Source organism: Gordonia amarae NBRC 15530 (genome assembly GCF_000241345.1).
Taxonomy (GTDB): Bacteria; Actinomycetota; Actinomycetes; order Mycobacteriales; family Mycobacteriaceae; genus Gordonia; species Gordonia amarae.
Genome location: NZ_BAED01000019.1, coordinates 1 through 113,765 on the forward strand (window position 1 = coordinate 1; position 113,765 = coordinate 113,765).

Annotated in this window: 112 protein-coding genes and 3 pseudogenes (1 of these 115 running past the window's edge); 69 read left to right on the forward strand and 46 right to left on the reverse strand. The window is 67.5% G+C overall.

All coding sequences use genetic code 11. The features are described from left to right. The 4 genes from GOAMR_RS04380 to GOAMR_RS04390 form a co-directional block, all read left to right on the forward strand. The coding region (locus GOAMR_RS04380) for an SDR family NAD(P)-dependent oxidoreductase (RefSeq protein ID WP_005183168.1) at positions 1-2,476 on the forward strand (2,476 nt) is incomplete at its 5' end. Further along, the gene (locus tag GOAMR_RS23480; protein WP_005183171.1) at positions 2,473-5,604 is read left to right on the forward strand and encodes a beta-ketoacyl synthase N-terminal-like domain-containing protein; all 3,132 of its coding nucleotides are present in this window, start codon (positions 2,473-2,475) and stop codon (positions 5,602-5,604) included. The genes GOAMR_RS04380 and GOAMR_RS23480, both read left to right, overlap by 4 nt. A gap of 156 nt (positions 5,605-5,760) precedes the next feature. Beyond that, positions 5,761-9,102 carry a hotdog family protein gene (locus GOAMR_RS23485; protein WP_050942589.1) on the forward strand — a complete coding sequence of 1,114 codons (3,342 nt, stop codon included), beginning with the start codon at positions 5,761-5,763 and terminating at the stop codon, positions 9,100-9,102. Positions 9,103-9,208: 106 nt separating this feature from the next. Beyond that, positions 9,209-9,463, forward strand: coding sequence for a hypothetical protein (locus GOAMR_RS04390; protein ID WP_005183177.1), 255 nt, complete (start codon positions 9,209-9,211; stop codon positions 9,461-9,463). A 10-nt stretch (positions 9,464-9,473) separates the two neighbouring features. Here the strand turns inward: GOAMR_RS04390 and GOAMR_RS04395 are convergent, their stop codons facing one another. Both GOAMR_RS04395 and GOAMR_RS23490 read right to left on the reverse strand, forming a co-directional pair. Then, positions 9,474-10,673, reverse strand: a complete 1,200-nt coding sequence (locus GOAMR_RS04395) for a HipA domain-containing protein (protein ID WP_005183179.1) — start codon at positions 10,671-10,673, stop codon at positions 9,474-9,476. Next, positions 10,670-11,296 (reverse strand): helix-turn-helix domain-containing protein, encoded by a 627-nt coding sequence (locus GOAMR_RS23490; RefSeq protein ID WP_005183183.1) that lies wholly within the window; start codon positions 11,294-11,296, stop codon positions 10,670-10,672. The genes GOAMR_RS04395 and GOAMR_RS23490 overlap by 4 nt, the downstream gene beginning before the upstream one ends. 100 nt (positions 11,297-11,396) lie before the next feature. On the opposite strand from GOAMR_RS23490, the gene vapB reads away from it, so the two are divergent. Both vapB and GOAMR_RS04410 read left to right on the forward strand, forming a co-directional pair. Further along, positions 11,397-11,621, forward strand: a complete 225-nt coding sequence (gene vapB / locus GOAMR_RS04405) for a type II toxin-antitoxin system VapB family antitoxin (protein WP_040514372.1) — start codon at positions 11,397-11,399, stop codon at positions 11,619-11,621. 35 nt (positions 11,622-11,656) lie between these two features. Continuing rightward, positions 11,657-12,031 carry a PIN domain-containing protein gene (locus GOAMR_RS04410; protein ID WP_211599611.1) on the forward strand — a complete coding sequence of 125 codons (375 nt, stop codon included), beginning with the start codon at positions 11,657-11,659 and terminating at the stop codon, positions 12,029-12,031. 91 nt (positions 12,032-12,122) lie between these two features. Here the strand turns inward: GOAMR_RS04410 and GOAMR_RS04415 are convergent, their stop codons facing one another. Continuing rightward, on the reverse strand, positions 12,123-13,142 hold the full coding sequence (locus GOAMR_RS04415; RefSeq protein WP_005183190.1) for a beta-ketoacyl-ACP synthase III: 1,020 nt from the start codon (positions 13,140-13,142) through the stop codon (positions 12,123-12,125). Between the two features lie 167 nt (positions 13,143-13,309). On the opposite strand from GOAMR_RS04415, the gene GOAMR_RS04420 reads away from it, so the two are divergent. The 8 genes from GOAMR_RS04420 (at position 13,310) to GOAMR_RS25470 (ending at position 18,938) form a co-directional block, all read left to right on the forward strand. After that, on the forward strand, positions 13,310-14,206 hold the full coding sequence (locus GOAMR_RS04420; RefSeq protein ID WP_040514399.1) for an extracellular catalytic domain type 1 short-chain-length polyhydroxyalkanoate depolymerase: 897 nt from the start codon (positions 13,310-13,312) through the stop codon (positions 14,204-14,206). 90 nt (positions 14,207-14,296) lie between these two features. Next, on the forward strand, positions 14,297-15,763 hold the full coding sequence (locus tag GOAMR_RS04425) for a carboxylesterase/lipase family protein (protein ID WP_005183196.1): 1,467 nt from the start codon (positions 14,297-14,299) through the stop codon (positions 15,761-15,763). Positions 15,764-15,893: 130 nt separating this feature from the next. Continuing rightward, positions 15,894-16,343: a TetR/AcrR family transcriptional regulator gene (locus GOAMR_RS04430; RefSeq protein WP_005183199.1), complete on the forward strand. Its 450-nt coding sequence runs from the start codon at positions 15,894-15,896 to the stop codon at positions 16,341-16,343. Between the two features lie 58 nt (positions 16,344-16,401). Then, complete coding sequence (locus GOAMR_RS04435; protein WP_005183200.1) at positions 16,402-16,932, forward strand: ABC-2 family transporter protein; 531 nt, start codon at positions 16,402-16,404, stop codon at positions 16,930-16,932. Between the two features lie 24 nt (positions 16,933-16,956). Further along, positions 16,957-17,211, forward strand: a complete 255-nt coding sequence (locus tag GOAMR_RS25315; protein WP_005183201.1) for a hypothetical protein — start codon at positions 16,957-16,959, stop codon at positions 17,209-17,211. Between the two features lie 8 nt (positions 17,212-17,219). After that, the gene (locus tag GOAMR_RS04440) at positions 17,220-18,029 is read left to right on the forward strand and encodes an ABC transporter permease (RefSeq protein WP_005183202.1); all 810 of its coding nucleotides are present in this window, start codon (positions 17,220-17,222) and stop codon (positions 18,027-18,029) included. A 22-nt stretch (positions 18,030-18,051) separates the two neighbouring features. Further along, entirely contained in the window at positions 18,052-18,477 is a 426-nt protein-coding gene (locus GOAMR_RS25465) for an ATP-binding cassette domain-containing protein (RefSeq protein ID WP_005183203.1), read from the forward strand. After that, entirely contained in the window at positions 18,474-18,938 is a 465-nt protein-coding gene (locus GOAMR_RS25470; RefSeq protein WP_005183204.1) for a hypothetical protein, read from the forward strand. Before GOAMR_RS25465 ends, GOAMR_RS25470 begins: the two co-directional genes overlap by 4 nt. 54 nt (positions 18,939-18,992) lie before the next feature. On the opposite strand, the gene GOAMR_RS04450 is transcribed toward GOAMR_RS25470, so the two are convergent. From GOAMR_RS04450 to GOAMR_RS04460, 3 genes are read right to left on the reverse strand one after another with little or no spacing between them, the layout of a single operon-like run. Then, positions 18,993-19,556 carry a pyridoxamine 5'-phosphate oxidase family protein gene (locus GOAMR_RS04450; RefSeq protein ID WP_005183205.1) on the reverse strand — a complete coding sequence of 188 codons (564 nt, stop codon included), beginning with the start codon at positions 19,554-19,556 and terminating at the stop codon, positions 18,993-18,995. Then, on the reverse strand, positions 19,553-19,909 hold the full coding sequence (locus GOAMR_RS23495; RefSeq protein ID WP_005183206.1) for a hypothetical protein: 357 nt from the start codon (positions 19,907-19,909) through the stop codon (positions 19,553-19,555). Before GOAMR_RS23495 ends, GOAMR_RS04450 begins: the two co-directional genes overlap by 4 nt. After that, positions 19,906-20,583, reverse strand: coding sequence for a recombinase family protein (locus tag GOAMR_RS04460; protein ID WP_005183207.1), 678 nt, complete (start codon positions 20,581-20,583; stop codon positions 19,906-19,908). Before GOAMR_RS04460 ends, GOAMR_RS23495 begins: the two co-directional genes overlap by 4 nt. 335 nt (positions 20,584-20,918) lie before the next feature. On the opposite strand from GOAMR_RS04460, the gene GOAMR_RS04465 reads away from it, so the two are divergent. From GOAMR_RS04465 to GOAMR_RS04575, 23 genes are all read left to right on the forward strand, one after another. Continuing rightward, positions 20,919-21,398, forward strand: coding sequence for a TIGR02611 family protein (locus GOAMR_RS04465; protein ID WP_005183208.1), 480 nt, complete (start codon positions 20,919-20,921; stop codon positions 21,396-21,398). A gap of 130 nt (positions 21,399-21,528) precedes the next feature. Next, positions 21,529-23,586, forward strand: a complete 2,058-nt coding sequence (thrS, locus tag GOAMR_RS04470) for a threonine--tRNA ligase (protein WP_005183209.1) — start codon at positions 21,529-21,531, stop codon at positions 23,584-23,586. Continuing rightward, positions 23,583-24,170 carry an ATP adenylyltransferase gene (locus tag GOAMR_RS04475; protein ID WP_005183210.1) on the forward strand — a complete coding sequence of 196 codons (588 nt, stop codon included), beginning with the start codon at positions 23,583-23,585 and terminating at the stop codon, positions 24,168-24,170. Before thrS ends, GOAMR_RS04475 begins: the two co-directional genes overlap by 4 nt. Then, entirely contained in the window at positions 24,170-24,871 is a 702-nt protein-coding gene (gene pgsA, locus GOAMR_RS04480) for a phosphatidylinositol phosphate synthase (protein ID WP_005183211.1), read from the forward strand. The genes GOAMR_RS04475 and pgsA overlap by 1 nt, the downstream gene beginning before the upstream one ends. Continuing rightward, positions 24,868-25,791: a phosphatidylinositol mannoside acyltransferase gene (locus tag GOAMR_RS04485; protein WP_040514374.1), complete on the forward strand. Its 924-nt coding sequence runs from the start codon at positions 24,868-24,870 to the stop codon at positions 25,789-25,791. The genes pgsA and GOAMR_RS04485 overlap by 4 nt, the downstream gene beginning before the upstream one ends. Before the next feature lie 36 nt (positions 25,792-25,827). After that, positions 25,828-26,952 carry a glycosyltransferase family 4 protein gene (locus GOAMR_RS04490; protein ID WP_005183213.1) on the forward strand — a complete coding sequence of 375 codons (1,125 nt, stop codon included), beginning with the start codon at positions 25,828-25,830 and terminating at the stop codon, positions 26,950-26,952. A 43-nt stretch (positions 26,953-26,995) separates the two neighbouring features. Further along, positions 26,996-27,532 carry a LemA family protein gene (locus tag GOAMR_RS04495; protein ID WP_005183216.1) on the forward strand — a complete coding sequence of 179 codons (537 nt, stop codon included), beginning with the start codon at positions 26,996-26,998 and terminating at the stop codon, positions 27,530-27,532. Between the two features lie 185 nt (positions 27,533-27,717). Continuing rightward, positions 27,718-28,605, forward strand: coding sequence for a pyridoxal 5'-phosphate synthase lyase subunit PdxS (pdxS, locus tag GOAMR_RS04500; protein WP_083836848.1), 888 nt, complete (start codon positions 27,718-27,720; stop codon positions 28,603-28,605). A gap of 41 nt (positions 28,606-28,646) precedes the next feature. Then, positions 28,647-29,687, forward strand: a complete 1,041-nt coding sequence (locus tag GOAMR_RS04505; protein WP_005183221.1) for a PP2C family protein-serine/threonine phosphatase — start codon at positions 28,647-28,649, stop codon at positions 29,685-29,687. Continuing rightward, on the forward strand, positions 29,684-30,388 hold the full coding sequence (locus tag GOAMR_RS04510) for a hypothetical protein (protein WP_005183224.1): 705 nt from the start codon (positions 29,684-29,686) through the stop codon (positions 30,386-30,388). Before GOAMR_RS04505 ends, GOAMR_RS04510 begins: the two co-directional genes overlap by 4 nt. A gap of 108 nt (positions 30,389-30,496) precedes the next feature. After that, positions 30,497-31,051 carry a helix-turn-helix transcriptional regulator gene (locus GOAMR_RS04515; protein WP_005183227.1) on the forward strand — a complete coding sequence of 185 codons (555 nt, stop codon included), beginning with the start codon at positions 30,497-30,499 and terminating at the stop codon, positions 31,049-31,051. Positions 31,052-31,185: 134 nt separating this feature from the next. After that, positions 31,186-32,055: an acyl-CoA thioesterase gene (locus tag GOAMR_RS04520; RefSeq protein ID WP_005183231.1), complete on the forward strand. Its 870-nt coding sequence runs from the start codon at positions 31,186-31,188 to the stop codon at positions 32,053-32,055. Then, entirely contained in the window at positions 32,052-32,717 is a 666-nt protein-coding gene (gene pdxT, locus GOAMR_RS04525) for a pyridoxal 5'-phosphate synthase glutaminase subunit PdxT (protein ID WP_005183234.1), read from the forward strand. Before GOAMR_RS04520 ends, pdxT begins: the two co-directional genes overlap by 4 nt. Before the next feature lie 107 nt (positions 32,718-32,824). Then, positions 32,825-33,580, forward strand: a complete 756-nt coding sequence (locus tag GOAMR_RS04530; RefSeq protein ID WP_005183238.1) for a YebC/PmpR family DNA-binding transcriptional regulator — start codon at positions 32,825-32,827, stop codon at positions 33,578-33,580. Between the two features lie 142 nt (positions 33,581-33,722). Then, positions 33,723-34,289: a crossover junction endodeoxyribonuclease RuvC gene (gene ruvC, locus GOAMR_RS04535; RefSeq protein WP_005183241.1), complete on the forward strand. Its 567-nt coding sequence runs from the start codon at positions 33,723-33,725 to the stop codon at positions 34,287-34,289. A gap of 102 nt (positions 34,290-34,391) precedes the next feature. Next, a complete protein-coding gene (gene ruvA, locus GOAMR_RS04540) occupies positions 34,392-34,988 on the forward strand; it encodes a Holliday junction branch migration protein RuvA (protein WP_005183243.1) in 597 nt (198 codons plus the stop codon). A 19-nt stretch (positions 34,989-35,007) separates the two neighbouring features. After that, a complete protein-coding gene (gene ruvB / locus GOAMR_RS04545; protein WP_005183244.1) occupies positions 35,008-36,090 on the forward strand; it encodes a Holliday junction branch migration DNA helicase RuvB in 1,083 nt (360 codons plus the stop codon). Positions 36,091-36,243: 153 nt separating this feature from the next. Beyond that, positions 36,244-36,657 carry a preprotein translocase subunit YajC gene (yajC, locus tag GOAMR_RS04550; RefSeq protein ID WP_005183248.1) on the forward strand — a complete coding sequence of 138 codons (414 nt, stop codon included), beginning with the start codon at positions 36,244-36,246 and terminating at the stop codon, positions 36,655-36,657. 133 nt (positions 36,658-36,790) lie between these two features. Continuing rightward, the gene (secD, locus tag GOAMR_RS04555) at positions 36,791-38,425 is read left to right on the forward strand and encodes a protein translocase subunit SecD (RefSeq protein ID WP_005183251.1); all 1,635 of its coding nucleotides are present in this window, start codon (positions 36,791-36,793) and stop codon (positions 38,423-38,425) included. Continuing rightward, the gene (gene secF / locus GOAMR_RS04560; RefSeq protein WP_005183254.1) at positions 38,422-39,639 is read left to right on the forward strand and encodes a protein translocase subunit SecF; all 1,218 of its coding nucleotides are present in this window, start codon (positions 38,422-38,424) and stop codon (positions 39,637-39,639) included. The genes secD and secF overlap by 4 nt, the downstream gene beginning before the upstream one ends. Positions 39,640-39,649: 10 nt before the next feature. After that, the gene (locus tag GOAMR_RS04565) at positions 39,650-41,374 is read left to right on the forward strand and encodes an ABC transporter substrate-binding protein (RefSeq protein ID WP_005183257.1); all 1,725 of its coding nucleotides are present in this window, start codon (positions 39,650-39,652) and stop codon (positions 41,372-41,374) included. Further along, entirely contained in the window at positions 41,371-42,012 is a 642-nt protein-coding gene (locus GOAMR_RS04570) for an adenine phosphoribosyltransferase (protein ID WP_005183259.1), read from the forward strand. The genes GOAMR_RS04565 and GOAMR_RS04570 overlap by 4 nt, the downstream gene beginning before the upstream one ends. Positions 42,013-42,108: 96 nt before the next feature. Beyond that, positions 42,109-44,487 carry a RelA/SpoT family protein gene (locus GOAMR_RS04575; RefSeq protein ID WP_005183262.1) on the forward strand — a complete coding sequence of 793 codons (2,379 nt, stop codon included), beginning with the start codon at positions 42,109-42,111 and terminating at the stop codon, positions 44,485-44,487. A 145-nt stretch (positions 44,488-44,632) separates the two neighbouring features. On the opposite strand, the gene GOAMR_RS04580 is transcribed toward GOAMR_RS04575, so the two are convergent. Next, complete coding sequence (locus GOAMR_RS04580) at positions 44,633-45,547, reverse strand: peptidylprolyl isomerase (protein ID WP_005183266.1); 915 nt, start codon at positions 45,545-45,547, stop codon at positions 44,633-44,635. A 138-nt stretch (positions 45,548-45,685) separates the two neighbouring features. On the opposite strand from GOAMR_RS04580, the gene GOAMR_RS04585 reads away from it, so the two are divergent. The 5 genes from GOAMR_RS04585 (at position 45,686) to GOAMR_RS04605 (ending at position 51,413) form a co-directional block, all read left to right on the forward strand. After that, positions 45,686-46,408, forward strand: a complete 723-nt coding sequence (locus tag GOAMR_RS04585; RefSeq protein WP_005183268.1) for an MBL fold metallo-hydrolase — start codon at positions 45,686-45,688, stop codon at positions 46,406-46,408. Beyond that, complete coding sequence (hisS, locus tag GOAMR_RS04590) at positions 46,405-47,673, forward strand: histidine--tRNA ligase (protein WP_005183271.1); 1,269 nt, start codon at positions 46,405-46,407, stop codon at positions 47,671-47,673. Before GOAMR_RS04585 ends, hisS begins: the two co-directional genes overlap by 4 nt. 74 nt (positions 47,674-47,747) lie before the next feature. Next, complete coding sequence (locus GOAMR_RS04595) at positions 47,748-49,370, forward strand: ABC transporter permease (RefSeq protein WP_005183274.1); 1,623 nt, start codon at positions 47,748-47,750, stop codon at positions 49,368-49,370. 198 nt (positions 49,371-49,568) lie between these two features. Then, positions 49,569-50,447 carry a universal stress protein gene (locus tag GOAMR_RS04600; RefSeq protein WP_005183277.1) on the forward strand — a complete coding sequence of 293 codons (879 nt, stop codon included), beginning with the start codon at positions 49,569-49,571 and terminating at the stop codon, positions 50,445-50,447. 90 nt (positions 50,448-50,537) lie between these two features. After that, the gene (locus GOAMR_RS04605) at positions 50,538-51,413 is read left to right on the forward strand and encodes a universal stress protein (RefSeq protein WP_005183279.1); all 876 of its coding nucleotides are present in this window, start codon (positions 50,538-50,540) and stop codon (positions 51,411-51,413) included. On the opposite strand, the gene GOAMR_RS04610 is transcribed toward GOAMR_RS04605, so the two are convergent. Next, a complete protein-coding gene (locus GOAMR_RS04610) occupies positions 51,410-52,291 on the reverse strand; it encodes an LLM class flavin-dependent oxidoreductase (RefSeq protein ID WP_005183281.1) in 882 nt (293 codons plus the stop codon). The genes GOAMR_RS04605 and GOAMR_RS04610 overlap by 4 nt on opposite strands. A gap of 103 nt (positions 52,292-52,394) precedes the next feature. Between GOAMR_RS04610 and GOAMR_RS04615 the strand changes: the two genes are divergently transcribed. After that, complete coding sequence (locus tag GOAMR_RS04615) at positions 52,395-52,832, forward strand: VOC family protein (RefSeq protein WP_005183283.1); 438 nt, start codon at positions 52,395-52,397, stop codon at positions 52,830-52,832. 5 nt (positions 52,833-52,837) lie between these two features. On the opposite strand, the gene GOAMR_RS04620 is transcribed toward GOAMR_RS04615, so the two are convergent. From GOAMR_RS04620 to GOAMR_RS04635, 4 genes are all read right to left on the reverse strand, one after another. Continuing rightward, complete coding sequence (locus tag GOAMR_RS04620; RefSeq protein WP_005183285.1) at positions 52,838-53,440, reverse strand: TetR/AcrR family transcriptional regulator; 603 nt, start codon at positions 53,438-53,440, stop codon at positions 52,838-52,840. A gap of 12 nt (positions 53,441-53,452) precedes the next feature. Then, a complete protein-coding gene (locus GOAMR_RS04625) occupies positions 53,453-54,685 on the reverse strand; it encodes a hypothetical protein (RefSeq protein ID WP_005183287.1) in 1,233 nt (410 codons plus the stop codon). A 100-nt stretch (positions 54,686-54,785) separates the two neighbouring features. Beyond that, a complete protein-coding gene (locus GOAMR_RS04630; RefSeq protein ID WP_005183289.1) occupies positions 54,786-56,336 on the reverse strand; it encodes an FAD-dependent oxidoreductase in 1,551 nt (516 codons plus the stop codon). A gap of 74 nt (positions 56,337-56,410) precedes the next feature. Next, positions 56,411-57,448, reverse strand: coding sequence for a hypothetical protein (locus GOAMR_RS04635; protein WP_005183292.1), 1,038 nt, complete (start codon positions 57,446-57,448; stop codon positions 56,411-56,413). Between the two features lie 109 nt (positions 57,449-57,557). Here GOAMR_RS04635 and GOAMR_RS04640 point away from each other — a divergent pair, with 109 nt between their 5' ends. Both GOAMR_RS04640 and GOAMR_RS04645 read left to right on the forward strand, forming a co-directional pair. After that, complete coding sequence (locus GOAMR_RS04640; RefSeq protein ID WP_005183295.1) at positions 57,558-58,814, forward strand: sensor histidine kinase; 1,257 nt, start codon at positions 57,558-57,560, stop codon at positions 58,812-58,814. Next, positions 58,811-59,473: a response regulator transcription factor gene (locus GOAMR_RS04645; RefSeq protein WP_005183298.1), complete on the forward strand. Its 663-nt coding sequence runs from the start codon at positions 58,811-58,813 to the stop codon at positions 59,471-59,473. Before GOAMR_RS04640 ends, GOAMR_RS04645 begins: the two co-directional genes overlap by 4 nt. A 15-nt stretch (positions 59,474-59,488) precedes the next feature. On the opposite strand, the gene GOAMR_RS04650 is transcribed toward GOAMR_RS04645, so the two are convergent. Next, entirely contained in the window at positions 59,489-59,944 is a 456-nt protein-coding gene (locus GOAMR_RS04650; RefSeq protein WP_005183300.1) for a PPOX class F420-dependent oxidoreductase, read from the reverse strand. A gap of 292 nt (positions 59,945-60,236) precedes the next feature. Here GOAMR_RS04650 and GOAMR_RS04655 point away from each other — a divergent pair, with 292 nt between their 5' ends. Further along, the gene (locus GOAMR_RS04655) at positions 60,237-60,923 is read left to right on the forward strand and encodes a Rossmann-fold NAD(P)-binding domain-containing protein (RefSeq protein ID WP_005183302.1); all 687 of its coding nucleotides are present in this window, start codon (positions 60,237-60,239) and stop codon (positions 60,921-60,923) included. Between the two features lie 9 nt (positions 60,924-60,932). Here the strand turns inward: GOAMR_RS04655 and GOAMR_RS04660 are convergent, their stop codons facing one another. Then, positions 60,933-61,745, reverse strand: a complete 813-nt coding sequence (locus tag GOAMR_RS04660) for a maleylpyruvate isomerase family mycothiol-dependent enzyme (protein WP_005183305.1) — start codon at positions 61,743-61,745, stop codon at positions 60,933-60,935. A gap of 159 nt (positions 61,746-61,904) precedes the next feature. On the opposite strand from GOAMR_RS04660, the gene GOAMR_RS04665 reads away from it, so the two are divergent. Continuing rightward, positions 61,905-62,090, forward strand: coding sequence for a type II toxin-antitoxin system VapB family antitoxin (locus tag GOAMR_RS04665; protein ID WP_005183307.1), 186 nt, complete (start codon positions 61,905-61,907; stop codon positions 62,088-62,090). Between the two features lie 55 nt (positions 62,091-62,145). On the opposite strand, the gene GOAMR_RS04670 is transcribed toward GOAMR_RS04665, so the two are convergent. Beyond that, positions 62,146-62,751: an AAA family ATPase gene (locus GOAMR_RS04670; RefSeq protein WP_005183308.1), complete on the reverse strand. Its 606-nt coding sequence runs from the start codon at positions 62,749-62,751 to the stop codon at positions 62,146-62,148. Positions 62,752-62,948: 197 nt separating this feature from the next. Here GOAMR_RS04670 and GOAMR_RS04675 point away from each other — a divergent pair, with 197 nt between their 5' ends. Further along, a complete protein-coding gene (locus GOAMR_RS04675) occupies positions 62,949-65,027 on the forward strand; it encodes a PhoX family protein (protein ID WP_005183311.1) in 2,079 nt (692 codons plus the stop codon). Between the two features lie 140 nt (positions 65,028-65,167). Beyond that, positions 65,168-66,187 (forward strand): isopenicillin N synthase family dioxygenase, encoded by a 1,020-nt coding sequence (locus GOAMR_RS04680; RefSeq protein WP_005183319.1) that lies wholly within the window; start codon positions 65,168-65,170, stop codon positions 66,185-66,187. 18 nt (positions 66,188-66,205) lie between these two features. On the opposite strand, the gene zwf is transcribed toward GOAMR_RS04680, so the two are convergent. Then, positions 66,206-67,720 (reverse strand): glucose-6-phosphate dehydrogenase, encoded by a 1,515-nt coding sequence (gene zwf / locus GOAMR_RS04685; protein ID WP_005183321.1) that lies wholly within the window; start codon positions 67,718-67,720, stop codon positions 66,206-66,208. A 104-nt stretch (positions 67,721-67,824) separates the two neighbouring features. Then, entirely contained in the window at positions 67,825-68,616 is a 792-nt protein-coding gene (locus tag GOAMR_RS04690; RefSeq protein WP_005183324.1) for a thioesterase family protein, read from the reverse strand. Positions 68,617-68,876: 260 nt separating this feature from the next. On the opposite strand from GOAMR_RS04690, the gene GOAMR_RS04695 reads away from it, so the two are divergent. Then, on the forward strand, positions 68,877-69,308 hold the full coding sequence (locus GOAMR_RS04695) for a nitroreductase family deazaflavin-dependent oxidoreductase (protein WP_005183325.1): 432 nt from the start codon (positions 68,877-68,879) through the stop codon (positions 69,306-69,308). A 17-nt stretch (positions 69,309-69,325) separates the two neighbouring features. Here the strand turns inward: GOAMR_RS04695 and GOAMR_RS04700 are convergent, their stop codons facing one another. Further along, positions 69,326-70,213, reverse strand: coding sequence for a dienelactone hydrolase family protein (locus GOAMR_RS04700; protein ID WP_005183328.1), 888 nt, complete (start codon positions 70,211-70,213; stop codon positions 69,326-69,328). Positions 70,214-70,417: 204 nt separating this feature from the next. Here GOAMR_RS04700 and GOAMR_RS04705 point away from each other — a divergent pair, with 204 nt between their 5' ends. Together GOAMR_RS04705 and GOAMR_RS04710 are read left to right on the forward strand one after the other, a co-directional pair. Beyond that, positions 70,418-70,777 carry a hypothetical protein gene (locus tag GOAMR_RS04705; RefSeq protein WP_005183331.1) on the forward strand — a complete coding sequence of 120 codons (360 nt, stop codon included), beginning with the start codon at positions 70,418-70,420 and terminating at the stop codon, positions 70,775-70,777. 124 nt (positions 70,778-70,901) lie between these two features. Next, positions 70,902-71,195: an antibiotic biosynthesis monooxygenase family protein gene (locus tag GOAMR_RS04710; RefSeq protein WP_005183334.1), complete on the forward strand. Its 294-nt coding sequence runs from the start codon at positions 70,902-70,904 to the stop codon at positions 71,193-71,195. 70 nt (positions 71,196-71,265) lie between these two features. On the opposite strand, the gene GOAMR_RS04715 is transcribed toward GOAMR_RS04710, so the two are convergent. From GOAMR_RS04715 to GOAMR_RS04745, 7 genes and pseudogenes are all read right to left on the reverse strand, one after another. Continuing rightward, positions 71,266-72,363 (reverse strand): amidohydrolase family protein, encoded by a 1,098-nt coding sequence (locus GOAMR_RS04715; RefSeq protein ID WP_005183336.1) that lies wholly within the window; start codon positions 72,361-72,363, stop codon positions 71,266-71,268. Next, entirely contained in the window at positions 72,360-73,409 is a 1,050-nt protein-coding gene (gene dmpG, locus GOAMR_RS04720; protein WP_005183339.1) for a 4-hydroxy-2-oxovalerate aldolase, read from the reverse strand. Before dmpG ends, GOAMR_RS04715 begins: the two co-directional genes overlap by 4 nt. Then, positions 73,406-73,930, reverse strand: a pseudogene (locus GOAMR_RS04725) (acetaldehyde dehydrogenase family protein); the annotation flags it as partial. The pseudogene GOAMR_RS04725 and the gene dmpG, both read right to left, overlap by 4 nt. Before the next feature lie 2 nt (positions 73,931-73,932). Further along, a complete protein-coding gene (locus GOAMR_RS04730) occupies positions 73,933-74,754 on the reverse strand; it encodes a 2-keto-4-pentenoate hydratase (protein WP_005183344.1) in 822 nt (273 codons plus the stop codon). After that, positions 74,751-76,466, reverse strand: a complete 1,716-nt coding sequence (locus tag GOAMR_RS04735) for a bifunctional 3-(3-hydroxy-phenyl)propionate/3-hydroxycinnamic acid hydroxylase (protein ID WP_005183347.1) — start codon at positions 76,464-76,466, stop codon at positions 74,751-74,753. The genes GOAMR_RS04730 and GOAMR_RS04735 overlap by 4 nt, the downstream gene beginning before the upstream one ends. Further along, positions 76,463-77,482 (reverse strand): VOC family protein, encoded by a 1,020-nt coding sequence (locus GOAMR_RS04740; RefSeq protein WP_040514426.1) that lies wholly within the window; start codon positions 77,480-77,482, stop codon positions 76,463-76,465. The genes GOAMR_RS04735 and GOAMR_RS04740 overlap by 4 nt, the downstream gene beginning before the upstream one ends. A gap of 7 nt (positions 77,483-77,489) precedes the next feature. Beyond that, entirely contained in the window at positions 77,490-78,359 is an 870-nt protein-coding gene (locus GOAMR_RS04745; RefSeq protein ID WP_005183351.1) for an alpha/beta fold hydrolase, read from the reverse strand. 114 nt (positions 78,360-78,473) lie between these two features. On the opposite strand from GOAMR_RS04745, the gene GOAMR_RS04750 reads away from it, so the two are divergent. Further along, positions 78,474-79,124 carry a TetR/AcrR family transcriptional regulator gene (locus GOAMR_RS04750; protein ID WP_040514382.1) on the forward strand — a complete coding sequence of 217 codons (651 nt, stop codon included), beginning with the start codon at positions 78,474-78,476 and terminating at the stop codon, positions 79,122-79,124. 79 nt (positions 79,125-79,203) lie between these two features. On the opposite strand, the gene GOAMR_RS04755 is transcribed toward GOAMR_RS04750, so the two are convergent. After that, positions 79,204-79,689 carry a hypothetical protein gene (locus tag GOAMR_RS04755; RefSeq protein WP_005183357.1) on the reverse strand — a complete coding sequence of 162 codons (486 nt, stop codon included), beginning with the start codon at positions 79,687-79,689 and terminating at the stop codon, positions 79,204-79,206. 249 nt (positions 79,690-79,938) lie between these two features. Here GOAMR_RS04755 and GOAMR_RS04760 point away from each other — a divergent pair, with 249 nt between their 5' ends. From GOAMR_RS04760 to GOAMR_RS04770, 3 genes are all read left to right on the forward strand, one after another. After that, positions 79,939-80,136, forward strand: coding sequence for a hypothetical protein (locus GOAMR_RS04760; protein ID WP_138943595.1), 198 nt, complete (start codon positions 79,939-79,941; stop codon positions 80,134-80,136). A gap of 112 nt (positions 80,137-80,248) precedes the next feature. Next, positions 80,249-81,613 carry a lipase family protein gene (locus tag GOAMR_RS04765; RefSeq protein ID WP_244427258.1) on the forward strand — a complete coding sequence of 455 codons (1,365 nt, stop codon included), beginning with the start codon at positions 80,249-80,251 and terminating at the stop codon, positions 81,611-81,613. 42 nt (positions 81,614-81,655) lie between these two features. Continuing rightward, entirely contained in the window at positions 81,656-82,279 is a 624-nt protein-coding gene (locus GOAMR_RS04770; protein WP_005183363.1) for a TetR/AcrR family transcriptional regulator, read from the forward strand. 21 nt (positions 82,280-82,300) lie between these two features. On the opposite strand, the gene GOAMR_RS04775 is transcribed toward GOAMR_RS04770, so the two are convergent. Then, positions 82,301-82,780, reverse strand: coding sequence for a hypothetical protein (locus GOAMR_RS04775; protein WP_005183365.1), 480 nt, complete (start codon positions 82,778-82,780; stop codon positions 82,301-82,303). Between the two features lie 10 nt (positions 82,781-82,790). On the opposite strand from GOAMR_RS04775, the gene GOAMR_RS25475 reads away from it, so the two are divergent. After that, positions 82,791-83,195: an acyl-CoA dehydrogenase family protein gene (locus GOAMR_RS25475; protein WP_306302436.1), complete on the forward strand. Its 405-nt coding sequence runs from the start codon at positions 82,791-82,793 to the stop codon at positions 83,193-83,195. A 222-nt stretch (positions 83,196-83,417) separates the two neighbouring features. Further along, positions 83,418-83,570 (forward strand): annotated as a pseudogene (locus GOAMR_RS25485) (DapH/DapD/GlmU-related protein); the annotation flags it as partial. A gap of 146 nt (positions 83,571-83,716) precedes the next feature. On the opposite strand, the pseudogene GOAMR_RS04790 reads toward GOAMR_RS25485, so the two are convergent. The 4 genes and pseudogenes from GOAMR_RS04790 to GOAMR_RS04805 all read right to left on the reverse strand — a co-directional run bounded on the left by GOAMR_RS04790 (position 83,717) and on the right by GOAMR_RS04805 (position 87,458). Further along, positions 83,717-84,699 (reverse strand): annotated as a pseudogene (locus tag GOAMR_RS04790) (zinc-binding dehydrogenase). Positions 84,700-85,266: 567 nt separating this feature from the next. Beyond that, a complete protein-coding gene (locus GOAMR_RS04795) occupies positions 85,267-85,914 on the reverse strand; it encodes a TetR/AcrR family transcriptional regulator (RefSeq protein ID WP_040514429.1) in 648 nt (215 codons plus the stop codon). 8 nt (positions 85,915-85,922) lie between these two features. Beyond that, the gene (locus GOAMR_RS04800) at positions 85,923-86,891 is read right to left on the reverse strand and encodes an oxygenase MpaB family protein (RefSeq protein WP_005183379.1); all 969 of its coding nucleotides are present in this window, start codon (positions 86,889-86,891) and stop codon (positions 85,923-85,925) included. A 96-nt stretch (positions 86,892-86,987) separates the two neighbouring features. Beyond that, positions 86,988-87,458, reverse strand: coding sequence for an ArsI/CadI family heavy metal resistance metalloenzyme (locus tag GOAMR_RS04805; protein ID WP_005183382.1), 471 nt, complete (start codon positions 87,456-87,458; stop codon positions 86,988-86,990). A 97-nt stretch (positions 87,459-87,555) separates the two neighbouring features. Between GOAMR_RS04805 and GOAMR_RS04810 the strand changes: the two genes are divergently transcribed. Further along, entirely contained in the window at positions 87,556-87,909 is a 354-nt protein-coding gene (locus GOAMR_RS04810) for an Rv2640c family ArsR-like transcriptional regulator (RefSeq protein WP_005183384.1), read from the forward strand. 154 nt (positions 87,910-88,063) lie between these two features. Further along, a complete protein-coding gene (locus GOAMR_RS04815) occupies positions 88,064-88,474 on the forward strand; it encodes an arsenate-mycothiol transferase ArsC (RefSeq protein ID WP_005183388.1) in 411 nt (136 codons plus the stop codon). 144 nt (positions 88,475-88,618) lie between these two features. Here GOAMR_RS04815 and GOAMR_RS04820 read toward each other — a convergent pair whose 3' ends face one another. The 3 genes from GOAMR_RS04820 to GOAMR_RS04835 all read right to left on the reverse strand — a co-directional run bounded on the left by GOAMR_RS04820 (position 88,619) and on the right by GOAMR_RS04835 (position 91,605). Beyond that, a complete protein-coding gene (locus GOAMR_RS04820) occupies positions 88,619-89,068 on the reverse strand; it encodes an NAD(P)/FAD-dependent oxidoreductase (protein ID WP_040514386.1) in 450 nt (149 codons plus the stop codon). Between the two features lie 220 nt (positions 89,069-89,288). Continuing rightward, positions 89,289-89,948, reverse strand: a complete 660-nt coding sequence (locus GOAMR_RS04825; protein ID WP_244427260.1) for a TetR/AcrR family transcriptional regulator — start codon at positions 89,946-89,948, stop codon at positions 89,289-89,291. 916 nt (positions 89,949-90,864) lie between these two features. Then, positions 90,865-91,605, reverse strand: a complete 741-nt coding sequence (locus GOAMR_RS04835) for an LGFP repeat-containing protein (protein WP_005183396.1) — start codon at positions 91,603-91,605, stop codon at positions 90,865-90,867. A 216-nt stretch (positions 91,606-91,821) separates the two neighbouring features. Between GOAMR_RS04835 and GOAMR_RS04840 the strand changes: the two genes are divergently transcribed. Together GOAMR_RS04840 and GOAMR_RS04845 are read left to right on the forward strand one after the other, a co-directional pair. Beyond that, positions 91,822-92,412: a cysteine hydrolase family protein gene (locus GOAMR_RS04840; RefSeq protein ID WP_005183400.1), complete on the forward strand. Its 591-nt coding sequence runs from the start codon at positions 91,822-91,824 to the stop codon at positions 92,410-92,412. Further along, entirely contained in the window at positions 92,412-92,783 is a 372-nt protein-coding gene (locus GOAMR_RS04845) for a TraR/DksA family transcriptional regulator (protein ID WP_005183404.1), read from the forward strand. The genes GOAMR_RS04840 and GOAMR_RS04845 overlap by 1 nt, the downstream gene beginning before the upstream one ends. Before the next feature lie 25 nt (positions 92,784-92,808). Here the strand turns inward: GOAMR_RS04845 and GOAMR_RS04850 are convergent, their stop codons facing one another. Then, on the reverse strand, positions 92,809-93,666 hold the full coding sequence (locus tag GOAMR_RS04850) for a PfkB family carbohydrate kinase (RefSeq protein ID WP_040514388.1): 858 nt from the start codon (positions 93,664-93,666) through the stop codon (positions 92,809-92,811). 185 nt (positions 93,667-93,851) lie between these two features. On the opposite strand from GOAMR_RS04850, the gene GOAMR_RS04855 reads away from it, so the two are divergent. The 3 genes from GOAMR_RS04855 (at position 93,852) to GOAMR_RS04865 (ending at position 96,000) form a co-directional block, all read left to right on the forward strand. Next, positions 93,852-94,298, forward strand: a complete 447-nt coding sequence (locus tag GOAMR_RS04855) for a hemerythrin domain-containing protein (RefSeq protein WP_005183411.1) — start codon at positions 93,852-93,854, stop codon at positions 94,296-94,298. Between the two features lie 129 nt (positions 94,299-94,427). Continuing rightward, positions 94,428-94,772 carry a PNPOx family protein gene (locus GOAMR_RS04860; protein WP_005183415.1) on the forward strand — a complete coding sequence of 115 codons (345 nt, stop codon included), beginning with the start codon at positions 94,428-94,430 and terminating at the stop codon, positions 94,770-94,772. Positions 94,773-94,938: 166 nt separating this feature from the next. After that, positions 94,939-96,000 carry an EcsC family protein gene (locus tag GOAMR_RS04865; protein ID WP_005183418.1) on the forward strand — a complete coding sequence of 354 codons (1,062 nt, stop codon included), beginning with the start codon at positions 94,939-94,941 and terminating at the stop codon, positions 95,998-96,000. An 88-nt stretch (positions 96,001-96,088) separates the two neighbouring features. Here the strand turns inward: GOAMR_RS04865 and scpC are convergent, their stop codons facing one another. Then, positions 96,089-97,627 (reverse strand): succinyl-CoA:acetate CoA-transferase ScpC, encoded by a 1,539-nt coding sequence (scpC, locus tag GOAMR_RS04870; protein WP_040514390.1) that lies wholly within the window; start codon positions 97,625-97,627, stop codon positions 96,089-96,091. A 242-nt stretch (positions 97,628-97,869) separates the two neighbouring features. Between scpC and GOAMR_RS04875 the strand changes: the two genes are divergently transcribed. After that, entirely contained in the window at positions 97,870-98,361 is a 492-nt protein-coding gene (locus GOAMR_RS04875; RefSeq protein ID WP_040514391.1) for a hypothetical protein, read from the forward strand. Positions 98,362-98,366: 5 nt separating this feature from the next. Here the strand turns inward: GOAMR_RS04875 and GOAMR_RS04880 are convergent, their stop codons facing one another. Continuing rightward, positions 98,367-99,152 (reverse strand): acyl-CoA thioesterase, encoded by a 786-nt coding sequence (locus tag GOAMR_RS04880; protein ID WP_005183431.1) that lies wholly within the window; start codon positions 99,150-99,152, stop codon positions 98,367-98,369. Beyond that, positions 99,140-100,288, reverse strand: coding sequence for an alcohol dehydrogenase catalytic domain-containing protein (locus tag GOAMR_RS04885; RefSeq protein WP_005183435.1), 1,149 nt, complete (start codon positions 100,286-100,288; stop codon positions 99,140-99,142). The genes GOAMR_RS04880 and GOAMR_RS04885 overlap by 13 nt, the downstream gene beginning before the upstream one ends. Before the next feature lie 163 nt (positions 100,289-100,451). Here GOAMR_RS04885 and GOAMR_RS04890 point away from each other — a divergent pair, with 163 nt between their 5' ends. Further along, entirely contained in the window at positions 100,452-101,036 is a 585-nt protein-coding gene (locus GOAMR_RS04890) for a TetR/AcrR family transcriptional regulator (RefSeq protein ID WP_005183440.1), read from the forward strand. A gap of 79 nt (positions 101,037-101,115) precedes the next feature. Next, a complete protein-coding gene (locus tag GOAMR_RS04895; RefSeq protein WP_211599610.1) occupies positions 101,116-102,132 on the forward strand; it encodes a proline racemase family protein in 1,017 nt (338 codons plus the stop codon). Between the two features lie 4 nt (positions 102,133-102,136). Here GOAMR_RS04895 and GOAMR_RS04900 read toward each other — a convergent pair whose 3' ends face one another. The 3 genes from GOAMR_RS04900 to GOAMR_RS04910 all read right to left on the reverse strand — a co-directional run bounded on the left by GOAMR_RS04900 (position 102,137) and on the right by GOAMR_RS04910 (position 107,538). Next, complete coding sequence (locus GOAMR_RS04900; RefSeq protein ID WP_005183449.1) at positions 102,137-103,828, reverse strand: SRPBCC family protein; 1,692 nt, start codon at positions 103,826-103,828, stop codon at positions 102,137-102,139. 130 nt (positions 103,829-103,958) lie between these two features. Beyond that, entirely contained in the window at positions 103,959-105,347 is a 1,389-nt protein-coding gene (locus GOAMR_RS04905) for an MFS transporter (protein ID WP_005183453.1), read from the reverse strand. A 139-nt stretch (positions 105,348-105,486) separates the two neighbouring features. Then, on the reverse strand, positions 105,487-107,538 hold the full coding sequence (locus GOAMR_RS04910) for an NADH:flavin oxidoreductase (protein ID WP_005183454.1): 2,052 nt from the start codon (positions 107,536-107,538) through the stop codon (positions 105,487-105,489). A gap of 179 nt (positions 107,539-107,717) precedes the next feature. Here GOAMR_RS04910 and GOAMR_RS04915 point away from each other — a divergent pair, with 179 nt between their 5' ends. Further along, entirely contained in the window at positions 107,718-109,406 is a 1,689-nt protein-coding gene (locus GOAMR_RS04915; RefSeq protein WP_005183456.1) for a helix-turn-helix domain-containing protein, read from the forward strand. Here the strand turns inward: GOAMR_RS04915 and GOAMR_RS04920 are convergent. The 5 genes in view from GOAMR_RS04920 to GOAMR_RS04940 are tightly spaced (each overlapping or abutting the next) and all read right to left on the reverse strand, a layout consistent with a single transcriptional unit that may run on beyond the window. Continuing rightward, positions 109,372-110,031 carry a GntR family transcriptional regulator gene (locus tag GOAMR_RS04920; RefSeq protein WP_005183457.1) on the reverse strand — a complete coding sequence of 220 codons (660 nt, stop codon included), beginning with the start codon at positions 110,029-110,031 and terminating at the stop codon, positions 109,372-109,374. The two genes, GOAMR_RS04915 and GOAMR_RS04920, sit on opposite strands and share 35 nt — an antisense overlap. After that, entirely contained in the window at positions 110,025-111,593 is a 1,569-nt protein-coding gene (locus GOAMR_RS04925; protein ID WP_005183458.1) for an FAD-dependent oxidoreductase, read from the reverse strand. Before GOAMR_RS04925 ends, GOAMR_RS04920 begins: the two co-directional genes overlap by 7 nt. Beyond that, positions 111,586-111,897: a (2Fe-2S)-binding protein gene (locus GOAMR_RS04930; protein WP_005183459.1), complete on the reverse strand. Its 312-nt coding sequence runs from the start codon at positions 111,895-111,897 to the stop codon at positions 111,586-111,588. The genes GOAMR_RS04925 and GOAMR_RS04930 overlap by 8 nt, the downstream gene beginning before the upstream one ends. After that, entirely contained in the window at positions 111,894-113,069 is a 1,176-nt protein-coding gene (locus GOAMR_RS04935) for an NAD(P)/FAD-dependent oxidoreductase (RefSeq protein WP_005183460.1), read from the reverse strand. The genes GOAMR_RS04930 and GOAMR_RS04935 overlap by 4 nt, the downstream gene beginning before the upstream one ends. After that, positions 113,066-113,765, reverse strand: partial view of a proline racemase family protein gene (locus tag GOAMR_RS04940; protein WP_005183461.1) — the 3' portion only. Its footprint extends 302 nt past the window's final position; only the last 700 of its 1,002 coding nucleotides appear in the window; its start codon lies off the right edge, out of view — the gene reads right to left on this strand; it ends in the stop codon at positions 113,066-113,068. Before GOAMR_RS04940 ends, GOAMR_RS04935 begins: the two co-directional genes overlap by 4 nt.

Genomic DNA, 113,765 nt, shown 5'->3' on the forward strand with positions numbered 1-113,765 from the left:
GGAGATCGTGTCGGAGAAGACCGGCTACCCCGCGGACATGCTGGGCCTGGACATGGAGATGGAGGCCGAACTCGGTATCGACTCCATCAAGCAGGTCGAGATCCTCTCGGCGCTGCAGGCCCAGTACCCCGGCGCCCCCGAGATCCCCGGCTCCGAGCTGGCATCCATGCGGACCCTGCAGGACGTGGTCAACTCCGTCGCCGGCTTCACCGGTGCTGCCGCACCCACGGAAACCGCTGCCGCACCGGCAGCCACGCCCGAGCCCACACCCGCGGTAGGTCTGAGCTGCACCGAAGCTCGTCTGCGCGTCGTTCCGCCTGCCGGGTTCGCGATGGGCGGCCTGCAGGACGGTGAGGTCGTGATCACCCGTGAGGACCCGGCGTTCGCCGACGCCCTCGAACAGGTCCTCGTCACCCGCGGCATCAAGGCGCGCGCCGTCGACGAGGTCCCCGAAGGTGCCGGTTCGGTGATCAGTCTGGCCGCGCTGGGTGCCGTCCGGACCCCCGAGGAATGCGTCGACATGCACGTGCGTGCCTTCCACGCCGCCCGCGCCGTCGCCCAGAGCAGCGCCGATACCCGAGTGTTCGTCACCATCCAGGCCACCGGCGGCACCTTCACCGGCGGCGATGTCCCGACGGGCATCGCGAGCCTGGTCAAGACCGCCGGCTGGGAATGGCCCAACGCCTCGGTCCGCGCCATCGACATCGAAACCCTCGACCCCGAGCGCATCGCGGCCGAACTGCTCGCCGGCGGCAGCGGCGTGGAGGTGGCCCTGCGTGCCGACGGCACTCGCCTCGTCGCCGTCGAGGAGGTCGACGCCACCGAGGTCGGCGAGACCATTCCGGTCCCGGCCGAAGGTGTCGTCGTGGTCACCGGCGGAGCACGAGGTGTGACCGCACGCTCGGCGCTCGCGCTGGCCAAGCAGCACGGGCTGCGCCTGGCACTGCTGGGCCGCACCGCGCTGCAGCCCGAATCGGCGGACGAACCCGCGGGCACCACCGCCACCGAGATCGCCACGGCACTGGCGTCGGCGGCCCGCGCCCGCGGTGAGTCGCTGAGCCTGCCGCAGGCCCGTGCCGCCGCCGAGAAACTGCTGGCCACACGCGAGGTCCGCGAGACCCTCGCCACCGCCGCCCAGCAGGGGACCGTCGCGCAGTACTTCGCCGCCGACACCACCGACCGGGAGGCGCTGCATGCCTCGCTCGCCCAGGTCCGCCAGAGCCTGGGCCCGATCGTCGGCCTCGTCCACGGCGCCGGTGTCCTCGCCGACAAGCGTCTCGAAGATCTCGACGACGACGGTTTCCTGCGGGTGTTCTGCACCAAGCTGATCGGTGCCGAGAACCTGCTGGCCGCCACCGCGGGCGACGAATTGCGGTTCATCGCGCTGTTCTCGTCGATCGCCGCCCGGGCCGGCAACCCCGGCCAGGCCGCCTATGCCTCGGCCAACGCCGCGCTCGATTCGATCGCCGCCCGCGAAGCGCGCCGCCGCGGAGACAACTGTGTGGTCCGCGCGTTCGGCTGGGGACCGTGGGACGGTGGCATGGTCGACGCCACCCTCAAGAGCCGGTTCACCGAGGCAGGCGTGGGGGTGATCCCGATCGGTGAGGGCGCCGAGTTCTTCGCCCGCCACGCACTCGGCCGGGCACCGGCCACCGCCGTCGTCGTCGCCGCACCGGCGAAACCGCAGCTACGGTCCACCACGCTGGCCTGGGATATCTCCGTGGAGAACCAGCCGGCCCTCGCCGACCACCAGGTGCGCGGCAATGTCGTGGTCCCTGTCGTGTTCGCCCTCGACGCCATGCTGAACGCCGTCCGCGGACTGATCCCCGCCGACGCACCCGTGGTGCGTGACTTCCACGTGCTGTCGGGAGTCACCTTCCCGGCCGGGGAGCAGCACGCACTGAGCATCGAACTCACCCCGGACGAGGCCACCTACGCGGTCGCCGTCCGCGACGCCGCCGGGCGCGCCCGCTACAGCGCGCGCATCGACTCGGGATCGGCCGCCGACCAGCCTGTGTCGGTCGCCGACGCCGGACATGGGGCGTGGCCGTTCGGGGTCGCCGAGGCGTACGCCGGACCGCTGTTCCACGGACCCGCGTTCCAGGTGATCGACGAGCTGACCACCTTCGGGCAGGCCGGAGGATCGGCCCTGCTCAAGGTGAAGGGCGAGGCCGGCTGGACCGGCGGCGAGTGGGCAACCGATCCCGCCGCCCTCGACGGTGCGCTGCAACTCGGCATCCTCTGGGCCTCCGCGCAGGGCATGCCGCTGGTGCTGCCGATCAGCATCGGGCGCGCGGTGTTCACCGCACCGTTCCCCGCCTCCGGCGACGTGCGGTGCCGCCTGGCGGCGTTCCCGCTCGGCGACAAGCGCGTCGACTACGACATCGTGTTCGAGACCACCGACGGCGCACCGATCGCGGCGCTCGAAGGTGTCGAGTTCTATGTCGCCGGCAATGCCGACGGTGCCACCGCGTGAGCGATTTCGCGCCGATCGCCATCGTCGGCCGCAGTTGCCTGCTGCCCGGAGCACCGACACCGCAGGACCTGTTCGACGCCACCCTGGCCGGGCGCAGCCTGCTGGCGCCCACCCCGCGCGATCGCTGGCGCGGGGTGGATCCGGCGGCACTCGCGGCCAGTGACAGACCGGGTCTGCGGGTGGCCTCGGCCACCGGCGGCAACGTCGACGACTCGGCGCTGAACCTGACCGGACTCAGCTCACCGATCCCTGACGTCGAGCGCCTGGATCCGCTGGTGCGGTGGGTGGCTCACTGCGCACAGCAGGCGCTGCCCGCCGGTGCCGCCCGGGAACGGACGGGTCTGATCGTCGGCAATCTGTCGTATCCGTCGACGATGAACACGGCATTCGTCGAAAGCGTGTGGACCGGCGGCGACGTCGATCCGCGCAACCGGTTCTCGTCCGGGCTGCCGGTGCACCTGGTGGCCGGCGCGCTGGACCTCGACGGGCCCGCCTTCGCCCTTGACGCCGCCTGCGCGTCGTCGCTGTACGCCATCAAGCTCGCCTGCGACGCCCTGCACGACGGCGACGCCGACGTCATGCTCGCCGGGGGCGTCAACGGCGCCGACGACCTGTTCCTGCATCTGGGCTTCACCTCGCTGCGCGCGCTGAGCCCGTCGGGGCGGTCCCGGCCGTTCCACGCAGAGGCCGACGGTCTGGTGCCGTCGGCGGGTGCGGCGCTGGTCGCCCTCAAACGCCTCGCCGACGCCGAACGCGACGGCGACCGCATTCTCGGGGTCATCAGGGGTGTCGGGCTGTCCAACGACGGCCGCCAGAGCGGCATCCTGGCGCCCGCCGCGTCCGGGCAGACCGCCGCGATGCGTGCCGCGCTCGCCCAGGCCGGGCTGAACCCGGCCGACGTCGACTACGTCGACTGCCACGCCACCGGGACCGTCCTGGGCGATGCCACCGAACTCGACAGCCTCCGCGACGCCTACGGCGACGCACCGCTGAAACTCGGTGCCCTCAAAGGCAACCTGGGCCACACGATCACCGTCTCCGGTGCGGCGAGCCTGGTGAACGTGCTCTCGGCGATGGAGGCCGGCGCGCTGCCGCCGTCGCTGTGCGACACCCAGACCCCCGCGCTGGCGGACACCCCGTTCACCCTGATCACCGAACCCACCCCGTGGGAGGGGACCGTCAAGACGGCGGCGGTCAGCAACTTCGGGTTCGGCGGCAACAACGCCCACCTGATCGTCCAGAACTATGTGCCGGCCGAACACCGCGCTCCGGCGATCGCACCGACTCCACCCGCGGGTGACATCGTCATCTGCGGTCTGGGCGCGGTCACCGGCGACACCGCCGACGTCGACCAATTCCGCAGGCGTGCACTGGGCCCCGAAGCCGAGCCGGCCGCCCTCGAGGAGGTGCGGCTGGAACTGGCCGGACTGGGTTTCCCGCCCAGTGAACTCAAGGGCAGCCTCGCACAGCAGACCACCGTGCTCGGCGCCGCCGCACAGGCACTGCGCGGGATCGGTTCCGAACGAGAGAGCACGGGTGTCGTGATCGGCATGGGCTGCGACGCGATGATCGGCCGCCAGCGCCTGCGGGTGCTGCACGCCGACGACGACGCCTGGCTGGAGGCCAACGCCGCCGCGGCACCGCAGCTCACCGCCGACGGGGTGGTGGGCACCATGCCCAACATCCCGGCCAATCGTGTTCACGCGCAACGAGATTTCCGTGGTTTCGGGTTCACCGTGTCCAGCGAGGAATTGTCCGCGATCACCGCGCTGCAGATCGCGGCCCGCGCGTTGCGCAGCGGTGAACTCGATACCGTGGTCGCCGGCGCCGTCGACTTGTGCCGTGAGGCCGCCCACGAACGGGCGGCCGACGCGGTGGCGGGCGATCCGACGTTGCCGCACGGCGACGCCGCGGTGGTGTTCGTGCTCAAGCGTCGTGCCGATGCCGAGGCGGCGGGTGAGCCGATCCTCGCGGTCCTCGACACCGACAGCCGCCCGGACACGACCTCGGCGGCATTCGCCACCGGCCGGTTCGGGCGCACCCACGCCGCGTCGGCGGCCGTCGAGATCGCCGCCCAGGTGATGGCGCTCGGCTCCCGTGTCCGCGTCGAACCCAGCGGCGCCCAACCCGCACCGGGGGAGAACTCCGCGCATATCAGCGTGTCCGCGCTCGGTGGCCGTACCGGCGGGATCGGTGTTCGTGTCGACGTCGATGCACCGGCTCCGCTGGCGCGTGGTCCGGTGCCGATCTCGCAGCGGTATGCGGCGGCCGGCCGCGCCGAACTCCTCGACGCCCTGCAGCGCGGAGTGCCCGGTGGTGACGGGCCGGTGCGCTGCGCCCTGGTGGCCGACAACGAGGTCACCCTCGACACCCTGCGCCGTGGGGCCGCCGACCAGCTGGCACGGGGGGCGGCCCCGGCCGGACCGGGCATCGTGTTCGCCGACGCACCCATCAGCGGAGAGATCGGATTCGCCTTCACCGGTGCGGCCGCCGCCTATCCCGGTGCCGGTCGCGACCTGCTGCTGGCCTGGCCCGAGGTGGCCGAGGCGCTCGCGCAGCGGTTCCCGGGCGGAGCTGACCTGGTTCCGGAGCTGTTCGGCGACGGCATCACCGAACTCGACGCCTACGCCCAGCTCACCGGCTGCGCCGTCGTCTGCCAGACTCAGGCCGAGTTCTCCCGCACAGTGCTGGGTCTGCGGCCGACCGCCGCGATCGGTCTGTCTTCGGGAGAAACCAACTCGCTCATGGCATTCGGTGTGTGGCGGGATCTGCGGCCGATGCTTGCCGAGATCACCGAGTCCGGCATGTACGGCCGGCAGATCACCGGCGACTGCCGCATCGCGGGCGAAGCCTGGGGTGTGGGCAGCACACCCACCGAGTGGGAATGCTGGCGGATCGGGGCCCCGCGCGAGCAGATCGACGCCGTGCTGGCCGCCGAACCGCGCGCCTACATGACCATCGTCCAGGCGCCCGACGATTGCGTGATTGGCGGCGATCCGCAGGCCTGCAAGCGGGTGATCGAGGCGCTCGGCAACCCGCCCAGCATGTATCTCGGTCTGGACATGGTGATCCACTGCGAGGCGATGACCCCGTTCACCGACGTGTGGCACCGCATCCACTCGCGTTAGACCTTCGAGGCACCGGGTGTCCGGTTCTACAGCAACGGCGTCACCGGCGCGTACACCCCCACCCGGGAGTCCGCGGCCGACGCGATCACCCGGCAGGCACTCGAACCGATCGACTTCCCGGCCACCATCCGGCAGGCCTACGCCGACGGTGTGCGGGTGTTCGTCGAACATGGGCCGCGCGGCATCCTGACCGCCGCGATCCCGAAGATCCTCGGCGACCAACCGCACGTCGCGGTCGCCCTCGACGCCCAGGAACGCCGCGGTCTGCGGGCCCTGGCCGAAACCGTCGCCAAGCTGTGGGTCAACGGGGTTCCGGTCGCCACGGACGGGTTCGACGCCCGGATCGAGGCGCTCCGGTCCCAGCAGGGCGGCGCCCGGGCGGAGACCGCACGCACCCTGAGCTTCGCCGGACACTGGCCCGACATCGTCGACGTGCCCGGTGCCACCGTGGCCGAAGCTCCGGCCGCCCCGCCGCGTGTCGCCGCCGCGCACACCGCCGGCCCTGCCGTCGCACCGCCGAAAGTTCCTGAACCAGTGGCCGTTTCCCCGGCAGCCGTTTCGCCAGCACAGAATGAGAGTGCCCAGATGCCAGCACCCGAGACCACCGGCGCGGCCGCGACCATCGCAGCCGAAGCGGCGCCCGCGCAATACATGCCGCCGGCGCCGTCGTACCCACCCGCGCTGGCCTTGCCGCAGACCGTGGTCACCCAGACCGAGTATGTGACAGCACCGGCAGTGGCCGGACAGGCGGTGAACATCGCCGCGCCGGCGGCCGTCGGTGACCAGACCGCCACAGCGCTGGGCATCGTCGACTCGGCGAGCGCCGCGCACACCGCCTTCGTCGAACGTCAGGCGCAGGCGCACGCGGCCTTCCTGCAGACCCGCGAGGCGATGCTGGCGATGGTCGCCAGACGCCGGGGTGAGCTGCCCGGACGTGTGGTGGCGCGATCCGCACCGGCCACCACTGTCGTGACCGCCCCACCGGTTGCGGCCCCGGCCGTCACCGCACCGGCGGCATTCGTCGCCCCGGTCACCCCGGCCCCCGCATCCGCCGCTCCACCGGCGTCCGCGCCTGCCCCGGTCACACCTGCCGCTGCCCGGCCCGCACCCGTGGCCCCGGTACCCGCTCCGGCACCGCCTGCGCCGTCGCAGGAACCCGCCGCCGCACCCGGGACCGTGCTGTTTTCCCGGGAACAGCTCGAAGTGCTTGCCGGAGGCAAGGTTTCGGAGGTCTTCGGGCCGAGGTTCGCCGAGTACGACAACTACGAACGCCTCGTCCGGATGCCCGAACCACCGCTGCTGCTGGCCGACCGCGTCATCAGCATCGACGGTGAACCGGGCACCATGGGCACCGGCACCATCGTCACCGAAACCGATGTCGACCCCGACGCCTGGTACATGCACAACGGCCGGATGTCGCCCGGTGTGGTGATCGAATCCGGGCAGGCCGACCTGCTTCTCGCCTCGTGGCTGGGCGCGGACTTCAGCAACCGCAGCGACCGCGTGTACCGGCTGCTGGGCTGCGATCTGACGTTCATGGGTGAGCTGCCCAAGGGCGGGGAGACGCTGCACTACGAGATCCACATCGACGGTCACGCCAAGACCGGCGACACGCGGCTGTTCTTCTTCCATTACGACTGCTACATCGGCGACCGGCTGATGATCTCGGTCCGCAACGGTCAGGCCGGGTTCTTCTCCGACGCCGAACTCGCCGACTCCGACGGTGTGCTGTGGGACGCCGCCGACGACGCCCCCCGCGAGGGTGCGATCCGCGATACCCCGCCGCAGGTCACCACCAAGCGGTCGTTCTCCGCCGAGGAGCTGGCGGCCTACGTCGACGGCCACGCCTACACCTGCTTCGGTGCGGGTTTCGAACGGGCCGCCGCCCATTCGCGCACCCCGTCGTTGCCGAAGGGCCGGCTGCGGTTGTTCGACGAGATCGCCGAGTTCGATCCCGAGGGCGGACCGTGGGGCCGCGGTTACCTGCGTGCCCGCGCGCACGTCCCGGCCGATTCCTGGTTCTACAGCGGGCATTTCAAGAACGACCCGTGCATGCCGGGAACCCTGATGGCCGACGCCGCCACGCAGGCGCTGTCGTTCGCGATGGCCGCCTACGGTTTCACCATCGAGCACGACGGCTGGCGTTTCGAGCCGGTGCCCGACGAGATGAGCCGGTTCGTGTGCCGCGGGCAGGTCATCCCGAACGCCGACCACACCCTCGACTACGAGGTGTTCATCGAGGAGATCATCGACGGCCCGACACCGACCGTGTACGCGGCGCTGCTGTGCCGCAGCGACGGTTTCAAGGTATTCCACGCCCGCCGCTTCGGTATCCGGCTGGTCCCGGACTGGCCGATGCCGCCCGGCGCCCCCGGCCCGGTGCACATCCTGGAAGGCACCACCGACGTCCGCGGCGACTACGGTGCGCTCCTCGCCTGCGGTCGCGGTATGCCCTCGGATGCGTTCGGTGAGCTGTACAAGCCGTTCGACGGCACCCGCCGCGCGCCGCGTCTGCCGGACGAGCCGTACCACTTCGTCTCCCGCATCATCAGCGTCGACAGTCCGCCCGGGGTTCCCACCAAGGGCGGCACCTGCGTCGCCGAATACGATGTGCCGGCCGACGCCTGGTACCTGGCCGATACCCACTCGGATGCGGTGCCGCTGTCGGTGCTGATCGAGATCCTGCTGCAGCCGTGTGGCTGGCTCTCCTCGTACAACGGTTTCGCCGCGAACCGTCCCGACGATGTGCTGTTCCGCAACCTTGACGGCAAGAACATCACCCAGCTCCGCCCGGCCCTCGTCGGCACGCTGCGGGTGTCGACGACGATGGAACGCTACGCAGAGGGCGGCGGTTCGACGATCTGCTTCTTCGACGTCGTCTGCACTCAGAACGACGAAGTGGTCATGACGATGAACACCGCGTTCGGCTTCTTCAAACCGGAGGCGATGGAGAATCAGGTCGGCCTGAAGTCGCCGCAGTTCACCCTCGACGGGCTGAACGCGGAGGCCCCGGTGAATGTCGAGTACCTGGGTCCAGAACTGTCCGGTGCACCGTATCTGCATCAGGGCCGCCTGCAGGTGCTCGACCGCGTCAAGTTCTGGCCGGGTGCCGGCGATGCGGGCCTGGGCCGCGCGGTCGCCATCTACGACGTGCACCCGGAGGCGTGGTTCTTCAAGGCGCACTTCTTCCAGGACCCGGTGCAGCCCGGTTCGCTCGGCCTGGAAGCGATGCAGCAGTGTGCCCGTGCCGCAGCCCGGCTCGCCGGCGTCGCCGACGGAGCCACGCACTTCGAGCAGGTCGCCCACGACCAATCCTTCGACTGGAGCTTCCGCGGTCAGGTCACCCCGCTGGCCAAGCTGGCCCGCTCGGCGGTGGAGATCCTGTCGGTGGAGACCGACGAACGCGGCACTCTCGTCGTGTTCAACGGCACCTTCTGGGTCGACGACCTGTGCATCTACGAAACGAAGAAGATGGGTGTGCGCGCCGTCCGCGCCTGACGCATCCCGCTGAATGACTCCACCCCGCGGCACCCGTCGCGGGGTGGAGTCATTGTTATCCTGACGTCCGAATAGTCCGGGTTTCCGACGTCTGGGGGCGCATGCGATGGCGGGATCGCAGCATGAATCATTGCTCGAATTCGTGAAGCGACGTCCGGCGATCGGGGTGCCGGTCGTCCTGGTCGCATGGATATTCGCCCTTGTCGGTGCATGGGCGAAAGTGGGCACCTGGTGGGGTTATGTCCTCGTGGTGGCCTTCGTCCCGACATTCATCGGAGTGGACTACGTCGTGGCCCAGCGGAAGCGAGCCAAGGTCGCGGATAACGGCGCAGTGTCGCGTAACAACCCTGACCAGGTTTGACCAAGGATCCCTACTGGAGCCGTTCAGCGTTGCGGGCGACGGCTGTTCGCACAATCGTGCGCTGATCGAAGTCCAGCGCATTCCAGGCGCTGTCGTTGTGTTCGAGGACGTTTCGGGCCATGTCGATGACCAGATGGGCGACCGCATCCTCATTGAGGCCGGAGGTTCGGGCCAGTTTCCGCCAGTGGGCGATGGTGACCTCGGCGGCCATGCGGGCGCCGGCGATTCGCATCGCGAGTTTCTGGTCGTAGGCCGGGTACAGGCCGACCGGGACGACATCGTAGATCGGCGCAAACGTGATTCCGTTCTGCCCGAGCAGGATTGAGTAGTTCTTGGCGTGGGCGTCGGCGTTGCCGACGAGAGTGTTGAACGCCAGCTGCGTGAGAAACGACGTGACAAGCGTTCCTGAAGCATCGACGGGACGCAGGGTGTCGATCACCTGCCTCGCGGTGACACCGTACTTGTTGTCGGGGCCGATCCCGCGCGCCTGCGCGAGATCCTCGGCGTGCAGGCGGCGGGGAAGTGGTCCCGTCTGTGCAGCGCGATCGAAGCGTTCGACGGCGAAAGCGTGTTGGTCGGCAACCCGAAGAATGCTCGCCGACGGTGCGCTGACGCCGACAGCACGTGCCAGGTTGAGTGCGGCGAGTTCGGCATCCTCGACTCCACGAAGGTCGGGGCGTCCGGGTTTGACGATATGGGTCGAGGGTACCGCTGCATTCGACCAGTACCAGTCGCCGTCGATCGCCGCGATGGCGAACTTTCCCTGTGTGCCGGCGAGTGAGAAGCGCGCCGGAAGGTCTCCTGGCGCCCATGCGTCAGGATCGTGCTTGATACTGCGAATACGGTCGGCTATATCACGGTCCAGCGCTGGATTCATCTCGGCTGCAATGGTTTTGGGTTCGGTATCGGCAGGTAGGAGAACCAGTCCGCCGGCGATGTCGCCGCCCGCCTTCTGTAGTAGCTCGACGGTTTCGGTGCTGCGGGCGCCATAGGCGGCGGCCAGGCGCACACGGGTGTGCTCGTGATCAGGAAGAAGGTTCTCCAGGAAGCTCGCGGCGGCTCGCCTGGTCGCGCTGCCCTCACGTGGTAGTGACAGCGATATGGGAGTCTCCGGCGCGTCCTCGTCGTAGCGGAACACCGTCGCATCGGCATCGATGATGAATCGCCCGACGTGCCGGTTGTCGAGCCATGCTTCGAGGTACCGGGTCACGGTGTGGCCTGTAGATCCGGCAGTGCGGTGGGTTCGACATCGAGGGCACGCAGGGTACGGCGGACCGCACGAAGCGGTGCCGGTCTGCCTCTTTCGATCAGCCGGACGTCGGCAGGGTCGGTGCCGGCGGTGTCGGCGAGTTGATGCACCGACCAGCCCCGGATCGTGCGTTCGGTGGCGACGACGTCGGCGAGCTCATCGGGATCGCGCAGATATTCGTAACGATGCTGACTGACGGAGTACCGAATGTAGTCTGTGTTGCCCTCTGCTGCGTTGGCGATGAGTTGGGTCTCGAACAGGCCGCTGTCGTCGTGGGGGCTGCCGGCCCACCAGTCCGACAGCAGGGGAGCGGGGTCGTCGGTGGCACGCAGTGCGCGGATACGGGCAGCGGTCCGCGCGCGATCGGTACCCGACAGCCCGCGCAGCGTCCGGTACTGGAGTGCGTGAACAAGCATTCGCCGGGAGCGAGTGGAGAGGGGGCGGCTGTGACGGGGTGAGTCCGGCAACGTCTCCACCTGCCACGACGTCCCGACCTTGGTGGCCTTGACCTGTCCGGCCGCGATCAGCGCTCGCACCCGGCGCGGGGTGACACCGAGACGGTCCGCGGCTTCGGCGACATCCATTGCACAAGTATACCGTTGAGGAGGCCGATCCACGGCTGGCCGGACTCACTGGGAACTGGCGGGCGATATCGCGATATCATTGCCGGTGGAGGTGGTTGTCGTGACGAATGTGCTGATCAGGGGGATCAGTGAGGCTGCGGTCGAGCGCATTGACGCCGAGGCGTCAGCGTTGGGACTGTCCCGCAATGAGTATCTGCGGCGAAAGCTCGAAGGCACTGCGATGGTGCCTACTGACGTTTCGGTGACGGCCGGTGATTGGCAACGGTCGGCAGAGACGTTCGCCGATCTGGCGGATCCGGACGTGATGGACGCCGCGTGGCGGTGACGAGTTGGCTGATCGATAAGTCGGCCTACGCCAGAATGCAGATGGGGCAGGCGGCGCGGCTCGACGAATGGAACGCACGCATCGAGCGCGGCCTCGTGCGGATGTCGACGGTGACCCGTCTGGAACTGGGATTTTCGGTGCGGTCGGGGGAGTCCGGGCGTCGTGCGTTCGTGATCCCGCCGCTGTCGCTCATGCCGATCGAGCACCTGACGCCGGCGATGGAGGATCGAGCGTTCGAGGTGCAGATGATGCTTGCTGATCGGGGACAGCATCGTGCCCCGTCAATCCCGGATCTGTTGATCGCGGCAACCGCGGAAAAACTGGGGCTCACGGTTCTTGCGGTCGACAAGGACTTCGATCTGATCGCCGACATCACCGGGCAGACAGTGGAGACTTTGGCGTCGACATGATTCTGCTGCCGGTAGCCGGACACCAGCGAAGTCGCATGTCGCTGTCAGCCCCGGAATCCGGAGCTGGCAGCAATATTCACGATCACCGGGATCAGACGGTGGGGGCGGGCGGCATGGCGACGACCTGGCCCGAATAGCTCAGGCCCGCACCGTAACCGAGCAGCAGGGCGGTGTCTCCGGGCTTGGCGCGGCCCGATTTGAGCAGGTCGTACATCGCCAGCGGGATCGAGGCGGCGGCGGTGTTGCCGGTGTATTCGATGTTGTCGGCGACGGGAACCCCGTCGCGCATCTTCAGGTTCTTCGCCAGGAGTTCGTTGATGCGGGCGTTGGCCTGGTGCGGCACGAACACGTCGAGGTCGTCGGCGGTGATGCCGGTGAGTTCCAGGGTGCGCTTGGCTACTTTGCTCATCTCGAAAGCGGCCCAACGGAATACGGCGGTGCCGTTCATCCGCATGTAGGGGCGGTCGGTGTGGCTGGCGCCGAGCAGGTAGTCCTTCCAGTCCATCGACTGATGGATCAGTTCGCTCTGCGAGCCCTCGCTGCCCCACACCACCGGCCCGACCTGCCGGGTGGGGGTGGGGCCGACGACGACCGCGCCCGCGCCGTCGCCGAAGATGAAGCTCACCCCGGGGTCGGTCATATCCAGCGACATCGAGATCTCCTCGGCCCCGATCACCAGCACGCGGGTGGCGCTGCCGGAGCGGATCATGTCCTGCGCCAACGACATCGCGTAGCCGAACCCGGCACAGCCCACACTCACATCCATCGCGGGCACCCCGTTGGCACCGACCGCGGTGGCCACCGGCGGCGCGGCCGAGGGGATACAGCGTCCGTGGGTGCTGGTGGCCAGGAGCAGGGCGTCGATATCGGCGCCGGTCAGTCCCGAATTGGCGAGCGCGGCCCGGCCTGCCTCCACCGACATGGTGGTGATGCTCTCGTCGCGACCACAGAAGCGGCGGCTTTTGATGCCGGTGCGGGTGTAGATCCACTCGCTGTCCACGTCGAGGTTCGCGCAGATCTCGTCGTTGGCGACCAGTCGCTGGGGACGGTACGCACCGATTCCGAGGATGCCGATGTTGTTCGTTCCGGTAGGAGTCGCGAACGTGACCATGGAGGTGGGTTGTCCTTTGCTGTCGACGTGGAGCGGCGTCATATGAGAGCTATGCCCTGCTGCTGAACCTAGTAGATGGCGGTCACACAGTCGCAGGCAGGTTGTCCGCGGGCCGAACGTGCTTCGGGTGTCGCCCACAGTTGCCCTCGGTGGGTCACACTTGGATGATGACGCGTCCTCGTTTCCGCATGCTGGCCGCTGTGATCGTGATCGGAGCGATTGTGCTCGGCGGTGCGTTGATCGCGGTCGAGAGGCGGGCACCCGAGGCCCACGGCGAGCCCGCGATCAAGGTCGGGACATCGACGCATTCGCTGACGTTCGGTGGCCTCGATCGCAGCTTCCGGATCTATCGCCCGGCGACCGCGGCGCGGCGTGCGCCGCTGGTGGTGGTCCTGCACGGAGGTTTCGGATCGGCCCGCCAGGCCGAGAAGGCGTACGGCTGGGATCAGCAGGCCGAGGCCGGTGGCTTCGTCGTCGCCTACCCCGACGCGGTGCGCAGGTCCTGGAACGCGGGAAGCTGCTGCGGCGGGGCGGCGTCGGCGAACCTCAACGACGTCGGATTCGTCGACGCGGTGGTGCGCACAATCGCCCGCCTCACCCCGATAGATTCCCGGCGCGTCTACGCGACCGGAATGTCCAACGGAGCCATGCTCGCTCTGCGAATTGCCTGCGAGAGCACGACCTTCGCCGCGGTCGCGCCGGTGGCGGGCACGCTGGTGACGGCATGCCCGGCGCCCCGGAAGATGTCGGTCCTGCAGGTTCACGGGACCGCCGATCCACGAGTGCCCTACGGCGGTGGTCCGGGGCAGGCGTTCAGTCTCGACGGTAAGGCCAGAGTCGACGGACCGGCGATCCCCGCGGTGAACGCCACGTTCCGGGCCGCCAATGGCTGTGCACCGCCCCGGACTACGGTGACCGGCACGGTCACCACGTCCAGCGCGCAGTGTCCCGGTGGACGAGAGGTGCGGCTGGTGAGTCTTGCCGGCGGCGGTCACGACTGGCCGACGTCGCCGTACCACGCCACCGCCGAGATCTGGCGGTTCTTCGCCGCGCACCCGCGCTGAGGGCAGATTCGGTACCCGTGTCCGGGGCGGTGTGTTCCGCTGTGGGGATCCCGTGATCGGGGTCACTATGCGGCAGCGTACGTTCAGACGATGACCGAAGTGAAGACAAGTTCAGGTTTCGTCCGGGGAACCGTCGTCGACGGGGTCGCCTCCTTCAAGGGAGTGCCGTTCGCCGCGCCACCGGTGGGGGATCGCCGGTTCCGGGCACCGGAACCGCCGGAGCCGTGGGACGGGGTGCGTGATGCGCTCGACTACGGGCACACAGCACCGCAGGGCGATTACCCGCCGCCGATCGATAAACTGCTCGCCAACGTCGTCAACGACGGCGATGACTATCTGAACCTCAACGTGTGGACACCCGAGCAGGCCATCGGCGGCGACCCGCGGCCGGTCATGGTGTGGATCCACGGCGGCGCCTTCGTGAACGGATCAGGCGGAATCTACGACGGCACGACCTTCGCCCGTGACGGCGTCGTCATGGTGTCCATCAACTATCGCCTCGGCGTCAACGGCTTCCTCTGGTTTGGCGAGGGCACACCCAATCTGGGAATCCTCGACCAGATCGCGGCTCTGGAGTGGGTGCGTGACAACATCCGGGCATTCGGCGGTGACCCCGACAAGGTGACCATCTTCGGTGAGTCCGCCGGCGGAATGAGCACCGCGACACTACTGGCCGCCCCCGCCGCCCGAGGATTGTTCAGTCGTGCGATCGTGCAGTCCGGCGGTGGCCATATCGCGATGAGCCCTGGCAGCGCGGTCAAGGTGGCCCGCAGGTACGCCAAGATCCTCGGCGTGGAACCGAACCGCGAGGCCGTCGCGGCCGCCGATCCCCAGGCGATTCTCGCCGCACAATCGGCGCTGGCGGCGGAGGTGAGCAAGAAGCCGTTCAAACGCCTGTGGGGTGACGTCGCCGCCAACCATCTGCCGTTCGAACCGGTCATCGACGGCACCATCGTTCCCGGCCTGCCCGAGACGGCGATCGCGGCCGGCGCGAGCTCGGATGTCGGTTTGATGGTCGGTTCCAATGCCCACGAGGGCAGGTTGTTTCTGGCGCCGACCGGATCAGCTCCGAAGGTGCCGCCGTTCGTGCCTTATGTGTATGCGCGCACTGCCGGGGCCAAGAAGCCCGCGGCCACGGTCAAGGCCTACCGCAAGCACCGTTCCGACGAGTCCTGGGGCGACCTGACAGCCGCCTTCATGACCGACGCCTACTTCCGCGCTCCCGCGCTCCGGCTGGCCGAGAGTCATCCCGGAACCTACGTGTACGAGTTCCAGTGGGAATCACCGCAGGTCCCGGGATTGGGGTCCTGCCATGCGCTGGAGGTGCCGTTCGTTTTCGACAGCCTGGACGGAGCGAAATACAGTGCGCTGACCGGTCCGTCGGCACCCAAGGGGCTGGCGGCCGCCATGCACAAGGCATGGATCGATTTCGCCGTCACCGGTGATCCCGGCTGGCCCGCCTACGACCACACCACCCGCTCGACGATGGTGTTCAACACCACCTCGGGTGTGCAGTCCGATCCGCGTCCGCATGACAGGCGGCACTGGGAACGCTGACCGGTGTCCGGGTGGGAGCCGCCGCCCTTCGGCGTGCGGCTCCCACCGAACCCGGCGTCGCGGGATGATTCGTGGCCCGCTGCGGTGTGCCGTCTTGCGATGGTGACCTCGGGCGGCCACGCTTGCTGGAATGAGCAAGAGCAAGGATCCCAGCGGCGGCATTCTCGACGCGGCCGCCCGTAAACTCCGGCTGCCGTTCGGCGCGCCCGTCTTCATCGACCGCATCGTCTCCGGCAGTGTCGACGAGGCGGGCCGGCGCACCGTGCAGATGCTCATCAACACCTGGGATCTCGCCGAAGGCGGTCCGTTCGCCGCGCAGGCCATCTCCGCCGGAGGCATGGCCAAGACCGTCGAGGTGGTCTACGACAGCCTGATCGGTCCCATCTTCGGACCGCTGCTCAAACGTCTCGGCGCCGACGACGTGACCAGGCGGGCCGGTCTGTGCGCCACCCAGCTCGTCGGGGTCGGTGTGGTGCGCTATGTGGCGCGCGCCGAACCGATCAGGTCGATGACCCCCGAAGAACTCGCCGACGCCATCGCCCCGACCCTGCAGCGCTACCTCATCGGCGACATCTCCTGACCCCGCCCCGGCTTTTCCGTTGCGCGCCGGTGCCGTGACCGGTTAACGTCACGCCCCTATGCGCGCACACGGGGGTATGCCATATTGGCGGCTGTTCCGGGCGGGGTGGCGACGGCAATCCACCTACCGGCTGGCCGCGCTCGGCGGCTTGATCGCGAACGTGACCTTCGGTTTTCTCAAGGTCGCGTTGTTGCTGGCCACCGTCGACGCGGCCGGCGGATCGGTGCGCGGCTACGACGCCGCCACGATGAGCGCCTACATCTGGGTGTCGCAGGGCCTGCTCGGCAGCATCAACCTCAACGGCCGCAGCGATCTCGCCGACCGGATCAAGGACGGATCGGTGGTGGTGGACCTGCTGCGCCCGGTGAACCTGGTCGCCGCGACGTACGCCGCAGAACTCGGCCGGGCACTGTTCTCCCTGATCCCGCGCGCCCTGCCCAGCATCGCGATCGGCGCGCTGGTCGTCGGGATGGCGATGCCCACCGAACCATGGCCGTACCTGCTCGGCCTGCTCAGCGTCGTGCTCGGCGCACTCATCTCCATCGCCGCGTGCTATCTCGTCGCGGTGAGCGGATTCTGGCTGGTCTAAACGCGCGGTATCCAGATCGCCTACATGGTGGCGTCGGGTTTTCTGGCGGGACTGTTCGTGCCGGTCCGATTGTTCCCGGACTGGTTGCGCACCCTTGCCCACTGCACGCCGTTCCCGTCGACCCTGATGACGCCGGTCGACGTGCTCACCGGAATGAGCACAGGCCGCGACGCCGTCGTCGCCGTCCTCGTCCAGCTCGCCTGGCTGGCGGCGTTGGCGGTGGTGGGGGAACGGATGACCGTCCGTGGGCACCGGCACCTGGAAATCCAAGGCGGGTGAGGCGGACCATGACCTGGCAGGCCGACGTCGCCGCGTACCGGGCGGTCATCGGATCGCGGATGCGGTCGCAGCGCAGCCACCGCGGCAACTTCCGGATCGACTTGACCAGCTCGTTGCTGGTCGGGCTGATCGAGCTGGCCGAGGTGTGGGTGCTGTTCCACAACGTGCCGCGCATCGGTGGTGTCGGGTTCACCGAGATGCTGCTGGTGTTCGGCCTCGCCGATTGCGCGTACTCGGTGGCCGACATGATCTTCGGGCACTGCGACCGGCTGCCCGACTTCATCCGGGCCGGCACCCTCGACGCCTTCTACCTGCGGCCCCAGCCGGTGCTGCTGCAGCTGATCACGAGCGATATCAGTCTGCGGCGCCTGGCCCGCACCGTGGTCGGTCTGGTGGCGCTCACCGCCGGCCTGTGCCTGGCCGACATCGACTGGTCGGTGGCGAAGGCGGCGCTGGTGGTGCTGGCGGTGGCCTGCGGGTTCGCGATCTTCGCGGCCGCCTTTGTGTGGGCGGCGGGCATGCAGTTTTTCCTCATCGACGGCGCCGAGGCCACCAACGCGGTCGTGTACGGCGGCCGGTACGCGGCATCCCAGCCCGCATCGGTGTGGAACAAGCCCCTGAAGGTGTTGTTCGTCTTCGCCTTCCCGATGGCGTTCACCGCCTATCTGCCCGCCGTGCAACTGCTGGGTCTGCCGGGACCGTCATGGCTGCCGTCGTGGCTGGGCTGGTGCGGCCCGGTCGCCGCGGTCTGGGCGTGGCTGCTGGCGCTGCTCACCTGGCGTGTCGGGGTACGTCACTACCAGGGCGGCGGAGGATGACCGAAACGGAACGGAGAACGGTGTGATCATCGAAACCCACCACCTCACCCGTGAGTTCACCGTGCGCGACGGCCTGCGCCGGCGCACGATCACCGCGGTCGACGGCCTCGACCTGACCGTCGCCGAGGGGGAGGCCGTCGGATACATCGGCGCCAACGGTGCCGGCAAGTCGACGACCATCAAGATGCTCGTCGGTATCCTCGTGCCCACCTCCGGCACGGTCACCACCTGTGGGCTGCGGCCGCTGAAGGACCGGCGCGCCCTCACCCGCGAGGTGGGTGTGGTGTTCGGGCAACGATCCCAACTGTGGTGGGATCTGCCGGTCCGCGAATCCTTCGACATCCTCGGCGCCATCCACCACGTTCCCGGCCCGGTGTTGCGTACGCGGCGGGACGAGCTCACCGAGCAGCTTGAGATGGCCGACTTCCTGACCACCCCGGCCTGGTGATTCTCGACGAACCGACGATCGGCCTGGACGTGCTGTCCAAGCAGCGGCTGCGGGAGTTCCTCATCGCCGAACGACGCGAACGCGGCACCACACTGCTGCTCACCACACATGACATGGGCGACATCGAGCGCCTGTGCGAGCGGGTGCTGGTGGTCGATCACGGCAGACTCGCCTACGACGGAACTCTCGGCGGTCTGTCGACGGCGGTCGGTGCCGAACGTGTCCTCACCGTCGACCTGGACCGCCCCGAGCCGGGGCTGCCCACCCCGCCCGGTACCCGCGCGGTGGGGGTGCAGGCGGGCGGTCTGCGTCACGTGTTCGCCTTCGACACCACCGGCGTCACCGTCGGAGCGGTCCTGGCCGACATCGCTCGTCATGCCGAGATCCGCGACCTGACGATCGCCGAACCCGACATCGAGGACGTGGTGCGCCGCCTGTACCGGTCCCACCGCCGGCCCTGACCGGGTCCCACCGCTGTGCGGACCCACGCGTGAGGGCTGACTCGGCCGGGCCTGTCAGTGGAACCGGAACCGGGTGCAGTCCTCGGGAAACTTCGACCAGGCCATCGCCCGGTGCGGGGTGATCACGCGCAGACCGCCACCGTCGGTGGGGGATTCCCACGAGGCCGCACCGGGTTGGTAGTCGAGGTCGTGGTACTTGCCGAATGCCTGCGCCAGGCGACTCCCGAACCCGTCGCCGAGGGCGCGGACCGCGACCGAGGTGCCTTCGACGATCACCACATCGGTGCCGCTTTCGAGGGTGAGGGTGCAGGCCGGGTTGGCTTCCAGATTCCGGGCGTGGACGGTGGTGGGCGCCCCGTCGTAGAAGAAGCGGTTGTCCACCCACACGCCCCACCGGGGGATGGCGTGCGGGGTGCCGTCCGGACGTACCGAACCCAGCCAGTAGTGCTTCGAGGCCGCGAGCTTGGCCGCCACCGACTCCCAGCCGAGGGTGACGGTCGCGTTCTCGACGCCGTAGCCGTCGGGCATCGCGGGACGGTCGACGACGGTGGGGACGACCGGCGCCAGCGCACCGGCGTCGGGGAGTGGATTGTCGGGTGTGGCCGAACGCAGGTTCATGGTCGGTCAGTATGCGCCCCGGCTACGACAATTCGGTCCCGAACCCGGCTCCCGTCCCTCAAACCGGCCGGGAGCGCGGGAACCACCGCCTCCACGGCGTCACCGATCGGGGCCGGCACGCCCTCGAGCGGCCCGCCGCGCAGATACCCGAACAACGCCGCCCGATAACCACGGACATGGCTGGCATCGCCGGTGCAGGGCAGCGGCAGTTCCAGGGTCGTCGCCGCGTGATGGCACGCCCACGGCCCGGGCAGCGATTCGAGATAGTCGACGGCGTCGCCGAAACCCCGGTGAAACTCGTCGAGATCAAGCGCACTGTCAGGGGAGGGGTGGACCACCTCGTGCGTGTTCATCGGCCGCCCTCCCGATGCCCAGGTGCCCGGTCCTCTTGGGCGAGCGTCCGGTACAGGGTGGCGCGGCTGACGCCAAGCGACTCGGCGATGGTCGGCACCGGCTCGCCGAGGGCGCGCCGGCGGCGCGCGATCTCAATCTGTTCGTCGGTGAGGGCGCGGGGCCGCCCGACCGAACCGTCGCGGGTGTCCACGCGCGGGTGGGGCACGGTGAAGGCTCGCCGTTCGGGCGGCCGTGGCCGGTCATCACGGGGCGGGTCCTCACGGTGTGGGGCGGCGGACTCGTCGGACAGATTCGCCAGCGAGGCGAGCACGCCGACGATCATGCGGCCGGCTGCGTCAGCGGTGTCGAGACCCTCCTGCACCGAACGCAGCCGCAGGCTTCGTCCCAGAAGCGTGCGAGCGGTCTTCATGACCTCGTCGGGGGTGGCGCCGAGCCTGTCGATGCTCGCGACGACGACGGTGTCACCGGCCCGCGCGTAGTCCAGCAGAGCCGCCAGCCCGGGCCGGTGCGGGGTGGGGGAGCCGGGGCTGTGGACGTCGCTGTAGATGCGGAACCCGCTGACACCGGCGGCATTGAGCGTGTCGAACTGCTCGTCGGCCGCGAGCTGTCCTGCGCTTGCCCGTGCGTAGCCGAGCATTTCGCCGGACGGCACAGCGGAATCATCGATTGCCATATCGAGATCGTATCTCAAAAGAGTCAGATTGTCGCGTATTGAAATGAAGGAAAGGGAGGTCGGCGACCTGTGGAATCTTTAGTGCATAGTACTTTACCTGGGAAAAGTTACGAGACTGAAAGTGAGACTGATAATGCGACTGATCTGAGATAAGGAGACACTCGAATAGTGAGAATTTGAGACTTTTTGAGACGCGAAAGCTCCGGCACCGCAGCACCGTACCGGACCCCGATTCTGGACGGGCGCCGGAATCGGGCATTCCACTACCCTGGCAGGGAAGCCCGGGGAACGACCGCACCGGGCACTGCCGCCCCGCGACCACCACAGGAGACGTCATGGCCGACCCGGAGTCCGCCGTATCCGGCGAAGTCGCCTCCGGCTCAGCCGACGACAAGGCCGCCGCCCACAAACGTGAACGCTTCGCCGGGTTCAGGGCGTGGCGCGCGTCGATCCGCGACCGCCCCCACGCCAACCTGGTCTACCGGTTGAGCGTCGCGGTGGTGGGTGCGGTGGTGCTCGCCGGCGGGATCGTCGCCATCCCGTACCCGGGACCGGGCTGGCTGATCGTCTTCGCCGGACTCGGGATCCTCGCCTCGGAGTTCGCCTGGGCACACCGCGCGCTCGTGTTCGGCAAGGGAAAGTACGACGCCTGGTCGGTCTGGTACGGCCGGCAACACTGGTCGGTGCAGGGTGTGTTCGCGCTGGGCACCTGCGCGATCGTCCTCGGCTCGCTGTGGGTGATGGGGGTGCTGTACACGGCGGTGGGATGGTTCAACGTCGACGCCGAGTGGCTGGCCAGTCCCGTCTTCGGCTGACCGATCCCCGATCGGCCCGGGCAATTCACCGCCGCGCCACCACGCCGGGTGAGGACTGACAAGCCCGCAGGGCGGCCACGATACGATCACGGGGTAAACCCGCCGTTTCCCTGATCGAGGAGAATCCGCCGTGCCCGATGATGTTCTGGTGACCAGCCCCGCCACGATCCGTGTGCCAGCTGGGACCACCGCGGGTACCGCGCTCCGCGAGCACGATCTGCCCAACAAGGGCCCCGAGGCCGTCGTGGTGGTCCGTGACGCGGAGGGCAACCTCAAGGACCTGTCGTGGGCACCCGAGGCCGACACCGACGTCGAACCCGTCGCCGCCAACACCGACGACGGCCGTATGGTTATCCGCCACTCGTGCGCGCACGTCCTCGCGCAGGCCGTGCAGGACGTGTTCCCCGACGCCCGCCTCGGTATCGGCCCGCCCATCACCGACGGCTTCTACTACGACTTCGATGTTGCCGAACCCTTCACCCCCGAGGATCTGGCGACCTTGGAGAAGAAGATGAAGCAGATCATCAAGTCCGGGCAGCGCTTCTCTCGCCGCGTCTACTCCTCCAAGGACGAGGCCCGCGCCGAACTGGCCGCCGAGCCGTACAAGCTCGAACTGATCGACGACAAGGGCGCCGCCGACGACTCGGAGGTCATGGAGGTCGGCGGCGGGGAACTCACCGTCTACGACAATCTCAACCCGCGCACCGGCGACCGCGAATGGTGCGACCTGTGCCGCGGCCCGCACGTGCCCACCACCAAGTACATCGCCGCGTTCACACTGACCCGCAGCTCGGCCGCCTACTGGCGCGGCGACCAGGCGAACGCCGGCCTGCAGCGCGTGTACGGCACCGCCTGGGAATCCAGGGAGGCCCAGGACGCCTACCTCGAGCGCCTCGCCGAGGCCGAGAAGCGCGACCACCGTCGCCTCGGCACCGAACTGGACCTGTTCAGCTTCCCAGACGAGATCGGCTCCGGTCTGCCCGTCTTCCACCCCAAGGGCGGCATCATCCGTAAGGAACTCGAGGACTACTCGCGGCTACGGCACGCGCAGGCCGGGTACGAGTTCGTCTACACCCCGCACGCCACCAAGGGCGAACTGTTCAAACTGTCCGGGCACCTGGACTGGTACGCCGACGGCATGTACCCGCCCATGCAGCTCGACGAGGAACGCGACAGCGACGGCACGCTGCGCCGGCCGGCCATCGACTACTACCTCAAGCCGATGAACTGCCCGATGCACAACCTGATCTTCCGCTCCCGCGGCCGGTCCTACCGCGAACTGCCGCTGCGGCTGTTCGAGTTCGGCACCGTCTACCGGTACGAGAAGTCCGGCGTGGTGCACGGCCTGACCCGGGCCCGTGGCTTCACCCAGGACGACGCCCACATCTACTGCACCCGTGAGCAGATGGGCGAGGAAGTGCGTTCGCTTCTGCAGTTCGTGCTCGACCTGCTGCGCGACTACGGTCTCGACGACTTCTACCTCGAGCTGTCCACCCGCAACCCCGACAAGTCGATCGGTTCGGACGAGTCGTGGGAGGAGGCCACCGAGGTACTGCGGGAGGCCGCCTCGAGCTTCGGGCTTGAGCTCGTCGACGACCCCGGGGGCGCAGCGTTCTACGCACCCAAGATCTCGGTGCAGGCCCGCGACGCGATCGGCCGCACCTGGCAGATGTCGACCATCCAGGTCGACCTGATGCTGCCGGATCGGTTCGAACTCGACTACACCGGAAGCGACGGCGGCAAACACCGCCCGGTGATGATCCACCGCGCGCTGTTCGGATCCATCGAACGGTTCTTCGGTGTGCTCACCGAGCACTACGCGGGCGCGTTCCCGGCGTGGCTGTCTCCGGTCCAGGTCGTCGGTATCCCTGTCGCCGAGGCCTTCGTCGACCATCTCGACGGTGTCATCGAGCAGCTCAAGGCGCGGGGTATCCGCGCCGAGGTCGACTATTCCGATGACCGGATGCAGAAGAAGATCCGCACCCACACCACCGGTAAGGTGCCGTTCATGCTGCTCGCCGGAGAACGCGACGCCGAGGCGGGTGCGGTCAGCTTCCGGTTCCGCGACGGCACCCAGGTCAACGGTGTGCCCGTCGACAACGCGGTGACGCTCATCGCCGACTGGGTGTCCGCGCGCCGCAACGAGTCCCCGACAGCGGAGTTGTTCACCGACGGGTCGGCGACATGACCGAGACGCCAGGGGAGATCCGGCCAGGGGAGATCCGGGATGTGGGCACCGGCGACGTCGACCAGCTGCAGCGGCTGTGGACGCCGCACCGGCTGACCTACATCACCGCCGAACCCCGCTCGACCGGCAAGTCCGGTCACCCGTTCCTCGACATCCCGACCATGTCGGACGAGGAGGGCCTGATCCTGGCCCGCGGTGAATCGGTGTACGCGGTGCTCAACCTGTACCCGTATAACGCCGGGCACACGATGGTGGTGCCGTACCGGCAGGTCGCCAACCTCGAAGACCTGACACCGGCCGAGTCGTCGGAGTTGATGACGTTCACCCAGCACACCATCCGCACCATCAAGGCCGTGTCCAACCCGAACGCGTTCAATGTGGGACTGAACCTCGGCTATGCGGCCGGTGGGTCGCTGGCCGAGCACCTGCACCAGCACATCGTTCCGCGCTGGGTGGGCGATGCCAACTTCATCACCGTCGTCGGCGATGCCAAAGTGATCCCGCAGCTGCTGCGGGACACCCGCGCGCTGCTGGCCGCCAAGTGGCGTGAACTGTGGCCTGGGTCCGGGGCGGAGACCATCTGATGCTGAGCATCCTGGGCAGGGCCTCGGTGTCGAAGGTCACCGCGCCCATCGGCAAGGCGTTGCTGGCCACCGGGCTCACCCCGGACATCATGACCGTCATCGGCACGGTCGCCACCATCGCCGCCGCGCTGACACTGTTCCCGATGGGCTACCTGTTCGCCGGGACCCTGGTCATCTGGCTGTTCGTCATGTTCGACATGCTCGACGGTGCGATGGCCCGGGCCCGCGGCGGCGGCACCCGGTTCGGGGCGGTCCTCGACGCCACCTGCGACCGGATCGCCGACGGCGCGATCTTCGCCGGCCTGGCCTGGTGGTGCATGGTGGAGAAGCCGCACCAGCTGCTGTTCGTGGCCACCCTGATCTGTTTGGTCACCTCGCAGGTCATCTCCTACGCCAAGGCGCGCGCCGAGGCGTCGGGGCTGTACGGCGACGGCGGCCTCATCGAACGCCCGGACCGGCTGATCATCGTGCTCGTCGGATCGGGCTTCACCGGCCTCGGTATCTGGTGGGCCGTCCACGTCGCCATGTGGCTGCTCGCCGCAGGCAGCATCATCACCGTCTTCCAGCGGATGCATTCGATCGCTTCGTCGCCCGGCGCCCGCGACCTGATCCCGATCGCGGCGAAGGCCGACACCGAGGACAAGCGCGACGGCGAGGCCAACGGCGACGGCGACGACGCGGCGGGCAGCGACCCGCGATGACCTCGATGTCCGAGCGCCTCACCGACTTCGGCTACGGCCTGGGCTGGTCGGCGGTCCGCCACGTCCCGGACAGCGTCGGTCGCGGCCTGTTCGACAAGGGCGCCGGGCTGGCCGGACGGCGCGGCGGCGGACCGGCACAGCTGCGGCGCAACCTGGCCCGCGTCCTCGGCGTCGCGCCGGCCGCGGTGCCCGACGCCACCGTCGAGGCGTCGGTCCGCTCGTACGCCCGCTACTGGTACGAGGCGTTCCGGCTGCCGTCGATGCCGACGGACGAGGCCGTCCGGTCCGTCACCCTGCCGGAAGAGGACCAGGCGTGGCTCGCCGAGGACGTCGGCCGCGGCAAGGGCGTCGTCATCGCCCTGCCGCATTCGGGCAACTGGGACATGGCCGGGGTGTGGCTGGTCGCGCATTACGGGAAGTTCGCCACCGTCGCCGAACGCCTCAAACCCGAATCCCTGTTCACCCGCTTCGTCGACTACCGCGAATCGCTGGGATTCGAGATCTTCCCGCTGTCCGGCGGTGAACAGCCCCCGATGACCGTCCTCGCCGAGCGGTTGCGGGCCGGTGGCATCATCTGTCTGCTCGGGGACCGGGACCTCGCCCGACACGGCATCGAGGTCGAGTTCTTCGGCGAGAAGACCCGGATGCCGGCAGGCCCGGCCCGCCTGGCCATCGAAACCGGTGCGGCGCTGAAGGTGGCGCATCACTGGTTCACCGACGCACCCACCTCCGAACTGCGCTGCGGGCCGGCGCTCGACACCTCCGGCGGTGTCGAGGCCACCACCCAGCTCCTCGCCGACGCCTACCAGGCCAATATCGCCGCCCACCCCGTCGACTGGCACATGCTGCAGCCGCTGTGGGAGGCGGACTGGTCCGACGAACGCCGCGCGCGGATCGAGGGAACACCCCAAGATGGCTGACATGACAGCGACAACACCGGAAACTGTGGTCGAGCCGTGAAGATCGGCATGATCTGTCCGTACTCCTTCGACGTACCCGGAGGCGTGCAGGCCCACGTGGTGGAGCTGGCCGAGGTCTTCGGCCGGCGCGGCCACCAGGTCAGCGTGCTCGCCCCGGCCGCCGACAGCACCGTCCTGCCCGACTACGTGGTGTCGGTCGGCCCGGCTCTGGCCATTCCCTACAACGGGTCGGTGTCCCGGGTGAACTTCAGCCCGAACGGCTACATGCGGCTGCGGCGCTGGATCGCCGAGAACGAGTTCGACGTCCTGCATGTACATGAACCCAACTCGCCGTCGACGTCGATGCTGGCGCTGATGGTGGCCTCCGGGCCGATCGTGACCACCTTTCACACCGCCACCACCCGATCGTTGTGGCTGACCGTGTTCCAGGGCATCCTGCGGCCGTACCACGAGCGGATCGCCGGCAAGATCGCCGTATCGGAGCTGGCGCGGCGCTGGCAGATGGAATCGCTCGGCTCCGACGCGGTAGAAATCCCCAACGGCATCAGTGTGTCGGGTTTCGCCGACGCCGAACCGCTCGACGGCTATCCGTGGGAGGGTGGCTCGATCCTGTTCCTCGGCCGCTACGACGAACCCCGCAAGGGCGTCGACATTCTCATGCGGGCACTGCCGTCGATCGTCGAACGCTTCCCGAAGGTCCGGGTGCTGGTGGTCGGCGGCGGCAACGAGCGGGCACTGCGCCGCCGGGCCGGGGCGTTGGCCGATCATCTGGTGTTCCTCGGCCAGGTCGACGACGCCACCAAGGCGCGGGCGTTGCGGTCGGTGGATGTGTACTGCGCACCCAACCTCGGCGGTGAGAGCTTCGGCATCGTGCTGGTCGAGGCGATGGCCGCCGGCGCCGCGGTCGTCGCCAGCGATCTCAACGCGTTCCGCCGCGTCCTGGACGACGGCCGGGCCGGCCGGCTGGTCCCCACCGGGTCCGCCGAGGGTCTGGCCACCGCCGTCATCGACCTCCTCGGCGACGACGTCTCGCGCGCCGAACTGGTCGCGCGGGCGCAGGCGCGCGCGGCCCGGTACGACTGGTCGCGGGTGGCCGATCAGATCCTGCGGGTCTACGAAACCGTCACCGTCGGGGCCGGTCCCGTCATCATCTCCGACTGACCGCTCCCCGCCAGAAGGCCCCGACCGAAGGATCCGCTGACCCATGCACATCTCGGGATTGACCGTTCCCGGACCGCTCGTGGCCATCGTGACGGTCGTGGTGCTGATTCTGCTGCTCGCCGGCTGGTGGGCGTACAAGGCCGCGGTCCGGCTGGACCGGCTCAATGTGCGCGTCGACCTGGCCCGGGGTGCGCTGGAGGCGGCACTGTCGCGCCGCGCCGTGGTGGCCCGGCTGGTGGCGGCCGGAATCGCCGACGACCCGGGCGCCTCCGCCGAGGCGCTGGAGCGGGCGCGCGGCCTGGTGGCCGCGGCCGATCACGCCGAACGCGCCGACCCCGATATCCGTGAGGCTGCCGAGAACGCGCTGTCGGCGGCGCTGGCCCGCACCGACGCCACCCGGCGGCCCGCGGCCCTGGTCGCCGAACTCGCCGACGCCGAGACCCGGGTGATGATGGCACGCCGGTTCTACAACGACGCCGTCCGCGATACCCGCAGCCTCGGCGAACGCCGCCTCGTGCGGTGGCTGCATCTGGGCGGAACCGCGCCGCTGCCGCAGTTTTTCGAGATCATCGAACGCTGACCGCCGCCGCCGGACACCTGCCTGTCCGGTCCCTGATCGTTCAACGGAAGTAGGTCGCTGTGGCTATCGCCGATCCCTCGCCTAGACTTAATGGGCAACACGCACGTGCGGCCACCGGCACCCGCCCCGAATCGGGCCCGGCCTTCGGCCGTCCGCGAGTGAACGACATCGAAGCAGGAGAGTCAGTGAGTCAGTTCCAGGGCACAGCCCGGGTTAAGCGCGGAATGGCCGAAATGCTCAAGGGCGGCGTGATCATGGATGTGGTCACCCCCGAGCAGGCGAAGATCGCCGAGGACGCGGGTGCGGTCGCGGTGATGGCGCTCGAGCGTGTGCCGGCCGATATCCGCGCTCAGGGCGGCGTGTCGCGCATGAGTGATCCCGACATGATCGACGGCATCATCGCCGCCGTCAGCATCCCGGTCATGGCCAAGGCCCGTATCGGCCACTTCGTGGAGGCCCAGGTCCTGCAGAGCCTCGGCGTCGACTACGTCGACGAGTCGGAGGTGCTCACCCCCGCCGACTACGCCAATCACATCGACAAGTGGCAGTTCACCGTGCCCTTCGTGTGCGGTGCGACCAACCTCGGTGAGGCGCTGCGCCGCATCACCGAGGGCGCGGCGATGATCCGCTCCAAGGGTGAGGCCGGCACCGGCGACGTCTCCAACGCCACCACCCACATGCGTAAGATCCGCGACGAGATCCGCAAGCTGACCTCGCTGCCCAAGGACGAGCTCTATGTGGCGGCCAAGGAACTGCAGGCCCCGTACGAACTCGTCGCCGAGGTCGCCGAGGCAGGAAAGCTGCCGGTCACGCTGTTCACCGCGGGCGGCATCGCCACCCCGGCCGACGCGGCGATGATGATGCAGCTCGGTGCTGAGGGTGTGTTCGTCGGATCGGGTATCTTCAAGTCCGGCAATCCGGCTCAGCGGGCCGCGGCGATCGTGCAGGCCACCACCTTCCACGACGACCCCGACGTGTTGGCCAAGGTGTCGCGCGGGCTGGGCGAGGCGATGGTCGGGATCAATGTGGACGAGATCCCGCAGCCGCACCGACTGGCCGAGCGCGGCTGGTAAGGCCGGTACACGCAACGATGGGCGCATCCGAGGGAGATTCAGTGGACTTGATCATTCGCGATGACTCTCGATGCGGAACCGACACCGTCGGTCCGCTCACGCTGAGCTGGGCGGCCAACAGCGACGTCGGCCGGGTCCGGGAGTCCAATGAGGACGCCGCCTCGGTCCGGCCCGGCAAGTACTTCGTCGCAGACGGCATGGGCGGTCACGAGAGTGGCGAGGTCGCGAGCGAGACCGCTCTGCGGGCGTTCGACGGGGTGGTCTGCGGTGGTGACCGTACCGAAACCCAGACCTCGCTGATCGACCTGCTCACCACCGCACAGCAGCAGATCGACGAGATCGACCCGGGCGCGCACCGGCGGGCGGGGACCACCGCCACCGGTGTCGTCCTGGTCACCCACGACGACCGCCCGCACTGGCTGGTGCTCAACATCGGCGACTCGCGCACCTACCGGTACGCGCAGGGTGTGCTGGAGCAGGTCACCGTCGACCATTCGCAGGTCCAGGAGTTCATCGACGCCGGATTCATCACGGCCGAGCAGGCCCGTACCGATCCCCGGCGCAATGTGATCACCCGGGCTCTCGGCGCCGGAATGATCGCACCGGAGGCCGACTTCTACTCGTTCCCCGCGGTCGCCGGCGACGTGCTGCTGATGTGCACCGACGGCCTGACCGGGGAACTGCCCGACGGCGAGATCGAGGAGATTCTCGCCGAGATGCAGAGTCCCAAGGACGCGGTCGCGGCGCTGGTCGCCGGCGCCCATGCGCTCGGCGCCCACGACAACGTCACCGTCGTCATGGTGGCGGTCTCCGACGCGGTGGCCGAGGACGCCGACGGTGATGCCACCGTGCCGGCGGAGTCGGACGGTACCGGTCCGGCCGAGTCTGCCGCGGACACGACGGATCCCGCAGCTCCTGACACCGCAGCTCCCGATACCGCAGAACCCGTTGCCGCAGCTCCCGATGCCGCGGTTCCCGATGCCGCGGTTCCCGATACCGCGGTTCCCACTACCGGGGATCCCGCTGACGCGGCTCCCGAGACGGCCGCCCCCGACGCCGCAGCCGAGGATGCCTCGGTGTGAGCACCGCGGTAGTCGAATACTGCGGGGAACAGTTCCCGCTGGGTGCGGGCGCACGGTTCTCGATCGGTCGTGAGGCCGACCTGACCATCGACGACAACCCGTACCTGCACCGCCGGTTTCTGCTGGTGTACCACCAGAACGCGCTGTGGTGGCTGAGCAACCTGGGCACGCACCTGTCGGTGAGTGTGTCCGCGGGCGACGGGTTTACCGCCACGCTCGGTCCCGGCGCGCAGATGCCGCTGGTGTACGGGGTGTCGACGATCGTGTTCACCGCGGGCCCCACCACGTACGAGCTCAGTGTGCACACCCCGCAACCCACCGTGGGTGCGGTGACCGGTCCCGCGATGATCAGCGGAACCACCACACAGGGCGTGCCGATGCTCACCGAGAGCCAGAAACTGCTGATCGTGGTGCTGGCCGAGGAGATCCTGCGCCGCGACGGCACCGGCGCCAGCTCGATCCCGTCGTCGGCGCAGGCAGCGGGACGGCTCGGGTGGTCGATCACCAAGTTCAACCGCAAACTCGACAATGTGTGTGACAAGCTCGACCAGCTCGGGGTGTCCGGGATGCGGGCGGGCGGCGGCAGGCTCGCCACCAACCGTCGCGCCAAACTCGTCGAGTACGCGGTGGCCTCGCGGATCGTCTCGCGGGCCGATCTACCCATGATCGATGCGGAAGCCGCGCGCAATCAGGTGTCCTGAGCCCCGAAAAGGGCTTTGAACTGGGGGTTTACGAATGGGTAGAACTACCCAGGTGATGGGGAGATCTACCCATCGACGGGATGGCCGGGACGCCATAGCGTTCTACCCATGACGACAACCACCTCGCACCAGCAGAATATTCCCGCCGCCGCTTCTGCCCGCGCGACCCAGGTCGTGCACCGCCCCGGCTACGTCGGAGCTCCCGCCGGCAGCCGCACCTCCACCGCCCGGCGTGAGGCAGAGGCCACCCGCCGCCGCGAAGAAGCCCTCGCCCGTCTGGCCGCCCGCAGCATGCCGCTGCCGGGCCGCCCGATGCCCGGGGCGCAGGTGCCCGGCCCCGCCTCCCGGTCGATGGTCCGCACCGTCGACGTCGGGCAGGAGGAGACCGAACGTCCTGCCGCCCGCGTCTGCACCTGCTCGACGGCCTCCGATCACGAACGTCCGGCGCTGACCGACCGGGAGATCGAGGTGTTGCGCACCTGGCTGATGCTGGACTCCAAACCGGCTGTGGCGCAGGAACTCTACATCTCACTCGGCACCGTCAACACGCACCTGACCCGGATCCGGGCCAAGTACGCCGACATCGGCCGGGCCGCCCCCACCAAGGCCGCACTGGTGGCCCGCGCCGTGCAGGACGGCCTGGTCTCACTCGATGATCTCTGAAGACCCGCGACCGGAGACCTGGGACCTGTGAGACCCACGTCGAGCGGACCGCTCATCACCCGCCCTTGGGGGCATCGGCGGGCGATGGGCGGTTCCCGGTCAACAGAATCCGCCACGGCGAATACACTCATCGCGTGGCAACAATTGAGGAGATCCTGCGTCTCGAACCGATCGAGAAGGACATCTACCGCGGACCGGCGTTCGCGAGCAGCCTGGTCCGGACCTTCGGCGGTCAGGTGGCAGCCCAAGCCCTGACCTCGGCGACGCACACCGTGGACGAGACCTACCACGTGCATTCGCTGCACGGGTACTTCCTGCGGCCCGGCAACCCCGACAAGCAAACCGTGTTCCTGGTCGACCGGATCCGCGACGGGCGGTCGTTCGTGACCCGCCGGGTCACCGGCATCCAGGACGGCGAGACCATCTTCAGCATGTCGGCGTCGTTCCATGTGCGCAACGACGAGGGCCTCGAACATCAGGACCTGATGCCGCCGGCCCCGCAACCCACCGAACTGCTCGACCGGCACGACGACGCCAACGCCGAGGACAAGGCCGTCTACCGGGAGTGGGACAACTTCGACATCCGGATCGTGCCGCGCGAGAAGATGGTCACCAACGACTATTTCGCCGCGCAGCAACGCGTCTGGTTCAGGTACCGCCATCCGCTGCCCGACGACCAGGTCTTCCATGTCGCGACGCTGGCGTACATGAGCGACATGACGCTGCTCGGCTCCTCGCGGGTGCCGCATCGCGGTGTCCAGGCCCAAGGTGCCTCCCTCGACCACGCGATGTGGTTCCTGCGGCCGTTCCGCACCGACGACTGGCTGCTCTATGACCAGACCTCACCGTCGGCGGCCGGCGGCCGCGCGCTGACCCAGGGCCGGATCTTCGATCTGCAGGGCCGGATGGTCGCCGCGGTCACCCAGGAAGGGCTTGCCCGCATCGGACGGGTGCTGCCCAAAGACCAGTACGCACGACAGGACAAGGGAGCGGCCCCGGCGTGACGACCGACGCTGACCATCGGCCGCATATCGGTGTCCTGGCGCTGCAGGGTGATGTCCGCGAGCATCTCGCGGCGCTCGAAGCGTCGGGGGCACGGGCCACCACGGTGCGCCGGACCACCGAACTCGACGCCGTCGACGGGCTGGTGATCCCCGGCGGTGAATCGACCACGATGAGTCACCTGCTGACCGTCCTCGACCTGTTCGACCCGCTGGTGCGGCGGCTGGCCGACGGCATGCCCGCCTACGGTTCGTGTGCGGGCATGATCATGCTCGCCAGGACGATCCTCGACACCCGGCCCGACGCAAGGCACCTCGACGCTCTCGACATCACGGTGCGCCGCAACGCATTCGGTCGTCAGGTCGAGTCCTTCGAAACCGATCTGGAGGTCGACGGGATCACCGACGGACCGGACGCCGGGCCGATGCGAGCGGTGTTCATCCGGGCACCGTGGGTCGAGTCGGTGTCACCCGATGTGCAGGTGCTTGCCACGGTTCCCGACGGCCCCGCGCAGGGGCGCATCGTCGCCGTCCGGCAGGGCGGGGTGCTCGCCACGTCGTTCCATCCGGAGGTGACCGGTGACCGCCGCGTGCACGCCTATTTCGTCGACATGGTTCGGGAGGTTTCCGCCGCCGGTAGTGGCGTCGGTAATATCGACACCTGATCGAACGCCGACCCACGGGCCGATTGCGCGCAGGCATTGTGAACGTGTCCGTGCGGGTCTGTCCGGGGGACGCACGAGGCAACGGGAACGACGACACCGGGAGAACTATGAGCGGCCATTCCAAATGGGCCACCACCAAGCACAAGAAGGCGGTCATCGACGCCAAGCGCGGCAAGATGTTCGCCAAGCTCATCAAGAACATCGAGGTGGCGGCCCGCACCGGTGGCGGCGATCCGGCGGGTAACCCGACCCTGTTCGACGCCATCCAGAAGGCCAAGAAGTCGTCGGTGCCCAACGACAACATCGAACGGGCCCGCAAGCGCGGCGGCGGCGAAGAAGCCGGCGGCGCCGACTGGCAGACCATCATGTACGAGGGCTACGGCCCCAACGGTGTCGCTATCCTCATCGAGTGTCTCACCGACAACCGCAACCGCGCGGCCGGTGAGGTGCGCACGGCGATGACCCGCAACGGCGGCAACATGGCCGACCCGGGTTCGGTGGCATACCTGTTCACCCGCAAGGGTGTGGTCACGCTGGAGAAGAACGGCCAGAGCGAGGACGACGTGCTCATGGCCGTCCTCGACGCCGGTGCCGAGGAGGTCACCGAACTCGGCGACACCTTCGAGATCGTCAGCGAACCCACCGACCTGATCGCGGTCCGCTCCGCCCTGCAGGGCGCGGGTATCGACTACGACTCCGCGGAGGCCAGCTTCCGCGCCTCGGTCGAGGTCGCTGTGGACGCCGACGGCGCGCGCAAGGTGTTCAAGCTGATCGACGCGCTCGAGGACTCCGACGACGTGCAGAACGTGTACAGCAACGTCGACATCAGCGACGAGGTGCTCGCCGAACTCGAGAGCGACTGAGCCACTTGCTCCTTGAGGCGCCGCCCCCGGGCGGCGCCTTCTTGGTTCCCGGGCCGGCCACCGGAGTGTGTTGGTGTGCCGGGTTGTCTCGCCGACCCGCTACGATGTCGAACAGTTGTTCTCAAAGCCGGGAGGTGCGCGGGTGCGGGTGATGGGTGTGGACCCGGGATTGACCAGGTGCGGTATCGCGCTGGTCGAGTCCGGCAAGGGACGCTCGGTCACCGCTCTTGACGTGGACGTGGTGCGCACACCCACCGACATGGAGCTGTCGCAGCGGCTGCTCGCCGTGTACACGGCGGCCTGCCACTGGCTCGACGTCCATCAGCCCGACGTCGTCGCCATCGAGCGCGTCTTCGCCCAGAACCAGGTGTCGACGGCGATGGGTACCGCGCAGGCCGGGGGAGTGATCGCCCTGGCGGCCGGTCAGCGTGACGTTCCGGTCCGATTCCACACCCCGTCGGAGGTGAAGGCCGCGGTCACCGGCAGCGGCCGGGCCGACAAGGCACAGGTCACCGCTATGGTCACCCGGATCCTGGGCATGCAGACCAAACCGAAACCCGCCGACGCCGCCGACGCGCTCGCGCTGGCGATCTGTCACTGCTGGCGCGGCCCGATGGCCGAGCGGATGGAGGAGGCCAAACGTAAGGCCGACACCCTTGCCGCCCGGCACCGCGCCCGCGTCGCCCAGGCCGCGGGAGGTGGTCGATGATTGCGTCGGCCTCCGAACTCCACGCGCGGCACCCGAAAGGAGGTGCTCGATGATTGCGTCGGCCTCCGAACTCCACGCGCGGCACCCGAAAGGAGGTGCTCGATGATCGCGTCGGTCCGCGGCCCGGTGATCGACATCGCCCTTGACCATGTGGTCATCGACTGTGGGGGTGTCGGCTATCGGGTGCTGGTCACCCCGCCCACGGTCGCCACGGTGCGGCGCGGTACCGAGGCCACGCTGCTCACCACGATGATCGTGCGTGAGGACTCGATGACCCTCTACGGCTTCATCGACCCGGATGCCCGCGCGCTGTTCGGGCTGTTGCAGACGGTCACCGGGGTAGGGCCGCGACTGGCGATGGCCACCCTCGCCGTTCTCGAGCCCGACGCCCTGCGGCGGGCCCTGGCCGAGTCGGACACCAAGGCGCTCACATCGGTGCCGGGTATCGGTAAGCGGGTCGCCGAACGGCTCGTCGTCGAGTTGCGCGACAAGGTCGACCTCCCGGTCGGCCCGGGTGGGCCGGGCGCGGGCGTTTCCGTGGGTTCGGTGCGCGGGCAGGTCAGCGAGGCGCTCGTGGGTCTGGGCTTCACCGCCGCGGCGGCCGAGAAGGCCGTGCAGGCGGTGCTCGCCGACAATCCCGCCGCCGATGCGTCCACGGCATTGCGTACCGCACTGGGCGCACTCGGCAAGACGTCATGACAGGTGACGGGAGGTAGAGATGAGCGAAGATCCCGGGCAGTATTCGGAGGTCAGTGCCGCGCCGATGCCCGGCGACGGCGACTTCGACGCCGGGTTGAGGCCCCGGTCGCTGGCCGACTTCATCGGCCAGCCCAAGGTGTGCGAACAACTCGAACTGGTGCTGCAGGGTGCCAAGGGCCGTGGCAGTACCCCCGACCATATCCTCCTGTCGGGGCCGCCCGGCCTCGGTAAGACGTCGCTGGCGATGATCATCGCCTCGGAGATGGGTTCGGCCATCCGCGTCACCTCCGGACCGGCCCTCGAACGCGCCGGTGATCTCGCGGCAATGCTGTCCAACCTCGTCGAGGGCGACGTGCTGTTCATCGACGAGATCCACCGCATCGCCCGGCCCGCCGAGGAGATGCTGTACCTGGCGATGGAGGACTTCCGGGTCGACGTGGTGGTCGGCAAGGGGCCCGGTGCCACCTCCATCCCGCTCGATGTCGCGCCGTTCACACTGGTCGGCGCCACCACCCGGTCAGGTTCACTGACCGGCCCGCTGCGGGACCGGTTCGGGTTCACCGCGCACATGGAGTTCTACGAGACAGATGAGTTGGTCCGGGTGCTGCGCCGGTCGGCGGGCATCCTCGGGATCGCGATGCGACCTGACGCGGCCACCGAGATCGCCCGCCGCTCACGCGGCACCCCCCGGATCGCGAACCGGCTGCTGCGCCGGGTGCGTGACTACGCCGAGGTCCGTGGCGACGGCAAGGTGACTGTCGCGGTGGCCCGCGCGGCGCTGGCCGTCTATGACGTCGACGACCTCGGTTTCGACAGGCTCGACCGGGCCGTCCTGGGCGCCCTGATCCGCGGGTTCGGCGGGGGACCTGTCGGGGTGTCGACACTCGCGGTGGCGGTGGGCGAGGAGCCCGCCACCGTGGAGGAGGTGTGTGAGCCGTTCCTGGTGCGGGCGGGCATGATCGCGCGCACCCCGCGCGGCCGGTTGGCCACCGCCGCGGCCTGGCACCACCTGGGTCTGACCCCGCCCGCGGGTGCGATGAACGCGACGTTCGCCGTCCGCGCCCGGGACGGCGGCACCGGCACTCTGTTCGACGATCTCTAGGCCACAGGCGCCGGGAAATGCCTGCGGCCGGAGGCGCGGGACCGGTCCACACATTCGTCATGGCACACTAGGGGGAGAGGTCGGGCCGCTTCCCGCGTGGATCAGTGCGGCCCGAAACACCTGACGACACGATCAAGGATCGAAGCGCACACCATGGAATTACTCTTCCCCCTGCTGCTCGCCCTCATGGCGGGCTTCATGTTCATCAGCATCCGCAAACAAAAGAAGCGGATGCAGGAAATGCAGGAAATGCAGAACGATGTGGCGGTGGGTTCGCGGCTGCAGCTGACATCGGGCCTGTTCGGCACCGTCGTCGACGCCGACAACAGCGACTATATCGACGTGGAGATCGCCACCGGTGTGGTGACCCGCTGGAACCGGCTGGCGATCATGCGAGTGGTGCAGACCGAGGACGCCGCCGAAACCTACCCGGGCGCCCCCTCGTCGTCGTCCTACCTCGACGATCTCGACGATGATGACGATGACATCATCACCGACGACTACATGGACGAGGACGACGCCCCCTCGGACACCGAGAGCAGCAGCAAGCCCGACCTGGAGAAGTGAGCCGTCGTCGCCGACGCGTGACCTTTCCCGCTGAACCACACCTAGGATGAACCCGCCCACCGGCCGTCACCGGACGGTCGGTCTCGTGCGGTGCGTCTGACGCCGCCCGCGGTCGAAGGAGACCTGAACAGCAGTGAGCACACCTCGCCGTACGGCCAAGCGGCCGGGACCTCGTAACGAGGTCGCACCGTGGAAGCCGTTGTCCGTCTTTCTTGTTCTCCTCGCCGCCGTGTATGGGCTGGTGTTCTTCAGCGGCGGCGGCTCGCCGGAACCGAAACTCGGCATCGACCTGCAGGGCGGCACCCGGGTCACGCTCACAGCGCGCACCCCGGACGGCAAGACCCCGGCGAAGGATCAGCTCGACCAGGCCAAGCAGATCATCGAGAAGCGTGTCAACGGCCTCGGCGTGGCCGGGTCCGAGGTGGTCGTCAACGGCAACAACCTGGTGATCACGGTCCCCGGCAACGACGGCAAGCAGGCCCGCACTCTGGGCCAGACCGCGCGTCTGTATGTCCGGCCGGTGGCGACGGCGCAGGCTCCGGTCGTGCAGAAAACGGACAAGAACCCACCCGCCGACAGCAAGTCACCGGCGGCGGGTACCGAGGCCGAGCGCAAGGCCGCACAGGCCGCGATCGATGAGCAGCGCAAGCTGCGGCAGGCGCCGGCGAACGCCGACAAGAAGCGGATCGCCGAACTGACCGCCTACATGAGCAAGATGGACTGCTCGCCCGGATACAACGATCCGCTGCGCGGCAACGACCTGCCCGACCAGTACCTGGTGGCCTGCTCGCAGGAGGGCGACGAGGTCTTCCTCCTCGAACCCCAGATCATCGACGGCCGCGACATCGACAGCGCGCGGGCCGCGACGGACGACGGTGAGTGGGTCGTGCTGGTCAAGTTCAAGGGCAAGGCCCGCGACTTCTGGCCGAAGTACACCTCCGAAAATGTTGGCAAGCGTACTGCGGTGACCCTCGACACGCAGGTCGTGTCCGCTCCGTCGATCAACGGAGCGATCGCCGGTGAGACCCGGATCAGCGGCTCGTTCAACCAGGATTCGGCCAAGGAACTGGCCAACGTCCTCAAATACGGTTCGTTGCCGCTGTCGTTCGAGGCCTCCGATGCCGAGACGGTATCGGCGACTCTGGGCAAGGAGTCGCTGCGGGCGGGTCTGATCGCCGGTGCGGTGGGCCTGATCGCGTGTCTGCTGTACGCACTGGCGTACTACCGGATGCTCGGTGTGCTCACCTTCCTGTCGCTGGTGCTGGCAGGTCTGCAGGTGTACGGCATCATCGTGCTGCTGGGCCGCTGGATCGGGTTCACCCTCGACCTGGCCGGTATCGCCGGTCTGATCATCGGTATCGGTATGACCGCCGACTCGTTCGTCGTCTACTTCGAACGCATCAAGGACGAGATACGCGAGGGCCGAACGTTCAGATCCGCGGTCCCGCGTGGCTGGGTCAGCGCGCGGCGCACCATCTGGACCGGCAACATGGTCAGCCTCATCGCCGCCGTCGTCATCTACATCCTGGCCATCGGTGAGGTCCGCGGCTTCGCGTTCACCCTCGGCCTGACCACGATTCTCGACGTGGTCGTGGTGTTCCTGGTGACCCATCCGCTGGTGGTGCTCGCCACCCGGTCACCGTTCCTGTCGCAGCCGAGCGTCAACGGCCTCGGCGCGGTCAGTGAGGTCGCCGCGCAGCGCAAGGCCGCGGCACGGGCACAAGCAGCGAGCAAGGCGGCCGAGGCCGGGGAAGGAGCGGTCCGGTGACCACCCCCAACAACATCAGCGACAGCACAGATGCGCGGGTACCCGACGAGGGAGCGGCCGGCGCCGCGGAGGCGGACTTCGTCGCCGACGAAGGCAGGTCGTTCCTGTCGCGGCTGTACACCGGTACCGGCGCCTTCGACATCATCAGCAAACGCCGTACCTGGTACATCGTCACGCTGATCATGATCGCCGTGTGCGGCCTGTCGATCGTCGTGCGCGGATTCACCTTCGGTATCGACTTCGAGGGCGGCACCCAGATCGCGTTGCCGGCCTCTTCGCAGGTCACCCGCGACGCCGTCGAAACCGTCTACTCGGACACCTTCGGCAAGGAACCCGACGCGGTGCAGTCCGCCGGTAAGGGGTCCAGCGCCACCATCCAGTTGCGGTCCGAGCACCTCGACCAGGACGAGACCGTCAAGATCACCACGGCACTGGCCGAGCGTTTCAGCGGTTCGATCACCGCCGCCGACGTGTCCTCGTCGGACGTCAGCTCCACCTGGGGCGGTGAGATCACCAAGAAGATGGCGATCGCGCTGGTCGTGTTCCTGGTGATCGTGTTCGTCTACATCGCGGTCCGTTTCGACCGCGAGATGTCGATCGCGGCGATGGCCTCGCTGTTCCTGGACATGGTGTTCACCGCCGGTATCTATTCGATCGTCGGCTGGGAAGTCACCCCGGCCACGGTGATCGGTCTGCTCACCATCCTCGGCTTCTCCATCTACGACACGGTGGTGGTGTTCGACAAGGTCGCCGAGAACACCCGCGGCTTCCTTCGGACCACCCGCCGCACCTACGCCGAACAGGCGAACCTGGCCGTCAACCAGACACTGATGCGCTCGATCAACACCACCGTCATCTCGGTGCTGCCGATCATCGCCCTGATGGTGATCGCGGTGTGGATGCTGGGCGTGGGCACCCTCAAGGATCTGGCGCTCATCCAGTTCGTCGGTGTTCTGGTGGGCACCTATTCCTCGATCTTCCTGGCCGCGCCCCTGTTGGTGACGCTCAAGGAGATGCGCGGTGACGTGAAGGCACACAACCGCAAGGTGCTGGGCCGCCGCGCCCGCATCGAGGCAGGCGAACCCGAGACCGGCTCTCGCCGGGCGAGCGCGGGACGGGTGGGCACGGAACGGGTGGGCCGCCGGTCGGTGTCTCCCGAACGCGACACGGCCGTGCCGAGTGGGAAACGCAGGAGCCGGGGCCAGAGCCGATAACGTCGCCGCTATGACAGCAAGACCCCGACGCATCGTCGTGCGTCTGCTCGCCCTGGTGGTGGTCACCGTCACCGGCGCCGGACTGGTGACAGCCTGCTCCAAGGACGACCGCCCACCCACCATCGACTACATCGTCGACGCGGGCCTGACCACCTACAACGCCAACACCGTCAGTGGCAACGCCGACGGTGCGCTGATGGCACTGACCCGGGTGCTGCCCGGGTTCAGCCTGCTCGGAGACCAGGGCCAGGTGATGCCCGATCGGGACGTGGGCACGGTCACCGCCATCTCGCAGGCACCACTCACGCTGCGGTACACGTTCACCCCGGAGGCGGTGTTCTCCGACGGCACGCCGCTGGACTGTGACGATCTGCTGCTCGCGTGGGCCGCGATGAGCGGACGCTTCCCGGGTTTCACCCCAGCGACCACCGCCGGCTACCGCGACATCCGGCGCGTCGACTGCCGGGCCGGCGCCAAGACCGCGACCGTCGTGTTCGCCGCGGGCCGCGTCTACCGGGACTGGCTGTCGTTGTTCGGTGCGGGCACGCTGCTGCCGGCGCACGTGGTGGCACGCAAGGCCGGGGTCGGCGACATCGTGGCCGCAATCCGGGGTAACGACCCCGCGACGATCCGCAAACTCGCCAAGGTGTGGAACACCGGTTTCACCTTCGGCGACGGTGAGCTCGATCCGGCCGACTTCCCGTCGTCGGGGCCGTTCGCCATCTCGGCGGCCGACCCGGACGAAGGTCTGGTCCTGGTGCCCAACGACAAGTGGTGGGCGGATGCGCCGGCGACCACCCGTATCGCGATCCGCAGGGCACGCCACGACCTGGCGGCGCTCACCTCCGGCGACTTCGACGTCGCCGATGTCGCGGCTGGCATCGTCGACGGCGAGATCTCCGATCCCGCCGCGAGTAAGGCCCCGGCCGCCGGCGCACCGACCGCGGGGGCGGCGTTGTCCATCGACGAACTGGTGCTGTCACAACGCGGCGTGTTCTCCGATGTGCGGGTCCGTCAGGCGTTCGCATTGTGTGTGCCCCGCCCCGACATCGCCACCCGCTTCGGTGCGGGTTCGCCAGTGTGGAGCCTGCGCACCCAGGTGCCCGGCGACGCGTTCGCCACCCAGCTCAACGGGCAGGTGGGCCGCCGGTACGCGCGACCGGACATCATCCGGGCCCGGGAACTGCTCGACGAGGCCGTAGCGTCGGGGGTTCAGGGCATCGGTTCCGGCGCCGGCACCCGGGCGACGGTCCGGATCGGCTACCGCACCCCGCATGCCCGCGACAAGGCACTGGTCGAGTTGATCGCCTCATCCTGCCGGAAGGCCGGAATCGAGGTCACCGATGCCGGTTCCGACGACCTCGCGCCCACCTCTCTGGGCAAGAGGACCGACGCGTTGCTGATCAGCAGCGGTGCCGGGTTCGCGGCCTCGGGCGCGGCCAGCCCGATCCGGGACTCGTACCGCCTGCGGGCCGGTGATCCGCTCAACCTCGCCGCCGCCGACGATCCCGCGGTGTCGCAGGCCGTCGATCGGCTGAGTGTGGTGACGGGGGCGACCGGACAGCTCGAGGCTATCCGCACCATAGAGACCGGGGCCTGGTCGTCGATGCTGTCGATTCCGCTGGTCATCACCCCACGCGTGTACCGCAGCGGTGACCAGGTCCTGCATGTGGTTCCCGGTCGTGGCCGCAACGGTACGGGCTGGAACATGGACCGCTGGACCCTCACCGAATGAGCCGCTCCGGCGGGTGCACCCACGCCCGCCGGGCTTGCTACAGTTCGCCCGTGACCCCCTCGGATGATCGGCCCGCCGCCAACACATCACACGACACTCTCGCCGAGGCCCGCGCGGCCATCGCCCGTCACACCCGCCTTGTCGCGGACTTTCCCAGTCCTGGAGTTCAGTTCAAGGATCTGACGCCCGTTCTCGCCGAATCCGGTGGCTTCGCCTCGATCATCACCGCCCTGGCTCACGGCTGCCCCGAGGTCGACCTGGTCGGCGGCATCGACGCCCGCGGCTTCCTGCTCGGTGGCGCCGTCGCCCGCGAACTGGGGGTCGGGGTGCTGGCGGTGCGCAAGAAGGGCAAACTGCCGCCGCCCGTCCACACCGTCACCTACGACCTCGAGTACGGCAGTGCGGCGCTGGAGATCCCCGCAGAGGGTCTCGACCTCACCGGCCGCCGGGTGCTGCTCGTCGACGACGTCCTGGCCACCGGCGGCACCGCCGTCGCCGCGGCCACCCTGATGCGTGAGGCCGGTGCGCATGTCGTGCGGGTTTCGGTGATCATGGAGCTGACAGCCCTGGCCGGGCGGGCCACGATCACCCGCGGAATCGGCTCCGACGTCGAGGTGCACGCACTGGTCGCGGACTAGACTTTGACGATGTGTCCGGTACGGCCGGGGTGCGGCCGGTAACGGTGCGGACCCCGCCGGCCGAACAGTGACCTACAGGCTTGGTGAGAGGACACGATGGCAGACGACACCGATACCGTGGCGGCCGGCGCAGCGGATCCTCGCCCAGCCGATCCCCGCACCGTGGATTCCGTCGCCCTGCCGGAGGCACCGGCGCGGGGCGAACCGGTTCCGTCCTCGGCCTCCCGCAGGGTCCGGGCCCGGCTGGCGCGGAGGATGACCGCCACCCGCAGCCAGGTGCGCCCGGTCCTCGAACCGCTGGTCACGCTGCACCGCGACATCTACCCCAAGGCCGACATCGCGAAGCTGCAGCGGGCCTACGATGTGGCCGACGAACGGCACGCCGGTCAGACCCGCAAATCGGGTGACCCGTACATCACCCACCCGCTCGCGGTCGCCACCATCCTCGCCGACCTCGGCATGGACACGACCACCTTGATCGCGGCCCTGCTGCACGACACCGTCGAGGACACCGGCTATTCGCTGGAACAGCTCGAAGCCGAGTTCGGTGCCGAGGTCGCGCATCTGGTCGACGGGGTCACCAAACTCGACAAGGTGGCCCTCGGCAGCGCCGCCGAGGCCGAGACCATCCGCAAGATGATCATCGCGATGGCCCGCGATCCGCGGGTGCTGGTGATCAAGGTCGCCGACCGGCTGCACAACATGCGCACCATGCGCTTCCTGCCGCCGGAGAAGCAGGCCCGCAAGGCGCGCGAAACCCTGGAAGTGATCGCGCCGCTGGCCCATCGGCTCGGTATGGCCACGGTCAAGTGGGAGCTGGAAGACCTCTCGTTCGCGATCCTGCACCCCAAGAAGTACGAGGAGATCGTGCGGCTGGTGGCCGACCGGGCACCCTCACGCGACACCTATCTGGCGCGGGTGCGGGCCGACATCACCAACGCCCTCGCCGCCACCCGGATCACCGCCGTCGTCGAGGGCCGGCCCAAGCACTACTGGTCGATCTACCAGAAGATGATCGTCAAGGGCCGCGACTTCGACGACATCCACGACCTGGTGGGGGTGCGGATCCTGTGCGATGAGGTCCGTGACTGCTACGCCGCCGTCGGTGTGGTGCATTCGCTGTGGCAGCCGATGGCCGGACGATTCAAGGACTACATTGCGCAGCCGCGGTACGGGGTGTACCAGTCGCTGCACACCACGGTGATCGGGCCCGAGGGCAAACCCCTGGAAGTGCAGATCCGCACGCACGAGATGCACCGCACCGCCGAGTTCGGGATCGCTGCCCACTGGCGGTACAAGGAGAGCGGCTACAAATCCAAGGGCGGCAGCCGCAAGTCCGACATCGCCGAGGTCGACGATATGGCGTGGATGCGTCAGCTGCTCGACTGGCAACGTGAGGCCGCCGACCCGGGGGAGTTCCTGGAGTCGCTGCGGTTCGATCTGGCGGCGCGCGAGATCTTTGTGTTCACCCCCAAGGGTGATGTGATCACGCTGCCGGCGGGGTCCACGCCGGTCGACTTCGCGTACGCGGTGCACACCGAGGTGGGGCACCGCTGCATCGGTGCCCGCGTCAACGGCCGGCTGGTCGCGCTCGAACGCACCCTGGAAAACGGGGAAGTCGTGGAGGTGTTCACCTCCAAGGCACCGAACGCCGGGCCGAGCAAGGACTGGCAGAACTTTGTGGTCTCCCCGCGAGCCAAGGCCAAGATCCGGCAGTGGTTCGCCAAGGAACGCCGCGAGGAGGCCCTGGAGAACGGCAAGGACGCCATCGTCAAGGAGGTCCGCCGCGGCGGGCTGCCTATCCAGCGGCTGATGAACGCCGAGTCGATGGGCGCCATCGCCAAGGAACTGCGGTACACCGACGTCAGCGCCCTGTACACGGCGGTCGGCGAGAACCACGTGTCGGCCCGGCACGTGGTCAACCGGCTCGTCGCGATGCTCGGCGGCATCGACGACGCGGTCGACGCGATCGCCGAGAAATCTACACCGTCGACGCTGCCCACCCGTGGCCGCCGCGGTGGTGACGCGGGCGTCGTCGTCGCCGGGATCGAGGGTGTGGTCGCGAAACTGGCCAAGTGCTGCACCCCGGTACCAGGTGACGAGATCATGGGATTTGTGACCCGGGGCGGGGCGGTCAGCGTGCACCGCACCGACTGCACCAACGTGTCGTCGCTGCGGGAGCAGCCCGAACGCATCGTCGAGGTCACCTGGGCGCCGTCGCCGGAATCGGTGTTCCTGGTCGCGATCCAGGTGGAGGCACTCGACCGGCACCGGCTGCTCTCGGATGTGACCAAGGTACTCGCCGACGAACGGGTCAACATCCTGTCCGCATCGGTCACCACCAGCCGCGACCGGGTGGCGGTCAGCAAGTTCACCTTCGAGATGGGCGACCCCAAGCACCTCGGTCACGTGCTGAATGTGGTGCGCAACGTCGAGGGCGTCTACGACGTCTACCGCGTCACCTCGGCCGCCTAGCCCCGCCGATCACCCCGCTGGTTGAGGCGTGAGGAGCGCAAGCGACGAGCCTCGAAACCCGGTGAGAGAACATTGTCCCCTCACCGGGTTTCGAGGCTCGCACGCTCGCACCTCAACCGGCGACATGTCAACCTGTGTGGTGCCGTCAGTTCTTGACAGTGGCGGTCGTGATCTTCACCGTCAGTTTGGGTGCACCGTCTTCTTTGCTGCCCGAGGCCCCGGGCGTGATGCCGCCCTTGGCCACCTTGTCCAGGACGGCGAGCCCGGCGGGGTTCACGGTGCCCACGACGGCGTAGTCGGAGGGCAGCGTGCTGTCGCCGGTGACGAGGAAGAACTGACTCGACCCGGAGTTGGCCTGACCGTTGTTGGCGATGGCGATGGTGCCGCGCGGGTAGGTGACCGCCTGCTGGCCCATCGCGTTCGGCGCGCCGCTGGGCTTGAGGTCGGTGGGGGCCTCGTCGGGGCTGGTCCAGCCCGGACCGCCCATGCCGGTGCCGCTCGGGTCGCCGCACTGCAGCACCTTGAGGGTGGCACCCGCCGTCATCCGGTGGCAGGTGGAGTTGTCGAAGTACTTATTGCGGATCAGCTGCTCGATAGCGCCGGTGTTGCAGGGCGCCGCATCACGCTTGAGCGTCATCGGGATGGCGCCCTGGCTGGTCTCGAACACCACGTCCAGCGTCCCCTTCTTGAGCTGCTTGGCGCCCGGTTTGGGGGACGACTTCTTCTTGGCCAGGTAGTCCTGGACCTGCTTGTTGTATTCGACGACCTGCTTGCGGTACTCCGCGTGCTGGGCGGCCGGGATCTGCGCGGGCGGATCGGCGGGCTGGAGCTTCGGGTCTTCCTGCGGGCCCCAGGCGCATGCCGTCCAGCGTTCCTTCTCGTGGTCGTCGGAGATCTTCTTGACCACCAGGCCGGTGATCGTGCCGGCCACCACCACGACGACGGCCACCGAGACCCCGACGATGGTCATCCGGCGTTTGCGTGCGGCCCGCTGCTCGTTTTCCAGACGCTCTTCGAGTTTGCGTTTGGCCGCTTGTCGGCGCTCCTCATTGGTCGACACGCTGGTGAACCCTCCCTGTGGACGTCGGCGCTACTCGACTCGCCAGTTTGCCAGCAATACCTGAGAGGAAGGCACGCCGGGTCCGGGCGGTGGGCACCCGGCGCGTCCGGCCGGGTGCCGCCCTGCGACAATGAACCGATGCTGATCACCGGATTTCCCGCCGGCATGTTCCAGACCAACTGCTACATCCTCGCCCCGCAGCCGGGCGGGCAGGCAGTGATCATCGACCCCGGTCAGGACGCCGCCCCCCAGGTCAGGGCCCTGCTCGCCGAGCACGACCTCACGCCCGCCGCGGTGTTGCTCACCCACGGGCACCTCGATCACACCTGGAACGCCACCGAACTGTGCGACGAGTTCGGCATCCCCGCCTACATCCACACCGCCGACCGGCCGATGCTCACCGACCCCGGCATGGGTCTCGGGCGGGCGCTGGGCCCGCTGATCGGCGACACCGAGTTCACCGAACCACAGCAGGTGATCGAGTTCGCCGACGGCGAGAACGTCGAGATCGCCGGGATGCGGTTCACCGTCGACCTGGCGCCCGGGCACACCCAGGGCTCGGTGCTGCTGGGCATCGATGTCGAGGTAGCCGAGGACGACTCGGACGGTGCGGCGCCGACCACGGTTCCGGTGTGCTTCTCCGGTGACGTACTGTTTGCGGGGTCGATCGGCCGGACCGACCTGCCCGGCGGTGACCACGATCAGCTCCTCGAATCGATCGAGAAGAAGCTGCTGCCGCTGCCCGATGAGACACAGGTGCTGCCCGGGCACGGACCGCAGACGTCGATCGGCGCCGAACGCGCCACCAACCCGTTCCTCCTCGGGATCGGGACCGACAAGAAGGGACGATTCGGACTGTGAGCGCCGAATTCCAGGCACCACGGGGCATCCCGGATTACTTTCCGCCCGCGTCCGCGGACTTCCGCCGCGTCCGCGACACCCTGACCGACGCGGCACGACGCGCCGGTTACGGTCACATCGAACTGCCGATCTTCGAGGACACCGGCCTGTTCGCCCGCGGTGTCGGCGAATCCACCGACGTAGTCAGCAAGGAGATGTACACCTTCGCCGACCGCGGTGAGCGTTCGGTGACATTGCGGCCCGAGGGCACCGCCGGGGTGATGCGCGCGGTGATCCAGCACGGCCTCGATCGCGGCCAGCTCCCGGTCAAACTATGCTATGCCGGTCCGTTCTTCCGGTATGAGAAGCCCCAGGAGGGCCGCTACCGCCAGCTCCAGCAGGTGGGCGTGGAGGCCATCGGCGTCGACGACCCGGCACTCGACGCCGAGGTGATCGCGATCGCCGATGAGGGCTACCGGCGCCTGGGCCTGTCCGGATTCCGCCTGGAGATCACCTCGCTCGGCGACGACGAGTCCCGGCCCCGCTACCGGGAGGCGTTGCAGCAGTTCCTGTTCGGCCTCGACCTGGATGAACCCACCCGCAAACGTGCCGAGATCAACCCGCTGCGCGTCCTGGACGACAAACGTCCCGAGGTCAAAGAGGCCACCGCCGATGCCCCGCTGCTGCTGGACTATCTGAGCGATGCCGCGCGCGGACACTTCGACATCGTCCTGGGGCACCTGACCCGGCTCGGCGTGCCGTACGAGATCAATCCGCGTCTGGTCCGCGGCCTGGACTACTACACGAAGACGACCTTCGAGTTCGTCCACGACGGTCTCGGCGCCCAGGCCGGTATCGGCGGCGGCGGCCGCTACGACGGGTTGATGCGCCAGATCGGCGGCAAGCAGGACCTGTCGGGGATCGGTTTCGGTATCGGCGTGGACCGCACGATTCTGGCCATGCGGGCAGAGGGCGTCGCCGATGCCGACGCGGCCCGCTGCCAGGTGTTCGGGGTGCCGATGGGTGCGGCGGCCAAGGCCGAACTGGTGGGGTTGGCGGGGCGGTTGCGTGCGGCCGGGATCAGCGTCGACCTCGCCTACGGTGACCGCGGGCTCAAAGGTGCGATGAAGGCCGCCGACCGGTCCGGTGCCCGTCTGGCACTGGTCCTGGGTGATCGTGAACTCGACGAGCAGACCATCGAGGTGAAGGACCTGTCGAACGGTGCGCAGCGCAAGGTCTCGTTGTCGACCGTCGTCGACGACGTCGTCGGTGTGCTCACCCAGTAGCCTGGTCGTGGTGTTCCCCGGCCGGGTGTTTCGACACTAGACCGCGCACCGGGTGGTCGTTAGCGTCGAGTGCTATGACCGCCCCGGACACACCCGGACCGGCCCGCACTCGTGGTGACAGCTATGCCGGCACCGGTGAACTCACCCGGTTCTATCTGCGCCGTTCCCTGTCGGCAATCACCTTGTGGGTGCTGGGCACGGCGGCGATGTACCCGATCCAGTCGCTGTCGTTGAAGGCCGCGCCCACGCAGGAGGACCTGGACCGGCTGGCCGCCGGCCTGTCCGGCAACTCCGCGATCAAGGCGCTGACCGGACCGGATTTCGCCCTGAACACCATCGGCGGCCAAATAGCCTGGCAGAGCTCGGCATTCGGTGCGGTGCTGGCGGGATTGATGAGTACCTTTCTGGTGGCCCGGCACGGACGTGCCGGTGAGGAGAACGGCGCAGACGAACTGATCCTGGCCGGTGTGGTCGGCCGGTCCGCGCCGACGGCCGCCACCGCTCTGGTGACGGCCGGCGCCAACATCGCCGTGATCGTGATCGCCGGCGCGTCGCTGACGGCGACCGGGCTGCCGGCGACGGGTTCATGGACGCTCGCCGCCGCAGGCGGACTCACCGGCCTGGTGTTCGGTGCTCTGGCGCTGATCTTTGCCCAGATCAGCAGCACCTCGCGCGGAGTGTGGGGGCTCAGCGGTGCCGCCCTCGGTGTGGCCTATGCACTGCGCGCGGCAGGCGATGTGGGGGACAACGGGATTCGCTGGCTGTCACCGATCGGGTGGGGACAGCAGGCGCGCGCGTACGCCGGTGAGCGGGTATGGCCGCTTGTTCTGCTGGTTGTGGCGGCGGGGGTGGCCGTGGCGGTGGCCGGGATACTGCACCGGCGCCGCGACTTCGGCGCGGGCCTGCTGCCGCAGCGGCGTGGCCCGGCATCGCACGCCTGGGCAGGCGGTATCCACGAACTGTCGTGGCGGCTCGCCGCGCCGGGAATCATCGGCTGGACTGCCGGATTGGTGTTCGGTGGAGTCACGTTCGGGTTGATCGGCAACAGCATCGAAGCGGTCGTGCGCGAGAACAAGGACGTCGCGGGGACACTGACCGGCGGGCAGGCCGAAGGTGTCGCGCTCGTCGACGGCTTCTACGGCAGCGCCGTGCTGATGCTGGCGATCATCGCGTCCGGGTTTGCGGTGATGCTGGCCTCCCGAGCCCGGTCCGCGGAGGTGGCCGACTACGCGGAGTCGTTGCTGGCCACCGCGTTAGGCCGGTCGGCGTACCTGACCGGTCCGGTCGTGACCGCGCTGGTCGCACCGGTTCTCGCAGTGGCGGCCGGTGGTGCCGCGGCCGGCCTGACCTATGCCGTGGTGTCGGGTGAGGCGGGACGGGGGCTGCAACTGGCCGCGGCGGGCATCTTCTACGCGCCATCGATCTGGGTGATCGTCGCGGTGACCGTGCTGCTGATGGGGGTTGCGCCCAAGCTGATCGGGCTCGCGTGGGTGCCGGTCGGATTCTCGGCCATAGCGATCTTTTTCGGTCCTGCCCTCAAGTTTCCGCAGTGGCTTCTCGACCTGTCGCCGTTCACTCACCTCGCGCTCGTCCCGCTGGAGGACGTGTCGTGGCTTCCGCCGGCCGTCCTCACGATCGTGGCCGTCGCCCTGGTCGTCCTCGGGCTGGTGGCGTTCGGCCGCAGGGACATCGGCTGAGGGCGGTGTGCGGCACATCCACACCGTCGGCGTGATGTGTGGCATGGGTACCGGGCTGGGGTGACGTCTCTGGTACGGACGTTCGGCTCTCGGTGGTGACCGTTGGTGGTGGCAGACTGGACCCGTGCCGGAAAATGCCCGGCGACGCGGTGTCGGCCGCTGAGAGCCCGCGGCCGGTAGAGAAGAGGTTTGGTGACGATGACACTCAATGCACCGATCGTGGTGGCGGTCGACGGTTCCGATCAGGCCCGCGAGGCACTCGCGTGGGCGGTCGCGGCGGCGGTGCGCGAGAAGCGGCAACTCAAGGCCGTGACCGTCGTCGAAGCCCTCTCCGACTACAGCGGCATGGTGCTCACCCAAGACCTGATCGACGACATCTACGGCTACGCCAAGGACATTCTCACCGAGGCACTCGAGCGGGCGGCCGAACTGGCGCCCGGTCTCGAGGTGACCGGTGAGGTGCTGTCGGGTAAACCGGCCCTCCTGCTGCGTGAGGTGTCGAGCCGGGCGCACCTGCTGGTGGTCGGCAGCCGTGGCCGGGGCGGTGTCAAGGGTCTGCTGCTGGGGTCGGTGAGCGCGGACGTCGCCGCCCACGCCAACTGCCCGGTCGTGGTGGTACCAGGCGAGTTCGGGACCACCGGGCCGGTCGTCGTCGGTGTCGACGGATCCCCCGCGGCGCGGGTGGCCGCGAAGCAGGCGTTCACCGAGGCCTCGCTGCTGGACACCTCCGTGGTGGCGGTGACCACCTACGGGGCGTTCTCCGGCAAGCATTTCTACGGCACCGAGGACCGGCACGGCGACTCCGAGGCCACCCTGGAGCGGTTCCGCACCGAGGCCGCCGAGACCCAGTCCGAGCAGCTCGCCGGCCTGCGTGAGGACTTCCCGGATGTCACCGTCGACAGCGACGTCGCCACGATCCGGCCCGCCGAACGCATCGTTGAGAAGGCCGCCGACGCTCAGCTGATCGTCATCGGCAGCCGCGGCCGTGGCGGTTTCCGTGGCCTGCTGCTCGGCTCCAACAGCCGCGCCGTGCTGCAGGTGGCGCCCTGCCCGGTGATGGTCGTGCACGCCGGCTGACCACCGGTTCGCCGCGGCCGCGCGGCGTACAGTCTGGTGGGTCCACCCCCGGCGGGGTGGATCCGACCGAATCCACAAGCAAAGGGGCTGATGGTGGCGACGAACAACGCGCCGATCGCGGCGGCGATCGACGGATCCGATGAGGCTCTCGCGGCGGTGCGCTGGGCGGCGGCCGAGGCGGCCCGCACCAAGACCGCGCTCACGATCGTGTCGGTGGTCGAACCGTTCGCCGCGCCGATCGGCCAGAACGTCGAAGGCTGGATCGAAGCCGAACAGTGGGTCGAAGCGCGGCGCGAACTCGCGCAGGGCGCGGTCGATGTCGCCCTCGACCTGGCGGCCGAGCTGGCGCCGGATGTGTCGATCGACGGCGAGGTGATCGACGGCAAACCTGCCCTGGTGTTACGGGAGCTGTCCAGCCGGGTCCGCATGATCGTCGTCGGCCGTCGCGGTCTGGGCGGGGTGACCGGACTGCTCATCGGCTCGGTCAGCGCCGACATCGCCGCGCACGGCAACTGCCCGGTGGCCGTCATCGGGCTCCAGGCACCCGTGTCGGGTCCTGTCGTCGTCGGTGTTGACGGGTCGCCGATGTCGACGGCGGCGATCGCACATGCCTTCCGGCAGGCCGACGCCCGTGGCACGTCCGTGGTGGCCGTACACACCTACGGCGGATTCGGCGGCGACGCCTTCTACGGACAGGGCGAAGAAGCCCTGCGCAGGCTCAACGACGAGGCGGTCGAATCGCTGGGCTCACAGCTGGCCGGCTACCGCCAGGACTACCCAGATGTGGAGGTGGCGTCGGTGGTCGCCGCGGGTGACCCGGCTCCCGCCATCGTCGGCGCGGCTGAGGACGCGCAGCTCATCGTGATCGGCAGCCGGGGCCGGGGCGGTTTCCGTGGCCTGTTGCTGGGATCCACAGGCCAGGCGGTGCTTCATGTGGCGCCGTGCCCGGTGCTGGTCGTCCACTAGGACCGGGCCGAGTCCTGCCACTTCGGCAGGATATCCGCCATCACCGACTCGAAGGTGTCCACCGCCAGGACATGCGGCGGGCTGGTGCGCGGCCATGGGACCACGACATCGGTGAATCCGAGTTCTGCTGCCCGCCCGATCAATTCGTCTAGCACATCGGCGCCCGCGAACGGATCGGCCGGTGCCCAGGTGAGACTGAGATAGCGTGGGAACCGGTCGCCGCCGGGCCGGTCGGTGAGGGCGTCGTCGAGAATCCTGACACTGCGGGATATGCCCGCCAGCCAGTCGTCGACACTGTCGGCCGGTGTGCCGGTGGTGATCCAGCCGTCGCCGTGGTGGGCCGCGAAGCGTACCGAACGTGGCCCGTTTCCCGCGAGCAGCAATGGGATCCGGTCGCGTACCGATCCGCCGGCCAGCCGCATGTCGACGGCGCTGTAGTGTTCGCCGGCGAAGTCCACGTGGTCGTCGGTGAGCGTGAGATCGAGCAGCCGCACGAACTCCTGGAACCGGTCGACGCGTTCGCGTGCGGTGACGGGCTTCTGCCCGAGCAGCACGTCGTCGGGGGTGCCGCCGGCGCCGAGTCCCATCAGCAGCCGGTCTCCCGCGATGTCGAGCAGTGTCTGCAACTCCCGTGCCAGCGGCACCGGATGCCGGAAGTTCGGGGAGATCACGAACGCGCCCAACGGAATCCGCTGAGTCACCAGCGCCGCGGCGGTCAGTGTGGGGATACACGAGAACCACCTGTTGTCCGGTAGCGATCCCCACACCAGGTGGTCGAATGTCCACGCGTGGTCGAATCCCATCTCCTCGGCACGGCGCCACTCGTCCCGCGCCTGCTGCCAGGGATGGTCGGGGATGATGTACACACCGATACGCATGATCCGAGCCTAGCGAGCGGTCCGATAGGGGACAGAAAATGACCTGATTGGCCGGAAGACTGTGACCCGACCGGTAAACGTCAGCGACATGTCAGGAGTGGTGATGGGTGCGGAAATTCAAGTGACCTTCGATTGTGCCGATCCGGCGATGCTCGCCGAGTTCTGGGCACAAGTCCTGCGGTACGAGGTGCAGGGCCCGCCGTTGGGATTCGCCACGTGGGACGAGGCCCTCGACGCGCTCGGGGTTCCCGCGGAGGACCGCAACAGCAGGTCCGCCGTCGTCGACCCCGCGGGGACCGGGCCGCGGATCTTCTTTCAGCGGGTTCCCGAGGGCAAGGGCGTCAAGAACCGTGTGCATCTGGATGTGCGGGCGGCACCGGGGCTTGCGGGGGGCGACCGGATGGCCGCGCTGGAGGCCGAGGCCCTGCGGCTGATCGAACTCGGTGCCACACGCCTGGAACGGTTCGACCCGGACCCACCGCTGGAGACGGGTTTCATCGTGATGGCAGACCCGGAGGGCAACGAGTTCTGCCTCGACTGACGGGTCTACCCGCGAACCCGGGCGGGTGGGCATACCCAGCGGCTGATGAACTCGCGGAGTTCGGCGTCCGAGCGTGGCGGCGAGGTGGGGTACTGCAGCAGGCTCAGGAACACCCGCATCACCAGTTCGGCCAGACCGGCCATCGCCTCGTCGTCGTAGCCGTTCTCGGCCCACGCCACCGGCAACCGGCCCAGCATCTGCGCACCCAGGGTGATGCCGCTTTCCGACGTCGCCTCGCGGGTGAACAGCTCGGTCTGCCCGGCCCGCAGGAGCAGGCCCATCGACGGTTCGCTGGGCAGTCTGTTCAGGCAGTACAGGATCGTCTCGATGATGGCGTCGTCGACGGTGCGCACGTGTGCCAGGTCATCGCGCATCCGGTCGAGGAAGTCGGCGGCACCCGCCTGGGCGACCGCCGCCAGCATGTCGTTGACCGACTTGAAGTAGCGGTAGACCGTCTGGCGGGTGACACCGAGCTCAGTGGCCACATCGGCGAGGGTGGTCTTGTTGACCCCGTGCTGCTCGACCGACCGGATGGCGGCGTTGAGAATGCGGGTGCGGGCCTCTTCCGAATCGGTCGGAAGGTTGCCCTGCCACCCACGCGTTCTCATTCGCCCATACTTTCACACCTGATTGAGCGGCTGCCGGGTGGCCGCATCGCCCTCACCCGCGGTCGCGGCCGGCTCGGTGCGGTCCCGCCCGAGAGTCAGCGCCGCCAGCAGGCTGCCGAGCGCGACCACCAGGCAGGCGATCACATAGGGGAGGCTGCCGATCGGGGTGCCGCCGTCGGTGACCCCGTCGGTGGCGCCGAAGTAGTCCGGGAGCGCCGCGATCCACAGAGCCGTGTGTACCCCGAGGAACAGGAACGGGAACACGAGCAGGAACGGACGGGCCGTGCGTGCGGGGGAGTGCGCCGACGCTGCCGCCGCCCGCATCTTCCGCCACTGGGTGCCGAGCAGGTACAGCCCGACCAGCCACAACGCGGCGATCTCCACGCCCAGCACGATCGCCTGTCCGGTGAGGTTGGCGCCCTCACCGCGACCGAACACCGACGCCGGGATACCCATCAGCGGCATGCTGATCACGGCGAGCACGCCGGAGACCACGATCCGCCACGCCAGTGACAGCCCGCGGGGAGCATTGCCCGCCAGCGTCGGGTTCGCGATGAGCCGGGTGCTCACATAGGTCAGGACACCGAACGACACCGATGCGAACAGCCACACACTGTTGAGGGGTACCGAGGCGAGCAGCGGGACGGCGGCCGGGTTGCCCAGTTCGGCGGCGGTGTGGCCGTAGAACGGTTCGTCGACGTTCCACGCCCACCATTTCAGTTGCGGCCCGAGCTGATCGAAGATCTCGTAGAACACCTGGTACACGAACGCGACGGCCACCGCACCCTTGAGCGCCGCATGCCTGGTGCCGTCGAAGAAGCCGAACGCCCGCACGATCTCGTAGGCCACCTGACTGAGCGCGGGATAGAAGCACACGATGTACAGCGGCAGCCTGTCGTACATGAAGTCGACGGTGAACACGTTGTGCGCGAACATGAATCCCATCGCGTCCTGCATTCCGAACCACTCCGGGAAGTACAGCGGGGGTTCGATCACGAACAGGTACACCAGCGACCCGATCCAGAGCGCGAGGTTGGTGGGATCGTTGTCGCGGCGCAGCCGGCGGATCGCGTGCAGCAGCGCCAGCACGGCGCCGAGGATGATCGTCACCTCCAGGACCGGCAACGTCCAGTTCTCCAGACCGAACGGATTGCGCAGCGCCGCAACAGGGTTGGCGTCTTCGCAGACGAAGCCCAGGTATCGGGTGATGACGTACGCCGGGGTGTCCGGATCGCACACTGCCATGTAAGTGCTCCTCGATCGTGACGGATGAGACGAGTCGGAGGCCTGGGGCGCGGCCTGCCGCCGAGTCGGTGACGGCGGGCCGCGCCCCCGGCCTGGGAGGTCAGGCGACCGGGGAGGCCTCGGGTTCCGGGGCGGTCTTGGCGGGCCGTTCGATCACCGTGGCCGGACCACCGGGGTAGGGCGTGAAGTCACGATAGATCTGCGACGGCGGGTCGAGGGTCTGATCGAACCCGATCGGCAGCTTGTTGCGCTTGAGGGCCTTCTTGACGGCGAACTTGGCCATCCCCGCGATGAACTTGGGGTCTTTGACCATCTCGGTAACCGATTCGTCGAGGTTGAACACCGCGGTGAAGTGGTTTTCGAGGTAGGGATCCTCGCGGGTGGCCGCCGAGAGCAGGTTGAACAGCGGCCAGCTCAGCCGCGAGGTGAGCCGCTGCTGCCACTTGGGGGCGATGTCGGTGCCGGTGGCGTTGGAGTATCCGCGGTCGCGGGCCAGGGCGAGGGTCCAGATATCGTCGAGCAGCTTGCACTGCTCGGCGAAGTAGGTCTTGTAGAAGCCGGGTTCGATACCGGAGGTGCGCTCGCTGAGCATCTCGTCGAGCAGCACCGAGCATTTGCCGGCCGAGCTCATGCCCTGGGCGTAGAACGGGTTGAAACCGCAGATGGCGTCGCCGATGACGAGCAGGCCGATGGGCGGGTTGTCGAGCTTGTCGTAGCGCTTGCGCATGTTGCCGGTCGACTTGGTGACGAACACTTTCGACAGCGGCGTGCAGCGTTCGACGGCCTTGTTGAACGCGGGGGCCCGCAGTCGCTTGGTGGTCTCGATGAACTCGTCTTCCTTGCGGGGCATCGGGTGCCCCCACGAGCCCATCGTCACCAGCACCCGGTCGCCTTCGATGGGGAAGATCTGGCTGATGAAGTCGTGCTCGGCCGGATGCGGGGTGGCCTGCTGGGTGGGCATGACCGACATGTGATGCCACCACCAGTCGTCGGGCCGCTCGGCGGGCTTCTGGAACCACTGGGTGGTGTAAGTACAGCCGGCATCGAGCGACTGCACCGGCGGTGCGGGCCAGCCCGCCTTCTCCAGCCACGCCGACACGGCCGAGCCGCGGCCCAGCGTGTCGATGACCAGGTCGGCCTTGATCAGCCGTTTGGCCGGACCCTCGTCGCCGCCGGTCAGCCACACCCCGGTGACCGCACCGCCGGGCTTGCCGCCGTCGACGGTCTCCAGGCCGGTGACGTTGACGCCTTCGAGGACGGTGATGTTGGCGACCTCGGCGAGCTTGTTGCGCAGCACCCGTTCGATGAGCAGCCGCGAGGCGTACACCATGCTCATCGTCGACTCCGAGCGCGGGATCCAGCCCTCACCCTCGCAATGGGCCGCCGACACCGACGGCATCAGGTGCAGCCCGCCGGCCTCGATGAGGTCGTCCTCGTAGCCGGGGAACAGGGTGTCCATCGCGCGGCGGCCCGAGTTGAGCAGGAAGTGCGGGTGCTTGCTCTGCGGCACGCCGCGCCGGTGCTCCATGTTGTCGGCGATGACGTCGCGTTCGAGGACGACGACCTCGTCGAAATGGGGTGCGACGGCGCCCGCCGCACACATGCCGGCGATGCTTCCGCCGAGGATTACCGCCTTCTTGCCGAGGGTCATCTGCCCGCCTTTCCGGTCATACGGTCATACAGCTGGTGAATGATGTATGACCGTATGGTGTGAACGGCATCACGTCAAGTGGCGGAGGACAGATCCGGTGTTCGCGCTGCTCGCCAGCCCGTCAGCAGGTGCGCACCGGTCACCACGAGGATCGCGCCGACCACCACCGACACCCCGCACACCCCGACCAGCTGAGCGCTGAATCCTTCTGTGCCATCGGGATTGCCGGTGTCACCATGGAAGGCCGTCGCCGACAGGATCAGCCACAGTCCCCATGCGCCGACCGCACTCGATCCGACCCATGCGGCGGCGAGCGGGATCCGGGTGTCCAGCCGCCCCACCCAGGTGCGCCGGCCGGCACCGGCCAACGCGGCCGCACCGGCGATCGCGAGGACCACCAGGCCCGCGTTGACGGCGTGCACCACCGCACTCACCCCGTCGGTGTCCTCGGTCAGGAACCAGTTCGCACCGCATGCCCACCCGAGGTGCACGATCAGCGGATACATCGCCAGCACTGCCGCCCCGGCCACCGACATCCGGGTCGCGGGCACCGTCGCGAGCACCGGAAGATCCCGCACCCGGCCCCGCCACAGCCGTCCCCACCGCTGCTGGACGTGCAGCACCAGCAGTGTCATCAGGCCCGCGGCCTGCAGGCCGAAACCGCCGTACACGACGTTGAACACCCACGGCTGCAGGAAATCCGCCGCCGACGATCCGGAGTCCGAGGCGGCTCCGGTGAGCAGATCCAGCGGCCACGCCGCCACGATCGGGGCAAGCAGCCCGGTCGCGATCCACATCGGCCCCACGATCAGCCAGGCCGGGATGCGCCGACCCCACGACCGGGCGAGCGCGAACGCCAGCGTCACGGCCGTGGCGTCCATCAGCACGGTCAGCCCGTTCGCCACCCGCATCAGGCCCTCGTGATCGAGGAGCTCGCTGCCGTCGGGGATACCGATGTGGCTGCCGAAGATCCACAGGATCTTCAGCGTCAGGTAGGGGATGCACGCCAGGCAGGTGAGCACCAGCGCACCTTCCCGTACCGGTGAAAACCGGGTGTTTCCCGGGCTGTTCGCGTGCTCGTCGGGTTCTGTTGTCATCATCTGGGTACTCATGGCATCCACTGTCGGCGCCACAGGCCCTCGGCCACATCGCCCACGGGTCGCGCGTGGGTCCACCTCAAGGTGGACGCCCGCGCCCACGTGCGGTGCCTACGATGGGCGGGTGAGAGGTTCCCTCGGGACAGAGCGCGTCGAGTCGTGGCAGCGGTCACGGCCCTGGCTCGCCGACGGTCTGCTGGCCGTGGCCCTCGGCGTGCTGCTCATCCCGTCGGGCGTCGGTGTCCTGGCCTCGGCGCCGTGGCCGCTGCCGGCCCGCGCGGCGCTGATCGCCGGGCTGGTGGCACTGCACATCCTCGTGGTGTTCCGGCGCGTGCGGCCCCGCGCGACATTCGTGGCAGGCAGTGCGGTGTTGGCCGCCTTCGTCTGCATCCCCGACGCCACCGGCCCGCAGGTCACCCAGACCTACGGGGCGCCGGTTCCCGTCGTCCTGTTGCCCAGTTCGATCATCTTCTGCGTACTGCTGTATTCGGTTGCCGCGCACCGTGGGTCGACCGATTCATACCGGGCGCTGGCGGTGGCGGCGGTGGGTGGTCTGCTGGTGGTCGTGCGGCTGTGGAACGCAGAGGCGGCGGCGCAGCTTCCGCTGTCGATGGGGCTGTGGCGGGCGATGCTGATCCCGGTGGTCGCGGCGTTCGTGGTGGTGCCGTGGCAACTCGGGCGGCTGCGGCAGGTGCGGGCCCGCTACCTGGAGGCGATGGCCGACCGGGCGCTCGCCGACGAACGCCGCCGCATCGCCGGCGAACTGCACGACGTGGTGTCCCATTCACTGGCCGTCATGGTCAGCCAGGCCGAGGGCGCACGGATGCTGGCCGACCGCAAACCCGGTGTCGTGGTGCCGGCACTGGACCGGATCGCGACTACCGGACAGGAGGCGATGCACGGGATGCGCGCACTGCTCGACACCCTCGACCCGGACGCCCGCGACCGCGCACCCCAGCCGACGCCCGCCGACCTCGACGCGCTCCTGGACCGGGCCCGCCGCGCCGGGCTCGATATCCACTGGGACGGGATCGACTCCACCGCAACCGACGCCGACATACCGGCGGCACCGGGGCTGGTGGCCTACCGCGTCGTCCAGGAATCGGTCACCAACGTGCTCAAACATGCCGGCCCGCAGACCTCGGTGACCGTCGTTGTCCGCCGCGAGCCCGCCGAGCTGGTGGTGGAGGTCGCCGACGACGGCGGCCCGATCCTGGACGTCACACCCGGCCGCGGCCTGCTCGGTATGCGCGAACGTGTCGAGGCCGTCGGAGGCCGGCTGACCTACGGCCGGCACACCTTCCGCCGGCCACACCAGGGTGGTGACGTGTCCGGTTTCGCGGTCCGGGCGCACATCCCCACGGGCGGGGTGGCGTCATGACCGCCATCCGGGTACTCGTCGTCGACGACCAGGACCTGATCCGCGACGGCATCGCGATGATCCTCGAATCCCAGGACGACCTGCGGGTGGTGGGGCAGGCGGGTGACGGCAGGCAGGCGGTCGACGCGGTCCGCAGTACCGGCGTCGACGTGGTCCTCATGGATGTGCGGATGCCGGTGCTGGACGGGATCTCGGCCACCGAGCAGATCACCGCGCTACCGGACCCGCCTCGTGTGCTGGTGCTCACCACCTTCGACCTCGACGAACACGTGTACGCCGCGCTGCGGGCTGGCGCGAGCGGATTCCTGGTGAAAAGCGCACGCGCGGAACAGGTTGTCGATGCGGTGCGGACCGTGTTCGGCGGTGAGGCGGTGATCGCACCGTCGGCGACGCGCCGCCTGATCGATCACATCCTGCCCACGTTGCCGGGGCATGCCGAACCACCCCCCGGCCTGGACCGTCTCACCGGCCGCGAGCGTGAGGTGCTCGAACAGGTGGCGCGCGGATTGTCCAACGCCGAGATCGGTGCCGAGTTGTTCCTGTCGGAGGCGACGGTGAAAACCCACGTCGGCAGGATCCTGACCAAACTCGGTGTCCGCGACCGGGTGCAACTGGTGATCCTGGCCTACGAACACGGCCTCATCCGGCCCACCGGGTAAGGACGAGGCGATCGCTCAGGTGAGTTTGCGGTGATCCCAGGATCGGATGCGGTGCGGCTCGACGACCACGACAACCCGTTTGGTCATCATGAATTCGACGGCCGGCTTCATTTCCTCGGTGTAGGGAGCCTGGTATCGCTCGAACACGCTGATGGCCGCGGGCCAGTACTCGGGCCCGTCCGGGTACACGATGCGCGCGGTTCCGTCGATCGCGACGCCGCGCAGCTGGTCGTAGCTCTCGCCGGCCTCGACGCTGATGCTCAGCTTGGGGTCGCGAAGCAGGTTCACCGCCTTCTGCGACTTTATCTTGGTCTCGAAGCAGAGTTGCCCGTCGACGAAGCCGTACCACATCGCCACCTGATGCGGGAAGCCGTTGGGGCCGTTGGTTGCCAGCGTCGCCGTGCGCCCGTCCTGCAGGAACTGCTTGATTTCGTCGTCGGTCATGACGACCTGGGCGCGCTGATTGGCCATCGGTGGCCCCTTTCCTCGGGTGCTGTCCACGGGTGCGTCCCACTGTACGGGGCGGGTATCAGTGCCCGGACACCCGTCCACAAAATGCTCTCTATGTACTGAACACATTGCTGCGCAACGAATTCCGAAGAACAGGCGAGAGTTGCTTCGGGAGCTCACCGGCCTCACCCTAGAATCGCAGCTGGGCTGACCGGCTCGCATCAACCCCATCCGTATCGATAAGAGGCAGGATCGTCATGACCGAGCGTCGTGTCCAGAGCGGACTCCCCACCGGTGCCGTCAGGAGCGCACTGTGAAGATTGTCGTATTCGGCGGTAGCGGCCTGATCGGCGACGGATTCGTCCGCGAATCTCTGGCGGCCGGCGACGTCACCGAGGTGGTGGCCGTCGGTCGCTCCCCGCTGGCCATCACCCATCCGAAGCTGCGCAGCGTTGCTCTCACCGACTTCACCGACGTCTCCGGACTCGCCGACGAGTTGGCGGGAGCCGATGCGTGCTTCTGGTCGCTGGGGGTATCCGCCGGTACCGTCAGCGCGCAGGACTACGAACGGATCACCTACGACTACGCGAAGGTCGCGGCCACAGCACTGGCGTCGATCAACCCCGACCTGACGTTCGTCTACGTCTCCGGCGGCGGCACCGACAGCAGTGAACAGGGCCGAAGCCGGTGGGCTCGGGTCAAGGGCCGCACCGAGAACATGGTCATCGACATGTTCGCGAACGGTTACGCGCTGCGCCCCGGCTTCGTCGAACCCGCGCACGGCAAACGGTCCAACACGTTCGCCTACCGCGTGTCATCAATCCTGCTCACGCCGGTCTTTCCGTTGCTTCGTGCCGTCGGTCTGGGTCCGAAGCTGATGAACAGCTCGGCCTTGATGGGGCAGGCCGCACTCAACCTCACCCGCAACGGGTACCGGCGGCACGTGCTGGAGAACCGCGACATTCTGGCCGCCGCAGGCGGCGCTACCGATGCGAACTGATACCCGCCGTCAGATCAGGTAGTGCAGGTTGGCGACCACACGCCCACCGAGGTCCGCGTTGCCGTCGATGGTGACTGACGCCGGGTCGGCGGTGGCGCGTGCCCCGATCAGCCGCGCGTAGTCGGCGATATCGACGTGCAGCACCGCGTCGGGGACACCGTCGATCGCCGGCACCACCGCGGCGCGTTCACCCACCGACACGTGTACCTGAGCGGGCGCGATGCCGGTGAAGTCGACGGTTACGGCGGCATCGCGCGGTGCCTGGGCGCGTTTGCCGATGAGAAATGGCAACGACGCCGCCATCTCCTCGCGGGTCACCGCGGCCGGTTCCGGATCTGCCGGAGCACCCAGCTGTAGCGAATCACGGATATCGACCTCATGAATCCAGCAGTCGAAGGTACGGATCCGCATGAACCGGCCATGCGAATCCTTCCCAGCGGGAGTGAATCCTTCTGCGTTCCAGTCGGATTCGCTGATCGTGCGCAGTACTTCGCCACGCAGCGCCGTCACCTCGCGAAGATCGGCCATCAATTCGGCCCGGCTGAGTACCCGATAGTGGTCGAGCCAGTTCTCGTTCAGCTCGCCGATCGGGTTGCGTACATGCGCCAGCTCGCCGACCCCCCGGACCGGTTCGACCGTCCGTCCGGCCAACGACCATTCCGTCCCGGCGATATGCGCGAACACATCGGCCACCGTCCACCCCTCCAGGATCGACGGCGCACTCCACTGCTCGTCATCGAGACCATCGGCCAGGTCGATGAGCGTCGCCCACTGCGCACCCAGCGCGTCGACGGTCTGCTGGTAGGGGACTTGCGTAACCACGTACATCTCCTAAGGGCTGAATCGGAGCGGCCCGCGCCCAAAGGTCGCCGCAGCCTCCACAGCGAGAGTATCGCCACTTTTCACTGACAGCACCGCCTTACGGCCCACAAACTCGGCGACCCAGCCAGACTGGAGGAGATTGGGGAACGGAGGTGGGAAATGGCAAAGTGGCTGATCGACCTCGACGACGAGTTGCTGGCCGCGGCACAGCGGGAACTCCATACGTCGAGTGCATCTGAGACGGTCAACGCCGCGCTGAAGAACGTGGCCGCGATAGCTGCGCGCGCCAGACAAATTGACTGGTTGAGCCAGGGAGGGTTGGCAGAACACGCTGCGCCGCAGTAGGACGTCGGCGCCAGGAGAAACTGGCGGGTACCGCCGGGTGCGTCATACATTCGGCTTAGATGCGGACGTGACGGACGCCGACGGCCAGACGGTGCAACTGGTAGCGGAAGGCATTGAGCCTGGGCGTCACCAGGTCGAGGTGGGCGTGTGAGGCGATGAACTCGACGACCTCAACAACAGTTCTGTTGTCGGTGGGCACGTGCGTGGCGAAACGCTTCTCGCGCAGGGCAGTGACACATCGGTCGGCCTGCTGCATTGCCCATGCCTCGTCGGCACCGAGGACCCGCACAGCTCTGACACGACGCCGAAGCCGAGCGTGAATGGTGTCGACCGACGCCGTGAGCGCGTAGTGCCGCACATCTACGCCCCGGCCCATCAGTCCGCCGACGATCTCGTCGAAGTAGTCGGCATCGACCAGCGTCATCGGAACGATGACCGGGACATCGGCATGCTTGTCGATCTGTGCCAGGGTCTCCACCACACCGGAACGCCACTGCGGACGGTCCTGAAAATCCCCTCGCTGATCGGCGGGCAACATCCGGTGGATGCCGTACCCGAGTTGTTCGGGATCGGCGACATGTGCCGCGGTCAATCGGCGCTGTAGTTCGAATGCGGTCTGGGTCTTGCCTGCGCCGAACGCGCCATTGATCCACAGGAGCATCCCGCCGAACCTACCACCGGATCACAGGCGGCAGGCGAGCCGAGGTCACCAGCCCGCAGCGTCTACCGGAAGTGTTGTGTTCGTGGTGAGTTCACCTCGGCGTTGCCGTCGCGTTCAGCATCGTCTCTAGGTTCCCAGATGGTTCGTCCGAGTCCCGGAGGACGTGCCGCCATCGCAGCCCAGTGATAGGAACCGTAGTGCGTATTCCGTTGCAGTTGTTCACTGCTGACACCCGGATCGGCCAGTCGTCCCGTGCCCGCGTCACCTGCCGCTACAAGTGCGGGGAGGCGTGCTGGCACGAACCCGGAAACACCAGTGACAACGCCTACTTCAGGGATATCGCACGCACCGCGATCTCGCGTCGCAGCGCGCTGACCGCCGCCGGCGCGACGGTGCTCGGCGTCACCCTCGCCGCGTGCGGCGACGACAGCTCGTCGTCGACACCGGCACCGAGTTCGGGCAGCACCGGCACCCCGGCCACCACCGAATCACCCAATGGCATGAAGTTCGCCGCGGTGGCACCGAACACCGAGGACAAGGTCGTCATCCCCGACGGCTACCAGCAGGCGATCGTCATCCGCTGGGGCGACCCGGTGATCCCCGGCGCACCCGAGTTCGACTTCAACAAGCAGACCCCGGAGGCGCAGGCCAAACAGTTCGGCTTCAACAACGATTTCGCCGGACTGATCCCCGTCGACGGCGTCGCCAACCACTACTACCTGGTCTGCAACCAGGAGTACACGACCGAACTGTTCATGTTCCACGGCTACAAGGAGAACGCGCCCACCGAGGCGCAGGCGCGGATCGCGATGGCTGCACACGGCATCGTGGTCGTGGAGGTCGCCGCAGAGCGCGGCACCGGCGCACTCACACCCGTCATCGGCCCCCGCAACCGCAAACTGGACGCCGGCGCACCGTTCACGCTGACCGGCCCCGCCGCGGGCAGCGACTTCGTCAAGACCTCCGCCGACCCGGACGGCACCACGATCCTCGGCACCATCGCCAACTGCTCGGGCGGCATCACTCCCTGGGGCACAATGCTTTCCGGCGAGGAGAACTACAACAACTACTTCTCCAACGCAAGCAAGGTCACCGACCCGAAGGCCGCCGAACACCTCAAGCGGTACTCCTTCGAGGACGACGCCGACAATCACCATTGGGGACATTTCGAGAAGCGTTTCGACCTGGCTCAAGAACCCAACGAGGCCAACCGGTTCGGTTATGTCGTTGAGGTCGACCCACACTACCCGTCGTCCACACCGGTCAAGCACAGCGCGCTCGGTCGCACCAAACACGAGTCGGCGAACATCTACGTCATCGACTCGGGCCCGGACAAGGGTACCGTCGTCGCGTACACCGGCGACGACGAAAAGTTCGAGTACATCTACAAATTCGTGTCCAGCCGCAAGATCAAGTCGGGCCTGTCGGCGCGGGCGCGGGCGGAGAACCTGCGCATCCTCGACGAGGGCACCCTGTACGTGGCGACCTTCACCGGCGAGCCCGCCGACGGCACCGGCACCCTTCCCAAGAGCGGAAAGTTCGCCGGAAAGGGTTCGTGGGCGCCGTTGCTCACCGTGGGCGCCGACGGCAAGGCACAGTCGCATGTCGACGGATTCACCCCCGCCGAGGTGGCGGTGTTCACCCGCAGCGCCGCCGACAAGGCCGGCGCCACCAAGATGGACCGGCCCGAGGACATCGAACCCAACCCGCGCACCGGCAAGATCTACTGCGCACTGACCAACAACGACAAACGCGGCACCGAAGGCAAAGCGCCCGCCGACGCCGCGAACCCGCGCAACGAGAACAAAAACGGTCAGATCATCGAGATCACCGACAACCACACCGGCACCGACTTCACGTGGGAGCTGCTGCTGGTGTGCGGCGATCCTGCCGCCGCCGACACCTACTACGGCGGCTTCGACAAAACGCAGGTCAGCCCGATCTCGTGCCCGGACAATGTGGCGTTCGACCCGCACGGGAATCTGTGGATCTCCACCGACGGCAACGCCCTGGACTCCAACGACGGCCTGTTCGCCGTCGCCCTCGACGGTGACCGGCGCGGTGAGACCAAACAGTTCCTCACCGTCCCCAAGGGCGCGGAAACCTGCGGCCCGATCATCGGCAACGACCGGGTGGTCGTGTGCGTGCAACATCCCGGCGAGGAGGACGACCACTCCGCCGACAACCCGGCATCGCACTGGCCCGACGGCGGCACGTCCCAGCCGCGGCCCGCGGTCGTCGCGGTCTGGCGTGAGGGTGGCACGATCGGCACCTGACCACGTCACCGTGCCGGTGCATGCCCGCACACGGTCGCGGGTGTGCAGCGGTGGCGCAAGGTTGCCCTCGGTGGTCGACTGTGAAGTACCGTCGGATGGAGTTCATCGATCTACGGTGCAACAGGCAAGGAGAGTGCACCATGGCCACCACACTGACCGAACTGCCGATTGTCGACATGTCGCTGGTCGACGGTGACGACACCGATCGCGCCATGTTCCGGCAGTCCCTTCTCGCCGCCACACACGAGGTCGGGTTCTTCTACCTCGTCGGCCACGGCATCGACCGCGACACCCGAGACCGCCTGTTCGACACCGTCCGTGCGTTCTTCGCGCTGCCGGAGGCCGCCAAGTTCGACGTCGAGATGCTCAAGAGCCCGCACTTTCGCGGGTACACGCGATTCGGCGGTGAGTACACGCAGGGCGCGATCGACTGGCGCGAACAGATCGACCTGGCCGCCGAATACCCCTCGCTCGGTTCCGATCCCGGCTATCTGCGGCTCGACGGCCCCAACTTGTGGCCCGAGCTGGCCGGTTTCCGGGAGGTGATCACCGACTGGCAGAAGCGTTGTGGCGAGCTCGGATTGCGGCTCATGCGCGAGTGGGCCTCAAGCCTGGGCACCGACCGCGCCTTCTTCGACGACGCGTTCGCGCAGCGCCCGTCGACTCTGATGAAACTGGTGCGGTATCCGGGCCGCGAGGATGCCGCGCAGCGGCAGGGCGTCGGTGCGCACAAGGACCCCGGCGTGCTCACTCTGCTGCTCATCGAACCGGGCAAGGGTGGGCTGCAGGTCGAGCACGACGGCGGCTGGATCGATGCCCCGCCCGTCGAGGACGCGTTCGTCGTCAACATCGGCGAACTGATGGAGTACGCGACCGACGGTTACCTCAAGGCCACCATGCACCGGGTGCAGTCACCACCTGCGGGGACCGAACGCCTGTCGGTGCCGTTCTTCTTCAACCCTGCCCTCTCGTCGGCGATGCCCCGGATCGCGTTGCCGGCCGACCTCGCCGCCGATGCGCCCGGCGTCACCGACGACCCGCACAATCCGATCTCGGGCACCTTCGGTGAGAATATGATCAAAGCCCGCCTGCGCGCCCACCCGGACGTCGCCGCCCGGCATCACCCGGATCTGGTCGGCGCCACCACCCCCACGGAGTAGCCGGCGACAACCAACGCCTCACTTCTTGGCACGCCAGCCGCGTTCGAAGGGCAGCCGCCACGCGTGTGGCGCGATGAGCTGGTGGATCTGGTTGGGACCCCACGAACCGGGGGCGTACGGCTTGACCAGCGGCGGATCGGTGAGCAGCGGGATGGAGCGGTCCCACAATGATTCGATGCCGTCGGCGGTGGTGAACAGGGTGTGGTCGCCGGCCATCGCGTCGAGAATGAGCCGCTCGTACGCTTCGAGGACCTCGTCGGCCCGGTTGGTCTCCTCGGTTGAGAACTGCATTGACAACTTGTCCAGCCGCATCCCCGGCCCGGGGCGCTTGCCGTAGAACGACAACGACACCCGCGACTCGTCGGCCAGATCGAACGTCAGGTGATCGGGTCCCTGGCTGCCCACGCCCGACCCGGCCGGGAACATCGACTTCGGCGCCTCCTTGAAGGCAATGGAGATGATGCGCTGACCCTCGGCCATCCGTTTGCCGGTGCGCAGATAGAACGGGACACCCGCCCAGCGCCAGTTGTCGATGTGGGCGCGCAGCGCGATGAATGTCTCGGTGTCGGACTCGGGATGGACACCGGGTTCGTCGCGGTATCCGAGGTATTGGCCGCGGACCACATCGCTCGGCTTGATCGGCGTCAGCGACCGGAAGACCTTGTTCTTCTCCTCGGAGATCGCCATCGGTTCCAGCGCCGTCGGTGGTTCCATCGCCACGAAAGCCATCACCTGGAACAGGTGGGTGACCACCATGTCCTTGTAGGCGCCGGTCGGCTCGTAGAACGCGGCGCGCGCGTCGAGGCCGAGGGCTTCGGGGATGTCGATCTGGATGTGTCCGATGAAGTTCCGGTTCCAGATCGGCTCGAACAACCCATTCGCGAACCGCAATGCCAGAATGTTCTGCGCCGCTTCCTTTCCCAGGAAATGATCGATGCGGAAGATCTGCTCCTCGGCGAACGTCTCATGCAGAAAATCGTTGAGCTTGATCGCCGACTGCAGGTCCTCGCCGAACGGCTTCTCCATGATCACCCGGGACCGCTCGATCAGTCCGGCCTCACTCAGGGTGCTGATCACCGCCGGCGCCGCCTTGGGCGGCACGCTCAGATAGTGCAGACGCCGCACCCCGTCACCGAGTTCGGCCTCGCATTCGACCACCTTGGCTGCCAGTGCGGCCGGACCCGCCGACGACGGCACGTAGTGCAGCCGCGGCGCGAACGTCGCCCACTGCTCCGGGGTGAGTTTGCGCGCCCCGACGGCCTCGATCGAACGCCGCGCGAATTCACGGAACTCGTCGTTCGACATGTCGTCGAGTCCGGTGCCCACCACTTGCATGTCGGCGTTCAGATCGGAGGCCACCAGATAGCCGAGACCGCACAACAGTTTTCGCCGTGACAGATCACCTGTCGCCCCGAAGAGAACCACCACGTGCGGATGGCCCGAGTATTCGAATTGCCGTGCGCGAGCCCCCGGACTTGGATAGGCGATGGTCTGGGCGTGGTCGACGGAGTGGTCGTCAGCGCTCGCGGTCATGGGCACATGCTTGCACGAAACGCCGCGTTTCGTCGGGAAGTGGCCGCGAGGTCGACGGATCAGCCGCCCCGCTGACCGGATTCCGGCCGGCGCCGGGTGCGGGGTCAGCGTGGTGCGACCAGCAGTGGTTGCGCGACCACGGCGACGGTGCCGTGCTCGTCGCCCATCTCGCCCTGGGCCAGGCCGATACCGTCGGGTCCGACGGTGCTCCGCGCGTCGAGGAACAGCCAATCGCCGGCGGGCGGTCGTTCGATGGTGACGGTCACCGTCGGCGGAATGAAGAGCCAGGACTTCATCGGCAGTGGCCCGGACAGACCGTTGGTGGAGTCCGCGACGGTGAGCAGCCGCTGCACCGGCGACGTGGGTTCACCGGCGACGAGCGGCACCCGTAACCGCGCCCACACCGACGCCGGGCCCGGTTCGTAGCCGCCGGTGACGAACCGCCATTCGATCGCGCGGCCGTATCCCCAATCGGGACTCACGCCGTCGAAGAACTCCGTCACCGCGGTCGCCGGAAGATCGGGCACGGCGGACGGCCGCCAATACTCGCCTGTCGAATCCGTGGTGGCATGGATCAACCACGCACTGGCCTTCACCGCGAGTCGGTCACCGGCCCACAGCGACGCCTCGATCATCTCGATGCGACGGCCCGGCCGGACGACGCGGGTCTCGATGCGCATGGTGCCCTGCGGAATCGAGCCCAGCATGTCGGCGGTGAACCGGGCAATCGCCAGCGTCTCGTCGGACCGGGCGGCCTCGATCGCCCGCGCCAGCAGCGCGGCCGGGGGACCGCCGTGCTGCATCGAAGGGTCCCAGGGGCTGGAGGTCGCCTGCGTCGACTCGAAAGTGTCGGGGTCATCGGTCGGCAGGTAGAAGGCATCGAACGGCAGGGGCATCCTCGTTCTCCTGTTCCGGTGGCACAGAGTGATCCAGGCCCGTTCTCGTGTGCGGGGCCTGCGTCCGATGGTCCACGGTGGCGAGGTATCGGTGGTGACCGATCTGGAAACGGGTACCCGATCGTGATCGGGTGACCGGAAAAGCATGGCACGGTAACGACCGGCACGTCGTGTTCACCTCGGAGTTGCCGCCGAGTTCCCCGATCGGACGCCATACTGAGCCTGTGTGTCTTACCCGCAACCAACCGTGAGGAGCGGTCATGACTGAGAGTGCTGACTGGAATACACAGATCATCAACGAGTTTCACGCCAACGAGGGCCGGGTCGGCGGTGCCTTCGAAGGGGCGCCGATGATTCTTGTGCATCACGTCGGCCGCAAATCGGGTAAGCAGACCGTCACCCCGATGATGTACCTGGCCGACGAGAATGACCCCGACACCGTGCATGTGTTCGCATCCAAGGCGGGCGCGCCGACGAACCCCGCCTGGTACTACAACCTCACCGCCGCGGGGAGTGCTCGCGTCGAGATCGGCACCGAGGAGTTCGACGTCACCGTCACCGAGATCACCGGAGACGACCGTGACCGCATCTACGCCGAGCAGGCCCGCCGGTACCCCGGATTCGCCGGGTACGCGGAAAAGACCGCAGGTATCCGCGTCATCCCGGTCCTCGCACTCCACCGCATCCGGTGACCTGGACGATCGAAGCATCAATGATCAGCGTCAGGCCACTCACCACACGATTCGTCGGCGATGGCCGCCGGCGACGTCGATTCCGGTGATGGCTGCGCCGACGTCCCGTGCTCGATACCGAGCTTGTCCCGGAAAAAGGCAAGGACCTGATCGAGGGTGTCGCGGGTGGGTTGGCCGGGTTCATCGATCAGGTGGTCGGTGAGCACCGAGTGCGGCGGTCCCTGTCCGTCGGGGTTGGCCGACGAGTCGGGGAGTTCGACACCGATGAACGCGTCGCCGAGTTGTTCGCGCAGGAAGCGGAATCGGTCGGGCGGTGACAACTTGTCGCCGTCGAAACGCGCTCCGAGGACCTGCAGGCCGCCGGCGCACCGCGCTTTGACCACATCGAGGTCGGCGGAACCGATGTCGATGTTGTGACGCCGACCCGGGGTGATGGCCAGCGGCAGCGACGGCTGGGATAGGACCGGCGCGAGCATCCGGTCATCGACCGCCATCGCGAGCGCGAATCCTCCGGTGACGCACATCCCGACCGCTCCGACACCGGGGCCGCCGCATTCGTCGTGGGCTTTGGCGGCCAGGCCACGCAGCCAGCGCACCACCGCCGACGACTTGCCGGTCGCGAAGATGGTGAACTCCCTTGATACGCACACCTTTCCGAGGGATTTGAGAAGCACAGACGGTCCGTGGGTGGTGCTGTCGGCGCCGTCGACACCAAACAGCGATGGCAGGTAGACGGTGCACCCGGCGGCGGCGACGCGCCGCGCGAACTCGATCACCTTGGGTGTGATACCCGGGATCTCCGCGATCACCACCACCGCCGGCCCCGATCCCAGCCGGTGGTAGCGGTGGATCATGTCGTCGTGGCAGAACGTGTCGGTAGCGAAGTCCGCGAGCAGTTCGGTCATCAGCTCAGTGTGCCGGACCAAAGGGTGGGTCGTCGCGTGTCGGTATCGGAGGTTCGGATCACGGTCGGTGGAGGTGGTCTCGCGCCACAACGGTTCGTAGCGCGAGTCATCCTGCACCGTGGGTGAGGTCTGGCCCCGTCGATACTGTGCTGTGCATCACAGAACAGGCGTACGATGGGCAGACTGCTCGGAGAGGAGACGGCGATGCCTGCACAAACCCGTTCCATCCTGGTCCGGACCGCCGCGATCGCGGCCGGTGCCGGAGTCGCTGCGCTGCTCACGGTGGCGGCCCCGGCGTCGGCGGATGTTCCGCCCGGCACCTACACGTCCACCACCTTGTCGGGCGGAACCGTGCTGCTGCAACGCAATGGGTACGTGCAGGGGCACGACCTGGTCCTCATCGGGCGCTATCCGATCCACCCCAGGCGGGGCGGCGGCTACTACGTGGACTTCTTTCCCGGCCACCGCGTGTTCATGAACAGCGACGGCCACGGTGGCTACCGGGGCCCGGCGTTCCTCGGCGGCGTGCAGGTCGGCACGTTCACGCTGACTCCCCGCGGCTGATCCGTCCGCATCTCGATGACGTGGCGGGCGCCACACCCGTCGTGGGACCATTGGCCCGTGTCGTTCCGGTACGGCAGTCGTAGCGTCAGCCTTACCACTGGTCAACGACGATCAAGGAGCGGTCATGACATACGTCAGCATCTCGGCACTGGCATTCCCCAGGGGGATCGAGGCCGAGATCGAGAAGCGATTCGCCGAGCGCAAGAAGGCGGTCGACGCGGCCCCGGGTTTCGAGAGTTTCGAACTGCTCCGCCCCGTCGAGGGTGAGGACCGGTACTTGGTCGTAACCCGGTGGGATTCACAGGCGAACTACGAAAAGTGGGATGCCACACGAAATCCCGACGCCCACACCGAAGACTCCAAACGAGGCATGAGCGTCGAGGTGTCGGGTTTCGAACTCGTCCAGCACGACGAATGAGGCTCGTGGTCGGGTATGCCTGATTGGGTACGCCTGGTGCATTAGTCCGGCAGTCCCGGCGAGGAGTCGGTTACAGGGCCGACTTCAGCCGGGGGAGCTGCCGCAGCGGGTTGATGTGCTCGACCTCGTACCGCTGCTCGGCGGTGAAGACCGAGCTCAGACCCGGGGTCGGGTCCCCACTGCCGGTGAATACCATCTGACTGAACGGCCAGTCCGATCCGAACACGATGTGCGAGCGGTCGGTTACCGCGAGGACCGCCCGCATCGCCGGCTCGGACGCACTCAATGCGGTGTCGTAGTAGAAGTTCCGAATCCACCTCTGCACATCGAGTGCCGCGGGACGCGGTGCGCCCTTGGGCCACAGGTCTCCGACCGGGGTTGCGGCCAGAACACCGAGTCGCCAGGACAGGAACGGGACGGTACCGCCGGCGTGGGACAGCTGGAAACGTATGCCGGGATAGCGCTGCAAGGTTCCGCCCGCGATCAGCAGGGTCGCGGCGCGGGTGGTGTCGAAGGTGAACTCTTCGAGGAAGTCCGGCAGCGGAAGATTCGGTTTCGCGTTCGCCGGGATCGCGGCCGGGTGCACGAACACGAATGCCTTGCGCCGATTGAGCGCGGCCATGATCGGTTCGAAACGCGGATCACCGAGGTACACACCGTTGTACGCGCTGAGCAGGGTCACACCGTCGAGTTTCAGGACGTCGAGCGCGTACTCGATTTCCTTGAGCGAGGCGGCCACATCCGACATCGGCAGGGTCGCGAACGCGCCGAATCGTTTGCCGTGGGTGCGGAACAGTTTGGCGGCGTAGGTATTGCAGTAGCGGGCCATATCACGCGCATCCTTGGCCTTCAGGAACCCGACACCCGGATCGGACACCGACAGCGCCTGCGCCTGGATGCCCCAGCGGTCCATGAAGTCGATCGCCGATTCCGGCGACCACGCGGGCGTCGGATAACCACCGATGGTGTAGTGGCCGTGATCGAGAAGCGCGGCGCGGTACTCGGGCGGCAAGAAGTGGGCGTGCAGATCGATCCGGTAGCGGCCGCGCGGCGCGGGAGCGGCGCCGGCAGAAGGCGCCGCGGACGTCGCTGCGAGCCCGGCGGCGAGGGCGCCGGTCCCCACAAGCAGGGTTCGGCGGCCTATCGGCTGGATGGTATTGTCGGTCATGCGGATGCCTTTTCCTGTGTGGTCCGGTGGGTGTCTGCGGCGAGATCCAGCGCGATGTCGACGATCATGTCCTCCTGACCGCCGATCAACCTACGGCGACCGACTTCGAGCAGGATGCTGCGCGCATCGAGTCCGTAGGTGGCCGCGGCGTTTTCGGCGTGCCGCAGGAAACTGGAGTAGACGCCTGCGTAGCCGAGGGTGAGGGTTTCCCGGTCGACCTGTGCGGGACGATCCATCAACGGCCGCACCAGGTCGTCGGCGGCGTCCTGTAGCGCGAACAGATCGGCTTTGGTGCCCCACCCGGTGGTTTCGGCGACGGCGACGAACGATTCGAGCTGGCAATTGCCCGCACCCGCTCCGAGCCCGGCCAGCGACGCATCCACCCGCGTGGCGCCCTCCTCGACGGCGACGACGCTGTTGGCGACCGCCAGCGACAGGTTCTGGTGGGCGTGGATACCGATCTCGACCGCCGGATCGAGCACATCACGGTAGGCGCGGACCCGTTCGCGCACGCCGTCCATGGTCAGGCGCCCACCCGAATCGACCACGTACACGCAGTGCGCACCGTAGGACGCCATCAACGCTGCCTGGCCGGCGAGCGCCTCGGGGCCGCTGAGGTGGCTCATCATCAGGAACCCGGACACATCCATGCCCAGTGCGCGGGCGGTTTCGATCAGCTGCCGGGACACATCGGCCTCGGTGCAGTGGGTGGCCACCCGCACAGATCGCACACCCAGCTCATGTGCCCGCCGAAGATCGGCGGCGGTCCCGATCCCCGGCAGGATCAGCGTGGTGAGCCGCGCGTTCGTGATGTTCGCCGCCGCGGCCTCCAACCATTCCCAGTCGGTGTTGCTGCCCGGGCCGTAGGTGAGGCTGCCACCGCCGAGACCGTCACCGTGCGCGACTTCGACGGCGTCGACACCGGCAGCGTCGACGGCGGCGACGATCAGCCCGAGCGTTTGCGGCGTGATCCGGTGACGCAACGCGTGCATACCATCGCGCAGGGTCACATCCTGTAGATACAGGGCGGGGGACGGACGGGTCATCGGGCCAACTCCTCACCGGCGCGCACGGCCGCCGACGTCATGATGTCGAGGTTTCCGGCGTACGCCGGCAGATAGTGGGCGGCGCCTTCGACCTCCAGGAACACCGTCACCTGATGGGTGGCGTGAGCACCATCGGTCAACGTGTGCACCGGTGAGTCGGCGGGGATCTCGGCGAACTGGACCTGCTGTTTGAGTCGGTACCCGGGAACGTAGGAGGACACGTCCCCGACCATCGCGGTGATCGATGCGACGATCTCGTCGCGACGCACACCACCGGGATCATCGACCAGGGCCAGCACGGTGTCGCGCATGATCATCGGCGGATCGGCCGGATTCAGGATGATGATCGCCTTGCCGCGCCTGGCCCCACCGACCGTTTCGATGGCGTGCGAGGTGGTTTCGGTGTATTCATCGATATTGGCGCGTGCCCCCGGACCCGCCGACTTCGACGAGATGGACGCGACGATCTCGGCGTACGGCACCGGGACCACCCGACTGATCGAGGCGACGATCGGGACGGACGTCATCGGTACTGCTCCGGTTCCACGTGGGTTGCCACGGTGGCGACGGGGCTGCCGTCGGCCGAGAGCCTCGCTTCGATGCGGTCGCCGGGAGCGATCTGCGCCATCGGGCCGAGTGCACCGGACAGGATCACCTGACCTGCGGTCAACGGCGTGCCGTGGTCTCGGGCGGTTTCGGCGAGCCACAGCAGTGCGTTCAATGGGTCACCGAGGCAGGCATCGCCCGACCCGGTGGAGACGATCTCCCCGTTGATCGACATCGTCATCGCCACATCGACGGGTGCGATATCGGCGGGGAGCCGGTCACCGAGAACGTACAGCCCGGAGCTGGCGTTGTCGGCGACGGTGTCGGCGAACCGGATATCCCAATCGGCGATCCGACTGTCGACGATTTCCAATGCGGCCCAGGATGATTCGATGGCGTCGCGGACGGTGTTGAGGTCGAGTTCGGGGGAGTCGAGGTCGCGTGCGAGCACGAACGCGACCTCCGCCTCGGCCTTCGGCTGCAACAAGGCATCGGCGCCGATACCGGTGGCGGTCACATCCATGTCGGCAAACAGGAACCCGAAGTCGGGACGGTCCACGCCGAGTTGTGCCTGCACGGCGGGACTGGTGAGGCCGATCTTGCGGCCGACGATCCGGGCGCCACCGGCCAGCCGGTCGGCGACGAGCACCTGCTGGACCGCGTACGCGGCGTCGATGTCGTCGGCGCCGATGAACTCACGGATCGGAGCACACGGGACACGCGTGCGTTCGGCGGTCCGAAGCCGCTGGACCGCAGCGGTGATCATCGAATCAGCGGTAGTCATCGAATCAGGGGTCATCGCGGGGAAGTCTCCTTCGGGGACGGCGGAACCGAGACCGGTGTGGGGCTGTGGGAGCCCGGCCGGATCTGCCGGATCAGCGCAGTGGTCAAGGTCTGCACATCGGTGTCGGCGCCGAACACGAACTTGTCCGGCCGCAGGACCAGCACGGTGCCCGGACCGTGCCCTGCTTTCCGCAACCACCCGGTCAGCAGGTCGTCGGTGTCCTCCAGATCGACCAGACCGGCCCGGCGCCGGCCGTCGCCGATCTGCCCTTGCGGACGGTGCCCGGCCCGGTAGACGGTGGCATAGGTCGGCTCCACCGACTCCCATGTGGCGATCCGGCGGCCCAGAACCTCACGCGGGTCGACCTCGAAACCGATGACGGTCCACCCGATCCCGACGGTGTCGTCGAACCGGGCGCGCTTACCGTCGTAGGTGCGCATCGTCGGCTGAGGCGGCAGCGTGCCCTCGATGCCGCGCAGCGGCTTGCGGGGCAGCCCGAGGTAGGCGCCGCGTTTGAACCGGGGTTTGGGTTTCATCCCCGCCTTCCGGACCCAACCGGACAGGCCCGGGACATGCAGCATCGACCACAGGCCGACATCCCGGCCGCGTGCGCGTCGCTCGTTCTTCTCCGAGACCAGCGACTTGTTGAGCACCGACAGATCGATCATCGCCTTGGCATGCGGACGCCGCTCGGTCTCGTAGGTGTCCAGGATCGCCGGATCGGCACCGTGCCGCAGGACCGCGGCGAGTTTCCAGGACAGATTGTCGGCATCCCGGACCCCGGCATTCATTCCCTGCCCGATGAACTGCGGCGTCATGTGCGCGGCGTCGCCGGCCAGCAGAATCCGCCCGGCCCGCCACCGGTCGGCGACCACCGCGTTGAACGTGTACACCAGGCGACGCTTGACCTCCACCTCGTCGACGTCGACGAAGCGGCCGATCAGGCGCCGCACGGTCTCGTCGGCTTCGAAGTGATCCTTGTCGTCGTCATCGGTGAGCGCGAACTCGAAGCGGTGATGTCCGCCCGGCTGCGGACAGCTGACCGTCGGCAACGCCGGATCACAGACGAAGTCGAAGTACGGAAGGTGCGCGAAGGCGTCGGTTCCGTCCTTAGCCTTGAGATCGACCACCAGCCAGCGTTCCGGAAAACTCTTGCCGGACATTTCGATTCCGAGTGATGTCCGCACGATGCTGCGGCCGCCGTCGGCGCCGACCAGGTACGACGCGGTGGTGCGTTCGATGTGTTCGGCGTCGACAGCCGCTTGTCCCGCTCCGTAGCCGCTGCCGGAGGTGGGTGCATGCTCGACGGTCACCGACAGCTTGTTCTGCTCGAACCCCACCACCTCACGGGACCGGCGGACCACGACATTCGGGTACCGGTCGAGGAGCCGTTCGAGGGTGGTCTCCAAGTAAGGCTGGTACAGGAAGTTGGTGATCGGCCACCACATACGGCGGCTCGGTTCGCGGAACTGGACCAGCACCTTGCCGTCGGCGCGCACCCATTGCACCGCGGAATCGACGATCATGTCCTGGTGGATCTCGTCGGCGACACCGGCGGACTGGAAGACGCGCAGCGCCTCGTCGTCGGTGTAGACGGCGCGGGCGTTGCCGTAGAACCGGGGTTCGCGTTCGAGCACCAGCACCGACAAGCCGCGGCGGGCCAGTAGATGGGCCAGCGTCAGGCCGGTCGGGCCGAGGCCGACGATCGCGACATCGTAGTCGGTCATGATGTGAGTCCTCCCGCGGCTGCGCCGCTGAGTTCGGGGACGGAGACCTCGCGGGCGCGGGCGCTGAGTACGGCCTGACGCACCTGGCTGAGGCGGTCGAGTGCGCGGAGGCCGACATCGTCGTGCCCCCAGATGCTGATCCCCTGGTAGGTGGTGACTTCCCACGCCGCGTCGAGTTCGGGGGTGACGAGGACCGGGTTCCACCCGACTTCCAGTTCGAAGCCGGACGGGGTGACGCAGTAGAACGACAGTTCGCGGTCGTTGGTGTGCTGGCCGACCGTCCACGCCATCCGGAAACCGAGGTCCGTGACGCGCTGGTAGGCGGCCAGCATGTCTTCGAGGTCGGCGACCTGAATGTTGACGTGCTGCACGCTGGTGCGGATGGGGTCGAGGCTGACGCCGCGGGTGCCGGCTAGCGCGATCGAGTGGTGGCGTTCGTTGACCCGCAGGAAGCGGATCTTCATCCGCACACCGGAGATGTTCTCGTCGATCAAATCGGACAGGTGCGCGTCGAACACGGTGTCGTAGTAACGGTGAATGCCCGCCGGGTCCTTCGTGGTGACCGCGACATGCCCCATGCCCGCTGCGCCGGTGACATAACCGGAGGTGATCATCCGCAGCGGTGTCACAGTGGTGCGTGCCGTCGTGAAGATCTCCTGCACAACACCCTTCGGTCCGGGGAACCGCCACAGCCGTTCCACCCCGCGCAGCGCCGCCTCTTCTGGGGTGCCCTCGTCCACGGGGACACCCCGGTCGACGAGCCGGGCGAGGATGCGGTCGAACGATCCGTGGTCGGTGACCTGCCAGCCGATGGCGGTCAGATCCTCGGCGGGTCCGCGCCGGATCAGGAACCGGCATTCATGGTCGTCGAGCCGGAAGCGCAGTGCGTCGCGGGACAGTTCGTCGACGTGCAGGCCGATCGCGTCGGCACCGAAACGATGCCAGTCCAGCATCTTGTTCGATTCGACGATCAGGTAGCCGAGCCGGACGTTCCCGTACACCGAGTCTGTGGACATCTGCCGGTCACTCATCGGTGTCGTCTCCCAGGAAGCGGACGGCCATCTCGTTGAACAGGCCGGCACGTTCCCACTGCACCCAGTGACCGGTCCGGGCGGCGATGAACAGGTCGCAGTTGGGCATCGTTTCGACGAGCATCTGCCCGCCGGTGGGGCGATTGACCTTGTCGTCGGCGCCCCACACGACGAGCGTGCGGGCGGTGACCCCCGACAGTCGCCGGTCGCGGGTCAGATCCATCCGCAGCAAGGTGCGGGGAGCTTTCGGCCCCGACGGGCGACGCAACGGTGGGTTGGCCACCACCGCCGGGTCGATGCTGGCCTCGTACCGCAGGTCGATGAGATCGTCGGGCACCGAGGCTCCGTCGTACACGAGGTAGTCGCGGATGAACGTCTCGAGTTTCGCGCGGCTCGGCCCGTCCCCGGAATAGTAGTTCAGCAGCGCGTTCAGTCCCTTGGTCGGCAGCGCGCGGGTGGTGCCGATGCCGCCGGGGCCCATCAGGATGAGCCGGCCCACGCGGTCGGGCCGGTCCATCGCCAGCCGCAGCGCCGCGGCACCGCCGTACGAGTTGCCGACCAGGTGCGCGCGGTCGATGTCGAGGGCATCGAGGAGTCCGCGGATCGCGGTGGCGAGGTCACCGAACGGGTCGTCCTGGTCGATGTCTTTGGTCGACCGGCCGTAACCGGGCATGTCCGGGACGATCACCCGGAAGTGCTCGGCGAGGGCGTCGATGTTCTTGGCGTAGTTCGAGGCACCGGACGCGCCGGCGCCGCCGCCGTGCAGGAGGACGACGGGAGTGCCGGAACCGGCCTCGGTCACGAACACCTCGCGGCGTCCGACGGGGATCAGTGACTCGGATCGGTGCGGGGGCACGGTCATCGGGCAGCCTTTCGAACGTTTCTGATGAAATCATCAAATAGTTCGATCTGCCCGATGTCAAGGGTTTCTGATAATTTGATCAAGTTAAGTGTCGGCTCAGGCTCAGGAGGTGCCGTGGGGACTGCGACGGAAGCAACCGGGCGACGTGCGGATCCGAGGCGCGCGCGTACGCGGGCCGCATTGCTGTCAGCGGGCCGTCACTTGCTCGCCGACGGCAAGGTCGCTGTCAGCATCCAGGAGATCACCGACGCGGCCGGTGTTGGCTTCGGCAGCTTCTACAACCACTTCGACAGCAAAGAGGAACTGTTCGCCGAAGCGGTGGCTGATGCGCTCGACACCTGGGGGATGCTGCGCGACCAAGTGGTCGACGGGATCGACGACCCCGCAGAGGTTTTCGCGACCAGCTTCCGCATACTCGGCCGGGCGCAGCGGCACGTTCCCGAACTCGTGCAGGTGGTCCTGAGTCAAGGAATGTCGGTCCTGAACACCGACAGGGGAGTGCGTCCGCGCGCTGTCGCCGACCTGGACGAGGGAATCCGGCAAGGCCGATTCACTGTGCCGTCGAGTGAAATGGGCCTGATGATGTCGGGTAGTGCACTGCTCGGCCTGATGCAATTGCTGGCGGCTCACCCGGATCTCGACGACGGGCGGGCATCGGACGACTACACCCGCCACGTCCTGCTCATGCTGGGGATCGACCGGGACGAGGCCGATCGCCTCGTCGGACTCCCGCTGCCGGAGGTTCCCATTCCGGGCCTGGACTGATCGCCGGGCGAGGATCGCGCAGGCTGATTCCTTCGGTCGCCTGACAGGTGGTGCCTTGTCCGGCGTCCGGACAGGGCGGCTACGGCGCGGTCAGCGTGCCGTAACCCGGAATGGTTGCCGGGATCGCGCCCGGTACCACCAGGGCGAGCACGACCTGCCCGGACCCGGTGTGTGCCTTCTTGAACAGGCCGGGATAGGTGGGATCGCCGAAGTTGCACGGCTGTACCGACGTGGCGCCGGTGCGGCCATTGCTCAGATTCGCCCAGTAAATGTCGACCGGCTTGTACGCCGCGTTGGTGGAGCACAGTCCACCGCCGGCAACACTGAAGGTCACCACACCGCGCTGATTGCTGGACGCGTAGACGGTGGCCAGCCACGGCGTGGGAATCAGCAGTCCACTGATCGTGATCCCTGCCGACGGAACATGCCACACCGGCACCTTCTTACTCGGCACCGGTTTCGGGGCTGCGTCAGCCGTTCCGGCCCCGACGGCCACGGCTCCCGTCGCCGCCACTGCCATCGCCGCTCCCGCTGCGGCCATCTTCTGCTTCCACTTGATTCGCATCGTTACCTCCGCGTCGTGTGTGACTCACCTCATACAAGCCATGTCGATGCGTCCGGCATTTTCATTACCGTGTCTAATTAGTCGTGGTGACGCCCTGCCTCTCCTGGGGTTGCACTACCGACCCCCGCTATTCCGACTTTGCCCCCGAAAGTCGGACTACCTCCCGCGCTATTCCGACTTTCGTGGCGGGTGAACCCTATGTACTGAGGAGGAGATGAAGTGGCGGAGCCGAGGATGCATCCGGTGTACATGTCCACTCCGATGATCAAAGGCGAACTCGTGGAGCTGTTGCGGGTGCTGGCACCGGAAAAGAAGTGGACGAAGACCCAGCGTCTCAAGGATTACGTCGCGTTCACGCTCGCCAGGTTTCCCGATTCCACGACGGACGCAGACGAGCTTCGGGCGCTGTTGCTCGCGCGGCATCTGAGCGATTGGCAACGACGGTGATTGTGTTCCCGACCACAGGCGTGTAGCCTCACCCGCTAAGTGAAATGTTGATGTTTCACTCCTGGATTGTGAGGCTCCACCCATGACCTTGTTTTCACGCACGGTGCTTTCGATGGCGGCTGTTGTCGCGCTCGCCGGTGTCGGGCTGGCGCCGCCGGCGTCGGCCGATACACCCAAACAGCAGGTGAAAGTGGCGCCGGCGAAAGCGATTCCGCTGCCGCAGGAACTCGATCCGTCGTTCTACGAGCCACCGAAAGCGACCTACCAGGACAAGGAGCCGGGAGAGATCATCGCCGCCCGGCGCATCAACGCCGCCAACCTCGGTGTCGTGCCGCTCAACGTCGACGCGTGGCAACTCTCGTACCGGTCGACGAACAGCCGCGGTGAGCCGATCGCCGCCGTGACGACCCTGGTCAAGCCCCGAGGCACCACCAAGGGGCCGCGCAAACTGGTGTCGATGCAGCTCGCGGAAGACTCACTCGCCGGATATTGCTCGACGTCGTACGCGGTGCAGCAGTGGTCGGCGGCCGCGCTGGCCGGACAGATCGTGGTCCCGGCCGAGATGATCATCATGCAGGGAATGCTCGCCCAAGGCTGGGCGGTGGCGCTGCCCGACCACCAGGGACCGAACATGGCCTACGCCGCGGGTCCGCTCGGCGCACGGATCACCCTCGACGGCATTCGCGCCGCCAAACGGTTCGCGCCGATTGGCGTCGGCGATGATTCTCCGGTCGGCCTCTACGGCTATTCCGGCGGCGCCATCGTCACCGGCCACGCCGCCGAACTCAAACAGACCTACGCACCCGAACTGAATATCGTCGGCGCCGCCGAGGGCGGTGTTCCCGCCGACCTCAAGGTAGTCCTGAACGCCTCGACGAACAACGTCACCAGCGGACTCATCCTGGGCGCGGTCATGGGCCTCGGCCGTGAATACCCGGACTTCCAGAAGTTCCTGAACAAACACATGAACGCCGAAGGCAAAGCGCTCGCCTCGCTCAAGAATCCCCTCTGCGTGCAGTACCAGTCGATTCTTCTGCCGTTCCTCAACATCAAGGGATTCCTGCGCTGGCCCGGTGACCCGGTGAATGCACCCGCCGTCAAACGGGTGCTCAACGAAACCAAGATGGGCAAGACAGTGCCGGATATGCCGATGTACATCTGGAACAGCGCACTCGACGAAATCATCCCCGTCCGGCAGGTCGACACGCTCGTCCGCACCTACTGCCGCGACCCGAAAGCCTCGGTCACCTACACCCGAGACCACTTGTCCGAGCACGTCATCGCCGAGATCTCGGGCGCACCGCTGGCCATCCTGTGGCTCAAGGACCGGCTTGACGGCAAGCCCGCCCAGCAACGTTGCGTGACCCGCGACGAGCTGACGATGGGAACCGACGCCCGGTGGTGGCCGACGTTCTCCGACACCGTCGGCACTGTCGTCGCCGGGCTTTTCGGACAGCAGATCGGCCGCGGCAAGTAGCCACGCAGGCGCCCGATGAGAGGTCACCGTACCGTTGATCCGGTGAATGGTGAGGAGCGCACCTACGCCGGCAGGTCGACATCCGATCGTGCCCGCGAACGCCGGGAACGCTTCCTCGACGCAGCCGTCGAGATCTTTGGGACCGACTGCTACGCGGGCAGCTCGGTCCCACAGATCTGCCGCACCGCGGGCCTGTCGAGCAGGCAGTTCTACCAGGAGTTCACCGACCGCGAACACCTGCTGCGCACCCTGTACGACACGATCCAGGACCGTGCCACCGAAGCCGTCGCAGGCACGGTCCTCGACCGGATCGCCGCGGGAGCCGACCTGGAGGACGTCCTCGACGCCGGGGTCCGGGCCTTCGTCGACTCCTTTCACGACCCGCGGACGATCCGCATCGCGTTCGTCGAAGTCGTCGGCGTCAGCAAGACCTTCGAAGAGCACCGGCGGTTGCGGCGCGCGCAGTGGGCAGACCTCCTGCAGTCGGCCGTATCCGCCGGAGCCGAACGAGGACTGGCCTTCTCCACCGCCTCACCCCTGCAATGGACCGCCTACATCGGTGCGGTGAACGCGACGATCGTCGAGCGATCGCTCAACCCCGACATCTCCCAAGACGACATCGTCCTGACGATGCGCACCCTGCTCCGCCCCGGGATCGTCGGCTGACACGAACCTGCGCACCTATGTCTACGGGGCGCTGAGGGTTCCGTAGCCGGGAATGGTTGCCGGGATCGCGCCCGGTACCACCAGGGCCAGCACGACCTGCCCGGACCCTGTGTGTGCCTTCTTGAACAAGCCCGGGTAGGTGGGATCACCGAAGCTGCACGGCTGCACGGACGTGGCACCGCTGCGGCCGTTGCTGAGGTTGGCCCAGTGGATGTCGACCGGCTTGTACGCGGCATTCGTGGAACACAGCCCGCCGCCGGCGACACTGAAGGTCACGGTCCCGCGCTGATCGCTCGACGCGTACACGGTGGCCAGCCACGGCGTGGGGATCAGCAGTCCGCTGACGGTTATACCCACCGACGGAACGTGCCAGACCGGCACCTTCGTCGCCCGTGGGGGCGCCGCGTCGGCAATTCCGGTTCCCAGTGTGGCGGCCCCGCTCGCGACCACCGCGGTCGCCGCCCCTGCCGCGGCCAGCTTCTGTTTCCATCCGACGTGCATCGTCACCTCCGTGTGTGTCATTCACCCTATAGAGACCACGTCGCCAAGGTGCCGCATTTCGTTACCGTGTCTAACCACCTCACCCCGGGACGAGGGAAGTCACGCGCCGGTCGCGCTCGGACTCGCGCAGCGGGCGCTGCAGGAGATCGCGGGAATCGTCAACAATAAGATCCGGCCGGGCTACGAGGGCTCGGTGGGTGACTCGGACCTGTTCCAACTCGACTTCATGCGGCACGAGGCCAAGTTCCGGGCGGCACAGGCCTACGTGTACGAGGTCTTCGGGGACGCCGAAGCCACCGCGGCACAGGGGATCGAGATCTCCGACGAGCAGCGCGCCCGTATGCGGGCGGTGACCACACCATTGTCGTCGGCGGTGTCATTGCGGCCGAGTCGGATACGGACGCGCAGCCGCTGACCTATCACCGGCGGGGATTCGGCACGCACGCAGCACACGGCGACCGCTGAGGCCGGGTCTGCCACGGCCGAACATCAGCAGATCCTCGCCCGGGATTCTCGATGCGATCGCCAATGCGCTGCGCCTCGACGATGCCGAACGCGCCCATCTTTTCGATCTGGCGCCACCCTCAACCACTCGATTCCACCGGCTGAACGTGCGACCACGGAACCGAAGCCAGTGGTGATCGGTCCGCGAGTGTGGGTCGGTGCGAACTCGACGATCGTGCCCGGCGTGCGCATCGGTGAAGGGGCGATCGTCGCCGCCGGGTCGGTCGTCACCAAGGACGTAGCACCGAACACCATCGTCGGCGGAGTTCCGGCCAAACCGATCCGCGAGATCGACGCCTGAGGATCAGGCAGCCACACTGATCATGGCGTCCTGCCCGTCCATGCCGGTGCGCCACCGGGCGGCGAAGTGTCGCTGGTTGTGGTGGTGGTGCCCGAACGTACTTCCTCAATCGCATGTCGCCTCCGGTCCGGCTACAGCGTCAGCATGACCTTCGTTGCGGTTCGCCCATCCATCGCGGAGTACCCCTGCGCGGCCTGATCGAGGGGAAGCACCAGGTCGAATACCTTGCCGGGATCGATCTCGCGTTTCCAGATCCGGTCAATCAGGGTGGGCAGGTACTTCCGGACCGGAGCGGGACCGCCGTGTAGATGGACCGCGGCGAAGAAGACCTGATCCATGGGCAGCGTCACGCCGTCGTGCGCGACACCGACGAAGCCGATGTGTCCGCCGGATCGGCAGGCGCAAATAGCCTGCATGAACGACTCCTGGGTACCGACCGCCTCGATGACGCTGTGCGCACCCAGCCCGTCGGTCAGTTGCTTGATCTCCGCAATTCCCTCGGCGCCGCGCTCCTCGACGATGTCGGTCGCGCCGTATTCGCGTGCCAGCTTCTGTCGTTCGGGATGACGCGACATCGCGATGATCCGGTCGGCTCCCATCTGTTTGGCGGCGAGCACCCCCATCAGACCGACCGCACCGTCACCGACCACGGCAACCGTCTTTCCTGGCCCGGCTTCCGCGGCGTCCGCGGCGAACCAGCCGGTGCCCAGCACATCCGACGCGGCAAGCAACGATGGGATCAGATCGGGTGCCGGCTCGCCCGGAGTCTTCACCAGGTCCCGTCGGCGTAGGGGATACGCGCCTTTTCAGCCTGGGTTCCGATTCCACCGTGCACGAACTCGGCATGCACGCATTTCGACGGGTAGCCGTCGAGGCAGATCGGACACTCGCCGCACGAGATGACGAAACTGCCGACGACGAAGTCGCCCGGTCTTAGGGTCCGCACCGCCGAACCGACTTTTTCGACGACGCCGACGTACTCGTGCCCCATCTTGGTACGGTCGACCGGCTCGACGCCTCGGTACGGCCAGAGGTCAGACCCGCAGATGCAGGTGGCGGCGAGCCGGATCACCGCGTCACGTTCGGTGACGACGACGCTTCCGGGGGCATCCATGATGACTGCTCGTACCTCGGCGACTCCTTCGGTTCATTCGCACCTTGCATGTGCTTTCCATCCAGTTGAACACGTCGCACAGGTGTGGGGGAGTCTTCGTCGAGACAGGTACCGCGAGGGACTCCCAGCCATGTTGGCGACCGCATCACCACCATGCATCCCCAAACCGATCACCTCGGCGGGTCGCGTCGGAGTGATTGCTCTGCCAGCACAGAAGTACGTGCCACCTGGTACGGCCACCTGGGGCCAGTAGATTGAGGGACATGTTCCTCGGTGAGGCCCGGACTATCGGAGTGCGCCAGAGACGCCGCATGTAGCGCCGAATTCAACCGATCGTTCTACATAGCGTTCGCGTTGCTGGTCGTGTTGTCCGTGTGGATCACGCTGTCGATGTTTGCGACTGTCGACGTTGTCAGCAACCACCTCGGCCTCCAGCGCAGTCTCGTGTGGCTTGGTGTCGTGCGGGCGGGCCCCATCGTTGGTGCTGTCGTATGGCGACTGAGCAGGCGGTACGCCCGGCGAGCTGTTGTCGCAGTCGACGGCTGTCGCGTGGCGTCATCAGGTCAGTCACGCAGTGCGGAGCGCGCGGTACACCGCCTCCCCGATGAACGAACCCAGTGAGTCCGGCGTCCAGGTCGGCGCAGCGTCGTCCTGTGCCAGGAGTGTGCGCACCGCACCTTCGCCGGAGGAGACCCACAGTTCGACCAGCGCCGGCAGTTTGGCTTCGGCGTCGAGGGTTCCCCAGGAGCGCAATGTGGGTTTCAGCAGTTTCGCACAGCGCGCCGAGACCACTGATCGTCCGCGTCCGAACAGGTCCATGACTTCCACGTCGGGGCTTCCGTACAGCAGCAGCCACGCCTGCGGCCGCGCTTGGACCGCTGTCAGCAGAGCCACAAAACCGTCGATGAAGACGCCCTCGGTGGCGTCGACCTGCCGATTGCGAAGGATCTGCGCGATGGCTTCGCCGAAGTAGCGTTCTTCGCGCGCGATCAACGCCTCGAGAATCTGCGTGCGTCCGGGGAAGGCCGCGTAGACCACCGGCCTGGTCACCTTCATGCGTTGGGCAATCGCGACGACGGTGACCGCGGAGATGCCCGACTCCACGGCGATCTCCAACGCGACGTCGAGGATCTGCGGTCGACGGCGTTCCGGGCCCAGGTGCGCAGCCCGTCGCTTCGACGTGGCGGCAGTGCCCGCCTCTACCGTGGGTGACATCGCCGACACTATGAGGCGCTCGATGACTGACCACGTCCCAGGCGGCCATATCGTTTCCGGGCGTCCTCGACGGTGACGACCGACGGCGTCGACGGGGGAGACACAGTGATGTGCTGGTGGTACAGCTTTCCGGTCATCGGCCCGATGGTCTGACGCAGCCCTGCTGACAGGGCTTCGGGGTGGCTCGCAGCGGCGGCGACCGCCGCACGAACGAGCGGCCGATACACGACCTCAAGACCCCATGGGAGCTCAAATCCGCCGAGCTCACGCATCCATCGCGGAAGCGTCGAGATCGCTGCCGGCGCCATCAGATGCGCGCCGAGCCAGAGACGTGCGCCCTTTGAATACGGAGTGAACAGCAGATAGTGCATTCCGCGTCGTGCACGCTCGGAGACGCACAGCGAGGGGCGGACCTGCTCGAAGTATTCGCGAACCTCGGCACGACTGGCCGGCACGCCGGAGCCCTTGCATGTCTGGAGCTGCGCGGCGATGACACACTCCTCCCAGTACCGGGCCTCTTCGTCCGGCGACAGTGGGCCGGGACCGTACATCTCGAAGCACTTGAGTACCGAATGCCAGCCGGTCACATGGATCCAGAGCTGTGAGTCAGGATTGTTGGCACTGTAGCGCCTGCCGGTGACCGGATCGATACCGGTCGACTTCGCATGCACGGCCATGAGGTGTTCGGAGGCTTCGATCGCCATCTGGCTGTCGCCGACGGCGGCGATCAGGAAGTAGGCGAACGTGTGGTCGAGCCGGCCGAACGGGTCGTCGTAGATGCCACCGAGATCGGCGACGGCCGCGGTCAGTGCCGGATCGAAGTGTTCGAGGGCGACCGCACGCTGGAAACCGATCGCCGCGGTCGGGGCGGTCCACACCTTCCAGGTGGGGGAGCCGGGTCCGAAGAACCCGTAGTCGACACTGCGGATCTGCAGCTCAGGCGCACTGAACTGCGGACGATCGACGGTGGTGGGCACGATCCGAGCTCCTTTATACAGTGGTGAATGAATTTCATTCACGAATGTAGCATGCTTGACGCACAAGGGGAGCGGTGAACCGAACCCGTACATTTTTCAGCAGCACGAGGAGGCCGGTGTGCAGCACACCGAGCCCTGTGGTGCCTGCGTCAGGCCCAGGTCGGAGCCCTCCGGGGCGAGGGCGGGGGCCTCGCCGAAGGTGTCTGAGTCGGCCAGGACGGTGTAGACCTCCCAGCGTTCGCCGTCGGGGGCGCCGACCCACACCTTGTCCTGGGTGGCGAAACAGCAGGTGGTGTTCATCTGCTCCTCGGTGAACAGCCCTTCGCCGGCGAGGCGTGCGATCTCGCCGTGCACGGTCTCGCTGGAGTCGACTTCGACACCGAGATGGTTGATGGTGCCACCCTCGCCGCGGTTCTCCAGCAGGACCAGTTTCAGTGCGGGTTCGGCGATTGCGAAGTTCGCATAGCCGGGCTTGACCTTCGCGGGGGTGGTGTTGAACAGCTTGCTGTAGAACGCGATTGACGCTTCCAGGTCGTCGACGTTGAGAGCGAGTTGGACGCGGGACATGAGTACCTCCAAGGCTTCGATGAATGTCGAAGTATTCGACTGCTCTGTTGTAACCCATAACTTTGATATATGTCAAAGGGTTGGTAGATTGGACGGTATGCCCAAGCCATTGCCCGTCATCGATGTCAGCGCTCCGATCTGCTGTGCACCTCTGGCGGCCGGGCCGATGTCGGCCGAGGATGCGGTCGAGCTCGCGCTGCGACTCAAAGCTCTCGCCGACCCTGCCCGTATCCAGATGATGTCGCTGCTGATGGCGAATCCGGCCCGCGAGATGACCGCCGGCGATCTCGCCGCCGCGGTCGACGTTTCCGGCGGCACCGCGACGCATCACCTCAACCAGCTCCGTGGGGCAGGCTTGGTCACCTCGGAACGTCGCGGTGTGAACAATTTCTATCGCGCTGAACCTGCCAGCCTCGAAGCGCTCCGTGGGGTCCTCGACACTTGTTGCTGAACGGTCGGTCGTGGTTCGGGTGGGGAGGTCGTCGGATCCGGCGACCGGCGAGGCCGATCAGAATTGGATCACAGAGGCGCACTACTGAATACCCTGCATATCCGATTACTGCGTATGGCACCTAGTAGTCACCGGACAGGGGAGCCCGTGCGCCATGCCTGAACCCATTAAGGTGCTCTTTGTGTGCGTGAGCAACCGCGGCAAATCTGTAATGGCCGAGCATCTCACGCCGATGGTCACCGATCGGATCTCTGCGGCGTCGGCCGGGACCAGTGCGAAGATCGGCGGCCGGGTCAACGACCTGTCCGCTCAGGTGCTCGCTGAGGTCGGCGCCGACGTCGCCGAACATCAGCCTCGCCAACTCGCCGACGAGCTGATGCGGGCCGTGGATCTGGTCGTGGTGGTCGGCACTGCCGTCGTCACGCCGCCGGAGGGCGTCGCCCTTGAGGTGTGGAACACCGACGAACCGTCCGAACGTGGCATCGACGGCATCGAACGGATGCGGCTGATCCGCGACGACATCACTAACCGGATCCGCACTCTTGCCGACCGGCTCGGGCGGTAGGCGAGAGCGCGACGCGCCTCGGGAACGCATCAGTGCAGGTTGTCGGCTCGTGCCGAAAATCAATCCGCCGGAGCAGTGTTGGGTGACAACGGATCTGAGACAAGTGACAAGTACTTGAGACTCGCCACCTCGGAGATCAATGACTCACGGGTGGGTGAATCCGGGATAGCCGTTCGCCGCTACGTCGGTGCATCGGCTGATGTAGCCGGATCCGATGTAAAAGGTGAACGTGCGCCACTTGCCGGGGATGTTGGCGCCCAGGTACCAGGAGTCGGCAGTCTGGAAAAGTGTCTTCTCGGCCATCCCGGCGACGTCGGTCATCCACTTGTCCTGCGCGTCCTCGTCGGCCTCGATTCGCTGCTTTCCCGTCCGTTCGGTGTAGGCGATCGCGTCGCTGATCCATTCGACGTTGTGCTCGTTGTTGAGGAGAACGTTGCCGATCACCGCGACGCCGCCGGGCGCGGTCGGCAGGAAGAGGTTCGGGAGGCCGGCGGTGGCCACCCCGAGGTAGGTCTTCGGTCCCTGGGCCCACGCGTTGTTGAGGCTGCGCCCGCCGACGCCGCAGATATCAACCTTCGAGAGCGCGCCCGTCACCGCATCGAAGCCGGTGGCCAGTACCAGGATGTCGATCGGCCGCGGGCGCCCGGCTCACTGGAGCAACGTGAGGCGCTGCTCGCGGCCAGCGATGTGCCGGTCATCGCCGAGTCGGCGACCGAGTCGGCCTTCGATTTTCGAGCTGAATACGAGGCCGGCCTGGAGCTGCTGCTGCGCGGTATCGGGGCGTGAGTCGCCGGTCCGCGTGTTGTTTGGGTGGCTACGCGGAGGCCAGCAGTCCGGTGATCGTGATGCGGATCAGATCGCGGACGGTGTCGGTGAAGTCCATCTGGCCGGCGGCGAGTTGCGGGTAGAGGTCGTACGCGGCCTGGATGGCCGGCGCCGGACGGGACTGCGGCCAGGCTCCGGCGGTGAGCAGGATGGTGTAGGCGAGCACCTGCCACGCTTGCGCCTCGGAGAGCTCGGGCACTGCACGCACCATCGCACGGACGACGGTCTGGACCTCGCCGCCGATCGCGTACTTGTGCTGCATCGCCACCTCGGTGGAGATGTTGCGTTCTAGGACGGCCGACTGCGCGCTGATCAGGTCGCACAGCACCGGTCGTGCGGCGATTGACTCTGCCATCAAGTCGGCGACCTGGGCGATTCGTTCGGCGCGATCAGCGGGGGTTTCGACGAGCATCGCGTCGACTTGCGCTGCCCACTGGTGGAGCTCGGCGTCGAGCAGTTGCAGCAGGATCGCTTCGCGGGATTCGAAGTAGCGCAACACGTTTGACTTCGCCAGGCCGACCCGGCGACTCAGCTCGTTGAGGCTGACCTGGGCCACCGGCATCTCCTCGAGCATATCGCTCGCGACAGCGAGGATGCGCTGGCGCCGCACCTCTCGCTGTTCATCGCTGCGTGCACGTTGGAAACTCATGTCAACCATATTTACAGACCACCCGTCTCTTGACAAGAGACCGGGTGGTTCATTAATTTGGATCGTATCGAACAGAGGTCTTGGCCCGGTTTCCGGCGATGCCGGCCACGGTGATCGCCGAACGTGTCGGCTGGTCCGGTGGCCGGTCCTGGTTCGCCGAGAACGTCGCCCGAATCCGGCCTGAGTATGCTCCGGCCGATCCGTGTGATCGTCTGGTGCATTGCCCGGGTGAGTGAGCAGTTCATTGAGCCATGCCAGGCGCTGGTCTGAGTGATCGTCGGGGTTGTTTTGGCTTGCCGGAAATCGATATTCACTGAGCGGTTGATCTTGCTGCTCTTCGCCCAGATAAAGAACGTCCGGATCAAGTGGCGGGTGGTCGGACCCGATGCTAGTTACAGTGGTTTACTTAACATAATGTATATTATCGGCTTGCTCTGGACCTGGGTGAATCGCACGGTAGTGGCGTGATGCCTGGGTGCCGACGGCGTCATGTCCTGGTGCACTGCATCGGCCCTGCGGCAGCCGAGTGGCGACACCCGGCCGGACGATCGAGGTCGCGTTGGCGTGAGCAACTATGCGGTTTGACGAGGGTCTGATGCGGACGACTCGTGGCGGTGCGGGGCCGGCCGAACGAAACGCGGCGCTCGTGGCCGGTGGACAGTATCCGGCTCAATTCGTAGCGGCCGTATGGTCCCCCTTGGATCCCCGAGGCCGGCGACCGTGGTTCCCGGGTCCGGAGTGACGCCATTCTCTCCCCCGGTAGCAGGCAAACCGTCACTGTGACGTATCGGGGGATCAGCCATGTCGGCTACTCCGGCTGAACATACCCAAATGTATGGATAATCTGAAATATCCATACAACGGAGCGGCGCCGGTCCGGTGTGGACACGGCGCCGCTCGTTGTTGACGTGTTCGTCTACAGGCCGGACGGCACGACCTTGCCGTTCACGGTCACCTCGACCTTGCCGGTCTTGGTGTTGAAGGTGACCTTGCCGTGCTCGAAGGTCGAGACCTTCAGATTGCCTTCGGTTTGCTCATCACTGGTAGCTGTGCCCAGTGGGCCGGCCGAACCGTTGGTACCGGTGGTCTCCGGCGTGCCGTCGGCCGCGCGCGGAACGTTCCAGGCGTCGCGGATCTTGCCCCAGGTGATGTACGCGGGTGTGCCGGCATCTCCGTTCTTGGCGGTGATCGCGCCGCCTTCGAACTGCTGGAACACAACACCGCTGTCACGGGTGCCGGCGTTGCGGTCACCGTCGAGCGGCTTGCCGAGGTCCTTCTTCTGGGCTGAGGTGGCCGACTTGTACTTGGCCGCGATCGGTCCGGTCAGCGTCACGTCGCGGCCCTGCGCACCGGACAGTGTCACATCGGAGCCTGAGTCCGAATCCTCCCCCGCGGTCTCCGAGGCGGATGCGTCGTCGGTGGCGCTGGCATCGGCCGATTCGTCCTCGCTGGGTGCTGATTCGCTCGGAGCTGATTCGCTCGACGGTGCCGCGGATGTGTCATCGGTTGCTGCCGTTGAGGTGTCGGACACGGCAACGGTCGTCGACGCGCTGGTCGATGCGCTGTCGCTGTCGTCATCGCTGCAGGCGGCGCCGATCAGCGCGACGGCGGCCAGACCGGCGACGACGGCCATCCGGCGGTGGGCGAGCTTGGTCATAGGGTTCCTCTCGGTTCCGGGTCATTCGAGCGGCCGGGGGGGAACCGCTCGACGGTCTGACTCTAGCGGTACGGACCGTGCGGTAGGTTCTCGTTCGCCGGAGCGGCGTTCGGCATGTCGTGACGTGGATCCCGGTGCGCCCGCCGATCGGCAACTCGTGTGCAACGAATCGCGCCATAGTGTGGTTCAGGCCACATCGTGTGAGGAGTATCGGAAATGGGACAGACAACGTTGCGTGACCTGATGGCACTGCCGACTTCACCGGCGCCGCTGAGTGATTCGGCGCTGATCATGATCGACTGCCAGAACACCTACACCCAGGGCGTGATGGAACTCGACGGCGTTCAGAACGCACTCGACGTCGGTGCCGAACTCCTCGACAAGGCGCGCGGGCTCGGTGTTCCGGTGTTGCATATCGTGCACGATGCCGGCGAAGGCAGCCCGTATGACGTCAACGCCGAGATCGGCCAGATCGCCGACAAGGTCGCCCCACGCGACGGCGAGCCGGTGATCATCAAGAACTTCCCCAACTCCTTCGTCGGCACCGATCTCGATGACCAGCTGAAGGCGCTCGGCAAGACCAACCTGGTTGTGGCCGGTTTCATGACCCACATGTGCGTCAATTCGACGGCGCGGGGGGCGTTCAATCTGGGCTACTCCCCTGCGGTCGTCGCCTCGGCCACCGCGACCCGGAGCCTGCCCGGCGCGGGCGGCGTCGAGGCGGACGCATTGCAGGTGGCGAGCCTGGCCGCGATCGCCGACCTGTTCGGGCTGGTTGTCCCCGACGTCGCGGCGATTCCGGAGTAGTGGCCCCGCCGGAGCCGGCCGAGCAGCGTCAGGTCCTACTCGACGAACGCACCCGGACGCTGGCGCTGATCGAGTCGCTGACGGCGAGATTGTCGGAGGTGGTCGAGGCGTCGGCGGACGAGGCCTCCGACGACGAACACGACCCGGAGGGCACGACACTGGCCGTCGAACGCGGTCAGCTCGTTGCCCAGCTGGCCCGCTCCAGGGTGCGTGTCGAGGAGATCGATGCCGCCCTGGAACGCCTGGGCCGGGGTGCGTACGGCGTGTGCCAAACGTGTGGGACTCCTATCGACCCCGAACGGCTCGAAGTGCTGCCCGCCGCCCGGCAATGTGTCAGGTGCGCGATGCACGGCGGGTCGACACGCTGGTGATCGGGTCGGCACCGGTGCTGCGTCACTAACCGAGGTGGCGGTCCGCGATGAACGCGGTCGCCGAATGGGCCGCGTGAGTCGCGGCGTTGTGCAGATCCTCGCCCTCGGCGAGTCGTATTGCCAGCACGCCGGCGAAATGGTCACCGGCACCTGTGGTTTCCACGCCTTCGGCAGCCGGGATAACGGCGATCGAGGAGGTTCGCTCGGGCGTGGCGACGATGACACCGCGGGCGCCCAGCGTGATGACCGCCGATGCCGTGTACTTGAGCAGCGCCCCGGCGATGTCGGTGCCGATGCCGGCGTAAGCCCTCGCCTCGTGTTCGTTGACGACGAGTGGATCGGCGGCGGCAAGTACCTGCTCCGGCAGCGGCGCGACCGGGCTGGGATTGAGAACGAATCGTCTACGGTGATGCGTACACCAGCGGGCCACGGATTCGGTGACAGCCCTGGGGCTTTCGAGCTGGGTGAGCACGACATGAGGGTCGAGCGCGTCCAGCGCGGTGACCACGGCCCCGGCGGACAGCAACGAATTCGCACCCGGGATGACCACGATCCGGTTGTCGCCGGACGCATCGACCTCGATGAACGCGCGTCCGCTCGTGTCGCCCTCGACACCGACGTACGTGACATCGACACCCGTGGACCGGGCGTTCGCCAGCATCGCCGCACCGGCGGAGTCGTCGCCGACCGTGCCTATCAGTGCCACAGATGACTCGGCGTCGGCGGCGGATGCGGCGGCGATCGCCTGGTTGGCGCCCTTTCCACCGCACCGTTCCCGCACCGACGACCCGAGGACGGTCTCCCCCACACCCGGCCGGACGTCAACGGTCACGACCACGTCCATGTTGAGGGTGCCGACGACGGCGACTCGCGTGGGACTCACGTCGCGGACGCTACCACCGGAGGTCCCTGAGTAGACTCTGAACACCAAACCTCGCTGATAGCAACGGATTCCGGAGCCTACGGCAAGTCTTGCCCGGTTTCTGCGCACCGGCGGACTAGCATCGATTGTCGGGACCACGACGGGATGCGAGGTTGACGATGTGCCAATACTGCGGGTGCCGGGAGATGCCACTGCTACGCGACTACACCGCCGAACATGAACGGGCGATCAACCTGGGCGGAGGTGCGGTGCGGGCACTCGACGCCGGTGACACCGCAAAAGCCCAGAACCTTGCCGAACGGATGGCAGAGGAACTGCGCACCCACTGGCGCGGCGAGGAGGCCGGGCTGTTCACGCAACTTCTCGACGAGGACGACATCTTCGCCGAGTACATCGATCCGCTCGTGCAGGAGCACCGCGACCTCGACGCGTTCATGGTGTCGATGGACCTGTCGAATCCGGCCGATCAGACCAGGTTCCGCGACGAGGTGTCCGCGCTGCACGAACACATCGCCAAGGAAGAGGATTCGCTCTTCCCCGCTTCAGTCACCACCCTGTCCGGCGATCAGTGGGACGCCGCGATAGCGGCGTGGTACACCGCCCACCCGGGTGCCACGATGCTCGAAGCCTGAACAAGAACGTTTCGGCAGGCCCACGACAGGCAAGCGAAGCGGACGGAGTCTCACGGCGATGCTCGGCAGCCGAACCTACCGCTGGGTACGCTCGGCAGAAGCGTCACTGACAACGATCAAGGAGATCCCATGACCGCCTATCAGAAGGTTTTCGGCATCGTCAACAAGGCCGTTCTGCCCGCGTTCGGTGTGCCCGTCATCAACAAGGCGCTGGGTAAGTCGATGACCGTGGTGACCTACACCGGACGGCGTTCCGGCAAGACCATCGAACTCCCCGTGGCCTACAAGCGGTCGGGTGACACCGTCACCATCTTTGTGGTGGCACCCGACCAGAAGCAGTGGTGGCGCAACTTCACCGGAGAGGGCGGACCGGTCAGCCTCGCCCTCGACGGCGGCACCCGGACCGGCCATGCGGTGAGCAGCCGCGACGACGCCGGCAAGGTCGCCGTGAAGGTGACGCTCGACAGCCTGTGACGTTGCCCAGCTAAGTAACGGGACTCGGTGTCTCCGGCGGAACATATCTGACGGGAGCAGCGAACCTTTGACAAGAGTTTCCGATATGTCGCACCTGTGCCATATTGTTCAGTGCGTTCCACTCTGGTGCAGGGTGGCTGACCTGATCTTTTGTCAAGGAGACCCGATGTCCTTATCCGACTACGAAGACCGTGCATACGAGCGCGTCAAGGACCGCAAGGAGAAGGATCTCAACAAGACCGTGCGGCGGATTGTGCCCAAATCTGTGAAGCAGTACGGGCGCAAGGTCGCTGACAAGGTGCAGGCGACGCCGGGGGCCGACAAGGTTGTCGACGCGGGTTCAGCGGCACTGGCCACTGCCGCTGAAGGCGCTGGCAAGTTTATGCTGCGAACGGGTCAACTGACCACCAGTGCAGACCGTGTGGCAAACGCCTACCGCAAACGTGGCCATGTCGTCACGAGCATCTCAGATATTCGGGCTCTCGACTTGGCGGAGATCGACAAGGTCGCATCGTTCCGGCGGCTCCAGTACACCTACGCGGTTACTGCTGCGACCGAAGGAGCCGCAACCGGTCTTGCCGTGAGTGGTGGCCAGGTAGCTGTTGCCGCTGGTGGTGTCGCTGGCATGGGAGCGGGTGCAGCTCCGGGGCTTGGCGTCGTTGCCGGTGCGGCAGGAGTCGACATTGCTGCAATGCTGACCGCCTGCAGCAGAGCGGTGGCGCATGTAGCGCTCTATTACGGCTACGACCCACGAGACCCTGCGGAAGAAGTATTCATGATGCAGGTCATTGGGTTGGGCATCGCTGGTACGGCGAGCGGCAAAGCCGTCGCCTATCAACAGCTAGCCGTGTTGACTCAGAAACTGGCGCGGAATGCGACTTGGGCCGAACTGAACAAGCACACGTTGACCAAAGTGGTTCAGAAATTTGCAACATCATTTAGCCAGAAGATGACTAAGAGGAAGCTTGGTCAGTTCATTCCGCTCGCTGGCGTCGGAATCGGAGCCGCGATGAACTACAAGATGCTCGACGACGTCGCAGAGGCCGCCTACTGGGCATATCGTGAGCGTCTGCTCATTGACAAGGGCGCGGTGAGCAACCCTGTATCGGTTGTGGTGACCGATCCGTCCGACGCAGATGCGATCGATGTTGTCGCCTTGGTTGAGGACTCCGCCGACGTAGACGACGGTTCTCAAACGGTCACGTCGCCTGGTGGCAATCTGTCTTGAGCCTAGACGGCCAAGTCGGTGCGATCGCTCCACTCGTCGGCCGACCTTTGTCGGCCGGGGGTAGTTCCCGGCCGACAAAGCCTATGCACTACTTCATCGAGCCGGTCTCCAGGTAGCGCTGGTGGAAGGCGAACGTCTCACCGAGAAGGTGGGGTGTCTGGCCGGCGCCGGTGGCCGCCTGCGCACGCAGGAAGTAGTCGTCGAGCGCGTCCCGGTAGTCCGGGTGGGCGCACTTGTCGATCATGGCGCGGGCACGTTTGCGCGGTGACAGGCTGCGCAGGTCGGCGAGGCCTTGCTCGGTGACGATCACCTGGACGTCGTGCTCGGTGTGGTCGACGTGCGGCACCATCGGCACTATCGCGGAGATCGCTCCCCCACGTGCCGTGGACGGACTCAGGAAGATCGACACGAAGCCGTTGCGGGCGAAGTCGCCGGAACCGCCGATACCGTTCATGATCTTGGTGCCCATGATGTGGGTCGAGTTCACGTTGCCGTAGATGTCGGCTTCGAGCATGCCGTTCATCGCGATGAGACCGAGCCTGCGGACCACCTCGGGGTGATTGCTGATCTCCTGGGGCCGCAGGATGATCCGGCTGTGGTAGAAGTCGATGTTGGCCTGCAGGTCCTCGAAACCGGCGTCGCTCAGTGCGAGGGCGGTGGTCGAGGCGTGGGTGACGATGCCCTCCTTGATCAGGTGCAGCATGCCGTCCTGAATAACCTCGGTGTAGCAGCTCAATCCCCGGTATCCACCGTGGTCGAGGCCGCCGAGCACAGCGTTGGCCACGTTGCCGATACCCGCTTGCAGCGGCAGCAGGGTGTCGGCGGGCAGACGGCCGGCCTTCACCTCGTGGGCGAAGAAGTCGAGGACGTGATCGGCGATGGCCTGGCTGACGGCGTCCGGCGCGGTCACCGGGCTGCCCGCATCGGGTGAGTGGGTGCGGACCACGGCGACCACCTTGTCGGGGTCGACGCGGAAGGTGGGCTGGCCGATGCGGTCGTCGACCTTGGTGATCATGATCGGTTTGCGGTTCGGCGGTAGTGCGGTGCCGTAGTAGATGTCGTGCATGCCCTCGATGTGCGAGGGGATCCCGGAGTTGACCTCGAGGATGACCTTCTCGGCGACGTCGAGCCAGGTCTTGTTGTTGCCGACCGATGCCGACGGGATCAGCTCGCCCGATTCGGTGATGCCGGAGACCTCGACGATCGCGATGTCGACCTTGCCGTAGTAGCCGAGCCACACCTGCTGCGCCACATGCGACAGGTGGATGTCGACGTAGTCCATGGTGCCGGAGTTGATGCGGCCGCGGGCGGTCGGTTCCGACTGGTACGGCATGCGCAGGGCGATGCCGTCGACCTCGGCGAGCAGGCGTTCGGTGTCGGTGGACACCGATGCGCCGGTCAGGAGGTTGATCGCGAAATCGGTACCCGCGGCACGGACCTGGCCGATACGGGCGGCGAGCGCCGGAATGGTGTCCTTGGGCGTACCGGCGCTGGCGAAACCGCTGATTGCGACTGTGTCGCCGGGATGGATGAACTTGACCGCGTCGTCAGCGGAGACCACCCGCTGACGAAAGGCGGCGGACCGAATGCGGTCAGTGGACTCGGCCTGGGCTGTTGACGTGCTCACCCTGATGAAAATACGCCGTTGGCGGGCCGCCGCAATTCGGTTACGCAGATAACTCTCCGGAGACTTCGGGATACTGGCCGGTACCGTCCCGGGTGCCGTCGGCGACGGTCCGTCCGTCGAACGACGAGTGTCTGGCCGGGCGTCGCGATGAGGTGTGTAGTGGGTGAAACGGCGTCGAGACGAGAAGGTCCACAGCGATGGGTGAGGCGAGCCGAGCACGACGGATCCGCGTGGGAGCGGCGATGACGACAGTGGTCGCCACCACTGCCCTGGCGCCGGGGGTGGCCGCGGCCTCTCCCACTGACGTGACACGTCCGGCGACGCTGTGCCGAGCGGTCGTCGGTTATCCGTACGCGCCCTTCATGAAGATCCGTGAGACGGTGACCGTCGAGCAGGCGTGGCGGTTCGTCGCACAGCCCGACGGCAAGTCCACCAACGCACCGAGGACTGGCACCGTCGACGTCAGGATCGACACCGATTCCAACTACGGTCCGATCTACCGGACCGACATCGGAGTCCACTGGCGCAACAGGACCACCGGACGGTCCGGCGTCGCGACCGGTTCGGGGCATATCGCCGGAGACGCCGTGTATCTGGCGGTCGAGGATGTCACCACGGGTGCTGGTGATGTGCGATTCCGGTTTGTCTTCACCACTGTCGGCACCGCCGGCGGCTCGGCGTCGTGGAACCAGCACGGATCGTGCACGGCCCAGCGTGATTACCGGGTGCTCTGAGCGCTTCAGCCGAAGACGGCCACCGTTTGGGTTCCGATCAGGACGGGCGCACCGTCGGCATCCCACATCGTCATCTGCTGGGCCGAGTAGCCGCTGTGGGCGACGACGCTGACCGAGCGCAGCAGGAACCAGCCGTTGGGGTCGACGGGCTTGTCTGCGCAGATGTTGACCGTCCACGACATGGTGCTGATGGGTGCCCAGCCGGTGAATGCTGCCATCGCGGCCGGTGGCAATGCATCGCCGAGGGCAACCAGCGCTACGTCCGGGTCGACGCCGGTGGCGTCGAGATGCCGTACCCAGCAGAGCAGTTCGGGGTACTCGGCACCGGTGAGCGGGGTGGCTCCGCCGGCGACACGGGTATCGAAGTTGTGGACGAACGCCGGCGTGAGGTCACCGGCCCTCGGTGACTCGGGGCATTCGTGCGGGCCGGGGACTTCGGGTACCGCGAGGACCGCATGGGTGACGGCGGACTCGCGCGTCCCCGAGAAGATCAGCGAGGAGGTGGCCGCGACCTGGCCGCCGCTGATGCCCTCGACGGCGTAGCTGGTCGCCGACCGGCCACGGCGCAGGCTGCGTGGATGTACCGACACGGTGCCCGATGCCGGTGCGGTGAAGGCGAACTGCGCGGACCGTAGTGGTGGCAGTGCGTCGCCGGCGGATGCCTGCGCGGCGGCGACCGTCAGTGCGGCGGTCAGCCCGCCGTAGGCGGTGCGTCCCTGGGTCCAGGTGTCCGGGATGGCGAATTCCTCGCCCGCGGTGAAGGTGTCGAGGGTCTCGTTCAGTGTGCCCACGTGCGGGTGTTCCTTTCGTGTTGCGGTGCCCTGTGCAGTACCAGTTTGGTGGTCCGAGCCTGGTACGCGTTCGGGGCGTCGTCCCAGTCGGCGAGCGTCGTGGTCACGAGCTCGGCCGGAAAATCGGTGTCGGCGACGAACTTCAGCAACTCCGGAAGCACCGGACGGACATGGGAGACGCTGATCCGCAGTGTCGCGGTGTTGGCGTACATCTGCATCAGTGGCACTTTGGTGCCCGGCGGCACGTAGTACCCGACGGGTGTGCAGAGTCCGCCGGGGGTCAGCGACCGCAGCGCGGCGTCGACGCCCGCGGCGCTGGAGGTGCCTTCGACCGCGAGGTCGTAGCGGCCGGGCAGGTCGGCGGGCCGGAGCTTGCCCATGCGGACCTGACGCGGCGTGGCGCCGAGCTTCTCGGCGATGGCAAGACGTTCGGGACGGTGGTCGACGTAGTCGACGGTGCCGGCTCCCAGCGCCACGGCCAGACCGGCGGCGTAGAGGCCGATGCTCTGCGCGGCGCCGCCGAGGATCACCACGGATCCGCCGGGTCGTTCGGCGAGGCCGGGTGCCACGCAGCGCCAGGCGTCGGCGAGGTTGTCGCTGGCGGCGGCCACCCGCAGCGGGTCGACGCCCGCGGGCACTTTCACGAGCATGTGGTCGGCGTAAGGCACGCGCAGCCGGTCGACGACCATGCCGCCCCACGGTCCGCTCGCCGGCCCGAAACCGTAGGCGGCCAGGGTGCTGGTGGATGTGGTCGAGCACTTGGCGGTCAGTCCGCGGCGGCACTCGACGCACTCGCCGCACGAGACGGCCCACGGCACGACGACGATGTCGCCGATCTGAAGTCCGGTGACCTCGTCACCGAGTTCGACGATCTCGGCGATGCATTCGTGGCCGATGGCGAACGGGCCCTGGAACGGGATGTGTCCGCAGATGCTGCCGACGATCGGGTCGACGAGGCCCGCTTTCATGCCGAGTTGCATGGCACGGGAGACATTGCGGTGGATGGGGAGGGTGTCGCCGTCGCAGCGTCCGGCGACGAACGGCCGCACAATCGCATCCCGTGGTTGCTCCAGCCGCGGGTTGGGCTTCTCGCGCCATTCGAGTTGGTGGGCCTTGATGAAGTTCAGCTCACGCATCGAACACCCCCGGTGTGTGGAGTGTGCGACGGGCGTCGCCGGACAGTTGAATCATCGGCATCGAAGGTCACCTCGTTGATCGGCCAGCGGTTATAACACTCGTTATACCGCGCTTCGGACGCTACGCTAAGACAGTCGTCATAAGCAAGGGTGGAGGACTCGAATGGCCACACGCACACCGCGCGATCAGCTCATCGCCGGCGCCGCCGATCTGCTGGCGCGGCGCGGGCTGCGCGCCACCAGCGTGCGGGATCTCGCCAAACACTCCGGCGCTCCCCTGGGCTCGACCTACCACTACTTTCCCGGCGGCAAGTCGCAACTCGCTGTGGAGGCCGTCGGCTATACCAGCGCCTTCATCTCGCGCGTACTGGTCCGCGAACTCGCTGCCTCGGGGCCGGTGGACGGATTTCGCTCGTTCCTCGACATGTGGCGGAAGATCGTGACCGACAGTGATTTCCGTGCCGGCTGTCCGGTCCTGGCCGTCGCCGTCGAGGAACCCGACGATGACGACGATGCTCCGCTGAACGCGGCGTCCGCGGCGTTCGACGACTGGGTACGTATCCTCGCCGGCTCCCTCGTCGAGCACGGCGCCGGCGAGGCCACCGCGAGGCAGACGGCCACACTGGTGGTGGCTTCGGTCGAGGGCACGGTCGCCATCTGCCGGGCCCAGCGCAGCACGGCGGCTCTCGATGACATCGACGCGGTTCTCGCGCCGCTGCTGCGCCGGGCGATCGGCACCACAGGCTGACCCGCACACTTCTGACTCGTACCGGCCGCCCGGACCTCAATCGGCCATGGTCGCGGCCGCTGTGATGGACACTTCAATGGTGAGTATCACGACAGTAGCGGCCGTCGACTATCACACCGGCGGTGAGCCTTTCCGGATCGTCGAACAGGTCCCGGATCTGGCCGGAGGCACTGTTGCCGCGAAAAGGGTTGCAGCCGTAAATGATCCGGATATCGACGGGCTGCGCCGGTTCCTGTGTTTCGAGCCACGCGGCCATGCCGACATGTACGGCGGATTCCTTGTGCCGCCCGATGACGACGGCGCGCATCTCGGGGTGCTGTTCTGGCACAAGGACGGTTTCTCCACCGCGTGCGGGCACGGCACGATCGCCCTGGGTGCGTGGGCCGTGGGCACCGGGCGGGTGCCCGCCGACCCGACCGGTGTGACCGATGTGGTCATCGACGTGCCGTCCGGCCGGGTCACCGCGCGTGTGCTCTCAGCGGGCCGCCGGGTCACGGGGGTGGAATTCGTGAATGTCCCCACCTATCTGCTGCACCGCGATATCGCGGTGCCCACCTCGCGTGGGACCGTCGGTGTGGACGTGACTTACGGAGGTGCGATCTACGCGCAGGTCGATGCCCGCGGCATAGGGCTGGAGGTGAATCCGGAGTCGCTGACCGAACTGATCGCCCTCGGGCGCGAAGTGAAGCGGGTCCTGCACGATTCGCCGTACGCCGAGCACCCCTCCGACGACAGACTCAGCGGCATCTACGGCACCATCTTCTACACCGACGACGGGTCCGACGCCGACGGCAACCCGTGCCAGCGCAACGTGACGATCTTCGCCGACGGCCAGGTGGACCGCTCCCCCTGCGGATCCGGCACCAGCGCCCGGGTGGCGACGCTCGCGGCGCGGGGCGTACTCGGTGACGGCCACAGGCTTGTGAACCGCTCCATCGTCGATTCGGTGTTTCATGCCCGGGTCGGCGCGAGGTGCGAGGCCGACGGCCATGACGCGGTGATCCCCGTGGTGCTGGGCACCGCCTACCGCACCGGCGAGCACCGGTTCACCGCCGATCCCGACGACGACCTGGTGCCCGGCTTCGTGCTGCGCTGACCTCTCAGCCGGTGGACAGCCGGCGTTCGCGTGGTTGTCGTTGTTCGACACGCAGATCGCTGAGCGGTGTGGAGCAGCACAGCAGGATCTTGCCGTTGTCGATGTCGCGCTGCCGGATTCCGCCGTTGTGGTTCATGTCGACCTGGCCGTCGACGAGTACCGACTTGCAGGTACCGCAGTGACCTTCGCGGCATTGTGAGGCCACCTCGATGCCCGCGCCGAGGGCCGCATCGAGGATCGTCTGATCCGCTGCGCAGACGACTGTCTCGCCGGTCCGGGTGAACTCGATCGTGTACGTGTCGGTGGCGGTGTCCCGGGTTCTGGGTTCCGGGTGTGCCGTGCCAGGCGGCGGGTTATCGGTATCCGACTGCGGTGGCTGTGGTGTGGTCCGGGTGCCGGCGACGGTGGAACCGTTGAGCTGGGCGTCGAGCCGTCCCACGTACCAGGAGACGAACGCCTCGACGTCGTCCTCGACGAGTGAGTACGGCCCGGGCACGTACCCCGGGTCGCCGACGCCGTTCTGGGTGCGTTCGACGAGGTCGCAGTCCTCGGCGTTGGTGTGCTCCCACACGTGGGTGAGTTCGTCGAGGCGGTAGTCGATGCCTTCGTGGGCGTCCCGGTGCACGAGCCAGGTGGTGCGGACCATCGTCCGCGCGGGTGAGACGGGCAGGACGGAGAACACGACGGCGCAGTCGCTGAGCAGGTGGAACCACGCGTTCGGTTGCCAGTGCATGTGGAAGTCGCCGAACGCGCGGTCGCGGATCTGCCCGAGCAGTCTGGTGGACACCGGTGCGCCCTCGGCGCCGTACGAGGCGCCGAGGCCCTTCAGCGGCATGTGGTCGACCATGAATCCGGTGACCCGCGTGTCGAGTTCACGGATATGTGCGGACGGGAACCCAATGGCGTCACGGGCGGCGGACAGTGCCGAGGTCGCCGCCTGATACTGCTCGAACACCGGCCGCTGCCGGGCGGGAATCTTGCTCTCGTCGAACCGGTGAAACGGGAAGTACGCCCCGAGCAGCGCCGGATGGTTGGCTTCGCAATGGTGGCACTCGCGGTTGTTCTCCATCGTGAGTTTCCAGTTGCCCTCCTCGATGACGACGCTCTGCTGCGCGACCTTGGTGTTCGCCAGATCGAACGGCAGCAGGTACGGCTCGACCGTCGCGGCCACCTCATCGATGTCGCTCGGGGCCTCGGATGACAGGCAGATGAAGATCAGGCCGGCGATGGTGCGCACATGGACGGTGCGTAACCCGAAGCGGGCCTTGTCGAACGTCGCCGGCTGGTTCTCGGCGAACCGCAGGGTGCCGTCGGTGCCGTAGGTCCATTGGTGGTAGGGGCACACGATGTTGCCGACGGCACCGCAGCGGTCGTCGAGCAGCCGGGCACCACGGTGCCGGCACACGTTGCGGAAGGCCCGGACCTGACCGTCGTCGTCGCGGACGACGATGACCGATTCGGTTCCGACCTCGACGGTCACGTAGTCACCGTCGTCGGGTAGTTCGGCCTCGGCGGCGACGAAGATCCAATGGGTGCCGAAGATGAGTGACACGTCGAGGTCGAAGATATCGGGGCTGGTGTAGAACGGCGCCTCCAGCGTGTGCCCGGGAACTCGCCGTGCCGTCAGCGCGGCGGCGTCCACATGGTGGGGTTCATTGCTGCCGCCGAGGGCGACGGCGTCGGTGAGTGTGGTCATACCGGCGGCTCCTTCTCTGTTCTGTCCCGGAAATGGAGGTGGTGTCGTGATCGATGTTCGGTGGTGAGTGGACGGATGGCCGGCGGCGACACCGGCGCCGGCCATCCGTATCAGCACGCGAGGTGCCAACTCAGTGGGAGAACGTCGCCGCGGTCTCCGACAGGCTCTTGCCCTTGGTTTCCGGTGCCAGCGCCTGCGACAGCAGGGTGCCCGCCAGGATGATGATCGCAGCGATCGTCAGGCTCGTCGCCATCCCGAGGTTGTCGATCGACCACGGCAGCAGGAAGGTACCGAGGCCGGCGCCGATGCGGCTGCAGGCCGAGGCGAAGCCGGTGCCGATGCCACGGACCTCGGTCGGGAACACCTCGCCCGGATATACCGACGTCAGCGTGTTCACGCCGGAATTGATGAACGAGAACGCCAGCAGCATCGTCAGCATCAGCCAGCCGGGGCCATCCCACCACGCCAGGATCAGGATCAGCACGAGCGTCACCCACTGGGGCGGGATCGTCAGGGCGCGGCGGCCGAGTTTGTCGAGCAGCGCGGCCGTCGTGGCGACACCGAGGGTTGCCGCGACGGTCATGCCGACGGCACCGAACGCACTGTCCTCACCGAAACCGAAGTCTTCGAGCACGACCACCGCGAAGGTGGCGATCGCGAAGTACGGTGTGGAGGCGCAGAACCAGAACCCGGAGGCGAACACGGTGGCGCGGATGTTCTCCTTGTTGAACAGGTCGGCGAATCGTCCTTCCTTGCCGCTGGTTTCCTCCTTGTGCTTGGCCTCCAGCTCGATCTCCATCGCCTCGACCACGTTCATGTAGCGCTTGGCGATGGACTGGCCTTCGGCGATGCGGCCCTTCTGCAGGAGCCAGCGCGGTGATTCGGGCAGTCCGAGCCGGGCGATGAACAGGATCACCGCGATGACCGTCGAGGAGCCGAGGATGATGCGCCAGTTGATACCCGCGTTGTCCATGAGGGTGCCGATGAAGAACGCGATCATGAAGCCGAAGTACCAGGCGAGCACCGTCGACCCCAGGAGCCGGCCTCGGAGTCTGGCCGGTGCGAACTCGCTCAGCAGTGGCCAGCCGATGGCGTATTCGCCGCCGATCGCGACACCCATGAGCAACCGGATAACGAAAAGCTGAATCCAGTCGTCGACGAAGAACTGGCCGATGGCGATGAAGAACTGCAGGAACGAGGCGAGGACGAACAGCCCCATGTCCATCAGGAACATCGGTTTGCGGCCCCACTTGTCGGTGGCCCAACCACAGATGGGGGCACCGATGAAGATGCCGAACAGCGGTCCCGCGGCGATCAGGCCGAGTTCGAGGGAGTTGATGTTCAGGCTGTCCTCGATGGTCGAGGTGACCGGGCCGATGATGCCGAGGATGTAGCCGTCGAGGATCATGCCGCCGACCATCACCGCGACGAGGCGGAACATGAATTTGCGTTTGAACGACTCTGAGGTGACATCGACTGCGGGCGTGTGGGCTTCGGGTGTTTCGTCTAGCGTGGACATGGCACGTGCTCCTGGGGAATCGGTGTGCTGCACATGGGTTCTCCTAGAAAAATGTGGATGTGGGATCGAGCGATCGGTCCAACCCCCGCGGTGGGCCGAGTGAACTTCTGGTGGCGCTGATTTCGAGGTGACGCGGACTTCAGATGGCGCTGCACAATCGCAGCGCGTCGAGCACGGCCGCGGGGATGTCGCGGCCGGCGACGGCATCGCCGATGCGGTACAGGGCGAAGCTGCCGTCGGGGTTTGCGGTGGCCGGTTGTGGCCGCCTGGCGAGCAGTTCGCGGATGGCGATCTGCCCGAGATTTGTGGACTGTGGGCGTAGTGCCTCGTACAGTTCGGGGTCCGGTTGGGTGCCGTGTTCGATGACGACGGCGTCGCAGACCTTTTCGCGGACCGCGATGGAGCCGTCGGTCTTCAGCCTGGCGATGAGTCTGCCGTCGCGGCGTTCGATGCCGACGAGTCGCTGCAGGACGGTGGTGCGTACGTCGTGTTCGGCCATCAGCGCGAAGTATCCGGTGGCCGGGGACCCTCCGACATCGGGGGCGACGCTGCGTTCGGGTGTGGCGTATTCGATGGATCTAGCCGTGCGGGTGAGGCTTTCGATCGCATCGAGGGCCTGGTGCCCGCCATGGTCGTCGTAGACCAGGACGTCGCCGGTGAGCTTGCGGGCACCGGTGAGCACATCGCAGGTGTCGATGGCCATGTCGTCGCCGGTGACGCCGATCCGTGGGTTCGGGGTGCCGCCGGTCGCGAGGATCACCACGTCGGCGGCGGAGATCAGGTCGTGGTCGGCGTCGGGGTCGATGTAGCGGTTGCGGTGTAGCTCGACGCCGAGCCGCGCACATTCGGCGACCCGCCAGTCGATGATTCCGATGAGGTCGCGACGCCGTTCGCTGAGGGCCGCGAGCGCGACCTGCCCGCCGAAGCGGTCGGCGGCCTCGTACAGGGCGACGCGGTGCCCGCGTTCGGCGAGGACGCGGGCGGCCTCCAGTCCGGCGGGCCCGCCGCCGACCACCACGCAGTGTTTGCGGGCGTCGCTGTCGGCCGGTGGAATACGCTGTGGTACTTCATCTTCGCGGCCGGTGGCCGGATTGTGGATGCAGTTGGCGCGGCCGCTGGAGTAGATACCGTCGATGCACAGGCTCGCGCCGACGCAGGGCCGGATCTGATCGGCGCGTCCGGTGCGGGTCTTGACCGGCAGATCCGGGTCGGCCATCAGCGCGCGCACCATACCCACCATGTCGAGCAGGCCCTCGGCGATGGCGTAGCGGGCGGTGGCCACGTCGTTGATGCGGCCCGCGTGCATGATCGGGGTGGCGAGCTGCTTTTTCACCGTGCCGGCGAACTCCAGGTGCGGGGCCGACGGGGTGAACATCGGGGGGATCATCTTGGTCAGCGCGGCGTCGGTGTCGACGTTGCCGCGGGTGATGGACAGGAAGTCGACGCCTGCCGCCTCGAATCCCTTGCACATCAGCAGTCCTTCGTCGGCGACGATGCCGGAGCCGTCCTCGCGCAACTCGTCCAGCGACAGGCGCACGCCGACGATGAAATCGGCGCCGACCGCCTCACGCACCGCCGCGAAGACCTCGAGCGGGAACCGCATGCGGTTCTCCAGCGTGCCGCCGTACTCGTCGTCGCGGTGGTTGTGGAACGGCGAGAGGAACTCGTCGAGCAGATGACTGCTGTAGGCGGACAGCTCGATGCCGTCGAGGCCGGCGGCCTGGCACCGTTGTGCGGTGTCGGCGAACTCCCGGGCGATGCGCCGCAGGTCGGTGATTTCGGCCGTGCGGGAGAACGACCGGTGCGCCGGTTCGCGGGTTCCCGACGCCGACACCGCCGGAACCCATGCGCCGGTCCGGCCGAGGACGCGGTGCCCCATGTGGGTCAGTTGGGTCATCACCGCCGCACCCTGCTCGTGGACGTCGTCGGCAAGTGCCCGCAGGTAGGGCACCGCCTCGTCCCGGTACAGTTCCAGATTCCCGAACGGGGGTGCGCAGTCCGGACTGACCAGGGCGCTGCCGCCGATCATCGTCAGGGCGACTCCCCCACGGGCCTTCTCGCGGTGGTAGGCGCGATAGCGGTCCTTGGGCAGGCCGTCGTCGCTGTAGGACGGTTCGTGCGAGGTGCTCACGAGACGGTTGCGCAGGGTCAGGTTCTTGATGGTGAACGGGGTGAAGAGCGGGTCTGGCATGACGTTCTCCTCCGCGAATGGCGTCGGCGGGACGGCCGGTCAACTGCGCGCGTACTTTCGGGGCTGCACTGCGATGTGGCTGAGTTAAACCATGAGGCCTGTACTCGTCCCCGAACCCCTTTACACTCGTCTGCGATTCGGGTGAGTCAAAAAAAGATGAACGACGAAGTGACGGCCACATGAACGACGAGAGATCGGCACTCCGGCAAGCGGATCGTGAGGTCCTGCTGCGTACCGCACGGTCACGGACCGCGCCGCACGGTCTGGTGACGCGGGCGCAGATCGTGCTCGACTGCGCCGACAGCGGTGTTGCCGAGGCCGCCCGGCGGGCCGGTGTCAGCACCGCGACGGCGTCGAAATGGGTGCGCAGGTTCGCCGAGGCCGGGATCGACGGGCTCCGGGACACGCCCCGGTCGGGGCGGCCGTCGGCGGGAGCGGCGGACATCGAGCGCATCCTGCGCTACGCCCTGGTCAGTCCGCCCGCCGGATCGCCGCGCTGGTCGACACGGCTGATCGCGCAGGACATCGGCATCAGCCAGGCGACTGTCAGCCGAGTGCGGCGGCGCTTCTATCCGCAACCTGAACCCGACAGCCGGTTCGTGCCCGACGCGTCGGCGTTGGTCCTGATCTACGTCGATGTCGACGACAGCGGTTGTGCCGTCGGCTTTCACCGCACCGACCGGGCCTCGTCGGAGGTCGCGGCGGGGGCCGCTCTGCTCGATACCGTCGAGACCATCGCATGCGCGTCGCTGCTGCGGCGCCCACACGACGGCTATCCGTCCGCCGAGGGGTCAGGTGCCAGGGAGTCCGGTGCTGCCGGCGCCGACCGCGGGACACCGCGGGCCGTGGCACTGTTGCGGCGGGCGGCATCCCGGCTGCCGGCCACCCCACCGGTGACATTGGTGATCGATGTTCCGCTCGATGACGCGGCGCGGCGGTGGCTGGCGCAGCATCCCGGGTTCACGGTGCGGACGTTGACGCCCACCGAGTGGCTGATGGCGGTGCACCGCATCGCCGACTCCGTCGACAGCCGTCAGCTCACCGAGTTGCGGGCCGTCGCGGACGAGATCCGGAGAGCGTATGGGCGTTCGGGCACCAGGTTCACCTGGTCGCGCACCGATGTTCCCGACCGCGCGCGGGACACGACCGCGGTGGTGCGTGACCCGGTCGACGATGATCTCGCCCAGGTGGTGAGCGCGCTGTGCACGGCGATCACCGAGGGCGAACTCGGCGCGGGTTCGGAGGTCATGGTGCGGACCCTCGCCCGGCGGACGGCGATGTCCTCGGGACGGGTGGCGGAAGCGTTGGCGCGGCTGGCAGCCGAGGCGTTACTCGACCAGAGCGGCGGAAAGTACCTGGTACCGTTGCCCGGTGCTCGTGATGTGATCGAAACCTACACCGCCCGTGGGCTTCTGGGAACCGCGATCGCGCGCAGGCTGGCCTCCTCCCCCGATCCGCTGCCGGCGTCGATCGATGACTTCCTGGAGCGGCTCGAGGTGTGTGACCGGATGGGGCTGGCGCACGAGGCGCACATGATCGATCTCGATTTCCAGAACGAGCTTGCCAAGGCTGCGGAGATGCCGCGTATCGGCTGGATGTTTGTGCAGTTGTCGTTGCAGTTGCGGCTGTTTGTCACCATTATCGGCCTCGACTACAAATACCCGACGCGGGAGATTGTCGACGATGGGCTTCTGCTCGTATCACAATGCCGGGCAAAGGATCCCGAGGCCGCGGTGGCCGCTTGGCGGGGCAAGGTCGACAACTGTGCCCGCTACATGCTGCAGTATCTGGAGGTGATGACCGGCCGCCGTCAGGATCTGCCGGGGCGTTCGGTCAGGGCGCGGCCCAGCGGCCGCGGGTCTGACTGATATGGGTGCGCATCAGATCCTCCACCAGCTCCGGGTTGCGGGCGGCGATGGCGTCGACGATCGCGTGATGTTCGCGGGCTGATTCGGCGAGCAGGCCGCGTTCGGACAGGGACGCCAGACCGTACAGGCGGGTGTTGGCGCGTAGATCGGACACGATGGCGGTGGCCCGGGTATTGCCGGTATAGCCGAGGATTTTCAGGTGAAAGGCCCGGTCGGCCTCGGTGTAGGCGATCAGATCACCGGCTGCGGCACCGTCGACGATCGCGTCTGCCAGCGCGCGCAGACCCGGCAGGTCGGCCTCCGGGATGAGCAGAGCCGCGCGCCCGGTGAGGGCGGGTTCGATCAGCATCCGCAGGTCGGTGATGTTGTCAAGGTCGGATTCGTCCATCACGGTGACCCGGTAACCCTTGTTGGGCACGGTGGTCACCAGATTCTCCCGGACGAGGTCGAGCATCGCCTCGCGGACCGGGGTGGCCGAGATGCCGAAGCGTTCACCGAGGGCCGGTGCCGAGTACACCTCGCCGGGTTCGAGTTCACCGGCGATGATCGCCGCACGCAGGGCGCGGGTCACCTGCTCGCGCAGACTCACCTTGTCGAACTGACGCAGGTTGGTGATCGTCAACACGTGCCCCCTTCCGTCGCCGTGGTCCCGGTCGCGGCACCGTCCGGTCGATCGTATCGGACCTGGTCGGCGCTACCGGGTTCGTGCGTGTCACGGGCCGTCGCGGCATCGTCGCCGGCGAGTTCACCGAGGGTGACGGGTGCGGCGATGACCCGTTTGGCGATCGGTGCGAGCTCGTCGGCACCGGGGCGGCCGCAGGGCGAGGCGATGGCCGCGGTGGCGAAGCCGCACACCCGTCCCTGGCACCACCCCATGCCGGGCCGGGCGATGAGTTTGGCGGTGCGGGCGTCGGCGGCGCCCAGGTCGTCCCTGGCATTCTGCAACGATCCGAACGTCGTTTCCTCGCACCGGCACACGAGTGTGTCCGGGCGCAGCCAGTCCTGCCAGTGTTCCGGGACGGGGTGGGCGGTGTGCATGGCCGCGGCGAACCGTCTGCCGCGGGTGATACGCGAAGTCAGCGTTCGGACCGTTCGTGGGTGGGGTTCACGGTGGCCGCCGTCGACGGCGGCGGTCGTACCGGCGAGTTCACCCTCGGCCACCGCGAGTGCGGCACCGCCGACACCGGTGGCCTCACCGGCCACATACACACCGGGTACGGTCGACCGCTGCGCCGCGTCGACGACCGCGACCAGCGAGCCGTCGACATCGACACGCGTGGCGGCCCCGGCGGCGGTGATCAATTCCAGCGACGGGGTGAAGCCCCACCCGAACGCCACCAGATCGACGTCCACCGTCTGTGCGCGCTCATCGATGCGCCCGTCACGGCCCAGCCGCGCCAGCGTCGCCGACGTCACCCGATCGTCCCCGTGTACCGCGGTCACCACGGTGCACGTCCGGTACGGAATCCGGTGCCGCGCCAGATGATAGGCGTACTCGGCGCCCTCGATCGCCTTCGCCGGCATGGCGAGCGCGCCGAGCGGATTGCGGGCCCAGCCACGGATCACCGCCGCCGCCTCGCACACCGCGACCACCTCGGCACCGGCCTGGGCGAGGCCGGTGGCCACCGGCAGCAGGAACGGTCCGGTACCCGCGACGAGCGCGCGGGCACCGGCGACGGTGCGGTGTGCTTTGAGCAGCGCCTGTACCCCACCGGCGGCCATCACCCCGGGCAGGTCCCAGCCCGGTACCGGCAGTTGGCGGTCGTAGCCTCCGGTGCACAGGATCAGCCTTCTCGCGCGGACGGCTGCGGGTCCCTGATGTGCTCCGAAGGAGGCGGTCAGGTGCAAGGTGAAGGGTGTCGAGGGATCGGCGGGTGGCTCGAGGAACCACACCTGCCGGGAGAACAGTGCCGAGATCCGGCCGGTGCCGACGTGCATGCGGAGTGTGTCACGCAAACCGGTGTAGGTGCGCCACAGGTGGTGGCCCCGATTCTCGTCCGTCGGTCGTGTGCGTTCGTCGGGGTGACGCCAGAACTGACCGCCGGTCTGGGCGGCCGAATCGATCAGGGTGACCGTCAGTCCGGCGTCGGCGGCGGCGACCGTGGCGGCGAGCCCGGCGGGTCCGGCACCCACGACGGCGACATCGGCGACAGGTATTCCGCTCGCCGCGGAGTCCGGCTCACGCACGGTTATCGACTCCCCTGACGCCACCGCTTTCGCAGATCATGGCCCGCGCGGCGGGAACCATGCAGGCCCGCTGGTTGGGGCGCCCGTCCACGGTCAGCAGACAGTCGAAGCAGATACCGATACCGCAGAACAGGCCGCGGGGTGCTCCGCCGACGCGGGTACTGCGCCAGGACGTGATGCCGGAGTCGGTCAGGGCGGCTCCGACGCTCTGACCGGGACGGGCGGTGACGGGGCGTCCGTCGAATTCGAACGTGAGGGCGCCGGTGGTGATGCCTTCTGGGGTGTTGTTGCCGGGTCCGGTCACGTGGGGACTCCTGTGGGGGCGGGCGCAAGGGTGGGACGGTCGGGGGCGAACGGGGTCAGCGGCAGCTCGGTGGGCTGCCCGGTCATGGCCTGCACCAGTAGTTTTGCCGTGCCCACCGACAGGCCGATGCCGGCGCCCTCGTGGCCGGTGGCGTGCCACAGGCCGGGGGTGCGCGGATCCTCGCCGATCACCGGCAGGTGGTCGGGGCAGTACGGCCGGAACCCGAGATAGGTGCGCATCACCGACACCTGCCGTAGCGACGGATACAGGCGCAGTGCCTTGGCGGCGATCTCCCGGATCGCGGGCAGGGACGGTGTCTTGTCGAAGCCGACGCGTTCGCGGGACGAGCCGATGAGCACCGTGCCGCCCTCGGTGCCCTCGATGACGGTCGAGGTTTGCAGTCCGGCGTCGCCGCTTTGGGTGGCCGCGACGTACTCACCGGCATACACCTTGTGAAAGACGGTGGGCGGCAATGGTTCCGTGACGAGGACGAAACCGCGGCGCGGGAGTACCGGAAGATGGTTGCCCGCGAGGGCGGCGACTTCCCCCGCCCACGCACCGGCGCAGTTCACCACGATGGGGGCGCTGATTTCTCCCGAACTCGTCCGCACCCCGGTCACCCGGTCGCCGGCGGTGACGAATCCGGTGACCGGGGTGTCGGTGTGGACCGTCGCCCCGCGGCTGCGCGCCATGCGCAGCAGGTGGGCGGCCAGCAGGATCGGCTGGACCTGGCAGTCCTGCGGGTAGAACGCCGCCGAGGCGATGTCCCGGGTCAGGTGTGGTTCGAGGGTCGGTACCTCGTCCAATGGCACGTCCTGCACGATCACCCCCGCCGCACGCTGCCGTTCGGCGAGGTCGGTCAGGCCGTCGCGTCCTTCGGTGGTGGCCGCCACCACGAGCCCGCCCTTGAAGTCGAACTCCCAGAGCGCGCGGAAGTCGACGAGTTCGTCGGCCCACACGCGGTGCGAGTACAGCGCCAGATCCAGTTCGGGTCCGGGTTCCTTGTCGGAGACGAGCAGGTTGCCCTCACAGGAGCTCGAACTGCCCGAGACGATGGCGCCGCGCTCGACGACGGTCACCGACAGCCCGGCGCCCGTGGCGTACCAGGCGACGGCGGCGCCGACCGCCCCGGCACCGATCACCACCACATCGCAAGCGGAATGCCGGGTCACAACTCGAAACCGGCGGGAAAGGGGTCGGTGGGGTCGAGCATGTACTGGGCGGTTCCGGTCAACCAGGCCCGGCCGGTGATGGTGGGGATCACCGCTTCGATGCCGGCCACGGTGGTGGTGTCGACGAGGCGTCCGGTGAACCGGCTGCCGATGTAGGACTCGTTGACGAAGTCGGTGTGCAACGGCAGTTCACCGCGGGCGTGCAACTGCGCCATGCGGGCGCTGGTGCCGGTGCCGCACGGTGACCGGTCGAACCAGCCGGGATGGATCGCCATCGCGTGCCGCGAATGCCGGGCATCCGACCCGGGGGCCTTGAGGTACACGTGATGGCAGCCGCCGATGTCGGGGCGTTCGGGGTGGACCGGACGATTCTGGCCGTTGATCGCGTCCATGATCGTCAGACCGGCATCGAGCAACTGCTGCTTGGCCTTTCGTTCGAACGGCAGGCCGAGCGAGTCGAGGTCGACGATGGCGTAGAAGTTGCCGCCGAAGGCCATGTCGTAGGTGACCTGCCCGAACCCGGGTACCTCCACCGCCAGGTCGAGGCCGACGCTGAACGAGGGCACATTGCGGATGGTCACCGACTCCGCGTGGCCGTCGCTCACCGCGACGTCGGCGATCACCAGACCGGCCGGGGTGTCCAGGCGCAGCGTGGTGACCGGTTCGGTGACCGGCACCATCCCCGTCTCCACCAGC

Excerpts from the sequence above, each read along its gene's own strand:
- GOAMR_RS04905 (WP_005183453.1), bottom strand. The coding sequence starts at position 105,347 with ATGTCCACGCTAGACGAAACACCCGAAGCCCACACGCCCGCAGTCGAT.
- GOAMR_RS04695 (WP_005183325.1), top strand. The coding sequence starts at position 68,877 with ATGACTGAGAGTGCTGACTGGAATACACAGATCATCAACGAGTTTCAC.
- GOAMR_RS04680 (WP_005183319.1), top strand. The coding sequence starts at position 65,168 with ATGGCCACCACACTGACCGAACTGCCGATTGTCGACATGTCGCTGGTC.
- GOAMR_RS04775 (WP_005183365.1), bottom strand. The coding sequence starts at position 82,780 with ATGCACGTCGGATGGAAACAGAAGCTGGCCGCGGCAGGGGCGGCGACC.
- GOAMR_RS04745 (WP_005183351.1), bottom strand. The coding sequence starts at position 78,359 with ATGACCGTGCCCCCGCACCGATCCGAGTCACTGATCCCCGTCGGACGC.
- GOAMR_RS04530 (WP_005183238.1), top strand. The coding sequence starts at position 32,825 with ATGAGCGGCCATTCCAAATGGGCCACCACCAAGCACAAGAAGGCGGTC.
- GOAMR_RS04670 (WP_005183308.1), bottom strand. The coding sequence starts at position 62,751 with ATGCTCCTGTGGATCAATGGCGCGTTCGGCGCAGGCAAGACCCAGACC.
- GOAMR_RS04460 (WP_005183207.1), bottom strand. The coding sequence starts at position 20,583 with ATGGCAATCGATGATTCCGCTGTGCCGTCCGGCGAAATGCTCGGCTAC.
- GOAMR_RS04690 (WP_005183324.1), bottom strand. The coding sequence starts at position 68,616 with ATGCCCCTGCCGTTCGATGCCTTCTACCTGCCGACCGATGACCCCGAC.
- GOAMR_RS04645 (WP_005183298.1), top strand. The coding sequence starts at position 58,811 with ATGACCGCCATCCGGGTACTCGTCGTCGACGACCAGGACCTGATCCGC.
- GOAMR_RS04650 (WP_005183300.1), bottom strand. The coding sequence starts at position 59,944 with ATGGCCAATCAGCGCGCCCAGGTCGTCATGACCGACGACGAAATCAAG.
- zwf (WP_005183321.1), bottom strand. The coding sequence starts at position 67,720 with ATGACCGCGAGCGCTGACGACCACTCCGTCGACCACGCCCAGACCATC.
- GOAMR_RS04865 (WP_005183418.1), top strand. The coding sequence starts at position 94,939 with ATGTCCTTATCCGACTACGAAGACCGTGCATACGAGCGCGTCAAGGAC.
- GOAMR_RS04475 (WP_005183210.1), top strand. The coding sequence starts at position 23,583 with ATGACCGAGACGCCAGGGGAGATCCGGCCAGGGGAGATCCGGGATGTG.
- GOAMR_RS04915 (WP_005183456.1), top strand. The coding sequence starts at position 107,718 with ATGAACGACGAGAGATCGGCACTCCGGCAAGCGGATCGTGAGGTCCTG.
- GOAMR_RS04610 (WP_005183281.1), bottom strand. The coding sequence starts at position 52,291 with ATGCGTATCGGTGTGTACATCATCCCCGACCATCCCTGGCAGCAGGCG.
- GOAMR_RS04450 (WP_005183205.1), bottom strand. The coding sequence starts at position 19,556 with ATGAACCTGCGTTCGGCCACACCCGACAATCCACTCCCCGACGCCGGT.
- GOAMR_RS04835 (WP_005183396.1), bottom strand. The coding sequence starts at position 91,605 with ATGACCAAGCTCGCCCACCGCCGGATGGCCGTCGTCGCCGGTCTGGCC.
- GOAMR_RS04765 (WP_244427258.1), top strand. The coding sequence starts at position 80,249 with ATGGCGGCTGTTGTCGCGCTCGCCGGTGTCGGGCTGGCGCCGCCGGCG.
- GOAMR_RS04575 (WP_005183262.1), top strand. The coding sequence starts at position 42,109 with ATGGCAGACGACACCGATACCGTGGCGGCCGGCGCAGCGGATCCTCGC.
- GOAMR_RS04710 (WP_005183334.1), top strand. The coding sequence starts at position 70,902 with ATGACATACGTCAGCATCTCGGCACTGGCATTCCCCAGGGGGATCGAG.
- GOAMR_RS04465 (WP_005183208.1), top strand. The coding sequence starts at position 20,919 with ATGGCCGACCCGGAGTCCGCCGTATCCGGCGAAGTCGCCTCCGGCTCA.
- GOAMR_RS04425 (WP_005183196.1), top strand. The coding sequence starts at position 14,297 with ATGACCGAAGTGAAGACAAGTTCAGGTTTCGTCCGGGGAACCGTCGTC.
- GOAMR_RS23495 (WP_005183206.1), bottom strand. The coding sequence starts at position 19,909 with ATGAACACGCACGAGGTGGTCCACCCCTCCCCTGACAGTGCGCTTGAT.
- GOAMR_RS04620 (WP_005183285.1), bottom strand. The coding sequence starts at position 53,440 with ATGAGAACGCGTGGGTGGCAGGGCAACCTTCCGACCGATTCGGAAGAG.
- GOAMR_RS04890 (WP_005183440.1), top strand. The coding sequence starts at position 100,452 with ATGGCCACACGCACACCGCGCGATCAGCTCATCGCCGGCGCCGCCGAT.
- GOAMR_RS04825 (WP_244427260.1), bottom strand. The coding sequence starts at position 89,948 with ATGAGTTTCCAACGTGCACGCAGCGATGAACAGCGAGAGGTGCGGCGC.
- GOAMR_RS04815 (WP_005183388.1), top strand. The coding sequence starts at position 88,064 with ATGCCTGAACCCATTAAGGTGCTCTTTGTGTGCGTGAGCAACCGCGGC.
- GOAMR_RS04485 (WP_040514374.1), top strand. The coding sequence starts at position 24,868 with ATGACCTCGATGTCCGAGCGCCTCACCGACTTCGGCTACGGCCTGGGC.
- GOAMR_RS04900 (WP_005183449.1), bottom strand. The coding sequence starts at position 103,828 with ATGACCACACTCACCGACGCCGTCGCCCTCGGCGGCAGCAATGAACCC.
- GOAMR_RS04755 (WP_005183357.1), bottom strand. The coding sequence starts at position 79,689 with ATGCGAATCAAGTGGAAGCAGAAGATGGCCGCAGCGGGAGCGGCGATG.
- GOAMR_RS04860 (WP_005183415.1), top strand. The coding sequence starts at position 94,428 with ATGACCGCCTATCAGAAGGTTTTCGGCATCGTCAACAAGGCCGTTCTG.
- GOAMR_RS04495 (WP_005183216.1), top strand. The coding sequence starts at position 26,996 with ATGCACATCTCGGGATTGACCGTTCCCGGACCGCTCGTGGCCATCGTG.
- GOAMR_RS04635 (WP_005183292.1), bottom strand. The coding sequence starts at position 57,448 with ATGAGTACCCAGATGATGACAACAGAACCCGACGAGCACGCGAACAGC.
- dmpG (WP_005183339.1), bottom strand. The coding sequence starts at position 73,409 with ATGACCCGTCCGTCCCCCGCCCTGTATCTACAGGATGTGACCCTGCGC.
- GOAMR_RS04855 (WP_005183411.1), top strand. The coding sequence starts at position 93,852 with ATGCCACTGCTACGCGACTACACCGCCGAACATGAACGGGCGATCAAC.
- GOAMR_RS04740 (WP_040514426.1), bottom strand. The coding sequence starts at position 77,482 with ATGTCCACAGACTCGGTGTACGGGAACGTCCGGCTCGGCTACCTGATC.
- GOAMR_RS04810 (WP_005183384.1), top strand. The coding sequence starts at position 87,556 with ATGCCCAAGCCATTGCCCGTCATCGATGTCAGCGCTCCGATCTGCTGT.
- GOAMR_RS04730 (WP_005183344.1), bottom strand. The coding sequence starts at position 74,754 with ATGACCCCTGATTCGATGACTACCGCTGATTCGATGATCACCGCTGCG.
- GOAMR_RS04435 (WP_005183200.1), top strand. The coding sequence starts at position 16,402 with ATGCGCGCACACGGGGGTATGCCATATTGGCGGCTGTTCCGGGCGGGG.
- GOAMR_RS04615 (WP_005183283.1), top strand. The coding sequence starts at position 52,395 with ATGGGTGCGGAAATTCAAGTGACCTTCGATTGTGCCGATCCGGCGATG.
- GOAMR_RS04595 (WP_005183274.1), top strand. The coding sequence starts at position 47,748 with ATGACCGCCCCGGACACACCCGGACCGGCCCGCACTCGTGGTGACAGC.
- GOAMR_RS04885 (WP_005183435.1), bottom strand. The coding sequence starts at position 100,288 with ATGCGTGAGCTGAACTTCATCAAGGCCCACCAACTCGAATGGCGCGAG.
- GOAMR_RS04700 (WP_005183328.1), bottom strand. The coding sequence starts at position 70,213 with ATGACCGAACTGCTCGCGGACTTCGCTACCGACACGTTCTGCCACGAC.
- GOAMR_RS04440 (WP_005183202.1), top strand. The coding sequence starts at position 17,220 with ATGACCTGGCAGGCCGACGTCGCCGCGTACCGGGCGGTCATCGGATCG.
- GOAMR_RS04760 (WP_138943595.1), top strand. The coding sequence starts at position 79,939 with ATGTCCACTCCGATGATCAAAGGCGAACTCGTGGAGCTGTTGCGGGTG.
- GOAMR_RS25315 (WP_005183201.1), top strand. The coding sequence starts at position 16,957 with ATGGTGGCGTCGGGTTTTCTGGCGGGACTGTTCGTGCCGGTCCGATTG.
- GOAMR_RS04570 (WP_005183259.1), top strand. The coding sequence starts at position 41,371 with ATGAGCCGCTCCGGCGGGTGCACCCACGCCCGCCGGGCTTGCTACAGT.
- GOAMR_RS04565 (WP_005183257.1), top strand. The coding sequence starts at position 39,650 with ATGACAGCAAGACCCCGACGCATCGTCGTGCGTCTGCTCGCCCTGGTG.
- pgsA (WP_005183211.1), top strand. The coding sequence starts at position 24,170 with ATGCTGAGCATCCTGGGCAGGGCCTCGGTGTCGAAGGTCACCGCGCCC.
- GOAMR_RS04415 (WP_005183190.1), bottom strand. The coding sequence starts at position 13,142 with ATGGTCACGTTCGCGACTCCTACCGGAACGAACAACATCGGCATCCTC.
- GOAMR_RS04805 (WP_005183382.1), bottom strand. The coding sequence starts at position 87,458 with ATGTCCCGCGTCCAACTCGCTCTCAACGTCGACGACCTGGAAGCGTCA.
- GOAMR_RS04515 (WP_005183227.1), top strand. The coding sequence starts at position 30,497 with ATGACGACAACCACCTCGCACCAGCAGAATATTCCCGCCGCCGCTTCT.
- GOAMR_RS04420 (WP_040514399.1), top strand. The coding sequence starts at position 13,310 with ATGACGCGTCCTCGTTTCCGCATGCTGGCCGCTGTGATCGTGATCGGA.
- GOAMR_RS04910 (WP_005183454.1), bottom strand. The coding sequence starts at position 107,538 with ATGCCAGACCCGCTCTTCACCCCGTTCACCATCAAGAACCTGACCCTG.
- yajC (WP_005183248.1), top strand. The coding sequence starts at position 36,244 with ATGGAATTACTCTTCCCCCTGCTGCTCGCCCTCATGGCGGGCTTCATG.
- GOAMR_RS04875 (WP_040514391.1), top strand. The coding sequence starts at position 97,870 with ATGACGACAGTGGTCGCCACCACTGCCCTGGCGCCGGGGGTGGCCGCG.
- GOAMR_RS04600 (WP_005183277.1), top strand. The coding sequence starts at position 49,569 with ATGACACTCAATGCACCGATCGTGGTGGCGGTCGACGGTTCCGATCAG.
- GOAMR_RS04430 (WP_005183199.1), top strand. The coding sequence starts at position 15,894 with ATGAGCAAGAGCAAGGATCCCAGCGGCGGCATTCTCGACGCGGCCGCC.
- GOAMR_RS04705 (WP_005183331.1), top strand. The coding sequence starts at position 70,418 with ATGCCTGCACAAACCCGTTCCATCCTGGTCCGGACCGCCGCGATCGCG.
- GOAMR_RS04630 (WP_005183289.1), bottom strand. The coding sequence starts at position 56,336 with ATGACCCTCGGCAAGAAGGCGGTAATCCTCGGCGGAAGCATCGCCGGC.
- GOAMR_RS04665 (WP_005183307.1), top strand. The coding sequence starts at position 61,905 with ATGGCAAAGTGGCTGATCGACCTCGACGACGAGTTGCTGGCCGCGGCA.
- GOAMR_RS04605 (WP_005183279.1), top strand. The coding sequence starts at position 50,538 with ATGGTGGCGACGAACAACGCGCCGATCGCGGCGGCGATCGACGGATCC.
- GOAMR_RS23490 (WP_005183183.1), bottom strand. The coding sequence starts at position 11,296 with ATGGATGTCGCCGAAGCCGCGGACCGTCTCGGTGTCACCCCGCGCCGG.
- GOAMR_RS04585 (WP_005183268.1), top strand. The coding sequence starts at position 45,686 with ATGCTGATCACCGGATTTCCCGCCGGCATGTTCCAGACCAACTGCTAC.
- GOAMR_RS04390 (WP_005183177.1), top strand. The coding sequence starts at position 9,209 with ATGGCGGGATCGCAGCATGAATCATTGCTCGAATTCGTGAAGCGACGT.
- GOAMR_RS04625 (WP_005183287.1), bottom strand. The coding sequence starts at position 54,685 with ATGGCAGTGTGCGATCCGGACACCCCGGCGTACGTCATCACCCGATAC.
- GOAMR_RS04735 (WP_005183347.1), bottom strand. The coding sequence starts at position 76,466 with ATGACCGACTACGATGTCGCGATCGTCGGCCTCGGCCCGACCGGCCTG.
- GOAMR_RS04795 (WP_040514429.1), bottom strand. The coding sequence starts at position 85,914 with ATGTCACCCACGGTAGAGGCGGGCACTGCCGCCACGTCGAAGCGACGG.
- ruvA (WP_005183243.1), top strand. The coding sequence starts at position 34,392 with ATGATCGCGTCGGTCCGCGGCCCGGTGATCGACATCGCCCTTGACCAT.
- GOAMR_RS04840 (WP_005183400.1), top strand. The coding sequence starts at position 91,822 with ATGGGACAGACAACGTTGCGTGACCTGATGGCACTGCCGACTTCACCG.
- ruvB (WP_005183244.1), top strand. The coding sequence starts at position 35,008 with ATGAGCGAAGATCCCGGGCAGTATTCGGAGGTCAGTGCCGCGCCGATG.
- GOAMR_RS04410 (WP_211599611.1), top strand. The coding sequence starts at position 11,657 with ATGCAGATGGGGCAGGCGGCGCGGCTCGACGAATGGAACGCACGCATC.
- GOAMR_RS04715 (WP_005183336.1), bottom strand. The coding sequence starts at position 72,363 with ATGACCGACAATACCATCCAGCCGATAGGCCGCCGAACCCTGCTTGTG.